Source organism: Comamonas sp. SY3 (assembly GCF_041730275.1).
Taxonomy (GTDB): Bacteria; Pseudomonadota; Gammaproteobacteria; order Burkholderiales; family Burkholderiaceae_C; genus Comamonas; species Comamonas sediminis.
The window spans coordinates 1-112,874 of sequence record NZ_JBGTYN010000012.1; the positions used below are offsets into that span (position 1 = coordinate 1).

The window sequence follows — 112,874 nt, forward strand, 5'->3', positions numbered from 1 at the left end:
GGCCTGATCCTTCGTTGCGCAGGCTTGCCGTACAGGCGTACTGTCTGCGCCTGCGCGCCTCGTCTCAGGACCTATCTCGGCGTTGGGGTGGTGGGGTTGGGCATTGCGCTTGCTTCTTGGGCCCGCTCCGGCAGACCGTTTGATCTCATGTGCTGGCGCTGTTTTGAGGTTTGGGCTGTTGGTCTTGCGGGGGCGCCGATATAGGGCCTGATCCTTCGTTGCGCAGGCTTGCCGTACAGGCGTACTGTCTGCGCCTGCGACGCCTCGTCTCAGGCCCTATCTCGGCGTTGGGGTTGTGGGGTGAGTATTGCGCTTGCTTCTTGGGCCCGCTCCGGCAGTCCGGGTGATTTCAGGGCTCGCCTTGGTTGATGGGACGGAGAGGAGTGGTTTCCGCTGCTTTCAATGCAAAAAGCGCCCGGGGTGTCCTCGGGCGCTTTGCTTGGGTTGCTGATTTCGCTTCTTATTTCTTTGCTTGGGCCAGCCACTTGGTGGCCAGTTGTACCCAGTACGTTGCGCCCAGGGGGATCAGGTCGTCGTTGAAGTCGTAGCTGGGGTTGTGCAAGGTGCAGGGGCCGCCGCCGTGGCCGATGGCGCGGTGGTCGCCTTCGCCGTTGGCGATGAAGCAGTAGGCGCCGGGCTTGGCTTCGAGCATGAAGGAGAAGTCTTCGGCGCCCATCGTGGGCTCTTGCGCCTTCACTTTATCGGCGCCCAGGATGTCGATCATCACCTGGCGGGCGAACTCGGCTTCGGGGACGCTGTTGACGGTGGCGGGGTAGTTGCGGTTGAAGTAGAACTCGCACTGCGCATTGTTCATCGCGCAGCAGCCTTCGGCCACCTGGCGCATGCGGGCTTCGATCAGGTCCAGCACTTCGGTGCGGAAGGTGCGCACCGTGCCTTGCAGCTCCACGCGGTCGGGGATCACGTTGTTGGCTTCGCCGCCGTGGATCATGGTCACGGAGATCACGCCGGTATCGAGCGGCTTCTTGTTGCGGGTGATGATGGTCTGGAAGGCCGTCACGATCTGGCAGGCGATGGGCACCGGATCATTGCCCATGTGCGGCATCGCGCCGTGGCCGCCCTTGCCGGTGATGGTGATCTTGAAGTCGTTGCTGGAGGCCATCACCGGGCCGGGGCTGACGGCCATGTTGCCGGCGGCCATGCCGGGCCAGTTGTGCATGCCGAAGACGGCCTGCATCGGGAATTTCTCGAACAGGCCGTCCTTGATCATCTCGCGCGCGCCGCCACCGCCTTCTTCGGCGGGTTGGAAGATCAGGTAGACGGTGCCGTCAAAATCGCGGAACTTGGAGAAGTGCTTGGCTGCGGCCAGCAGCATCGCGGTGTGGCCGTCATGGCCGCAGGCGTGCATCTTGCCAGCATGGCGGCTGGCGTGTTCAAAGGTGTTGGACTCCTGCATCGGCAGCGCATCGATATCGGCGCGCAGGCCCACGGCCTGGCCGCTGGCGCCGCCATCCTTGCCGTGCACGATGCCGACCACGCCGGTGGTGCCCAGGCCGCGGTGGATAGGAATGCCCCATTCCGTCAGCTTGGCTGCCACCAGATCGGCCGTGCGCACTTCCTCGAAGCACAGCTCCGGGTGGGCATGGATGTCCTTGCGGATCTGGGCAATGCTGGGCGCTTCGGCCACGATGGAATCAATCAGCTTCATGGGAAATCCTGTTGGCTACATGGGGATGTATCTGTCTGGCCGGTGCCGCTAGAGGCCAAGGCGTTGGCGCGCGGCGTGCCAAGCCCTCTATGGTGCAGCAAAGCAGGACACCCCTGCGCTGAAATGTCCTGGGAATAACCCTGGGCCTGGGCCCCGCTCGGCCACGTGCTGCAGGAGACCCCGGCCCCTGCCAACTGGCGCTACCATGTGCAGCACTCCATTCCCCCGACTCTGCGCCGGCCTCGGCGCCGCCCTTGCCATGACTACCACTGCTGCCGCCACCACCGTTCTGGGCGCCTGCCCCCATGACTGCCCCGATACCTGCTCACTGGTCACCACCGTGGTCGATGGCGTGGCGACCAAGGTCAGTGGCAATCCGCTGCATGCGCACACCGGCGGCGTGCTCTGCGCCAAGGTCAGCAAATACACCGAGCGCAGCTACCATGCGGACCGGGTGCTGCAGCCGATGAAGCGGGTCGGCCCCAAGGGCAGCGGCCAGTTCCAGCCGGTGAGCTGGGACGAGGCGCTAGCCGATATCAGCCAGCGGCTGCACCGCATTGCGCAGACCGATCCGCAGGCCATCCTGCCCTACAGCTATGCCGGCACGATGGGCCTGGTGCAGGGCGAGAGCATGGACCGGCGCTTTTTCCACCAGCTGGGCGCGTCGCTGCTGGACCGCACCATCTGCGCCAGCGCGGGCTCGGAAGCCTTGCTGCACACCTATGGCGGCAAGCTGGGCATGCGGGTGCAGTTTTTTGCCGAGAGCCAGCTGATCCTCATCTGGGGCAGCAACAGCATTGGCAGCAACCTGCATTTCTGGCGCTATGCGATGGAGGCCAAGCGCAACGGCGCCAAGCTGGTCTGCATCGATCCGCGCAAGAGCGAGACCGCCGACAAATGCCATGAACACCTGCAGCTGCTGCCCGGCACCGATGCGGCGCTGGCGCTGGCCTTGATGCATGAGCTGATCCGCAACGGCTGGCTCGACCACGACTACATTGCCCAGCACACCTTGGGCTGGGACGCGTTGAAGGCCCGCGCACTGCAGTGGACGCCCGAGCGCGCCGCCCAGGTCTGCGGGATCGATGCCGCGCAGATCCGTAGCCTGGCGCGCGATTACGGCACCACCGAGCGGGCGGCGATCCGCCTGAACTACGGCATGCAGCGTGTGCGCGGCGGCGGCAATGCCGTGCGCGCGGTCGCCTGCCTGCCCGCACTCACCGGCGCCTGGCGCCACCGCGCTGGCGGCCTGCTGCTGTCCAGTTCGTCATCGGCGCCGGCGCGCCGGGGGGCCCTGCAAATGCCGGCGCTGCTGGGCGCGCGCCAGCCCCGCACCGTCAACATGAGCACGATTGGCGATGCGCTGCTCCAGCCCGCCAGCGCCGGGTTCGGCCCGCAGATTGCTGCCCTGGTCTGCTACAACAGCAACCCGGTTGCGGTAGCCCCCGATTCAGCCAAGGTGGTCAAGGGCTTTGCCCGCGAGGACCTGTTCACCGTGGTGCTGGAGCACTTCATGACCGACACGGCCGACTATGCCGACTATGTGCTGCCCGCCACCAGCCAGCTGGAGCACTGGGACATCCACACCAGCTACGGCCACACCGATGTGCTGCTCAACCGCCCGGCCATTGCGCCGCTGGGCCAGGCGCGCAGCAATGCGCAGATCTTCCGCGACCTGGCCGCGCAGATGGCACGCTACGACAGCGCCTTTGCGGCGCCGCATTTTGCCGACAGCGACGAGGAGCTGTGCCGCCAGGCGGTGGACCCGACCCGCATCCCGTTCGAGCAGCTGCTGGCGCAGGGCTTTGTCGCGCAGAACCTGCCTGACGCCCCGTTTGCTAATGGCGGCTTTGCCACGCCCTCGGGCAAGTGCGAGTTCCACAGCGCGGCGCTGGAGGCCATGGGCATCAACCCCTTGCCCGACCACCTGCCCAACCATGAGCTGCCCACCGCCAGCCATCCGCTGGCGATGATCTCGCCACCGGCGCGCAACTTTCTCAACTCCACCTTTATCAATGTGCGCCAGCTGCGCAGTGCCGAAGAGCGCCCGATGCTGGAGATGCACCCCAGCGATGCGCAAAGCCGCCAGATTGAAGATGGCGATCTGGTGCGCGTCTTCAACGGCCGGGGCGAGCATGTCTGCCATGCCAGCATCAATGGCCGTGCCCGGCCCGGCGTCGTAGTGGGACTGGGGATCTGGTGGCGCAAGGATGGGCCCAATGGCACCAACGTCAACGAGCTGACCCACCAGCAGCTGACCGATATCGGACGTGCACCGTCCTTTTACGACTGTGCGGTGCAGGTCGAGCGCATGGCCACCGCCGGCATGGGCCACGGAGGTATCGCCGCATGAGCGCTGTAGAACAAGCCTTTTCGCGCAGCTATGCGCAAGCCCGCCAGCAGTTTCTGGAGTCCGCCGCCGCCGCTGGCCTGGCGCTGCAATCGCAGCCCCATCCGTTGACCGGGGTCGCAGGCGAAGCGCTGGCCATGGATGTGGCCCGGGATGGCGCGATGGATGCCGACCAGCTGCTGATCCTCAGCAGCGCCTGCCATGGCATCGAGGGCTACTGCGGCAGCGGCGTGCAGGTCTATGCGCTGCGCGATGCCGAGTGGCTGGACAAGGTGCGCAGCGCCGGTGTGGCCGTGCTCTATGTGCATGCGCTCAACCCCCATGGCTTTTCCTACGGCCGGCGCGTGACCCAGGAGAACGTGGACCTGAACCGCAACTTTGTCGATTTCTCCCAACCGCTGCCGGGCAACCCGGCCTACGACCAGTTGCACGAGGTGATTGTGCCGGCCCACTGGCCGCCGACGGCCGCGGTGCAGCAGGCGATGCAGGACTTCATCGATGCGCACGGCCTCAAGGCCTGGCAGGCGGCGGTGGCCCAGGGCCAGTACCGCCATCCGCAAGGGGTGTTCTTTGGCGGCCAGGCGCCGACCCGGAGCAACCAAACCCTGCGCCAGGTGCTGCGCCAGCACGGCCAGGCCGCGCGCCAGATCGCCTGGATCGATGTGCACACCGGGCTGGGCCCCAATGGCTATGGCGAGCGCATCTTCACGGGCCCGCCCGGTGATGGGGCCATGCTGGCGCGGGCGCGCCGCTGGTGGGATGGGGCAGGCGCGACGCCGGTCACGTCGCTGGACGATGGCAGCTCCTCATCGCCGCCTTTGACCGGCCTGCTCTGGAACAGCGTGGCGCAAGAATGCCCGCAGGCCACATTTACCGGCATGGCGTTGGAGTACGGCGTGCTGCCGGTGCACGCTACCTTGGATGCGCTGCGCGCCGACCACTGGCTGCACCAGCACCCCGAGGCACCGGCCGCCCAGCAGGCTGCCATCCACCAGCAGATGCGCGAAGCCTTCTATGACGAGAGCGTGGCCTGGAAAGCGCAGATCATCAGCCAGGCGCGCCAGGCGCTGTTCCAGACGGTGGATGGGCTCCGCAGCGAAGCGCGCTGACGTCTAAGCCCGCGCCCCCTGCAGCGCGACCTGCTGGCAGCCCCAGTGGTGCAGGCATTCGCGCAGCAGAATCAATAGCGCAGCCTGCGCCGGCGTCAGCTGCAGGCCGCTGTGGCTGCCGCCCATCATGTGGTGGGCATAGCGGTTAAAGAGCTGCTCGACGGCGTCGGTGGTCTGCAGCGGGGCTTGCGGATCCGGCAGCTGCGCGGCCAGGGCCGCCATGTCCGGCGCGCTGCACAGCAAAGCCAGCTGGGGGCCGGGCGCTGGCCAACTGCGGGTCAGCGGCATGATCTGGTCTTCCACCAACTCGATCACCTGTTCCACCTGGCCAGCGCCGGTGGACGCGCGGCTCAGGTACTGTGTTGCCAATTGGCCATAGCCCAACGGCAGATCGTGTCGGATAGGCGACGCCTGTTGCGCGGTCAAACGCCACACCTGGCAAGCACCGGGATCGGCCTGCAACACCACCCAGTCCTGGTTCGGGTAGCGGGCCTGCAAAGCAGGCAGATCCAGCAAGGCTGCGGGCTGCAAGCGATCGGAAGAGGGGACAGGCGGGGATGTGGGCATGGGCAGGGAGCAATGCTAGCGCGTCTGCTGCGCAGGTGCTGGCGGCATCCCTATAGATATGTTGTTAGTAGGTGTGTCAGACAACGGCTATTGACCTTGCGGACCGGCGCCACACAATAACCGCTATGAATATCCTGCATTCCAAGCTCGAAGAAAAGCTGGCGGGTTTGCCAGTGTCGGTTGCCATCTCCCTGCCGCAGGGCGGATGGATCGGTCCGCCGGACCAGGCGCAGGTACGCATTCGCTGCCACAACGCGGCGGCACTGGCCTCGCTGGCGGCTGGCGATGTCGGGGTGGTGGGCGCGGCCATCGTCGAGGGCCACGTGGATATCGAAGGCACGATGCGCGATGCGATGGCCGCTGCGGTGGCGCTGATGCCCTCGGACCCGGTGGCGGCGCGTTCCACCTGGTGGAGCCGGCTGTTGGCGCGCTCGCGTTCGGCGGCGCTCCATACCTTGACCAAGGATTCCGAGCAGATCCAGTTCCACTACGACGTCTCGGACGATTTCTACGGTCTGTGGCTGGATCCGCGCCGCGTCTACTCTTGTGCCTACTATGCCGAGCATGGCTACAGCCTGGCCCAGGCGCAGGAGGCCAAGCTGGACCTGATCTGCCGCAAGCTGCGGCTGCAGCCAGGCGAGCGCTTTCTGGATGTGGGAGCGGGCTGGGGCGGCCTGCTGCTGTGGGCTGCCGAGCACTATGGCATCGAGGGCACCGGCATCACCTTGTCCAAAAACCAGCATGCCTATGTCAACCAGTTGATCGAACAAAAAGGCCTGCAGGGCCGGGTCAAGATGCTGCTGACCGACTACCGCCAGCTGCGCGTGGACCAGCCTTTTGACAAGCTCGCCTCGGTGGGCATGTTCGAGCATGTGGGCCGCGCCCATATGCACGAGTACTTCACGGTGCTCAAGCGCCTGGTCAAACCCGGTGGCCTGCTGATGAACCACGGCATCACCGCTGGCGGCACCGACAACGAGCAGCTGGGCGCCGGCATGGGCGATTTCATCGAGAAATACATCTTCCCCGGCGGCGAGCTGATCCATGTCAGCGCCGTGCTCGAAGAGATGGCCCACGCGGGCTGGGAGATGGTGGACACCGACAACCTGCGCCCGCATTACGCCAAGACCTTGTGGGCCTGGTCCGATGCCCTGGAGGCGCAGCTGGACGAGGCGCTGGCGATCCTCGCGCAAAAGGGCGACCCCGCGCAGGCCGCCAAGACCCTGCGCGCCTACCGCCTCTACCTGGCCGGCTGCGCCACGGGGTTTGAGCATGGCTGGGTGGCGCTGCACCAGATGCTGGCTGTCATGCCCGATGGGTCGATGACGACAGGCACCATGCCTGGTGCACAATCACAATACCCGTTCACCCGGGACTATATGTATCGATAAGGAGAGCGCCGTGCTATTCAAATTCAAATCACAGGCCACTGCAGACATGATCATGCTGGAGCCTGATGCCCGCAAGGTGCTGCAGATCATCGGCAAGGACGCCTCGCCACGCGGCATCATCACCACGGACCAGATTCCCCAGGCGATTGCCGCATTGCAGGCCGCCGTGGCTGCCGAAGACGAACGCGCCCAGGCAGCCAAGACGCAGGACCTGGACCAGGACCCCGAAGACGCCGACGGCCAGGATGTGAAGGCCAGCGTCGGCCTCAAGCAGCGGGCGGTGCCCTTTATCGAGATGCTGCGCCGCAGTGCGGCCGAGCAGGCCGATGTGGTCTGGGGCGGCTGACCGCCCAGCAAGCGTCTGATCCAACGCAAAAAGACTGCCGAGGCAGTCTTTTTGCGTTGAACAGGTTCTGAGGTGTCGCGCGATCAGTCGGCGAAGGTGCCGGCCGCCTTGATGATCGGCGTCCACTTGGCGATCTCAGCCTGCACAAAGGCCTTGTGGCCTTCGGGCGTGATGCGCTGGTCGTTGGCCACGACGGCGCTCAGGTTCTCCGACTTCTTGATGAACTCGGGGTCCTTCAAGGCCACCTTCAGCGCGTCGTTGACCTTCTTCAGGATGTCGGGTGGCGTGCCCTTGGGGGCGTACAGGCCGTGCCAGATCGTCACTTCAAAGCCCTTGAGGCCTTCTTCCTGCAGGGTCGGCAGGTCCTTCAGCGATGGCGTGGTCAGGCGCTTGCTGGTGGTCACGGCATAGGCCTTGACCTTCTTGCCTTCGATCTGGCCGGTGGTGTTCGTGGTCTGGTCGCACAGCACATCGACCTGGTTGCCCATCAGGTCGGCAATCGCCGGTGCGGCGCCCTTGTACGGCACGGCGGTCAGAGGGATCTTCAGGGTGCTTTGCAGCAGCAGGCCGCACAGGTGCGAGGCGGAACCAATACCTGCATTGGCCAGGTTGACCTTGTCCTTTTCCTTGTTCAGGTAGGCAGCCAGTTCCTTGTAGTTGTTCGGTGCCAAGGTGGGCTTGCCGATCAGGGTCATCGGCACGTCGTTGATGATGCCCAGGTACTCGAAGTCCTTGGTCACATCGAAGGACAGCTTGCGGTACAGGATAGGGGCGGTGGCCACACCGATGTGGTTGAGCAGCAAGGTGTAGCCGTCGGGCTTGGCACGTGCGGCCTTGGCCATGCCGATGGTGCTGCCCGCGCCGTCGGCGTTGTCGATGACCACGGTCACGCCATTGAGAGGCTTGCGCAGTGCCTCGCCCAGATCGCGTGCGACGCGGTCGGTGGGGCCGCCTGCCGTGAAGGGCACGACGATGGTGATGGGCTTGTTGGGGTAGGAGGCGTCGGCATAGGCGCCGGTCGCGGTGGCGGCCGCCAGGGCCAGCGCAGTCCATTGCATCATCTTGTTCATAACGGCTTGTCTCTCTTGAAGGGAAAAAGAGTGCCATCCTACCGAGATCAGGCAGGGGTTTTTTCTAAGGTAAACCCTTGTTTTTCCTGAGTGTTTATCGTTTTTGGCCAGGCGCTTTTCCCGGAACTTAAAGCCAAATGGCCGCCGGGGTCAACGATGGTTTGCGATAGATGCTATCAATATTGATAGTTGAAATGTCGTTAGCCGTCGGCGAAATGTCGTGCAGCCAGAGGCAGTGATGGACATTTATTTGCGCTGGCGCAAGCGGCAGGCGCCTTTGGGCGCCACGCCAGACCGCTGCAATATCCGTAGCTTTTCTATGGCTTACACGAAGCTTACGCAGCCAGGGAGCCGCTGGCGATGGCCGCTGCCGCTGCCCGGGTCTCCACGCCCAGCTTCTCAAACACATGCTCCAGGTGCTTGTTCACCGTGCGCGGGCTCATGCCCAGGATCTGTGCAATGTCCCGGTTGGTCTTGCCCTTGGCCAGCCAGCCCAGCACCTCGGTCTCACGCGGAGTCAGCGACGCATCCTGCAGGCGCTGGGTGCTGGCACGCAGGTTGTCGGTGCCCACGCGCAGCACCAGCATGCGCTCGCCAATGCCCACCTCGCCCACCGGCTGGGCCAGCAGGCTGCTGCCGCCCAGCGGGTGCTGGGCCGTCGTATCCCAGGCCGATTGCAGCCAGGCCGTTGCCGCCGCTGTGCTGGCGCCAAAGGCCTGCTCCAGCCACAGTGCCGCCTGCGGCGAGCGCCAGGCGATGCGGCCCTGGCGGTCCAGCACCACCACCCCCATGCCCGCCACATCCACCGCCGCCTGGGCCATGCGGCCCACATGGGCGTTGTGCATATGGCGGGCCAGCCGCGCCAGCACCTCGGGCAGCTTCAGCGGTTTGACGACATAGTCCACGCCGCCGCAGGCAAAGCCTTCGACGATATGGTCGGTCTCGGACAGCCCGGTCATGAAGATCACCGGCACATGGGCCCAGGCCGGGTCGGCCTTGATCCTGCGGCACAGCGAGAAGCCGGTCTCGCCGGGCATCACGCAGTCCAGCAGCACCGCATCGGGCGTCGCGATCTCCAGGCGTTCCAGCGCCTCGGCCGCATTGCGGGCCACCAGCACCGTGTAGTCCTGCTGGCTCAGCGCTTCGCAGAGGAAGCCGAGGGTCTCGATGGCATCGTCGACCACCAGGACGACGCCGGCATGGGGTGTGTGATGAGGCATGGCTAGGTATCGGGCGAGGACGCCGCGAGGCTTTCCAGGATGAACGGGAAATCGAAACGCTGGGCAGCGGCATCGAGCGCCTGCAGCGCATCGCGGCAATCGGGATGGCTGGCCTGGGCCGCCGCCAGCAGCTTGCGCAGGCCGGCGCCATCGCCAAAGCGTGCCAGCCGCGTGATGTCCGATTGCAGCTCGGGCGGCAGCGGGCCAGGCTGCGGGGCGGAGGCCAGTGCCGCCGGGGGAGGGGATACGGCCTTGTCCTCCAGCCACTCCAGCTTCAGCAGCCAGGCCAGGCTGTCCATCAGCTCGGACTCCAGCACCGGCTTGCCGACAAAGGCCTGGCAGCCGGCACGCTCGAGCTGCTCGGGCTGGTTCTCGAACAGGTCGGCCGAGACGATGATGATCGGCAGATGGGCGGCGCTGTACTGCTGGCGCACCAGCGCAGCGGTCTGCCAGCCGCTCAGGTCATCCATGCTCAGGTCCAGCAGGATGGCATCGGGCGGCGCATCGCGGATGATCTCCAGACACTCGTGGCCGCTGGCCGCTTCGAGCACGGTAAAGCCCAGCGGAATCAGCACCCCGGCGATCAGTTGGCGGTGGATGGGCTGGTCATCGACGACCAGCAGCGTTCTGCGCGGGCCCTGGTAGCCGCCGATGAAGGGGCGGGCCTGGGGTTGGCCGGCCAGCGCGCGGGGTGGGGTGTGGACCTCGCTCAGGTACAAGCGCACCGAGAAGGTGCTGCCCTGGCCAGGCGTGCTCTGCAGGCTCAGCTCGCCGCCCATCAGCAAGGTCAGCATGCGGGTGATGGTCAGGCCCAGACCGGTGCCGGTGCTCGCGGCCCGGCGCCCGGCACTGCCCCGTTCAAACGGCATGAAGATGCGCTCATGGTCCTGCGGCGCAATGCCGATGCCGGTATCGCAAATATCAAAGCGCACCACATCGCTGTGGCAGTTGACCTGCAGGCGCACGCTGCCGCTGTCGGTAAAGCGGATCGCATTGCCCAGCAGGTTGATCAGAATCTGGCGCAGGCGCTTGGCATCGGCGCGCACACACGGTGGCATGCGGCCCTGCGTCTGCAGCGCAAACTGCAGGCCCTTGGCCTCGGCCTGGGGCCGCACCATGCGGTTGACCGCTTCAAGAAACTCGGGGAACTGCAGCGGCGCCGGGTCCAGCCGCAGGCGTCCAGCCTCGATGCGCGCCAGATCCAGCAGCTCGTCGATCAGCGAGTGCATGTGCTCGCCACTGTGCAGCATGGTGGTGATGCTTTCATGCGCGGGGCCGGGCAGGTCACTGCGGCGCAGCAGCAGCTGGGCATAGCCGAGGATGCTGGTCAGCGGCGTGCGCAGTTCATGGGCCATGCCGGCCACATAGCGCGATTTGGCCTGGTTGGCCGCCTCGGCATGCTCCTTGGCGGCCTGCAGCTGGGCATCGGTGCGCTGGTGGGCCTCGATCTCCTGCAGCAGCATCTGCGTCTGGCGGTCCGACTCCTCGCGCGCCATGCGCCGGCTGTCCTTGGCCAGCACCAGCCACCAGGCATAGAGCGCACACAGCAGCGCCAGCAGCGAGAACGCCCGCACAAAGGCCCAGCGCAAATCGGTCTGCCCCGGCGCCAGGCTTTGCTGCATGTAGACGATGAACAAGGCCAGCGCCATGGGGCTGGTCAGCAGCAGCACCGTGCCTGCATATGACGCCAGCCGAAAGTTGATGCTGCGCTGGATACGCTGGGGCAGCAGGCTTTCGTAGAGGCTGCGCCACTGCACCTGGGCCCGCGCGGTGCTGGGTTTGCAGCGGTCATGGCAGCGCGAATCGAGCGAGCAGCACAGCGAGCAGATGGGCGCGCCATAGGCAGGGCAGGCGGCCATGTCGGCGCGCTCGAACTGGTTCTGGCACACGGCGCATTGCAGCTCGGGCGCCTCGAACAGCGCGGGCGGGCGGGCGATATACCAGCGCCCGCGCGTGAACCAGGCCAGCAGCGGCGAGACCAGCAGCGCAATCACCAGCGCAATATAGGGCGCAAAGGCGCTGGCCAGCTCACCCAGCAGCCCGCTGTAGGCAATGCCGGCGGCCAGCGCGGCAATGCCCATCGCGCCCACCCCGACGGGGTTGAGGTCATGCAGGTAGGCGCGCCGGAACTCGGTGCCCGGCGGACTCAGCCCCAGCGGCTTGTTGATGACCAGATCGGCCACCAGCGCGCCGACCCAGGCGACGGCGATATTGCTGTAGATGCCCAGCACCTTCTCCAGCGCGCTGAACACGCCCAGGGTCATGATCAGCATCGCGATCATCACGTTGAACACCAGCCACACGACGCGGCCGGGGTGGCTGCGGGTGATGCGCGAGAACACATTGGACCAGGCCAGCGAGCCGGCATAGGCATTGGTCACATTGATCTTGATCTGCGCCATGATGACGAAGATGAGGGTGACCCAGAGGGCGATGCCCGGGTCCTGGACCATCTTGCCAAACGCGCTGAGGTAGAGGTGGGTGGGGTCCGAGGCCTCGGCCACCGTGGAGCCAAACTGCAGCGCCACATAGGCCAGGTAGGCGCCGCCCAGCATGCGCGCGGCACCCATCAGGATCCAGCCCGGCCCGCCCATCAGCACGCAAAACCACCAGCGGCCCCGGTTGGCGGCCGTCTTGCGCGGCATGAAGCGCAGGTAATCGACCTGCTCACCTACCTGCACGATCAGCGCGAAGATCACGGTGCTGGCCGAGCCGAAATACAGCCAGTTGAAATCGGCGCTGCCCGAGGTCAGGCCCGACAGGCCCGGCAGCTCATGCACCAGCTGCGGCTGGGTGAAGGCCAGCCACAGATAGGGCGTCAGCAGCATCAGCGCCCACAGCGGCTGGGTCCAGGCCTGCAGCTTGGAGATGAAGGTCACGCCATACAGCACCATCGGTATCACCACCAGCGCGCACAGCACATAGCAGACCACCAGCGGCCAGCCCAGCGCCATCTGCACGGCCAGCGCCATGATGGCCGCCTCCAGCGCAAAGAAGATGAACGTGAAGGTGGCATAGACCAGCGAGGTGATGGTCGAGCCCAGGTAGCCAAAGCCGGCGCCCCGGGTGAGCAGGTCCATGTCCAGCCCATAGCGCGCCGCGCAGACCGAGATGGGCCAGGCGGTCAGAAAGATCACGATGCCCATCACCGCAATGGCCCAGGCCGCGTTGCTGAAGCCATAGGCCAGGGTGATGGTCGCGCCGATGGCCTCCAGCGCCAGAAAGGACAGCCCGCCCATCGCCGTGTTCAGCAGCTGCCATTCGCTCCAGCGCCGCGCCTTCTGCGGTGTAAAACGCAGTGCGTAGTCCTCCATGGTCTCGTCGGCCACCCAGGCGTTGTATTCGCGGCGGATCGGGAAGATCTTTTGGGAGGGCTTGGTCATCACAGGCAGCGTGCAGGCACCAGGGGCAGGGGACCCCCAGACCAAGCAATATTCAGGCCACACGAAGGAGGGCGCGGCCGGCGAGGTGCGGCCGGCAAGGCGCGGCCGGCGAGGCGGCGCCTGCCGAATGCGGCACCCGCCCCCGGCGCGCAGCCGGGCACGGGGCGTCTACGCAGCGGCTACGTCAAATGACGTATGGGTGTTTCGGGGCCGCACTTTTAGAGTGATCAACAGGTTTCAACCCGTTACCGGTTCAACGCCTGAACCACTTGAGGAGAAAAGCATGTCTCAGGAATTCCAACAGTCGCTCCGCCGCCGCCGTCTCTTGCAAGGCCTGGGGGCCATCAGCATCGCGGGTCTGCCCATGCTGTCCCGCGCCCAAACGCCGCCTACTGCGCAGGTCAATACCAGCAAGCTCGCGGTGACCGACACCGAAGTGGTGGTGGGGCAGCTGCACTCGTCGACCGGCACGATGGCGATCTCCGAGACCGGCTCCATCCAGGCCGAGCAGCTGGCCATCGACCAGATCAACGCGATGGGCGGTGTGCTCGGCCGCAAGATCCGCGTGATCAAGGAGGACGGCGCCTCCGACTGGCCCACCTTTGCCGAAAAGGCCAAGAAGCTGCTCATCAGCGACCATGTGGCGACCGTGTTCGGCTGCTGGACCTCGGCCTCCCGCAAGGCCGTGCTGCCCGTCTTCGAAAAGGAAAACGGCCTGCTCTACTACCCCACCTTCTACGAAGGCCTGGAGCAGAGCAAGAACGTCATCTATACCGGCCAGGAAGCGACCCAGCAGATTCTGTACAGCCTCGACTGGGCCAAGAAGGAAAAGAACGCCTCCAAGGTGTTCCTGGTGGGCTCGGACTACATCTGGCCGCGCACCTCGATGAAGATTGCGCGCAAGCACATCGAGACCTTCCAGAAGGGCAAGGTCGTCGGCGAGGAGTACTACCCGCTGAGCAACACCAACTTCAACTCGCTGATCAACAAGATCAAGGTGGCCAAGCCCGATCTGATCTTTGCCGCCGTCGTGGGTGGCTCCAACGTGGCCTTCTACAAGCAGCTCAAGGCGGCGGGCATCACCGGTGACAAGCAGTTCCTGGTGACCCTGTCGGTGACCGAGGACGAAATGCTCGGCATTGGCGGCGAGAACTTTGCCGGCTTCTACTCGAGCATGAAGTACTTCCAGTCGCTGGACAACCCCAACAACAAGAAGTTTGTCGAGGCCTTCAAGGCCAAGTACGGCCCCAAGTCGGTCATCGGCGATGTGACCCAGGCCGGCTACCTGGGCCCCTGGCTGTGGAAGGCCGCTGTCGAGAAGGCCGGCAGCTTTGATGTGGACAAGGTCGTGGCCGCATCGCCGGGCATCGAGCTGAACACCGCCCCCGAAGGCTACGTGAAGATCGACGCCAACCACCACCTCTGGAGCAAGTCGCGCATCGCGCAGGGCCTGCCGGACGGGACTTTCAAGGTGGTGTCCGAGTCGCCCGAGCTAATCAAGCCTGATCCCTTCCCCAAGGGCTACCAATAAACGTGGCCAACACAGCCCTTGATACGTCGTTGCTCGGCCTTGTCGTACTTTTTGTACTGCCTGCGGCCTCGCGCCTCGTCTCAACCGCAAACCTTCGGTTTGCTGGGCTGTGTTTGCCACTTACAAGCAAGGAGCGGGCCCCGAGGCATTGCCCTTGAGGCCCGCGATGCCGCCGACCACCACCCGACAAGAGAGCGCCATGACTTTTTCTGAAATGATGAATATCGGGCTGATGCAGGGCTTCGCAGGCCTCAGCCTGTTTGCAGTATTGCTGCTGATGGGCCTGGGCCTGGCAATTATTTTTGGCCAGATGGGTGTCATCAACATGGCGCATGGCGAGTTCATGACCATCGGCGCCTACACCGTGTTCATGGCCTCCACCCTGGTGGAAGCCCATGCGCCGGCATGGATGCCGTACTACTTTCCGCTGTCGATCGTGGCGGCCTTTGTGTTCGCGTTTGTGCTGGGCTGGCTGGCCGAGTGGGCATTGATCCGCCACCTGTACAAGCGCCCGCTCGATACCTTGCTGGCCACCTGGGGCCTGAGTCTGGGACTGCAGCAGGTGTTCCGCTCGGTGATCGGCCCCAAAGAGGTGAGCCCTACCTTGCCCGACTGGCTGATGGGCTCCTGGTCGCCCAGCGAGGGGCTGGACATTCCGATCAATGGCCTGTTTGTGCTGGCGCTGGCGCTGCTGGTGACCGCCGGCGTGCTGATTGCGCTGTACCGCAGCCGTTGGGGCCTGCGGGTGCGGGCCACGGTCAGCAACCGGGTGATGGCCAACGCCATCGGCATCAACACCAAGAAGACCGACCGCCTGACCTTTGCGATTGGCTGCGGGGTGGCCGGCATTGCCGGCGCCGCCTTCACCACCATCGGCTCGACGGGGCCTACCTCCGGTTCGCTCTACATCGTGGATTCGTTCCTGGTCGTCACCTTTGGCGGTGCCGCCAGCCTGCTGGGCACCGTGGCATCGGCCTTTGGCATTGCCCAGGTGCAGTCCATCACGGAGTTCTTCCTCAGTGGCTCCATGGCCAAGGTGCTGACCTTGTCCTTCATCGTCGTGGTCTTGATGCTGCGGCCCCAAGGTTTGTTTGCCAGCAAGGTGCGCCGCTAAAGCGGGTGCAAAGGATGACAACCATGAAAGATATGCGTGTGTGGCTGGAGCGCACCGGCCTGGGACATGTGGCACTGCTGGCCGTGGTGCTGCTGGTGGTGTTCCCCTTGGCGCTCGATTCCTTCCGCCTGAACCTGGTGGGCAAGTACCTCTGCTACGGCTTTGTGGCCGTGGGCCTGGTCATGCTCTGGGGCTGGGGCGGCGTGTTGAGCCTGGGGCAGGGCGTGTTCTTTGGCCTGGGCGGTTATGCGATGGCGATGTTCCTCAAGCTGGAGGCCTCCGACAAGGCCAGCACCAGCATCCAGTCCACACCGGGCATCCCCGACTTCATGGACTGGAACCAGCTGACCGCACTGCCGCTGTGGTGGACGCCGTTCGAGCACCTGCCCTTTGCGCTGTTTGCCGTGGTGGCTGCGCCCGCGCTGCTGGCCTTCATCATCGGTTTTGCCATGTTCCGCCGCCGGGTGGGCGATGTCTACTTTGCCATCATTACCCAGGCCGTGGCGCTGATCCTCACCGTGCTGATCATCGGCCAGCAGGGCTACACCGGCGGCGTCAACGGCATGACCGACCTGCGCACCCTGCTGGGCTGGGACATCCGAACCGACAGCGCCAAGTACATCCTCTACTACGTCTGCTGCGGCCTGCTGCTGCTGTCGGTGGTGGCCTGTCTGTGGATCCAGAAAAGCAAGCTCGGCACCCTGCTGCTGGCGATGCGCGACAAGGAAGACCGCGTGCGCTTCTCCGGCTACGACGTGTCGATGTTCAAGGTCTTCGTGTTCTGCTTGGCCGCTGCAATCTCGGGCATTGGCGGCGCGATGTTTGCACTGCAGGTGGGCTTCATGTCCCCGTCCATCGTCGGCATTGTTCCGTCGATCGAGATGGTGATCTTTGCCGCCGTCGGTGGCCGCATGAGCCTGGTCGGTGCCGTCTACGGCGCGCTGCTGGTCAACTTTGGCAAGACCTATTTCTCCGAGACCTTCCCCGATCTGTGGATGTTCTGCATGGCCGGCCTCTTCATCGTGGTGACCATGTTCTTCCCCAACGGCCTGGCGGGCCTGTATGCGAGCAAGCTCAAGCCCATGCTGGCGCGGCGCGCTGCCAAGCCCGCCAGCCCGACCGGCCCGACCAGCCCAGTGGCCACCAGCACGGCCAACAAGCCCGTCACCACCACCGCCACCAGCAAGGCGCAGGAGCCGGTCAGCGGCAAGCCTGCGGCCGAAGGCGTCTGAACCAGGAGTGCGCAATGAGCAATACCGACTTTGCACTGGCGGTGGAGGGTTTGACAGTCTCCTTTGACGGCTTCAAGGCCATCGAGGACCTGACCCTCTATGTCGACAAGAACGAGCTGCGCGTGATCATCGGCCCCAACGGCGCCGGCAAGACCACCTTGCTGGACCTGATCTGCGGCAAGACCAAGGCCAGCAGCGGCAGCATCAAGTTCCAGAACCAGGAGCTGACGGGCATGGACGAGTACCTGCGCGTGCGCAAGGGCATCGGCCGCAAGTTCCAGACCCCGTCGATCTACGAGAACCTGTCGGTCTTCAAGAACCTCGAGGTCTCCTACCCCGAGGGGCGCTCGGTGTTTGGCGCGCTGCGCTTCAAGTGCACCGAGGCCGTGCAGCAGCGCGTGCAGGCGGTGGCGCAGGAGATCGGTCTGGACCATGTGCTGGAGATGGAATCGGGCCTGCTGTCGCACGGGCAAAAGCAGTGGCTGGAGATTGGCATGCTGCTGATGCAGGACCCGGAACTGCTGATGCTCGACGAGCCGATTGCCGGCATGAGCGCGCGCGAGCGCGAGCTGACGGCTGATCTGCTCAAGCGCATCTGCGTGGGCCGCTCGGTGATCGTGATCGAGCACGACATGGAGTTTGTGGCCCGCATTGCGCACAAGGTCACCGTCATGCACCAGGGCAAGATTCTGGCCGAGGGCTCGATGGAGGCCGTGCAGTCCGATCCCAAAGTCATCGATGTCTACCTGGGCCACTGAGGAGCCGCACATGCTGAAAGTCAACGATATCCACGTGGCCTACGGACAGAGCGAGGCGCTGCACGGCATCTCGTTCGAAGGCCGGCCCAATGAAACCCTGGCCATCATGGGCCGCAACGGCATGGGCAAGACCACGTTGTTCAAGGCGCTGATGGGCGTGCTGCCGCTCAAGAGCGGCGCGGTGCAGGTGGCCGGGCAGGATGTGTCGCGCGACGAGAGCTATCTGCGCGTGGCCAAGGGCATTGCCTATGTGCCCCAGGGCCGCATGATCTTCCCGACCCTGAGCGTCGAGGAGAACATCGAGACCGGTCTGGAGAACGCCCGCGACCGCAAGATTCCCGACGAGATCTATGCGCTGTTCCCGGTGCTCTGGGATATGCGCCGCCGCAAGGGCGGCAACCTCTCGGGCGGGCAGCAGCAGCAGCTGGCCATTGCCCGCGCGCTGGTCACCAACCCCAAGGTGCTGCTGCTCGATGAGCCCACCGAAGGCATCCAGCCGTCCATCATCAAGGACATCGCCAAGGCGCTCAACGAGATCCGCAAGATGCGCGAAATCACGATCGTGGTCTCCGAGCAGGTGCTGCATTTTGCGATGGATGTGGCCGACCGGCTCTTTGTCATCGAGGGCGGCCGCATCGTGCACGAGACCGACCGCGCCAACACCAACGAGGCCCACATCAAGTCCTATCTGTCGGTTTAGGTCCTTGCGCGCCGGGCGGCTTGCGCTGCCGGCCCGCATTTTTCTGTTTCATTGACTGCATCACAGGAGCTGCACATGCCCGAAACCCTGATCAAGGTTGATCTGTCCCAACCGGCCCCCTCCAACGAGAAGGTGCACAACCGCTGGCACCCCGATATTCCGATGGCCTGCTGGGTCAACCCCGGCGATGACTTTGTGCTGGAGACCTACGACTGGACGGGGGGCTTCATCCAGAACAACGACAGCGCCGACGATGTGCGCGATGTGGACCTGACCACGGTGCACTACCTGTCGGGCCCGGTCGGCGTCAAAGGCGCCGAGCCCGGTGACCTGCTGGTCGTGGACCTGCTTGACATCGGCGCCAAGGACGAGAGCCAGTGGGGCTTCAACGGCTTTTTCTCGCAGAAGAACGGCGGCGGGTTCCTGACCGACCACTTTCCGTCCGCGCAAAAATCGATCTGGGATTTCCAGGGCATGTTCACCACATCGCGCCACATCCCCGGCGTGCGCTATGCCGGCCTGATCCACCCGGGTCTGATCGGCACCTTGCCCGATCCCAAGATGCTCGAGACCTGGAATGCGCGCGAGCAGGCACTGATCGACACCAACCCCGACGGCAACCTGGCCAACCCGCCGTTCATGGCGACGGCGCACATGGGCCAGCTCAAGGGCGAGGCTCGCGACAAGGCCGCTGCCAGCGGCGCGCGCACCGTGCCTCCGCGTGAGCATGGCGGCAACTGCGACATCAAGGACCTCTCGCGCGGCTCCAAGATCTTCTTCCCGGTCTATGTCGATGGCGCCGGCCTGTCGGTGGGCGATCTGCACTTCAGCCAGGGCGATGGCGAAATCACCTTCTGCGGCGCGATCGAGATGGCCGGCTGGGTGCACATGAAGGTGTCCATCATCAAGGGCGGCATGGCCAAGTACGGCATCAAGAACCCCATCTTCAAGCCCAGCCCCATCGTGCCGACCTACAACGACTATGTGATCTTTGAAGGCATCAGCGTTGACGAATCGGGCAAGCAGTACTACCTGGATGTGAACGTGGCCTACAAGCAGGCCTGCCTCAACGCCATCGAGTACCTGAAGAAGTTCGGCTACTCCGGCGCCCAGGCCTATTCCATCCTCGGCACCGCCCCGGTGCAGGGCCATATCAGCGGCGTGGTGGACGTGCCCAACGCCTGCGCCACCCTGTGGCTGCCCACGCAGATCTTTGATTTCGACATCAACCCCAGCGCGGCAGGGCCGGTCAAGTACCTGGACGGCAGCATCGATATGCCGATCTCGTACGACAAGTAAGACGAGCAAGACGCGCGTATGCGGGCCGCTGTGCCGGCCCGCTTTTATTCTTTTGTGCAGGAGACTTTGATGCCCACCTACGACTACGCCTGCCAGCACTGCGGCGCGTTCGACGCGCTGCGCCGCCTGTCCGACCGCAACCTGGCCTGCGCCTGCCCCCGCTGCGGCGCGGCCTCTGAGCGCGTCATCACCCAGGCCCCGCGCCTGGCCTGCACCTCCCCCCAGCAGCGCCGCGCCGCCGAGGTCAACGAACGCGCCCGCCATGCGCCGCGCATGTCGCGGGATAACGACCCTGCGGCGGGCAGCTATGGGCGGCTGCGGCATCCCAGTGGCTGTGGGTGTTGCAGTGGGGGCGCCAAGACCAGTAGCGCTGCGGCTGCGGCGCAGCCGGCGCTGAAAAGCCAGGTGGGGAACCGGCCTTGGATGATTAGCCACTGAGATCGTCGACACGCGGTTTTTCGCAATATAAGCTTGGGCTACTGCTGCAGGTTTGTGAGGCTTGCGACTCGATGCCGTCAATGACTAACCCAAGCGTTCTGTACGTGGTACTCATAACGCCATCTGCTTGACCTAGTTGCTCTGGACGGCTGGCGTTATTGTCGGTTCACATGTTCATACGCATGGTCCCGCCGGATTTAAGTTGGGGTTAGGCAGGAGGGGCCGAACTGTAGAGATGAGTTGAGGAAAGCAGCCAGCCATTTTGGCGCCTTACGGCCAGGAGCCCGGAGTTCGCGCAACGGGTCAAGCGTTTTTCGATTCGCTCCAAAACGATCTGTCACGCGCAAGTGCTGCAAACAACCAAACAACACTCCCTGTGTCGGCGAAAAGAATCACCAAGCTGGCGACCGCTACCAATAGATTTCCCCAGCCGACTAAAACTGCAATTGCTGCAAGGATTGAACCAATCAGTGGAATCCCAGAAGCATGCTTGTAGCCTTCCATTGATTTGTTATGGAGCTTGGCGTATAGCGCAGGTCGTAAATACGAAAGGTGAAGATTGATTGTCATTGCCATCGATGCCAGGGCAATCAGCACCCAAGCTGTTGCAGGCTCTTTAGTGCCACTAGGAGCAATCAAAGCAGACCACCCCGACCCGATAGAAAGCGCCAAAGGCGATGCCATCAATGCAGCGAAGGCTAATTTTTTGACGACAAGCGTGACAAGCATAGAGATAGCTTTTCGACCAAGCACAGTTGATCGACCAATATAGTCTGTCCAATGAGCGGGCCGACAAGTGAAGGACTTGGCTCATCGACTGGCGGTTTTGCCGATGCTATGCAATGAACTGTACAGCCTCGGCTGCACCGGTTCGGAGTTTACGAGAGCTGCCGTTCAGGCTGTTTGGCGCAGTGCGATCTGTCTAGTTTCCGGTTTAAGGCGCATAGCGGACGTCTGACCTGGTAGCAGGTCAATGTCTGGAATTGGCGGTTGCTGCCGCCTAGGCGCCGGGCCATGAACGACCCAGATCAGCCTTAAGCAGTGGCCTGTGGGCGGCCTTTCAACGACTGCAACCGGCCACTACCTGCCACTCAATCTTTCTTACGGATGTCGGCTTCCGTAGCAACACCCGTCACGAACTGGTAGCCGACCGTATTGCGGAGACGTCATAGCTACCTCAACGGAGTGTTGTTTTAACTAAGACAACACTCCAGACACTACAAATTCAGCTCCTAACCCTTGTCACGACGCCAATCAACGAACTGTTCCCACGCAAACTGTTCTCTCTTGGCTCGCAGTTCTTCGCTGGCTTCCCTGAACGGAAGAAACTTCACCGTCATGTATTCCGGGCTTGGTTCCTCCACACCCTCCATTTTGTTCGCAAGGTTGACAAACGTCTCTGACCAGACGATTCCGATACTGTTTTCCATGTTTGGCGCATGAAGCGATAACAGTCCATGATGCTGTTCGCGACGCATCTCCAATACGGTGACTATATGCCTGCTCTTGTTGATCGAGACAAAGTAGTCGAATTGGGCATTATCCCAAGAGCTCTCCGCGTTGCTTGCTGCGATTTTCGCCCGCGCCCTCGCGTCAACGTCACTTTCTAGCGGACGTCGACTGGTTATGACTTTGGTCCCACTAATCTGATTATTCACAAGGCAAAGGGACTCCTCGCGAATCATCGTGGCACACATTAGGTCGTCGAAGCTTGGGGTCTCACCATGAATGACGTACAGGTGATCGCTTTGCCAGCGCACTCCATCTGGAATTACCCAAGCTGCAATGAACGCACCTCCTACGCCGTGTTGAGGCAAATAGTCATGCACACCGTAGCTCTGGAATGCAGAGACCAATTGAGAGAAGATTCGCTCTACATGCAACGGATGCGAGCCGAGTCGGTTCAGCACGTTTTGCAGGCTTGAGACGAGCCTGCGGGTCCATTCATGCTGCCCAGAGGGCAATGTGCTTCCAAGCTGAATTAACCCGCTCACCTCGTCAATCGTTGATGTAGCGACGTTAACATGCAGAAGGCAAGGTCTCTCGGACTCGTAGAAGGCGAAAAGCACATCTGCATCGTTCTCGCAAGGGGTGACGCTGATCAACGCCTCACTCACAGCTTTTCGTGCATCGAGCTTCAATGCACGAGCTTCTGCATACGCGTCTATTAGCGCACGCGCGGTACGGACATCGCCAGCGAAGCCCGTTAATGTATCGGCCCTGACAGCCAGCTTCATACCTTTTTCGAATACGAATCTCCAGGGCTTTTTCCCAACATCACCCTGCCGCTCCCCAAACACCGTTGTGGTTTCGCTGCCGGCAGAGTCGATTGACGGAGATGCATAGCTAAAACCGCTGTCCGCGGCGATAAAGACGCCCCGGTCCGTCCGTAGGCCTACACAGTATGTCACTCTCAGATTCCCGTAGAAAATTGTGAGGGCGGCGACATCTATCGCGCGCACTGTTCATCGCAATCGTACTTCGCGCCCGTACAGGTCGTGAACGACCGAAACTCGCTCCAACATAGACTCCGATGCAGTCAGGTCGATTGGCTCGAGTAGAGCAGCAACATTCATACGCAGCCAATTGGAGCTTCTAGTGCGATGCCTCAATTCGGCCATAAGCAGTCATTGGCGACTGTCAAATTCGCTCTCGTGTGATCAATTACAGCGGTGTTGGTAGACAATGGTGCCACTTAAACGTTGCATTCATCCCAAAAAAGATAGGGAGTTGATAGATGAATAGGAAAGTAGACGCCATAGATGTTTTCGCCACACCTTACGAGGCTTGGTCCACCCGGAAAACCAGTCAGGAAGAAGCACTGGATCTCATGAAAAACCAAGGCGTGCATCCGATCGCAGCTTTACAAGTCAAGGACAAGCTAATCGAAAGGGTATCGACACCCCTCGAAGCGGCAAGCAGAATGCTCCGTGAAAGAGTTGATCAAGCATTGGAGCGCCACATTGACGATGCACTCGAGGCAAGCGACGAATATAGTCATCTTCGGTCTTTGATGCCACAGGACGTACCTAAAGCTCTGAACTCATATCAAGGTGAATTCCCGCATTACGACTGCGCGGAAGTGGATAACGCGATCAACAGTCATGGTGTTGAAATTGCGGAGGGACAGTTCTTGTTCCATGGAGGTCTATGGTCCAGTAATACTCCGAACGTTACCACGTCTCGTCCATTCTCCACATCTTTCTGTCCCCAAGTAGCTCTGAGGAATGCCGAGTGGAGAGGAAAAGCCTATGACGCTGGCCGGCTGGACCTGATGGTAGTTCGTATTAAAGGTCCTAAGACCAAGGCTTATGTATACAGTCTAGAGGGCAATCATGGAAACGAGAAAGAGATAGTCTTCGCAAGCGGCGCTGAGTTAGCTCTTGTAAGTAAAACTCACATTGCGGATATCTCCGTCTCAAAAATGGATTCCAAGCTCCGACAGGAGAAGAAAGTTATTCCAGCTTACGTAGTTGAAATTGAGATCAGCTGATTTTTTCAGCTTTTGCGCTACCAATCGAGCAAGTTGTTTACGCAAATCTCCAAATGTCTGCAATGAGTCGACAGCACTCATTCGGGAGCCGAGATTGCGGACTTCCTGCATTCCAGGTGACTGCCTGTTAGCGAGGGGCTGCTGCGGACCTGAAAACAGTCATTGGGGAAATGACTGTTTTGGCGCTATGACTAGGTGAGCGGTAGTTCACCCAGCTGCAATCAGCGGCTGCAACCGCTACGCAGCGACATGAGCAGCAAAGGTTTGAACGACCGCAACGGGTCGATTTGCGACACAAAATCAAGATCGCTCGAAGCGCAAGGGTTCGGTCGCTTCGTGCGCCAATCGCACCAGCGCTAGAAAAAATCATGGCTCTAACCTCCAACCAGCCAATCCATGCAGTGTTTAAAAGCGCTATTCACCGCAAATCTTGCGGTGAATAAATCAGAAGCATCGAATGGGATAAGAGGCAGTCGCCTCCTATGGCCTCTGCTTCCCCGCCTATTGCCTGGCAGTTCACTCACTCGTAGTTCCGCGCATCCTCAATCACCTTGCCATCATTGGGCAGCTCGCCCGGGCGCAGCAGCGCGATATCGGCGCGCAGCTTGGTGATGTCGCGCACCGCGTCGGCGATCTGTTCGGCCAGGCCCGCGCCCAGCTCGGTGGTTTCCACCTGCAGGGTCATCTGGTCCTGGGCCATGGCGCCGCTGACGACCAGGCGCGCCTTTTGCACTTGGGGGAAGCGTTTGACGACCTCGGCAATCTGGCCGGGGTGCACAAACATGCCGCGCACCTTGGTGGTTTGGTCGGCGCGGCCCATCCAGCCCTTGATGCGGGTGTTGGTGCGGCCGCTGGGGCATTGGCCGGGGAGGACGGCCGACAGGTCGCCGGTGCCAAAGCGGATCAGCGGGTAGTCGGTGTTGAGGGTGGTGACGACCAGCTCGCCGACCTCGCCTTCGGCCACCGGGTCGCCGGTGCCGGGGCGCACGATCTCGACAATTACGTTCTCGTCCAGCACCAGGCCTTCGCGGGCCTCGGTCTCGTAGGCGATCAGGCCCAGGTCGGCGGTGGCATAGCACTGGTAGGCGGCGACACCCCGGGCGCTGAACCAGTCGCGCAGCGACGGCGGGCAGGCTTCGCCGGAGACGAGCGCCTTGGTCAGCGATGCAATGCGCTGGCCCTGGGCTTCGGCCTTCTCCAGGATGATTTTCAAAAAGCTGGGCGTGCCGATGTAGCCATGGGGGTGCAGGTCGGCCATGGCCTGCACCTGCTGCTCGGTCTGGCCGGTGCCAGCGGGGAACACGGTGGCTCCCAGCGCCTGGGCGCCCGATTCCATCATCGAGCCGGCGGGCACAAAGTGGTAGCTGAAGCTGTTGTGCACCAGCTCGCCGGCGCGAAAGCCCGCCGCATAGATGGCGCGGGCCATGCGCCAGTAGTCGGGGCGCTGGCCTTCGGGTTCATAGATGGGGCCGGGGCTGGCAAACATGCGCGGCATGGCACGGCCAAACGGCGCAGTGTTGAAGCCGCCAAAGATGGCGCGGCCCGGGTGCTGGGCGCGTTCGGCCTTCTGGCGCTCCAGCAGCTCATGCTTGCGGGTAACGGGCAACTGCGCCAGCGCGGCGCGGCTGGTGATGCGGGCGGCATCGACGCCTTGCAGGATGCTGGCAAAGGCGGGGGAGTGTTGCTGGGCGTGCCGAATCTGGGCGGGCAGGCGGGCCATCAGATCGGCTTCGCGGGCAGCTGGGGCGCGGGACTCCAGATCGTCGTAGTGCTGGCTCATGCGGTTTCTCCGGGACGTGTGATCGGTATTTTTGGGGGCGAATCTGCCGCAGACGCCGGCATCGGGGCATCAGCCGGCGCGGTAGTCGGATCGTTGAGGGGGCGGGGTTCAGGCCAGCCAGCGTTTTCTGCGCTTGTAGCTCTTGACGTCCTTGAAGCTCTTGCGCTCGCCGCCGCCCATGCCCAGGTAGAACTCCTTGACGTCCTCGTTGTTGGCGAGGTCCTTGGCGGCGCCGTCCATCATGATGCGGCCGCTCTCCATGATGTAGCCGTAGTCGGCGTACTTCAGCGCCATGTTGGTGTTCTGCTCGGCCAGCACGAAGGTGACCTTTTCCTTCTGGTTCAGGTCCTGCACGATGTTGAAGACTTCTTCGACGATCTGCGGAGCCAGGCCCATCGAGGGCTCATCGAGCAGCACCAGGCGCGGGTTGCTCATCAGCGCGCGGCCAATGGCGCACATCTGCTGCTCGCCGCCCGAGGTGTAGGCGGCCTGGCTGGTGCGGCGCGTCTTGAGGCGGGGGAAATAGTTGTAGACCTTGTCCAGGTTGGCGGCAATCTCGCCCTTGCTGGTGCGGGTGTAGCTGCCGGTCAGCAGGTTTTCTTCGATGGTCAGGTGGGCAAAGCAGTGCCGGCCTTCCATCACCTGCACGACGCCGCGCTTGACCAGGTCCGACGGGGTCAGCGCCTCGATGCGCTCGCCTTCGAGCTCGATGCTGCCCTTGGTGACTTCGCCGCGCTCGCCCTTGAGCAGGTTGGAGATGGCGCGCAAGGTGGTGGTCTTGCCAGCGCCATTGCCGCCCAGGATGGCGACGATCGATTCGCGCGGCACCGACAGCGAAACGCCTTTGAGCACCAGGATCACATGGTTGTAGATCACCTCGATGCCGTTGACGACCAGAAGCGGCGCTGCTGCGGATGGGGTGGAAGCTGTTTGCGGGGATTCGGTCATGCCGTCACCTGATCTCTCAACAAAATGGAGGGCGGGCGGCCCCGGGGAGCGGGCGCCTTCCGCAGGGGAAGGGCGCCAGGGGCCTGCCACGAGAGGCCCCGGGCCACCGGGCCCGGGGACCATGCAGCCTTAGCTGCAGGAACGTGGCGTCACGTTCTTTTCCTTGGCGTACTTGTCGGCGTACTCCTTGACCAGCGGGTCGATCAGGCTCTTGTCCGATTGGTACCAGTCCGAGGTGACGTTGAACTTGCTGCCGTCCCAGGTGGCGATGCGGGCCCAGTCGGCACCCAGGTGGTTGTCACAGCTGGTCTTGAAGGGGCGGATGATCTTGCCAAAGCCCAGCTCGTTGAGGCGCTCCTGGGTCATGTTCATGTTCTCCAGGCCCCAGCGCACTTGCTCGGAGGTCATGACCTTGCCCTTGCCGTACTTCTCTTGCGCGGTGCGGATGGCTTCGACCTGCAGCATCGCGATCACCATGCCGCGGGTGTGCGCCAGCTGGCCCAGTTCCTTGGGGTCGGACGCGGTGCCCTGGCCCTTGTCGTACAGCGAGGCCTTGACGTCGTCATGCACCTTGTCGCGCTCGGCGGTGTTGTGGATGGTGACCGTGTTGTAGCCCTTGGCGCCAGCGCCGATGTCCTTGACGTCATGGTCGGAGCCGCCCCACCAGATGGCGTACATCTTCTCGCGGGGGTAACCGGTGGCCTGGGCTTCGCGCACGGCGGTCGGGGTCATCACGCCGGCCGACCACAGCAGCACATAGTCAGGGCGGTTCTGGCGGATCTGCAGCCAGGTGGACTTCTGCTCCACGCCGGGGGCAGTCACCGGCAGCAGCATCAGGTCAAAGCCTTCCTTGGCAGCGCGCTTTTGCAGCAGCGGGATGGGCTCCTTGCCATAAGGCGAGTCGTGGTAGACCAGCGCGATCTTCTTGCCCTTGAGGTTGCCCTTTTCCTTCTTCAGGATGTCCTGCACGATGGAATCGGCTGCGGTCCAGTAGTTGCCCAGCAGCGGGAAGTTCCACTCGAAGACCTTGCCATCGGCCGATTGCGACAGGCCGTAGCCGGGGGTGATGACGGGCATCTTGTCGCCTGCGGCCTTGTCGGTCACCGCAAAGGTGATGCCGGTCGATTGCGTGTCAAAGCCGGCAGCGCCGCCGTCGCGGCCCTTGAGGCGCTCATAGCATTCCACGCCCTTGGCGGTGTCGTAGGCGGTCTCGCACTCTTCGAACTTGATCTTCACGCCGTTGATGCCGCCCTTGGCATTGACGAGCTTGAGGTAGTCCTGCTTGCCGTCACCCCATGGGATGCCCAGCGGCGCGAACTGGCCGGTGCGGTAGACCAGCAGCGGAACGAATTGCTCCTGGGCTTGTGCGGCTGGGGCAGCCATCATTGCGCCCAGACCCAGGGCTGCCGTAGCAGCGGCGATCACAGCTTTCTTGAAAGACATGGTTCTATCTCCTTAGGGTTGTTGGGGCTGGTGACCCCCACTTGCGAACACTCTGCGTTGCTCTCGGTAAAAAAACACTCAATGCGGGAACGGCCACAGACGCAGCTTCTGGCGGGCCGTGGCCCACAGCTTGGCCAATCCATGGGGCTCGACAATCAGGAAAAACACGATCAGCGCGCCAAACACCATGTGCTCCAGGTAGGTGGCGGTGGCGGTCGAGATCGGCAGGCCCAGCCAGTGCGGCACCTGCGTCAGGAAGATGGGCAGCAGCACAAAAAAGGCGGCGCCAAAGATGCTGCCAACGATGGAGCCCAGGCCACCGATGATGATCATGAACAGCAGCTGGAAGGAGCGGTCCAGGCTGAAGGCGGCGGGCTCCCAGGCACCCAGGTGGACGAAGCCCCAGAGCGCACCGGCAATGCCGACGATGAAGCTGCTGACCGCAAAGGCCGAGAGCTTGGCGTACATCGGGCGGATGCCGATCACGCTGGCGGCCACGTCCATGTCGCGCATGGCCATCCATTCGCGGCCCACGGCGCTGCGCACCAGGTTCTTGGCCATCAGGCCGAGCACGCAGAGAATCACCAGGCAGAACAGGTACTTTTGCACCGGTGTTTCGATCGCCATGCCGAACACCGAGAGCTTGCCAGCGCTGACCGAGCCGGACGAGGAGTAGTTCGTCACCCAGGCGGCACGGCTGGTGAGCCAGTCGACGAAGAACTGCGCTGCCAGCGTCGCGACGGCCAGGTACAGGCCGCGAATGCGCAGACTGGGCAGGCCGAACAGCACGCCGATCAGCATCGACACGAGGCCGCCACCGATCAGCGACAGGATCAGCGGCATGCCTTCAAAACGCACATGGAAGTTGTAGGCGGCATAGGCGCCTGCGGCCATGAAGGCGCCAGTGCCCAGCGAGATCTGGCCGCAGTAGCCCACCAGAATGTTGAGCCCGATGGCGCCCAGCGACATGATCAGGAACGGAATCAGCACCGCCTTGAAGGTGTAGTCGCTGAAACCGAAGGGCACCAGCACAAAGGCCACCAGCAGCAGGGCCAGCATGGCCCACTTGTCCTGCAGCACCGGGAAGATCTGCTGATCGGCCGCGTAGCTGGTCTTGAACTGGCCATTTTCACGATAAAACATAGGTCAGGTCTCCAGTTACACGCGGTCAATAATTTTGTCCCCGAAGAGACCTTGCGGACGGAACAGCAGGAAGCACAGCGCCAGGCCGTAGGCGAACCAGGTCTCGATACCGCCGCCCACCGTGGGGCCCAGGTAGACCTCGGAGAGCTTCTCGCCCACGCCGATGATCAGACCGCCGACGATGGCGCCGGGCACCGAGGTGAGGCCGCCCAGAATCACGACGGGCAAGGCCTTCAGCGCGACCAGCGACAGCGAGTACTGCACACCCAGCTTGGAGCCCCAGATGATGCCGACCACCAGCGCCACGCAGCCGGCCACCGACCAGACGATGACCCAGATGCGCGAGAGCGGAATGCCGATGGACTGGGCGGCCTGGTGGTCGTCCGCCACGGCGCGCAGCGCGCGGCCGGTCTTGGTCTTTTGGAAGAACACGCTCAGCACCAGCACCAGCACGGCGGCGATGCCGGCGGCATACAGGTCTTCCTGGCTGATCAGCACGCCGCCCTGGAACAGGCTTTCCATGACGAACATGGGGTCCTTGGGCATGCCCACATTGATGCTGTAGACCGCCGAGCCAAAGATCATCGGGCCCAGGCCATCGAGGAAGTAGGCGATACCCAGCGTGGCCATCAGCAGCGCGATCGGTTCCTGGTTGACGAGGTAGCGCAGCGCAAAGCGCTCGATCGCCCAGGCCACGCCGACCATGATGACCATCGCGACGGCGAGCGCCAGCGCAATGCTGAGCACGCCGGTCTCGATGCCCAGCCACTTCGGGATCCATTCCGAAAAGCGGGCCATCGCCAGTGCGGCAAACAGCACCATCGCGCCCATCGCGAAGTTGAAGACGCCCGAAGCCTTGAAGATCAGCACAAAGCCCAGCGCGATCAGCGCATAGAGCATGCCCACCATCAGGCCACCAAACAAAGTTTCAAGAAAAAATGCCATTGCGGTCCCCTGGGGTCTGTGCTCAGTGGCCCGCGCCCAGATAGGCGCGGATCACATCTTCGTTATTGCGGACTTCTTCGGGCGTGCCATCACCGATCTTCTTGCCGTAATCGAGCACCACCACGCGGTCGGAGATGTCCATCACCACGCCCATGTCGTGCTCGATCAGCACGATGGTGGTGCCGAACTCGTCGTTCACATCGAGGATGAAGCGGCACATGTCCTGCTTTTCCTCGACGTTCATGCCGGCCATCGGCTCATCAAGCAGCAGCACCTTGGGCTCCATCGCCAGCGCGCGGCCCAGGTCGACCCGCTTTTGCAGGCCGTAGGGCAGCTGGCCCACTGGCGTTTTGCGGTAGGCCTGGATCTCCAGAAAGTCGATGATGTGCTCGACAAACTCGCGCTGCTGGATCTCCTCGCGCTGGGCCGGGCCCAGGCGCAGCGCCTGCATCAGCAGGTTGCTTTTGATCTGCAGGTTGCGGCCGGTCATGATGTTGTCGATCACGCTCATGCCCTTGAACAGCGCCAGGTTCTGGAAGGTGCGGGCCACACCCATCTCCGCCACCTGACGGCTGTTCATGTGCGCAAAGGTCTGGCCGCGAAAGCTGATCGCGCCTTCGGAGGGCGTGTAGACGCCGTTGATGCAGTTGAGCATGGAGCTCTTGCCCGCGCCGTTGGGGCCGATGATGGAGCGGATCTCATGCTCCCTGACGTTGAAGGAGATATCCGTCAGCGCCTTGACGCCGCCAAAGCGCAGGCTGATGTTCTTGATGTCCAGAATGACGTCACCGATTTTTTTGCTCATGGGTGGCTTTCTCTTGGCTGGGCGCTCAGGCAACCGACTTCAGCGGTGCAAAGGTCTTGGCGTCGGCGATCTTCAAGGTGGCGCTGACGCTGCCGGTACGGCCGTCTTCGAACTTCACCTGGGTCTCGATGAACTGCTCGCTACGCCCGGCGTAGAGCGCATCCACCAGCACGCCGTACTTGTCGGCGATGAAGCCTCGGCGCACCTTGTTGGTCCGGGTCAGCTCGCCGTCATCGGCATCGAGCTCCTTGTGCAGGACCAGGAAGCGCGTCACCTGGCTGCCGGCCAGCATCGCATCGGTGGCCAGGTCAGCATTGACCTTCTCGACGCAGTTCTGGATCAGGGTGTAGACCTGCGGCTTTTGCGCCAGGTCGGTGTAGCCGGCGTAAGGCAGGTTCTGGCGCTCGGCCCAGTTGCCGACGGCCTCGAAGTCGATGTTGATCATCGCGCAGACCTTCTCGCGCCCATCACCCAGCGCCACGGCCTCCTTGATGAAGGGGAAGAACTTGAGCTTGTTCTCGACATACTTGGGCGCAAACATCGCGCCGTCGTTGCTGCCGCCCTTCAAGCGGCCCACGTCCTTGACGCGGTCGATGATCTTGAGCTGGCCGCTCTTGTCCATGAAGCCGGCATCGCTGGTGTGGTACCAGCCGTCCTCGCTCAGCACCTCGGCGGTCGCCTTGGGGTTTTTGTAGTACTCCTTCAGGAGGCCGGGCGATTTGACCAGGATCTCGCCGTTCTCGGCCATCTTGATCTCGACGCCGCGAATCGGATTGCCCACGGTATCGGCAAACACTTGGTTGTCGGGCTGGATGCAGACGAACACGGCGGTCTCGGTCGAGCCGTAGAGCTGCTTGAGGTTGATGCCGATGGAGCGGAAGAAGCTGAACAGATCGGGGCCGATTGCCTCACCGGCCGTATAGGCCACGCGCACGCGGCTGAAGCCCATGTTGTTGCGCAGCGGGCCAAACACCATCAGGTCGCCGAGCTTGTAGCTGATCTTGTCGAGCAGGCTCACCGGCTTGCCATCGCGCAGCGCCGGGCCCACGCGCTTGGCCACCGCCATGAAGTGGTGGAACATCTTGCGCTTGAGAAGGCCCGCGTCCTCCATGCGGATCATCACGCTGGTGAGGATGCCTTCAAACACGCGCGGTGGTGCAAAGTAGTAGGTGGGGCCCACTTCCTTGAGGTCGATCTGCACGGTGGCATTGGACTCGGGGCAGTTCACCACATAGCCGCAGGCCAGCCATTGCGAGTAGCTGAAGATGTTCTGCCCGATCCAGGCGGGGGGCAAGTAGGCCAGCACTTCCTCGCCATGGCCGAGCTTCTCAAACTCGGCGCCGGCCGAGGCGCTTTCCAGCAGCGAGCGGTGGGTATGCACCACGCCCTTGGGGTTGCCGGTGGTGCCGGAGGTGAAGAACATCGCCGCCACATCGCCGTTGTTCGTGGCCTCGACCTGTTGCTGGAACCAGCCGGGGTGGGCCGCCACAAAGCCCGCGCCGCTGGCGATCAGGCTGTCGAGCGAGGCCAGGCCGGGCTCTTCGTAGTTGCGCAGCCCCCGAGGGTCGTCGTAGTAGATGTGGCTGATCTGCGGGCAGTGCTCGCGCAGCTCCAGCAGCTTGTCGACCTGCTCCTGGTCTTCGACCAGGCAGAAGCGCACCTCGGCATTGTTCAGCGGGAAAACGCATTCGGCCGCCACCGCATCCTGGTAGAGCGGCACAGGGATGGCGCCTATCGACTGGGCGGCCAGCATGCTGGCGTAAAGCCGGGGGCGGTTGGCACCCATCAGCACCAGGTGCTCGCCGCGCGCCAGGCCCGCTTGCGACAGGCCTGCGGCGATCTTGGCGACCATCTCGGCCAACGCGGACCAGCTGTAGCTCTGCCAAATGCCGTATTCCTTTTCACGCAATGCTGCGGCCTGGGGCCGATGGGCAGCGTGCTGCAGCAATAGCTTGGGAAATGTCGTTGACATGGTTGTCTCCTATGCCGTTTTTTGTAGATCACAAGTGCCATGCCTTGCGTCCTGTTGAAACCGAATGTAGGTTCAGCTTTGACGTTGTTTTGTCTTTATGACGACAATCTTCGGGAAAACGCTGTAGGTACTTTCCTGCGGCCTGCCGATTTGCCGGCCGTATGCGCGTGGCGCAGCCTTGGCACTGCGCCAGGCAGTGGGGAGGCAGGGAGATGCACGGGTGCCGCGGTATCGGAGGACGGGGGCCCAAAGCCGAATGCGCCATGCCGAGAGGGGCAGGGATTCGGAGGGCGTGCCGCGCTGCTGCGGGTGCAGGGGCGGCAAGGCCATGCAGGGCTGGCGGGCGCGGGCCAGCCCCTGCAGGCGCGGAATGCTTAGAGCAGTTCCTGGATCATGTCGATGTATTGCTGCTTGGCATCGTCCTGCGCCATGCCTTTGCACTGGTTCCAGGCGTTCCATTTGGCCGAGGCGACAAAGTCGGTAAAGCCGGGCTTGGGCTCGTTGTTGTCGCCATGGGCGCCCTGCTTGTACAGACCATAGAGCTTCAGCAGGGTCTGGTTGTCGGGGCGCTCGCTCATGTTCAGAGCGGCTTCCTTGGCGGCTTCAAAGGCGGTGTTCAGATCGGACATGGGGACCTCTTGGTGTATGGTTGGGTGCGGAGTACAGGGCTGCCAGTTTAGCCTGCGATGGAGCGCTGCGGCGGGGCGTCGCAGCGCCTACTTGGGGCCCATGCCCGCGCTGGGCTGCACCTGGAAGGCGCCGGTATAGGGCGTGTGCACGACATGGATGGTGACCAAGGGCTGGCCCTCGCGCATGTCCTTGGGCACCTGGCGCGAGTAGGTGAATTCGGTGGGGTGGATCACCTCCATCTTGCGGCGCAGCTGCGTGCCGTTGTCCGACACCGTGTGCTGGTACTGGCGGTCGCCGGTAAAGAAGAACCAGCCGGCGCCGCCTTGCTGGCTGCGCGAGCGGCCGGTGGCAGGATCAAAGTACTCGTAGCGGTTGCTGCAGGCATCCCAGAGCGAAATGCCGACAACACCCGGGTAGCGTTCCACCAGGTTGCTGCTGCGGTCATCGCCTTCATAGACGGCGGTGGTGAGCCAGGTTTTAGTGGCCAGCACCTGGGCGTCAGGCGATGCAGCGGCGCAGGCCGGGGCGGCAATGGCATGGGCCGGGGCCAGCAGCGCGGCGGCCAGCGCCAGCGCAGCGGTGGGCAAGCAGATGGGGTTGTTCAGATCGGACATGGCAGTTTCGGTAGTCATTGAGCGATGAACGCCCCAGTTTAGCGGGGCAACTGTTGGGCCGGCGCGACTTGCTGCGCAGGTGACAAGTGCAGGGCCCACCCTGGTAGCGTCCCTCTTTGCAGCCCGTGCCGGCTCGGGCATTCTTGGCCGCCATGAGCCCGCATGCCTCTCTCTACCAACGCCGCCGTGCCCCGCATGCTGCGGAAGTGGCCGATATCCCGTGGATCCCTGTTCTGCAACCTGCCGAGCGCGACTATGCCGTGCGCCAGCTGATGGTGACTGAGGCCGAGCCGGGCGAGTATGTCTGCCGCGTCGGCAAGCCGGTAACGTACTGGTTTGGTGTCATCGAAGGCCTGCTCAAGATGAGTGCCGAAAACAGCGAGGGCCGCACGATGACCTTTGCAGGCCTGCCACGCACCGGCTGGTTTGGAGAGGGCACCGCGCTCAAGCGCGAGATCTACCGCTATGACATCCAGGCGCTGCGCAAAAGCTCCGTCTGCGGCATTCCGGTCGATGCCTTCCACTGGCTGCTCGACCATTCGCTGGGATTCAACCGCTTTGTGATGCACCAGCTCAACGAGCGGCTGGCGCAGTTCATCAGCGCCCGTGAGATAGACCGCTTGAACCGCCCCGAAGAACGGGTGGCCCGCACCTTGGCCGCGCTGTTCAACCCGGTGCTCTGTCCCGGTGTCAGCGATGTGCTGCGCATCACGCAGCAGGAGTTGGCCTACCTGGTCGGCCTGTCACGCCAGCGGGTGAACGAAGCCCTGGCCGCGTTGCAGCACCAGGGCTTTATCCGTATTGAATACGGTGGCCTGCGCGTGCTCGATCTGCAAGCGCTGCGCGGGCAGGGCTGGCTGGTCAAGCCACAGCGGGCGGATTTCGATCTGTAGCCTTTAGAACCTGTTTAAAGTCTCCTCGCGCCGCGACAGTGTCTTTGCGGGATGGGATGCTAGGCGCAGTGCGCAGCCAATAGCCAGCTATTGGCAAGCGCTGCAACGCCGCAGACCGCCCCTGCCCGGGCGGCCCTAGTCGGGCACCCCTGGCCGGGCGCCCCTAGCCGGGCGCCCGCAAAGCCACTGTCCCTACTGGTTGGAGTGAAATCGGGCGATTTCTGCGCGCTGGCCCTTGCTTGCACCCCGGTGCAAGCTGCGGACCAGCCCTTCGAACTCATCCCGATTGCAATCCAACGCGGCTGCGTAGAGACTTTGAACAGGTTCTTAGGGCTTGGTGGCCGGTGCGGCTGGCGCGTCGGGCGTTGCCCCTGCTGGTGGCGGTGCGGGCATCGAGCCACCAGGCGTGGTGTTGTCCGGCGTGGCGCGTGGCATCGGCGCGTTGGAGGCACCCTTGTCGCAACCGCTCAAGGCTGCAGCGCCGAGAACCAGGGCAGCAGCGGGCAGCCAGTAGAGTGCAGTGCGAGGTGAGTTGGGGGTGGTCGTGGACTTCATAGGTATCTCCTAAAAATGAATAAGTCCATGCTACGCCTCAATAATTGCTGTTATGGCGCGTGCTTGCACTGCTCACATCTATACGCATTCCGATGCATATCGCGCCAGGCCGCATGGGCAGAGGCTTGGCGGGCTTTGGGGGCGAGCGGTCACATGGACAAGAGGCGGCGCATGGCCAGCGGGCAGGCATTGACGTAAGGAAGGGATCAAGTTGTAAGCGCTGCTGAAAAAATCAGCAGCGTGCGTTGCCTCTCTTTGTGCACAGACTTATCCACAGCCGCCATAGCCGTGCGCCTCGCTTGGAATGGCTAGACACGCGACAATAGCGGGCTATGTCAAATCCCCGCCCTCCAGCTGATTCTCCTGCCGCCGACAATGGCGAAGGCCGCAAAAAACTCACCCTGACCCGCAAACCCGCGCCCGCTCCCGTCGCGCGTGGCCGTGACGGAGGGCCGGGTGCGGACCGTCCGCGTTCCGCTGGCGGCCCACGCCCTACAGGCCCTCGTTCTGGCGGCGACAGCCGATTCAGCGACCGAGGAGGCCGGGACGGGCGTGATGGCCGCGATGGTCGTGACGCACGCGACAGCCGGGGTGAGCGTGGCAGCCGGGATAGCTGGCCGGGCCGCGATAGCCGCGATGGCGGTTTTGGCCGTGGTGAGGCACGCGGCGGTGGCTTTGGCCAGGAACGCCGTTTTGGCGACCGCCCCGAAGGTGGCCGCCGTGACGATGCGCGCCCTTATGAAGGTCGCCCGGATGCTCGCCGCCCCTATGCTGGGCGCGGTGACTTTGTCTCGGTAGGTGCCGGATCGCGCGACCCGCGCCAGGATGGCCGCAGCCCCGCAGGCCCACGCCAGGATGACCGTCGCAATGACGGCCCACGTAGCTTTGCCCCGCGCCAGGATGACCGCCGCAACGAAGGCCCCCGTGGCTTTGGCCCCCGCTCGGAAGGCCCCCGCGAGGGCGGACCCCGTTCCTTTGGCGCCGGCCCGCGCCAGGATGGCTTCCGCTCCGAGCGTCCCCGCGACGAAGCCCCGCGCCGGGATGCCCCGCGCCGCGAGATGCCATCCAACGTATGGCGCGCCGATGGGCCCCAGCGCACGATGCAGACCGCCAAGGCCCAGGCCCAGAATGAGCAGCTGAAGGCCGAAGGCCAGGTGCGCGTGAACAAGCGCATGTCTGATCTGGGTCTGTGCTCGCGCCGCGAGGGCGATGCCTGGATCGAGAACGGCTGGGTGCTCGTCAACGGCGAAGTCGCGACGATGGGCCAGCTGGTGGAGCTGACCGACAAGATCGAGATCCGGCGCGAGGCGCAGGATTTGCAGGCCCAGCAGGTGACGATCCTGATCAACAAGCCGATGGGCTATGTCAGCGGCCAGGCCGAAGACGGCCATGAGCCGGCGGTGGTGCTGGTCAACCCGCCCAACCACTGGCGCGAGGACCACAGCAAGACGCGCTTCAACTTCAGCCAGCTCAAGGGCCTGGCCCCTTGCGGCCGTCTGGACATCGACTCGGTCGGCCTCCTGGTGATGACCCAGGACGGACGCATTGCCAAGCACATCATTGGTGAGGATTCCGACGTCGAGAAGGAATACCTGGTGCGCGTGACCTATGGCGCTGTCGAGCAGGATGTGCAGCAGCACTTCCCTGAAGACAAGCTGGCGCTGCTGCGCCACGGCCTGTCCCTGGATGGCGAAGCCCTGCTGCCCGCTGGTGTGGAATGGCAAAACCCCGAGCAGCTGCGCTTTGTGCTGCGCGAAGGCAAGAAGCGCCAGATCCGCCGCATGTGCGAGGCCGTCGGCCTGTTTGTGGTGGGCTTGAAGCGCATCCGCATCGGCAACGTGGTGCTGGGCAATCTGCCGGTGGGGCAGTGGCGCTATCTGGGCGAGAACGAGCAGTTCTAAGCCCATTGTCAGCCGCTCTCGTGACGAGGGCGCTGGCTTGGAAAAGCCCTCTCTGGCCCGACGGGTCCGGGAGGGCTTAGTTTTTGGCGATTGGCGGTTTGTGCGGGCGGGCCGGGGCAATGCCCCGGGCCATGCGTGCATTGCGCACCGCTGCCAGGCTCAGGCCCAGCTGCGCGGCCACATCGGCATCCGATGCGGTGCCCAGCAGCATCACCTCGTTAGGTTGCCAGCTGTGCTGGCTTTGCTTGCCCCGGCTGCTGTCCTGTGGTGCTATGCCCAGCGCCCCACGCTTGGCCACCACGCTGGCCTTGCTGATGCCCCACTGGGCGGCCAGGCTGGCATCGCTGTGCTGGCCCAGTGCGGCCAGCATCTCCGCTGTCCATTCGACATGGCCAAAGGCGGCAATCCCCAGGCTGTTGCGCTTGAGGTTCACCGTCTTGGCGCTGGTGCCCCAGCGCTCGGCCAGCAGCGCATCCTTGTCTGTGCCCAAGGCGGCCAGCATCTCGTCGGTCCATTGCAGGCTTGCGCGTCCCATAGCGCGTCCTTAGCGCTGCGCCAGCGCCTGCTCGGCGGCGGCGGCCAGGGCCAGCAGGTTCGCATCCTGCATGCGCGCGCCCACCAGCATCAGCCCCACCGGCAGGCTGCCGGCCACACGCGGCAGCGGCAGCGAGATGGCGGGCAGGTCGTAGAAGTTGAAGATCGAGGTGTTGCGCAGAATCAGCGCATTGGCGGCGAAGAAGGCGCTGTCGTCTTCCAGCAGTGGCGCAATGCGCGGCGCGGTGATGGCGACGGTGGGCAGCAGCAGCAGGTCGACCTCCTGCATGGCGGCGTCCATCCTGGCGGTCCATTGCTGGCGCTGTTGCAGCAGCTGGATGTAGTAGGGCGCCGTCAGCGCGCGGCCCCTGTCCATGCGCGAGAGCACGCGCGGGTCAAAAGCGTCGCGCGAATCCACCAGCGCCTGCTGGTGGATCGCGGCGGCCTCGGCCGCAATCAAGGTGCCCTCGCTTTGCAGCTGTGCGGGGGCGGCCATCAACGCTTGCCAGGGCAGCTTGCGGATGCTGGCGCCGTGGGCCTGCAAGCTGGCGATGGCCTGCTCGGTCTGGGCCAGCACCTCGGCGCTGCAATCGGTCCAGGGCAGGCCCTGGGGCAGGCCGATGCGCAGGCCCTGCAGGCTGCGCGGGGGCAGGGCTTGGGGGATGGCACCGGCCATGATGGCATCGGCGGCCGCGCAATCGGCCACCGTCCGGGCCAAGGGGCCCAGCGCATCGAGGGTGTAGGACAGCGGAAAAGCCCCGTCGCGCGTGACCCGCGCCTGCGTGGGCTTGAAGCCGGTGACGCCATTGAAGGCGGCGGGGATGCGCACCGAGCCGCCGGTGTCCGAGCCAATGGCGATGTCGACCAGGCCCCGGCCGACGCTGACCCCGGCGCCCGACGAAGAACCGCCGGGGATGTGCAGCATATCGGCGGCATTGCCCGGTGTGCCGAAGTGGGGGTTGATGCCCACGCCCGAGAAGGCGAACTCCGTCATGTTCGTCTTGCCGACGATCACCGCACCGGCAGCGCGCAGGCGCTGCACCACCGGCGCGTCTTGTGCGGCCGGAGCGCTGTCGCGGCGCATTTTCGCGCCAGCGGTCGTGACCTGGCCGGCCACATCCAGCAGGTCCTTGATGGAGACGAGCTTGCCGTCCAGCGGGCCCAACGACAGGCCGCGCGCTGCGCGCTGGTCTGCGGCCTGCGCCGCTTCCTGTGCGGCGTCGGGGTAGAGCTGGGTGAAGATGCGCTGCGCTTCGTCACCCAGCGAGGTCAGGGTCTGCAGGCTGTGGGCAAGGCGTTCGGCGCTGGTGGGCATGGCGGAATCATTCAAAAATCAGATGGGATTGCCATCGTAACCAATAACCAGGCGCTGGTCCGCCTGGCGCAGCAGGGATGCCTGCCGCCCGCCTGTCCGGACCTCACGGCACGGCGGCGGTAAAGCTCAGCTGCCCGCTGTAGTTGCCGGCCGTGCGGCTGACGGCGCTGTTGTAGGCAAAGGTCCAGTTGGCCGTGCGGATGGTCACCAGGCTGTTGACCGTACCGGTGCCGCCGCCGGTCACATTGACGCTGGTGCCGGTGCCGCTGGCTGGAATGGTGGGGGCCGGCAGCGCCGAATCGCTGCTGGTGACGCTGACCACATTCATCGGAATCGTGTTGGCGCCGCTGGTCAGTGCCGTGGTCACGGTCGCGAACACGCTGACCTGGCCGCCATTGCTGCGCACCTCGACCGGCAGCACATTGCCGCTGGCGGCGACTGCAAACGTCGGGGCGGTACCGTTCCAATTGACCGGTGTGTTGTTGCCATTGGCAGGCGTGGTGGGCACCGCCGGGATGCTGGGGCTCAAGCTGAAGCCGACCTGCGATGTGGTGCCGCCCGGTGTGGGCCAGGCACCGTCACCGACGCGGAAAAACAGGTACTTGTCGATCTGGATGGAAAAGTTCAGCGCGACCGCTGGCGTGGTGCGCGGCAGGTTGCCGGTACCCGATGTGGCACTGCCCGCCTGCGCAGCCGCAGACACAGCCGCGAGCGCCAGCGCCAGCAGCGGGCGCATCCGTGTCCGTGGGCCGCGCAGTGGGTTCATGGGAACTCCGCATTCAGCTTGAAGCTGCCCTTGTCCCAGTCCAGCATCCCGCTCGCCTTGATCGGGTAACGGGGCTGAATGGCAGGCTGGCCATCTTCTCCCTTGGGGACCAGCGCCAGGTGCCGGGTCTGGCCGGGCATGATCGGCGTGCCTTCAACGGCCAGCATGAAGTCGCGGCCTTGCGCATCCTTGGCGTCCACCGTGCCTTCGAGCCGGCCATGGGCATCGCCGGTGTTGCGCACGGTCAGCGCAGGGCTGCGCTTGCCGGCGATCTCGCGCATGCCGATCTGCTGCACTTCGAGCTTGGGCTCGGCGCCGCCGAGCATCACATAGACGGCCACGGCGATGCGGCCGGTGACCGGCAGGCTCAGGTGGGCGCCCCCGCTCTGGATGATGGTCTGCTGGGCCGGCTCCACCCCTTCGACGGCGATCATGAAGCGGCATTCGCCGCGCGGCGCATCGGCCGGTGGCGTGACTTGGAAGCGAAAGGCCTGTTTGGTCTGCGCCGGTACTTTGACGGTGCGGCGCTCCAGCGCCACCCAGGGGCGACAGCTGCCGGGCAGCAGCTCGTCGTGGTAGCTGATCTGGCCCTCGGCCGAGTAGCTCCAGTCCAGGGTGCGCACCGACAACGCAGTAGCGGCTGCGCCCAGGTTGTGCAGATCGATGGACTGGCCCAGGCGCTCGCCGCTCTTGGCCGTGAGCTCAAAGCGCGAGGGGGAGACCGCCATCTCGAACGGGGCCGCCTGGGCCAGGCAGGTGGCCAGGGGCAAGGCCAGCGACAGGGAACGTTGGAAGAAGCGGATCAGGGTCATGGCTGGGTCTCTATCTCAAAGTAGGATTCAAAGCGCAGGCTGCCACCCCGGCCCATCTGCAACTGGCGCTGGTCCAGGCGCAGCTGCAAATCAAAGCTTTCGGTGATCCAGGGCGCACGCACGGTGCCGGTCCAGACCAGCACCCGGTCACCGGGGCGGCCCATGCCGCCTTGGAACAGCCCGCTGCTGCGCCACTGCACCTGCATGCCCATCGGTGAGCGCAGGCCGGCCACCGCCAAGGGGATGACGTAGTAGATGCGTGCCTGCCTGCCCATATACGCGGCGGTGGCCAGCCGGTATTCCACGCGTCCGAAAGGCAGGCTGATGGTGTGGGGGTCGAGCATCTGCGCGTTGCGGAAATCTGCATGGATTTGCGCACGCGGGGAGCTGGAGTCGTCCAGCCGGGTAGGCTGGGCGTGCGCACTCTGGCCCCAGACGCCGGCCATGGCCAACAGCGCAGCACAACAGCGAAGGCGAAAGCTGGGCATGGACCTGTTTCCTTATTCCATCGACGCGGTGAAATACACCGTGCCCAGGTAGGTGCCTGCCGGGTAGAAGGTGTCATTGGCATAGCGGAAGGTCAAGCGCGTGGCACTCAGGTTCCGGGACTGGTAGGTCCAGGTGCCCAGGCAAAGAACGATAATCGGGATCGAGCAGACGTTGGCATTGGCATTGAAGTTGGCCAGCTGCTGGTTGTTGGCACCGCTGAACTGGCCGTTCTGGATATCCCCAGCGGCCGAGCCACTGCTGTTGCTGACGGTCCAGCTGATCTTGCTGAACGGGATGATGGTGCTGCCGCAGGAGCTGCTCTGGCAAATCAGCCCGGTGCCGGAATCCACCCGCAATGTGACGGGCCGGGCCACTTCCGAAGAGACGATCGGGCGCACCGGTGTGACCGAGATATCGATCGCGGGTGATCCGCTCACGGCCGTGGGCGTGAGGCCGGCATTGCTGCCCGTGACATTGAACTGCACCGTGTCGGTCCCTGCCGCGGACCCCACCTGCAGCGACAGCGCGTAGTTGCTGGTGCTTGCGTTGTCGCTGACCGTGATGATGACGGCGTTGGCGGGCCCGATGATGCCGCAGGCGAGCAGCACCAGCCCCGCGCCGCGCGGTGCGCATGCGGTCCGCAGGGCAGCATGCGCGGTGGTGGTTGCATCGCGCTGGGGCATCAGACGCCTGTGGCCGTGTAGGTGACCGAGCCGGTGTAGGTGCCGGCGCTCCAGGCGGTGGCCGTGCCGGTCAGTGCATAGGTCCAAGTGCCGCTCAACAGGGTGTTGGGCGTGAGCGTGGTGGATGCGCACGCGCCCAGGTTGGCGCCCGGATGGGGCACCGGCGTGGCGCCTGCGGCCACCACGGTGAAGTTGGCGTTGGGCGGGCCGCCGGCAGCGGGGCTCCAGGCTCCCACGGCGCAATTGATGTTGGCCGTGCCGGCATTGGTCCAGGCAGACACCGCCAGCACATTGCCCGTGGGGGTGACCGCCACGGTCGGGACGGTGCCATCCCAGGGAACCTGCACGTTGTTGGCGGTGGCCGTGGGCGTGGTGCCGGGCGTGGGCGGGATGGTCAGCGCCGCATTCCAGCTGACGGTGTCCTGCAGGGCATTGCTGGATCCGACCTTGAGCAGGATCAGCTTGGGGATGACCACGCTCAGGTTGACCTTGGCGGTGGCCGTCACGGTGCCGGTGCCGGCCGAGGAAAAGCCATATTGGCTCTCCGCCAGTGCATGGCCGGTGCAGGCCAGGGCGAGGGCAGTGCCCAGCGCGAGTGCATTCAGTTTTGGGTGTTTCATGGTTGTCGTCTTTCAAGGAGCAAGCGCCGCAGCGCCGGGAGTCGGCCGCCACGATGCACGGCGTGCAAGCGGAGGCCCGGGTTCTGCTGCATGGCTAGTCCTCCACCTTGGTGATGGGGATCTCGGCGTTGGCTTCGCCACGCAGCGGAACATCGACACTCAGTACCGCTCCATCGGCAGCACCCCAGGGCAGGGGCACGCTGTCGAGCGTGATGCTGAGTTGATGGCGGCCTATGCCGACCATCGGGAACAGGAAACGGCCTTGCGCATCGGTGGTGGTGCGGTAGCGCCCATCGAGCACCACCTCGATGCCCTGCGCGCCCGACTCGTCCGGCTGGATGCGTCCATCCTTGTTGGCGTCATAGAAGACCCGGCCGCCGACGCTGCCGCTGCCATTGCCGGGCGTGCCTGCGGCCACCGGAAAGGGCCGGCCGGTGCCCCCTTCCCAGCGCAGATAGACATACGCGGTCTTGTCGTTGCTGCGGTAGATTTGCGGGCTGGTCCAGTCCAGCACCTGCGTGGTGACCAGGCGCGCCTGGTTCAGCAGCACGCCCATGCCCATGCTCCAGCCATGGCCCCATTGCTTTTCCGCCAGCAGGTTGCCCGACAGGCCCCGGCTGGTGAAGAGGCCGCCGCTTTGCGAGGTGTAGCGCAGGTTGCCGGAAAAGCTCAGGCTGTTGCTGGCCCAGTAACGGCCTTGCAGGCCGGCCGTCGGGTAGTGCTGGACGCGGCCGTTGCTGCGGTCATCGGCCCAGCCGAGGGTGGTGACCAGCTCGGGGCGCATGGTCTCGCGCTGGGCGCGGATCCAGTCCTGCTCCCACTGCAGCTCGCGCCCGGTGGCGGTGCCATCGCCCAGCACGATCTGCTCATTGCTGCGCAGGCTCAGGCTCAGGCGCGAGCGCGGCAGATCGCCAAAGCGGGTCTGGTAGTAGCCATAGGCGTAGACGCTGCGCATCTTGCCATGCAGGCCACCGCCCTGGCCGTCTCCCGCATAGCGGGTCTGGTACAGGTTGAGGTTGCCGCCCAGCGCGGTTCTGCGGTCCATCTGGTAGTGCAGGTTGCCGCTCAGCCCCAAGCGGGTCTGACCCTGCTGGGCCGGCCAGTTGCTGGCGCGCATGCGTTCGGCATCGAGCCCGGCCCCCCAGCTCAGGCGGCTGGTGTTGTGGTCCAGGCGCCAGTAAGCGCCCTGGGTGCCGGAGGGCAGCAGGTAGTCGCCGAAATGCAGGTTGGGCCGGGTCACATAGGCGCCCCAGGTATGGCGGTAGCGGCCCAGCTTGGTGTCTGCCTCCAGGTACAGGCCTTGCGCGCTGCCGGAAGGCGCTTGTGCCGAATCGCTGCGGGTGGTGCTGCCTAGCGCGGTGAGCCGGCCGCGCAGCGCGCCATCCTGCTGCGTGGGCGAGCCATAACCGAGCGCGGCGGCCCAGCTGCTTACCCTTTTGCTGCCGCTGCCCGGCTCGTTCCACAGGCCATAGTCCACGGCGGCCACGTTGTGCGCCTGGTTCAGCTGCGCGGCGGCATACCAGGCCCCGCCCAGGCGCTGGGTGGCACCCACCCACGCCACGCTGCCCCGGCTTTTCTCGAAACCGGGGTAGGGCCCTCCCAGCAGGTCGCCGCGCTGGCCCATGCCGGCGCTGATGTCGAAATCTGCACCACCGATGCGGGTGGACAGGCCGCGCAAGGTGCTGGTGCCCAGCATCAGGCGGTAGTTCTGGCCCAGTCCTCGGGTGAGCTCGCTGTAGCTGTCGCCGATCGTTGTGTCCATGCGGATGCCGGGTGTCACCGGCATATCCAGGTTCTGGACCGTGATGCGCTGGCTGCTGGACCTGCGGGCATAACCGAGCGCGCCAATGCCGTTCCAGGCATCCTGGCCGCCATGCATGCTGCGCACATCGGCCTGCAGCATCCATTCGCCGTGGTTGAGGGTCTGCTGGCGGTACAGGATGCGCTGTCCCAGCTCGGTGCCACGCTGCTGGCCCTGGCTGCCGTGGTCGGACTGGCCCAGCCCCAGGCGGCTCTCCAGCGCCCAGCTGCGCAGGCCCAGCGGCAGGGTGCTGGGGTCCACGTCTGGGGCTTCTCCCGCCCGCAGGGCTGTCAGTTCATCGGCGCTCATGAAGTGGTCCTCGTAAGCGGCCGGTGCGGCCTCGATGACGGCCCGCAGCCGTGCCTGCTCTGCCTGTGCGGGGCTCAGTGACTCCACCCGGCTGCTGGCGCCTGCCTGGTCCTGCGCCAGTGCTGCGGCCGCTTGCAGACCGATTCCCAGCACCCATGCCCCCTGAGCCGCCCACCCTGCCAGCGCCTGGTGGAAACCAGTACTGCTGAAGAAGGGAGACCGCTCAATCACATTCATTTGTAATTAGGAGTTAACTACCGTTGCATTGATTTTGCGTGGCTGCTACCAATCAATTGTCAAAATTTGATACATAACGTTAAGTGTGTCAGAGGAGATCACAAAGTTGAAGGGCGCTCTTTGTAAAGATAATTGAAGCTGGACTCTGCTGTTCATCATCATCATTTATGAGCGGTTCATGTCATAAATCTATCGTTGATATTGATCAACTGGATAAGCAATTCCAAAAACACCGCCCGACCTTGAAGCGGCGCGGCCTGCACCCATATAGGCCCTTGTTCTGTGTTGATGAAGATTGACCTCCCATGACCAAAAAAACCCATTCCTTTCAGGCCGAAGTGGCCCAACTGCTCCACCTGGTGACGCATTCGCTGTATTCGAACCAGGAGATTTTTTTGCGCGAGCTGATCTCCAACGCGTCGGATGCATGCGACAAGCTGCGTTTTGAAGCGCTCAATGACAGCGGTCTGTACGGTGACCAGCCGGATCTGGAAGTGCGCGTGTCCTATGACACCAAGGCCAAGACCTTGACCATCACCGACACCGGTATTGGCATGACGACGCAGGAGGCCATCGACAACCTGGGCACGATCGCCAAGAGCGGCACCAAGGCCTTCATGGACAAGCTCAGCGGGGACCAGAAGGCCGATTCGCAGCTGATCGGGCAGTTCGGCGTGGGCTTCTACTCCGGCTTCATCGTCGCCGACAAGATCACCGTGGAGTCGCGCCGCGCAGGCGCCCAGGCGACGGAAGGCGTGCGCTGGACCAGCGGCGGCATGGGCGACTTCGAGGTCGAGCAGATCGAGCGTGCCCAGCGCGGCACCAGCATCATCTTGCACCTGCGCGAAGATGCCCAGGACTTCCTCAACGGCTACAAGCTCAAGGAAGTGATCGCCAAGTATTCCGACCACATCAGCCTGCCCATCCTGATGGAGAAGGAAGAGTGGAAAGAGGGCGAGAACGGCCAACCCGGCGAGATGGTCAAGACGGGCGAGTGGGAAACCGTCAACAAGGCCAGTGCGCTGTGGACCCGCGCCAAGAAGGACATCACGCCCGAGCAGTACCAGGATTTCTACAAGGCCATCAGCCATGACTATGAAGACCCGCTGACCTGGAGCCACAACCGCGTCGAAGGCAATACCGAGTACACGCAGCTGCTCTACATCCCCGCCAAGGCGCCGTTCGATCTGTACCAGCAAGGCAAGCATGCGGGCATCAAGCTGTACGTCAAGCGCGTGTTCATCATGGACGATGCCCAGGCGCTGATGCCCCAGTACCTGCGCTTTGTCAAAGGCGTGATCGACTCGGCGGACCTGCCGCTGAATGTGAGCCGTGAGCTGCTGCAGGAAAGCCGCGATGTGCGCCTGATCCGTGATGGCTCGGTCAAGCGGGTGCTGTCGATGCTCGAAGACCTGGCCCGCCATGACAAGCCCCAGGCGGCTGCCGAAGGCAGTGACGGCGTGGTGGACGTGGTCAGCGAAGACGACAAGGCCAAGGAAGGCAAGTACAGCCGCTTCTACAGCGAGTTTGGCGCCGTGCTCAAGGAAGGTCTGGGTGAGGACTTTGGCAACAAGGACCGCATCGCCAAGCTGCTGCGCTTTGCATCGACCACGCACGAAGGCCTGAACACCTCGTTTGCCGACTACAAGGCGCGCATGAAGGAGGGCCAGGAGGCCATCTACTACATCACCGCCGATACGCTGGCCGCTGCCAAGAGCAGCCCGCAGCTGGAAGTCTTCAAGAAAAAGGGCATCGAGGTGCTGCTGATGACCGACCGGGTCGACGAGTGGGCGCTGAACTTCCTGCAGGACTTTGACGGCACGCCGCTGCAATCGGTGGCCAAGGGCGCCGTCGATCTGGGCAAGCTGCAGAACGAGGAAGAGAAAAAGGCTGCCGAGGAAGCGGCCGAAGCTTTCAAGCCCGTGCTGGCCAAGCTCAAGGATGCGCTCAAGGACCGTGCCGAGGATGTGCGTGCAACCAGCCGTCTGGTGGATTCGCCCGCCTGCCTGGTGGTCTCGGACAGCGGCATGAGCCTGCAGCTGGCCCGCTTGCTCAAGCAGGCTGGCCAGGCCGCCCCCGAGAGCAAGCCGGTGCTCGAGGTCAATCCAGAGCACCCGCTGGTCCGGAAGCTCGATGGCTCGGTGCATTTCCATGATCTGGCCCAGATCCTGTTTGACCAGGCCGTACTGGCCGAGGGCGGCCTGCCGGACGACCCGGCCGCTTATGTCAAACGGGTGAACGCACTGCTGGCATAACGCAGCGGCCCTCCCAGAAAATCCCTGCCGGGTAAAAAACCCGGCGGGGATTTTTGTTTTTCTGCCGCTTGAACGCCGGGAAAATCCTTGCGCCGGGAAGAGGGTTATCGCAAGGCACAGCGGCAATAACAAGGCCGGTCCATGCCGGGGTACCGGTATTTATGACAAAAGGGAAGTGCTTACTTTCGACGGCGGATTATCCCGCTATACCCTGATAAATCACAGTTTAGAATTGTTAACATATCGAAACACCATTATTTCGGTGGTGGGCCGAGGCCGCGCCGGCTGCACCGATTATGTGTCCAATTGTTTCAATACGCCGGTGCAGCCGGCCCCTGCGGTGGAAAAAGCGGCTGCAGCAAGAAGACCTCTGAAGCCCTCTCGCTGACAGAGGGAGGAGGGGGACAGCCCGGCGCTGCGTAGCTTTCCTTCGCTGTGCAGACTCCTGAAATTGGTTATTTATCAAATAAATCAGTCCATTGGATGTATGCCATTGCGGGTGGGCGCAGCCGCTGCGGAGCAGCGCGGGGCGCTGCCCGCCTCTGCGGTGCTGTTGTATCCCGATGCTGGCTGGGGGCGGCAGGCTTCCCGCGTGGCGAGGCCGGTTCGTAAATGCTATGGGCAGCTCTGCATTGTTTTGCTGCATCATTTTTATATAGCTAATAAATTTATTGAAAGTTTATTGGGTATATACGCCGGATGCCGGTGCTACATTCGCAGCCCTTGTTGTCAGGTACAGCAGGTTATTAAGGTTCCGTTACTACCACTGGTCGTTATCTTGGCGGTCGCTGAGAAAATCTTTGGTATGTAGCAAAAATCTTTTATTTCACTGAACACGCAAGCCGTTATCTCTGTTTTTTGAGGAGAGGGCGGAGCTTTGCCTTTTTTAAGCAGGACGTTGAAAGTGTTACTCCCGTATCGATCACCGCCGCTACGCACCACGGTGCGTTGCAGCGTTGCCCTGGCCTTGTTGTCGGGTCTGATGCCGGCCGTGGTGGCCGCCCAGTCGACCCAGTACGACATCTTTGTGAACCACGACGCCTTTGTTGCGCAGACCGGCACCGTTGCCGAGAGCGGATCGGTCGATGGGCCGGTGGGCGCGGACTTTGTCTACCGCGCCAAGGTCAAGCTCAATGGCGGCACCGGCGAGGTATCCAACGTCCTGTTGCTGCAGCAACTGCCAGCGGGTGCCATTTTTCAGGGCATCGTCGCGCCTGCCGGCGTGCAGTGTGACGAGCCCCTGCCCAAGGCGGGCGACACCATCCAGGCCGGCGCTGCACTGCGCTGCCATCTTCCGCTGGTGACGGCGGCCGATTTCGTCGCGGTGGACTTCCGCGTCAAGCTGCCCACCGCTGGCACCGACTGGACGGCGCAGGCCTCTGCCTCCAGTCCCAACAACGTGGATCCGGATGCGGGTGAACTGGCCCCGAACCACAGCCGCATCGAACGCACGATCACCACCTATGAGCGTGCTGATCTGGCCGTACAGATCCTGGCGCCTGTGAATGGCGCCACGCATACGCAGGGCGACAAGGTCGACTACCAGCTCCAGGTGCGCAACGCGGACTCGCCCTATGCCTTTGCACTCAAGGCGGGCGAAAAGGCGACCGTGCGTTTTCCACAGCCCGAGGGAACCGAGTTCCAGGGCAGCCCTGGCGGCAATGGCTGGGCCTGCCAGCTGGTGGACGACACCAGCGCCAACCAGCCCGTGCCGGTATGGAGCTGCAGCTACACCGTGCCCGCCGGCCAGTCCGTCGGCCGTGGCCAGGATTTGCCGCTGCTGAGCGTGCCTGTGCTGGTCAAGGCCAGCGGCGGCCAGGTGGCCAGTGCGGTGTCGGTGGCGGGTGAAACCGCCACGGGCCAGCTGTTTCTGGATGCCGACCCTGACAACAACACCGATGATGTGCAGATCCAGGTGCAGCCCAATGTGAACCTGGACATGGCCCTGACCAAGGTCGTGAATCCGAAGGTGGTGGACAAGAAGGCCGCCGCACCTGTGCCGGTGGTCTACACGCTCAGCGCCAAGCGGGTCGCTGGCGAGCTGGTGCCGCAGGACATCGAGGTGACGGACACGCTGCCCGCCGGTGTCAGCTTCGTCTCTGCCAGCGGTACCGGATGGGACTGCAGCAACAATGCGCAGGTCGTTCGCTGCCGCTACAGCGGTGCATTTACAGCGACCCTGCCCCAGATCACGGTCCATGCCACCGTCGATACGGCTTCCGTGGCAGCCGAAAGTGTGGTCAACAACGCCGCCCAGGTCTCGGCCAGCAATGAATCGCCTGCCAATGTAGGCGACAACAACAAGGCGCAGGCCAGCGTGCTGGTCAGCAACCAGGTGGACCTGGCCGTGAGCAAAAGCACCACGGCGTCGGTGATTGCCTCCGGCCAGCCGTACCAGTACGCGGTCAAGATCAAGAACAATGGCCCGCTGGATGTGCTGGAGGGACAGACGATCACGGTGACGGACCAATTGGATGGGCAGTTGCAGTTCACCGGGGTGCCCGCAGGCTCTCCGTGGACGTGCAGCCCCGAAAGCACGACGGCTACTGAACTGGGCCGGCTGCTGACCTGCACCTTCACGGGAGGCATCGCCGCGGGCAAGACCTCGGAGTTGCTGCTCAATGTGGTCGCGCACATCGATCCGGGCCAGGGCAAGTTTGCCACCATCAAAAATGGCGCCCAGGTGACCGGCGTGGACGGGCGGGGCAGCGCCGCCATCGGCCATATTGCCGACAGCAACAGCGTGAACCTGTCGGAGGCCAAGGCCGATCTGTCGATCAGCAAGTCGGCTGCGGTCACCGGCGCATCGGCGGCGTCCGGTGCCGAGGTCGTCTACCGCTTGCGCGTCAAGAACGACGTGCCCGCTGACGCCGGCAATGTGGACCTGCAGATGGCCAGGACCGTCAAGGTCACGGACACCGTGGGCAACCTGCTGACCTCCTACAGCGCAGGCGTGCTGGGGGTACAACCCTATGCCAACGGACGCTATCTGACGGCCGAAGTCACCATGCCCGGCGGCAATGGCGCGGAGTCGGATGCCTGTTCGATCTCGGGCGACAACAACCAGAAGTCCGCCACCGTGACCTGCAACTTCCGCAACCTGCCCGCCGATCCGGCAGCGGAATACCTGGTCGTCATCAAGGCGCGCCAGTATGTGGACCCCAAGGACGATGCCACGCAGACCAACACCATCGTCAATGTGGCGGATGTGAGCTCGCCCGATACGGCAGAGTTCAACACCGGCAACAACCGCTCCCAGGCCTCGGTGGAGCTGGAAGCCCTGACCGATCTGACCGTAACCAAGCAGGCTGCGCCCGAGAGCGCTGCCGCCGGCCAGGCGATCACCTACACCTTGACCGCCAAGAACAGCGGCCCCTCGCAGGCGCGCAAGGTCAGCGTGACCGATCAGTTGCCGCTGAACACGATCTGGGTGGGCGCTGCGCCCAGTATTGCCGGGGGCAGCTGCAGCTTGAGCGGCGGCGCCACGTTTGCAGCAGGCTTGGAGATCATCGAAGCCAACCGCACGCTGACCTGTACCTGGACTGACACCGTGGCCGAGAAGGCGCAAAAGACCGTGACCTACCAGCTGCGCTCGCGTGCCAAGGACTACCCGGCTCAGCTGGACAACCGCGTGGTGGTGGCGTCGGTCACGCCGGAGACGGATCTGAGCAACAACAGCGCCCACGAAACGGTGCCGCTGAACACGCCCCAGGTCGATGTGCTGGTGAACATGCGCCACACCAATGACGGCATTCCGCTGGACACCGGCAAGACCCAGTACACGATCACGGTCACCAACAGTGGTGCCTCGCAGTCGTACGCAACCGGCGTGCAGATGGTGGACCAGTTCCCGGCAGCCGGATCGACGGCCGACTTCCGCTTTGTCTCGCTCGACAGCGTGCAGCTGGCCAATGGCGATGCCCGCTTCAGTACCGACAGCTGTACCGTGCCGGCATCCGGCGCGCTGGCGGGCAGCCTGGTCTGTGATTTCCCCTGGCTGGCGCCTGGCGAATCCGTGGCGATCAAGTTCACGATGGAGCCAGCCTCGCTGCTCGATGGCCGCGCCGTCGGTACCATCAACCACCGCGCCAGCGTGAAGGCCGATGTGGAAGTGCTGGAGGGCGTGGATGTCAGCAAGAACAACCAGACCACGGACCGCACGTCGACCTATGACCCGGCACAGGTCTCGCCCGGGGACCTGGACAAGCTGCGCTATGTGGACCTGTCGCTGACCAAGACCGCGTCGGCGGGCGATGCGGTGGATGTGGGCGATCTGATTGCCTACACCTTGACGGTGAAGAACGAGGAAGACCCGGCCGCCAACCCGCGCAATGACCTGGTGGATGGCCATGCCGTCGTCAGCGATGTGCTGCCCGACGGCCTGGCGCTGGAAGGAGCAGCGCCTGATGGCTGCAGCTATACCGAGGCGACGCGCAGCCTGCGCTGCGAGATCACATCGCTCAATGCCGGGCAGACGCGGGACTTCCGCTTCACGGCCAAGCTGCTGTCGCGCCCGCAGGCGCAGACCAGCGTGGTCAACAGCGCCAGCCTCTCCAGCCCCGGTGATACGGATGAGTCCAACAACGACAGCCGCACCGAGACGCCACTGGCGCTGGTGGATCTGGCCCTGCGCAAGACGGTCGACAAGGCCCAGGCCGCTGCAGGCGATGCGTTGACTTACACCTTGACGGTTGTCAACAACGGCCCGGCAGCAAGCCGTGAAGCCAGCGTGACCGATGTCTTGCCCCAAGGCCTGGTCTTTGTTCAGGCGTCGCCCGCCTGCCGCTTCGACGCCGATAGCCGCACACTCCGTTGTGCGCTGGAGCCGCTGGCCGCCGGTGCGTCCTTGGCATTGACGGTCGAGACCACCGTGGATGCGGCGCTGCAAGGCCCGGCCAGCCTGGTCAACACGGCTGCCGTGGACCTGGCCGGTGATTCCGATCCAAGCAACAACGAAAGCACTGCGGCAACGACCATCCCTGGCAAAGACAGCGGGGGCAATGAAGGCAAGCCCGATGGCAAGCCCGCCGTGCCGGTGCCTGTGCCCACCCTGGCACCGGCTGGCCTGCTGCTGATGGCGTTGGCGATGGCTGCGCTGGCAGCGCTGCGACTGGGACGCCGCAGCCGTTAAGCGCGCATCCCGGATGCACCTCCGCCCCCAAGCCGCGCATCGCCATGCGCGGCTTTTTTACGTGGGGGATTTGCCGCATGAACACCAGTTGTTGACAGAGGCATTTCCCCCGCTCAGAACTTTAACGGCTATATTTGCTCCTACGTCCACTTCGACGACAGCAGGCACTCACCATGGTTCGCTTCTTTTTTGTATTTCTGGGGCTGCAGCTCTCCTTGTTCGGTCTCAACATGCTGAGCTGGGTGCAAAAGCACCTGGTCGAGCCGTGGACAGCCATGCTGGCGCAGATCTGCGCTTTTTTGGTGACCTGGTTTGACAAATCGGCAGTGGCAGAAGGCAAGGTGCTGTGGAACCATGCCACCAACTTTGGCGTGTCCATCGAGGCCGGCTGCAACGGCATCGAGGCCTGCATTGTGTTGTTTGCCGCCATCATGGCCTTTCCATCCAGCTGGCGCCACAAGCTCATCGGCCTGGTGCTGGGTTTCATCGCGGTCCAGGCCGTCAATATCGTGCGCGTGATCAGCCTGTTCTACCTCGGCCAGTGGAACATGTCGGCTTTCAACTTCGCCCATGAGTACCTGTGGCAGGCGCTGATCATGCTGGACGTGCTGGTGGTCTGGCTGGTCTGGGTGCGTGCAGGCCAGCGCGCCAAGCGGGCCGAGGATGGCTCGGACGCGCCACCCCCCTCGGGCTCGGGGGCGGGTCCGGCGCTGGCCGCGGCCTGACCTGCACCGGCCAGCAGTGTGCGCACTGCTGGCTTTTTTCCATTCACCGCACTAGAAATACATGGCCCCCAGGGCCGAGACCGAGGAAGAGGGATGAAGCGCTTGAACCCGATACAGCGATTTGCGCTGCTGGCCTTCGCCGGCATCATCGTGCTGACCACGTTGTGGGTGCAACTGTCTCCCTGGATGGGCTACCCGGTGGCGGTGATCTCCAAGGAAGGCATGCAGGACCTGGCATCGGGCTGGGTCAAGCAGGTGCACATCGCGCCGGGCAAGATCGAGGTCGACACCTCGGTCGGCGTTGCCAATGCCAACACCGGTGGCCGCTGGGCCGAGATCTCGGTCGATGGCGACCCGGGCCGCTATGCCTACGGATTTCCGATCTTCTTGGCGCTGTTGCTGGCCGCCTGGCGCAAGGGGCGTGTCTGGCGTGCGGTTCTCGGTTATGTGATCTTGCTGCCGTTCCAGGCCTTCAGCATCTCCACCAGCCTGCTGATGCAGGTGGTGCTGGCCACCAACCTGGACCTGCGCCTGCTGAAAATTTCGCAGACCCAGCTGGATCTGCTGGCCTATGGCTACCAGCTGGGCAGCCTGGTGCTGCCGACCCTGGTGCCGTTTTTGCTGTGGCTGTGGCTGGACCGCCAGTTTGTCAACGAAGTGCTGGTCGAGGCCTGGAAGAAGAACATCCAGCCCAAGCTGGTGCCGCGCCCCACCGTGGTGCGCCCACCGCCACCACCGCCGCCAGAGCAGGTGATCCGCCCGGCAGAGAGCGGGCCCGAGATCTCGCACGAGATCAGCATCACCTTGCCACCGCGCAAATAAGCGAGCTCCTATTGCCGGGGGGCTGGCACTTGCGTGCGCCAGGTGGCTAGCGCCAGCGCCGTGGCCAGCAGCGCAAACACCGCGCAGAATGCCAGCAGCGCGCGTGACAAACCCACCTGGTCGGACAGCCAGCCAATCCCCAGAATGGGCAAGATTGTGCCCACATAGCCGGTGACCAGGTAGGTGGCCAGCAGGCCGGCCCGGTTGTCGGCCCGTGCCACCTTGTTGACCACCGAGATGCCGCCCAGGTTGCACAGGCCATGGCCGAGTGCGGCAGTCAGCACGCAGAGCAGAAACACGCCGGCCGAGCTGGCAAACACGTTGACGATCAGCAGCAGGTTGCACAGCGCCAGCGATGCGTAGCCGGTGATCAGCACCTTGCGGGTGACAAAGCCCTTGGCGGCATACTGCGTAGCGGCCGACAGCAGCAGGATCAGGCCGATCGATGGCCCGCTGATCGCCGGCCCATGCAAGGGCAGCATGCTTTGCATGAAGCTGGGGGCGAGCGATGCGAACAGACTGAACATGCCAAAGGCGCAGAACGCCCCCATTGAGGCCAAGCCATAGCGGCGCAGCGCAGCGCGCTCCGGGAAGGTCAGGCGCGGCATCAGCTGACGCAGGCCAAAACGGGTGCTGGCAGGCGCGGGCTGCAAGTGGGCCGGCAGCTGCACCTGGAACAGCGAATAAATCGCCAACGCACTCAGCAGCAGCGATGGCAGATAGGCGCTGCGCAGCGGAAAGGGCGCCCATTGCGCCACCAGGCCACCGACGATGGGCCCCAAGCCAAAACCAAAGGCAATCGTCAGACTGGTGGTGGCAGCGGCGCGCTGCGTGTCACCGCTGGTATTGAGCTGGGTCAGGCCCAGCGAGGCCGAGGTCGTGATCATGCCCGAGGCCAGGCCAATGATGATGCGGCTCAGGCCAAACACCTGCATGTTCCAGGCCAGTGCCGACAGCAGCACGCCGCTGCTCATCAGCATCAATCCCGCCCGCAGCACCTTGAAAAAGCCATAGCGCGTCGTGATCGCGCCCAGCAGCATCAGGCTGGTGAGCGCTGCGGCCATGTACAGCACAAACACCTGGGTGATGGCGCTGGGCGGCAGCTGCCACTGCGCCTGGTACAGCGGGTAGAGCGGGCTGGCCAGCGCCGTGCCCATGACGCCGACGCACATCGAGAAGCACACCCAGAAATAGGGCGGCCAGGGGTATTTCATTGCAGGACTTGGATCTGGGCTGCGGTGGCTGCAGCAGGCCAGCGGCGGGTAGCGGCTGGCCGGCAAGGACGGTGGGCTGGATTGTAGGCAGCGGGGCCGCGCATGTCGCTAGGCGGCGCAGGTGCCCATGGCCTGGCGTAGGACATAGGCAGACAAAGTCCATGGCAATGCCCTTGTAGCGCGGGACCGTGGGGCAAAGGCTGGTAAAAATAGCCATGATCCGAATGTCCACGCTGTCCTTTTCGCCTCCCCGCCACTGCCGCGCTGCGGCTGCCGCTGCCATCGCGGTGGCCTGCGTGGCTGCGCTGTCCGCCTGCTCACCGTATATAGGTGTGGGCGTGCCGGTGGGGCCGTTTTCGGTCGGCGTCGGTGTGGGCAGTGGCGGTGTCAGCGCCGGGGTGGGCACGGGCGTGGGCCCCGTCGGTGTGGGTGTGGGGGTCAACCAGCGCGGCCAGGTGACCGGCAATGCGGGTGTCGGCGTGGGCACCTCCGTCGGTGGTGCGAATGTGGGCGTGGGGGTGGGCACCGGCACGGTGCTGTATGACCCCGCTGCGCCCGTGGCGCCTGCATCGGCCCCCGCAACGGCACCGGACTATGCCCGGTCCGCACAGCCCGGCGTGGTCGTACCAGGGGTGGTCAACCCACCCACGGGTGAGCACGATGCCAACCTGCAGTGGCGCGGCGCTGACGGCCAACTGCTGCCCGACTGCCGGCTGAACAACCGCTGTTAACCGGTTCTACACATACAGCGGCGGCTCGTCCATCGCGATGAGCTGGGCCTGCAGCAGCTGCGTCTGCTCCTGCCAGTAGGCCTCGCTGCCAAACCAGGGGAAATGGATCGGGAAGATCGGGTCGTCAAAACGCCGGGCCAGCCAGGCGCTGTAGTGGATCAGGCGCAGGGTGCGCAGCGGCTCGATCAGTACCAGCTCGCGCCGGTCAAACGGGCGGAACTGCTCATAGCCTTCCACGAGGGTCGACAGCTGCGCGCTTTGCTGACGGCGGTCGCCTGACAGCAGCATCCACAGGTCCTGCACAGCGGGGCCGCTGCGTGTGTCATCCAGATCGACAAAATGCGGGCCGCCGCCCTGGTTCTCAGGCGGCACCCACAGCACATTGCCCGGGTGGCAGTCGCCATGCAGGCGCAGGCTGCGAAAGCTGCCTGCGGCAAAGTGGCCGGTCGCGCTGCCCGGGTCGATGATCTCGCAGATCTTGTCGGTGGCTCGGCGGCAGGCATCGCTCCAGGCGCTGCGCTGGCCGGGCGGGATGGCGCCGTGCGCCATCAGCCAGTCATGGGGTTCGCGGGCAAAGTCCTGGGCGTTGATGCTGGGGCGGTGCGCAAAGGGCTGGGCTTCGCCCACGGTGTGGATGCGGGCCAGAAAGCGGCCGACCCATTCGAGCACTTCCCAATCGTCCAGATCGGGCTGGCGCCCGCCCCGCCACGGCGAGACCGAGAAACGAAAACCGCCATGCTGCAGTAGGCTGTGGCCGCCCAGTTGCAGCGGTGCCACTACCGGCACTTCGGCATCGGCCAGCTGCTGGGAGAAATGGTGTTCCTCGGCAATGGCCGCATCGCTCCAGCGGCCGGGGCGGTAGAACTTGCAGACCACCTTGCTGCCGTCTTCCAGCCAGACCTGGTAGACCCGGTTCTCATACGAGGACAGCGGATTGAGGCGGCCATCACCCCACAGGCCGACCGATGCCAGCGCATCGAGCACCAGATCGGGGGTCAGTGCGGCATAGGCATGTTCCTGTTGCGGGCTGCTGGGCGGGTAGTCATCGTTGTCGTGCATCCTGCCATTGTGCGCCCATCTTGTGACGGCCATGGAGAGGACAGGGACGCAAAAAAAGCCGGGCATGCAAGGCATGCACCGGCTGTACTGGAGAGGGTCAATCGTTCAGCAGTGAGGCTTAGAACGTCTTTACGATCTCTATACGAGGAGATCGTAAACACGTTCTTACACCACCACGGTCAGGGTCTTGTCGATATTGCCGCGGGTGGCGTTGGAGTAAGGGCAGACCAGGTCGGCGTCATGCACCAGCTTTTCAGCGGCGGCCTTGTCCATGCCGGGCAGGTTGACCGTCAGGCGGGCTGCAATGCCGTAGGCGTTGGGAATGGGGCCCAGGTCCACTTCGGCGTCGATCGACAGGCCATCGGGCAGCGCAAGCTTTTGCTTGCCGGCAACCGCCTTGATCGCGCCGATGAAGCAGGCAGAGTAGCCTGCGGCAAACAGCTGCTCGGGGTTGGTGCCCTGGCCGCTGGTACCGGGCGAGGACAGTTGCACGTCCAGGCGGCCATCATTGGTGCGCGATGCGCCGTCGCGGCCGCCGGTGGTGTGTGCGTGGGCGGTGTACAGAACTTTTTCGAGAGTAGCCATGGTGAACTCCTGGTCAACGGTGGGACAAAAAAACTGCTTCTTCAAGAAGCGGCGGGCAGCGGCGCGGCCAATCGGCTGCGCAGCTGTTGGATCTGTTGGGTCAAGGCCTGCAACTCCTGCAAGCTGCATTGGCTGCGCTCCAGCACACAGGCGGGAACGGCGGCTGCTTGCTCGCGCAGTTGCCGGCCGGCATCGGTCAGGTGCACGCGCACGCGGCGCTCATCGTCGCTGTCGCGCTGGCGCTGCAGCCAACCGGCAGTCTGCATGCGCTTGAGCAGCGGCGTCAACGTACCCGAATCCAGGTACAGGCGCTCGCCCAGCTCGGAGACCATGCAGCCATCGCCTTCCCACAGTACCAAGAGCACCAGGTACTGCGGGTAGGTCAAACCCAATGGTTCGAGCAGGGGCTTGTACAGCTTGGTCATTGCCAGTGAGCTGGAGTACAGCGCAAAACACAGCTGCTGGTCGAGCAGCAGCGCGTTGTGGGCAGTGGCAGGGTTGGCGTTAGGCATGGGTTGAATTATAGTGCCCAATTAAATTGTGCACAACTTAATTGGGGAAACACCTGCAGCCAACAGGGTGTTTGCCCAGGGCCGGTGCATGGCCCTGGCTTCGTCTGAAAGGCAGGCAACCCGCGCCGCAGATCGCGGCTGGGTTGCGCCCCGTCCATTCAATATGCGGTCTGCACCACCTGGCCGCTGCTGTCCTTGAATTTGACAGCCACCGCATCGGCAGCGGTGCGCAGCAGGATCAGGTCCATCGAGACGGCGACAAACTGTGCGCCCAGTGCCAGGCATTCGCGGGCGCGGGCTTCGTCCACCATCAGGATGCCGGGGGCCTTGCCGGCAGCGCGGATGCGGGTGATGGCGTCATTGATCGCGGCATTGACCACCGGGTGGCGCGGCTGGCCGGGGTAGCCCATGCTGGCCGACAGGTCGGCAGGACCGATGAAGATGCCGTCCACCCCATCGACGGCGGCGATGGCCTCGATCTGGTCCAGCGCCTGCGCGGTTTCCACCTGCACCAACAGGCACAGCTCCTTGTCGGCATCGTCCACATACTGCATGTCGCGGCCAAAGTTGCTGGCGCGCATCGAGCCGCCCATGCCGCGAATGCCCTTGGGCGCATAGCGCATGGCCTGCACGGCGGCGCGGGCTTCGTCGGCGTTCTGCACAAAGGGGATCAGCAGCGTTTGGGCGCCAATGTCCAGGTAACGCTTGATGAGGACCGGGTCATTCCAGGCCGGGCGCACCACGGCGCTGGTGGGACGGGGCTGCAGCGCAGCTTCTACCGCCTGCAGCTGCTGCAGCACCTGGGGCACATCGTTGGGCGAATGCTCGGTGTCGAGCATGATCCAGTCATAGCCGCTGCCGGCCAGCAGCTCGGTGATATAGGGCGAAGGAAAGGCCGACCACAGGCCGATCTGTGCCTGGCCGGCGGCCATGGCTTTTTTGAAGAGGTTCGGAGTGGGCATGCTTGTCTCGGTGGTGGGGTGTTGTTTGTGTGGTGGGGTCAGGGCAGGAGGTGGATCTCGTCGTTGCTCAGCGGCCAGCGGCAGCTGCCTGCCAGGGTGTGCCATTCGCTGGCGCCCAGGTCCAGCGCCTGCTGGTCCGCCATGGCCGTCACGCTGCGGCAGATGGGCTTGAAATGCCTGGCGGCCACCGTGTCGCGCCCGTAGCGCTGGTAGTAGCGCTTCAAGTGCAGATCGGCAGCCGGCACCCGGGCGGCGACATAGGCCAGGTAGTCGCGGTAGAGCGCATCGACCGGCGCATCTTCGAGCTGCTGCTTCCAGATGCGAAAGCCGGCCAGGCAGGCCACCAGGGCCAGCACCAGCGCGGCCACAGGCAGGGCCTTTTTCCAGATCGGGGTGCTGCGTGGCGCGGGCATGGGGCAGGGGTCGCTGGGCAGCGCAGGCGCCCGCGCTCAGGCGTAGCTGTAGACGCCCTTGCCGGTCTTGCGGCCCAGCTGGCCGGCGGCGACCATTTCCTTGAGCAGCGGGCAGGGGCGGTATTTGCTGTCGCCAAAGTCTTTCAGGTAGACCTCCATCACGGCCAGGCAGACATCCAGACCAATCATGTCGGCCAGCGCCAGCGGGCCAATCGGGTGGCTGCAGCCCAGCTTCATGCCGTCATCGATATCCTGGGCAGAGGCAATGCCTTCGGCCAGCACATAGAAGGCCTCGTTGATCATCGGCACCAGAATGCGGTTGACGACAAAGCCGGGCGAGTTCTTCACGCTGATCGGTGACTTGCCCAGGCTCTCGGCCAGTGCCTTGACGGCGTCATGCGTGGCGTCGCTGGTCTGCAGGCCACGGATCACTTCGACCAGCGCCATCATCGGCACCGGGTTGAAGAAGTGCATGCCGATGAACTTGTCAGCGCGCTTGGTGGCAGCAGCCAGTTGGGTGATCGAGATCGACGAGGTGTTCGATGCCAGCAGTACGGACGGGTCGAGCAGCGCATCGACCTGCTGCAGGATCTTGAGCTTGAGCTCGTAGTTCTCGGTGGCCGCCTCGATCACCAGTTGGGCCTTCTGCAGGTCTTCATAGCGGGTGCTGCCCTGGATGCGGCCCAGTGCGGCGGCCTTGTCGGCTTCGCTGATCTTTTCCTTCTTGATCAGGCGGTCCAGGCTGCTGCCCACCGTCGCCAAGCCCTTTTGCACGGCGGCGTCCGAAATGTCCACCATCACCACATTCAGCCCGGCCACTGCGCAGGTCTGCGCAATGCCGTTGCCCATGGTGCCTGCACCAATTACGCCTACGGTCTGGATCGTCATCTGTCTTCCTTGGGTCCTGTTGCTGGGAGAGGGGCTGGCCTGCATCCGCCCTGCAGTGCCTATCGGCAAGCCCGGTGGCAAGATCATAGCGGCAGGTGTTGCACTGCGGCACAAACTGGGCGACAGAGCGCGGGGATAGGCGAGGGTTCTAAAATGCCCCCCATCGCTGCGCCGCAGCCCCTTAGTAGACACGACCTGATATGACCACCTTCGGCACCCCGCTCACCAAGAACGCAACCAAAGTCATGCTGCTGGGCAGCGGCGAGCTGGGCAAGGAAGTGCTGATTGCCTTGCAGCGCCTGGGCGTGGAGACGGTGGCAGTGGACCGCTATGACCATGCGCCCGGCCAGCAGGTGGCGCACCATGCCCGCACCATCACGATGAGCGACCCGGCCCAGCTGACGGCGCTGATCGAGGCAGAAAAGCCCGACATGGTGGTGCCCGAGATCGAAGCCATTGCGACGCCCGCGCTGCAGGCGCTGGAGGCCGCAGGCACCGTGCGCGTGGTGCCCACCGCCCGCGCCACCCGTTTGACGATGGACCGCGAAGGCATCCGCCGCCTGGCGGCCGAGACCCTGGGCCTGCCTACCAGCCCCTACCAGTTCTGCGACAGCCTGGCAGAGCTGCAGGCGGCCATCGATGGCGGCATTGGCTACCCCTGCGTGGTCAAGCCGGTGATGAGCAGCTCGGGCAAGGGCCAAAGCAAGATCGACAGCCCGGCTGATGTGGAAAAGGCCTGGAACTATGCGATGGAAGGCGGCCGGGTGCAGGGCGGCCGCATCATCGTCGAAGGCTTTATCGACTTTGACTACGAAATCACCTTGCTGACCGTGCGCGCCAAGAATGCCGCCGGCCAGATCGAAACCCATTTCTGCGAGCCCATCGGCCATGTGCAGGTGCAGGGCGACTATGTGGAGAGCTGGCAGCCGGCCCGCATGGCGCCCGGCGCGCTGACCCTGGCGCAGGACATTGCCCGCGCCATCACCAGCGACCTGGGCACCGGCCTGAACGGCGAGCCCGCCGGCCTGGGCCTGTTTGGCGTGGAGCTGTTCGTCAAGGGCGACCAGGTCTGGTTCAGCGAAGTGAGCCCCCGCCCGCATGACACCGGCATGGTGACCATGATCACCCAGTGGCAAAACGAGTTCGAGCTGCATGCCCGCGCCATTCTGGGCCTGCCGGTGGACACCAGCCTCAAGACCGCCGGCGCCAGCGCAGTGATCTACGGTGGTGTCGATGCCCAGGGCATTGTGTTTGATGGTGTCGATGCCGCTCTGCAGATCCCCGGCACCGAGGTGCGCCTGTTTGGCAAGCCCGAGAGCTTTAGCCGCCGCCGCATGGGCGTGGCACTGGCCCGCGCGGCCGATACCGATGCCGCGCGCGACAACGCCAAAAAGGCGGCGGCGCTGGTCAAGCCCCGCGTGGCGGCGTAAGCGGCCGGGGCGCAGCGCTCCCTGGGCTGCGCCATTGAAAAAAGCTGCTGGCTGCCCTTGCGGGGCGTCCAGCAGCTTTTGTTTGGGGTGTGCTTGGTGCGGTGGTTTTTAGTTGGACTGGCAGCTGTAGCTGTCAGCCACGTTCACATCCCCACTGCCCTTGTAGCGCGGCCAGGTCGGGTACTCGCACAGCGGCCGGGTGCGGCCAGGCACACCCGCGGTGTCGCTGACCACCTGGGCACCAGGCGCGGTGCCAGCGGTCACCCATTGGTCCAGCGCCTTGAGCGAATCCCAGTTGGCATTGAAGGCGGTGCTGGCCGCATGGCCGTAACCGGGTACCTCGTAGTAACGGGCAAAGCTCTTGACGGCGCTGGCGCCCATGGTCTGCTCCAGGCGCTGCCAGTACTGCGCGGTGGCGCGGGTGCTGACGAGCACATCGGCGGTGCCATGGGCCATCAGCAGCTTGCCGCCGCGCTTGTTGAAGGCCGACAGGTCGGTGCTGTTGATGTCCTGCAGCTTGGTGAGCTGGTGGATGCGGTCGGTCCAGGCGCCGGGGTTTTGCGGATCGAGCGACAGCGCATCAAAGTTGGCATCGCGGGTCACAAAGTAGCGCACCCACTGGTCCCAGAACACTGCCCAGTACGGAGCGGTGAGCGGCGCAGGGCTGGCCGGGGCGGTGGTGTTCATCGCCAGCAGGTTGACCGTGGGCTGCAGCGGGCTGCTGCCTTCCTCACCCAGTTCCGAGCCCCAGACGTTGAAGCCGGGGTACTGCGTCTCGCCACTGCCCAGCGGGGCGCTGAAGCGGATTTCGCTGTTGTAGGTCTTGAGCGCGCTGATCATCGCATCGGACAGGCAGCCTTCCTGGCTGGCGCCACCGGCGCAGCGCAGCGGCTGGCCGCCCACGGTGGCGGTGGCCGGGTCGAACTGGCTGTTGCAGGCGGCCACATTGCTGACCACGCCGTCCTGCACGCCGTCGAGCGCATCGCACTTCTCCAGCGCCGCCTGGCGCAGCAACTTGCGCTGGCCCAGGCTGGGGTAGGCGCCCGGCAGGGCAAAGGCGCGGCTGATGCGGCCAAACTGCAGATCCAGGCTGGCCGCGTTCCAGGCGGGGTACCAGGCGACGACGCCATCCCAGTCGGACGGCCATTTCTGGGCCACGGCCAGTGCTTCGCGCCCGCCGGTGGAGCCGCCGATGAAGTAACGCTTGTCCGGCTTTCTGCCGTAAAAGCGCGTCACCAGCACCTCGGCCACGTCGCTGACTTTCTTCAGCGCAGCGCCGGAGAAGTTGGCGACCGCTTCGTCATTCGTGCCAAAGCTGCCATCGCGGCTGCCGGCTGCCCCGGCCTGGTGGCCGGAGTCGCTGCCAAACACCGCATAGCCCTGGTTGAGCAGCGGGTAGGCACCCTGGCTGGCGGGGGCGGCCGGGTAGGTGTAGAGGCTGGGCATCACGCCGTTGTAGCCGCCGCCGCCCACCATCACCACCTTACCATTCCACTCCTTGGGCAACAGGAGGCCCATCTTGATGGCCGGGGCGCCAGGGTCGACCGGGGCGATCGAGATGGTGGCACGGACCGAGGCCGGCGGCTGCGCGCCGGTGGCGGCGCTGGGCGTTTCGGTCGCGGTCACCGTGGCGCCGCTGGTGGGCAGGCCAATCTGGCTGGCCGCCACCTGCTGCTTGGCCAGCGCCAGGCTGGCCTCGTCAAAATTGAAGCTGTGCGAACCGCCGCTGCCGCAGGCGGACAGCGCAAGGACCGCGCTGGCGACGGCCGTCAGAGGGATGAGGCGCTGAAGGGGTGGGAGGATGGTTATGGTCACTGTGTCTCCTGGTTGTTATGGTGCGGGCGCAAAGGCTTCTTCACGGCCCGCCGACCATTGTGGAAGTGAGGCGCACAGTTATCCACAGGGTTTGCAGTTAGGTAGTTCCCCATAAGTAAAAAAGCCAGCACGCTGGTGCTGGCATTGGAGTAAGGGAGCGGTGCAAAGCGCCGCTGGGGAGCGCAACTTATTGGAAGGCCACCTCGGCAAAGCTGCGCAGCTTGCGGCTGTGTAGCCGGTCCACACCGCCTTCGCGCAGGATGTTGACCGCCCGCATGCCGATGCGCAGATGCTGGTCCACCCGCTCGCGGTAGAAGTGGTTGGCCATGCCCGGCAGCTTGATCTCGCCGTGCAGCGGCTTGTCGCTGACGCACAGCAAGGTGCCGTAGGGCACGCGGAAGCGGAAGCCATTGGCGGCAATGGTGGCGCTCTCCATGTCCAGCGCCACGGCCCGGCTCTGGCTGAAGCGGCGCTGGGGCGTGTTGTCGGGCAGCAGCTCCCAGTTGCGGTTGTCGGTGCTGGCCACGGTGCCTGTGCGCATGAAGCGCTTGAGGTCGTCCTCGGGCACCTGGGTCACATCGGCCACCGCCTGCTGCAGCGCGACCTGGATCTCGGCCAGCGCAGGGATGGGCACCCACAGCGGCAGCTCTTCGTCCAGCACATGGTCCTCGCGCACGTAGGCATGGGCCAGCACATAGTCGCCCAGCTGCTGGCTGTTGCGCAGGCCGGCGCAGTGGCCCAGCATCATCCAGGCGTGGGGGCGCAGCACGGCGATGTGGTCGGTGATGGTCTTGGCATTGGCCGGGCCCACACCGATGTTGACCATCGTGGTGCCCGACTGGTCGGCGCGCACCAGGTGGTAGGCGGGCATCTGCGGCAGGCGCGGAGGCGGGCTGCCCAGCGCGTCCACGGCCTCGGGCGCCAGGCCCTGGCGGCGGGTGACAACATTGCCCGGCTCGATAAAGGCGATGTATTCGCTGTCGGGGTTGGCCATTTCGGCGCGGCCCAGGCGGATGAACTCGTCGATATAGAACTGGTAGTTGGTGAACAGCACAAAGTTCTGGAACCACTCGGGCAGGGTGCCGGTGTAGTGGCGCAGGCGCTGGAGCGAGTAATCCATGCGCGGCGCGGTGAACAGCGACAGCGGCTGCGGCTCACCCGGCTTGGGCTCCCAGGTGCCGTTGGCGATGCCGTCGTCCATCGCATGCAGGTCGGGCAGGTCGAAGACGTCGCGCATCAGCATGCGGCGCTCGGCGCTCAGCTGGCCTTCGATGTGGTCGTTGTCGGCAAACGAGAAATGGATCGGAATCGGCTGGCTGCTGGTGCCCACCTCCAGCTCCACATTGTGGTTCTCGATCAGCAGCCGGAACTGCTCGGCATAGTAGTTGGCAAACAGGTCGGGGCGGGTCAGCGTGGTTTCGTAGTGGCCGGGGCCCTCGACAAAGCCATAAGCGAGCTTGCTGTCGGCCCGCGCCACGGTGCGCGTGTGCAGGCGTACAAAGGGGTAGCAGGCACGGTACGGGGCCGCCGGGGTCTCGCCCGCCACAAAGCGTTGCATGGCCTGGCGCAGGAATCCGATCTGTTCGGCATAGATGGCCTGCACCTGCGCCAGCGCGGATTGAGCCGTGCGGTGGCTGGTCGGTGCGGTAAAGGCAGGTTTGGTATAGGTCATGCACCATTGTGCCTCTGCTTTGGGGCGGCGGCATGACAAATCGCCTGCCTGCAGCGCTGTGGACGAGGGCGGATTTCAGGGCTTCCCGCCGGGTGGTTGGCGGCCGCTGGCCCGGGCGCGGGATAATCGCGGCATGAACGCAACAAACACCCCCGCCAACGCAGCGGACGCCGCCTCCTTTAGCCAACTGCCGCTGGGCCAGACCATGCAGGCCAATCTGCAGCAGCTGGGCTATACGCAGATGACGGCAATCCAGGCGGCCAGCCTGCCCTTTGCGCTGCAAGGCAAGGATGTCATCGCCCAGGCCAGCACCGGCAGCGGCAAGACGGCCGCCTTTGGCCTGGCCCTGCTCGCCCGCCTGAACCCGCGCTGGTTTGCGGTGCAATCGCTGGTGCTCTGCCCCACCCGTGAGCTGGCCGACCAAGTCGCCACCGAAATCCGCCGCCTGGCGCGCGCCGAAGAGAACATCAAGGTCGTCACCGTCTACGGCGGTGTGCCTTCGCGCAACCAGATTGCCAGCCTGGAGAACGGCGCTCACATCATCGTCGGCACCCCGGGCCGGGTGATGGATCTGATGGAGCGCAACGTGATCGACCTGGCCGCCCTCAACACGCTGGTGCTCGACGAGGCCGATCGCATGCTCGACATGGGCTTTTATGGCGATATCGTCACCGTTGCCAGCCAGTGCCCGGCCGAGCGCCAGACCCTGCTGTTCTCGGCCACCTACCCCGAGGGCATTGCCCAGCTGGCCGAGCGTTTCATGCGCGATCCGCAGACCGTCAAGGTCGCCTCGCAGCACAGCGCACACAAGATCGAGCAGCGCTGGTACGAGGTCAAGGAATCCGAGCGCCTGCATGCCGTATCGCAGCTGCTGGCGCATTTCCGGCCCGAGTCGTCCATCGCCTTTTGCAACACCAAGCAGCAGTGCCGTGACCTGGTCGAGGTGCTGCAGGCCCAGGGCGTGAGCGCATTGGCGTTGTTTGGCGAGCTGGAGCAGCGCGAGCGTGACGAAGTGCTGGTGCAGTTTGCCAACCGCAGCTGCAGCGTGCTGGTGGCCACCGATGTGGCCGCGCGCGGGCTGGACATTGCCAACCTGGCTGCCGTCATCAATGTGGACACCACGCCCGATCCGGAAGTCCATATCCACCGCATTGGCCGCACCGGCCGGGGCGATGCCGAAGGTCTGGCGCTGAGCCTGGCCAGCATGGACGAGATGGGCTCGGTCGGCAAGATCGAAGTGCTGCAGGGGCGCGAGTCGCAATGGCATCCACTGAGCGAGCTGACCCCCGCCTCCAGCCAGCCCATGGTCCCGGCGATGCGCACGATCCAGATCATTGGCGGGCGCAAGGAAAAGATCCGTGCCGGTGACGTGCTGGGCGCCATGACACGCGACTTTGGCTATGCCAAGGAGCAGATTGGCAAGATCAATGTGAACGACTTCTCGACCTATGTGGCCGTCAGCCGCGACATCGCCCACAAGGCGGTGGACCGCCTCAACAGCGGCCGGGTCAAGGGCAAGTCCGTCAAGGCCCGCCTGCTGTAAACCAGGCCACACCCCGCCGCCATGAAACCTGCCTTATCCGCCGCAGCCCATAGCCGCTGGACCACGCCCGAGAACCTGCTGCGCATCTCGGTGGTGGTGGCCATTGCCACGATTGCCCTCAAGACCAGTGCCTGGGCCGTCAGCGGCTCGGTGGGCTTGTTGTCCGATGCGCTGGAATCGCTGGTCAACCTGGTGGGCGCCCTGTTTGCGCTGGGCATGGTGACCATCGCCAAGCGCCCGGCTGACGAGGGCCACCCCTATGGCCACACCAAGGCGGAGTACTTCTCGGCCGGCTTTGAGGGCCTGCTGATCTTTGGCGCGGCGATGGCCATCGTCTGGGCCTCGGTGGACCGCCTGCTCCACCCCCAGCCGCTGGAGCAGCTTGGCTGGGGCATTGCGCTGTCGATGCTCAGCACGGCGCTCAATGGTGGGCTGGCCTGGGTCATGCTGCGCGCAGCGCGCGAGCACCAGTCCATGGCGCTGGAAGGCGATGGCCGCCACCTGATGACCGATGTCTGGACCTCGGCCGGTGTGGTCGGCGGCTTGCTGCTGGCGATGCTGACCGGCTGGCATTGGCTGGATGCGGTGCTGGGCATTGCGGTGGCCTTGCATATCTTCAAAGAGGGCGGTCAGCTGGTCTGGCGCTCGTCGCAGGGTTTGATGGACGAATCCATCGACGCCGAGACCCTTGCCAAGATCGAGCGCTGCGTGCGCGCCTTCGAGGCGCAAACCGGCGGCGCCGTGCACTGCGACAAGCTCAGCACCCGCCGCGCCGGCGCGCTGCACTTTATCGACATGCACCTGCACATGCCCGGCGACTGGAGCCTGGCCCACGCCACCCAGCTGCGCATGCAGCTTGAAGCCGCGCTGCTGCAGGAGCTGCCGCAGGCACGCATCAGCATGGAAGTGCTGCCGCTGGGCGTGCAAACCCAGACCGAGGCTGTGCAGCGCCATGGCGATGCGCCCAGCCCCTGAACCCTGAACCCCGGCTGCAGCGTTTGCGCCTGCCGCCTTTCCGGAAGCAAGAATCTCCCATGATCAGCGTATTGCAACGGGTGCGCGAAGCGCGTGTCGAAGTGGATGGCCAGGTGATCGGCCAGATCGGCCATGGCCTGCTGGCCCTGGTCTGTGCCGAGCGCGGCGACAGCCAGGCAGACGCCGACAAGTGGTTGGCCAAGATGCTCAAGCTGCGCATCTTCCAGGACGAGGCCGGCAAGATGAACAAGAGCGTCGTCGATGTGGCCGGTGGCCTGCTGATCGTGAGCCAGTTCACGTTGGCGGCAGACACCAGGGGCGGCAACCGCCCCAGCTTTACCCAGGCCGCGCCCCCGGCCGATGGCGAGCGCCTGTACGACTATGTGGTGGCGCAGGCCCGTACGCTGCACCCCGAGGTGGCGACCGGCCGTTTTGGCGCGGACATGAAGGTCTACTTGATGAACGACGGCCCGGTGACGATCCCGCTGCGCATCACGCCGGCCGCTGTGGCGGCGGGCGGTTGAAGCCCATCCTCAGCCAGGTCATCTGGCGCCAGCCAAGAGGCAGCTAGACTCAGTCCCTTTGCCACCAAGAGGACGAAAGACACGATGACCGAGATGGAAAAAGCCGCTGCCGGCCTGCTGTACGACGCCAACTATGACCCCAGCGTGCTGCAGCTGCGCGATGCAGCCAAGGAAAAGCTGTTTGCCTTCCAGCAGATTGGCGCCCACCGGCGTGCCGAGCGCGAAGCGGTCTTGCGCGGCCTGCTGGGCAAGCTGGGCCGCAACCCCGTGTTCGATGGCCCGTTTCTCTGTGACTACGGCTTCAACATCGAGATCGGCGACCACTTCTACACCAATGTGAACCTGGTCATCCTCGATGCCGCCAAGGTCCGCATCGGCAACAACGTCTTCATCGCGCCCAATGTCGGGCTCTACACCTCCGGCCACCCGCTCGATGCCGGACGGCGCAACCAGGGCCTGGAGTTTGCCCTGCCCATCACCATCGGCGACAACGTCTGGATTGGCGCCGGCGTGCAGGTGCTGCCCGGCGTCAGCATCGGTGCGGGCAGCGTGATTGCGGCCGGCGCCATTGTCACCAAGGATGTGCCCGAAGGGGTGGTCAGCGCGGGCAATCCGGCGCGGGTGCTGCGTGCGATTACGGACAAGGACAGCCAAGCTTACAGCTGAGGTTTTGCCGTGGCTTGATGCCTGCTGCAGGGCTGCTTTTCTGAAAGGGGAGCAGCCTTTTTGTTGGGCGCTGGCTGTGTCAGCAATAACTGAATGGGCGGCAGCCTGAGCGCCGCAGTGGGCGCCAAAGCTGCCAGCAACAGCGGCTTCACGATTATCTGTGGTGGTTGCACGGGGGCTTGGTCCCGATGCAGGCTGCCAAGTATGCCGCAGACCTTGTCAGTCACCAACGCCGTCTATAAGAGGTTCTTCGGTCACGTCAGCGTTTGGGGGCGGTTGTTGGTTTTTACATTTTTCGTAATTTTTAAAAGGCGGTAGTTGCTGCATGGTTGCTGTCATTTTGTAAGGTGATGACTAAAGCGAGCTTTGTAAAACACGGGGTGCTGTGTTTTTGAAGTGGGTAATGACTCAGCTGGCTTTTATTTATTCAATCGTTTAATGATCTAAGCTGTTTGGAGTATTTTTCATTTGAAATGAATGTCTGCATAGTAGTTGGCAGCCTTGGGAAATGCTGGTGATGGAAATGGAAAGGGTAATCGCATATCGGCAATCCGGTCTTTTGACTTCGGCCCCAGGTATTTGCCAGGTCTGCATACGGGCTACCGTGCAAGGTAGTAAATTCATTTTCAAAGGAGTTATCGATGAAAAGTGGCATATTTCTAAGCAGGCTGCTGTTGTCTGCCTTCTTGCTCGGTGGTTCTGTATCACAGGCGGTGGCGCAAAAGATTCTGTTGCTTACCACCAATGCGGCCAGTACATCCGACGAGTTAGCAGAGGTGGACGCTGCTTATGACAACCTGCAAAACGAGTTTGCATCGGTACTGGCGAATCCCGAAGAAATCACGAGGCTGTCAGTGCTAGGCCATCCCGACGCTATTTCAGCGGAGACCTTCAACACGCCAACGGGCCCCTACGATATGGTGATTGTTGCAAACGCCAATAGAATCATCGATCCATCCAACTGGCAGGTGCTGGAGCAAGCCTTGGCCAATCGTTGGGCGGAAGCCATGGTTTTCTTTGTCGATGGATGTTGTGATGAAGCCAGCCTCGAAGGCAATATAGATGTAATGATAGGCGCCTTGAATACCGGAACAATGTCGGAATTTTCGAGAGGAATCTCCGAAGTTGGAAGTGAGATTTCCTTAAATCCTGACTCGCCCTATGCCCTTGCGTTTGAGAGCGTAGGGATTCAGCAAGGTGGCCGCTTTACCTTAATCGACTCGGTTCCTCAGCTAAATGTACTGTACAGCGGCACAATGAGTATCCCTCAAGTCGCTCAATTAGGGTCGAGCAACATGGTCTATGGCCTCACGATTCCTAAAGCGCAGTCCAATGGTGGCCTAGGTGCCTGTGTGTTTGTGATGATGGATACCTTCTTCTTTTTCGAGAATGTTTGGGCTCAATACCAAGGCAAGATCGCCCCCGCATTCCTCGACGCAGCCACTTCGGCAACCGGTGCTTGCGGTGTGCCCGAAGTCAGCGCCAGTTTTGACAAGTCTGACCTCCACTTGGGGACGGGCGACAACGGCGCGACCTTGACCATCAGCTTGCTCAACGTCACACCCCATGACTTCAACAACCTGACCCTGGCCAACAATCTGCCTACACCATCGCTGGGGGCGCCATCAGCAACACCTGTATAAAAGGCAGCCTTGGCGCTGGCGAGGGTGGCAACGTCATCGATTACACCGGCTTTACCGTGCCTCCCGGTGGCTGCGCTATCACCGTACCAGTAACCTGGCCCAATACTGATGCGGGTGTTCAGGCATGCCGCAGCAGCCCTTCGGTCACCAACACCATCACACCAGGCAGCGATTTTCTCTCGCCGACCGGACAGACCAATACGCCCGCTACCGCATCGCTGGTCTGCCACGCTCCGGATGAGCTCATCGTCAAGCAGCCAGAGCGAGTACCTGCGCTGGACAGCAGCAAGCTGGCGTTGATGGGGGCGGCATTGACGCTGCTGGGGATGTGGGCACTGCGCCGCAGGCAGCGCAGTTGATGGGGCTGGGGTTGGTCTTCCTTCAGGCCAAGCTGCGCAGCGCGCGTTGGCAGATGCGTTCGGTGCTGGGCAATGGCGCATCGCCCAGCCACTGGTTGCAGAGCCGGCGCACCCAGTCGGGCTGGTCCTTGGCCGCATCGTTGAGCCAGTTGGCGACGGAATCCTGCACATAGACAGAGGGGTCGGCACGCAGCGCCTGCAGCAGTGGCAGGGCCTGCGCAGGTGCTTTTTTGAGCGCGCTGATGTGCGCGCACCAGACGCCGCGTGGGCGCAGCGCCTCGCAGGCAAAGCGGCGCAGTTTGTCGGACGGCAATGCCGTCCACGGCATCAGCTGCGCGATGGCTTGGTCCAGATCGCTGGCCAGATGCGGGCGCAAGGCCATCCAGGCCCATTCGCGCACGCCAAAATGCCCGTCGTCCGCCAGGCTTTGGATGGCAGCCAGGCGTGCCGGCAGGGCCAGTCCCGCTTGGGCACCGACCATAAAGCAGGCCCAGCCGCGCACGGTGTCTGCCGGGTGCACGCGGCAATGCGCGATGCCCTCGGGGCCCAGCGCATCCAGCAGCAGCTCGCCCATGCGGCCCATGCGCTTGAGAATGCCCAGCGCACAAGCGGTATCCGCCTGCTGCAAGGTCTGGGCAGAGAGATCTGGAAAGACTGTGCGCAGCAGCTGCGCCTGGTTGAGCGCCGTGCATTCAGCCAGGGTGGCCGTGGCGATCTCGCCGTTGGACAGCGCTTGCAGCACATCGGAGGGGATATCAGCGGCGCGGCTGGCGCCTTTGCGTGGGCTGCTCATGGCGCTGGCGGGCCCAGGTTGCGGGCCACCTTGTCCAGCAGCTGGGCCAGCTGCTGGCGCTCGCTGGCCGACAGACCAGCGTACAACCCTGCGATCCAGCGGCTGTGCTGCGCAAACACCTGTTGCGCCACCTGCTGGCCTTTGCCGGTAAGCCGTATGCGCAGCGCGCGGCGGTCGCCGGCCTCGGCATGGCGGGCCGCCAGGCCTTCGCGCTCCAGGCCATCGAGCAGGCCGGTGACGGTGGCCCGGGTTACGCCCGCACGCTCGGCCAGGGTGTTGGGGGCCAGTCCATCGGGCGCTGCGTCGAGCAGGAACAGCAGCACAAAGCGCCCTTCCGACAAGCCGTGGGGCGCCAGCAGGCGGGCGCAGTCGCGGTCAATGTCTGCTGCCAGCGTGAGCGTCTGGAAGCAGAGGCGGATCCCTGCCACATCGGGCATGCCGCGCCGCTGGGCTTCGTCCAGCAGGGCGTTGTACTTTTGGGCGAGTTGCATGGTGGTGGCTAATAGTAAGGTGGCTAATTATATGCGCAAGTCTGGATCGTCCATCCGCTGCGCGTGCCTGTACGGGCATGTCTGCCGCCGTCTGCACGCGGCATTGCTGCGGCTGCGCGGATGCCGATGCCAGGCCCGTCCACGATAAAGAAATTTTCGATTGTGGGATTTTGCTATTTCTGTTTCTTTGTCACCGGAATGGGCTATGGCGCTGACAGGCCCGGTGAGAAAGTTTGCAGAAACAGGGGGCGAAAATAATGGGATCCCTGGGGATTATTTTGCCCGGCGGGATTTAGCGTGGCGTTGGTTGCTGCTTATTTATTGGTGTGGTTAATAATAAAATTTGGATTAAATATTTTTCTTTGCGGCTTGGCAGGCGCATAGTGGGCTCTCGCAAGCAAAGCCGAAAATTATCGGCGATTTGGTACCGAGGCAGACGTGTCGGTCCGCGCATAGTGACAAATTTGTCCTTGTTTTTCTGTCTCGAAACATATACCGGCCATGCGCATGCCGGTGAATGGTTCCAAACGCGGTTATCCAATATCTGTCCCGAAAGTCCTGAGCTGGCATGCGCACGTCAGCATAAGGTCAGGGAATAGGCAGACCTTCTCAAGGAGAAAGCCATGAAAAGCCCACTGTTTTTTGCCAAACTGCCGGCCGCGGCCATTTTTCTGTTCACAGGCATGCAGCCGGCAGCTGCGCAGCGGGTGCCGGATGGGTCCGCAGCGCATTCTTTGCCCTGTGCACTGCGGTGTTTGGAGCAAGGGCGCGGGAGATCAGCAGTTTCATCCTCTGTGGTGTTGGCCGTGGTTGATTGCAAAATACGCCCGGCGCTGCGTTTAAGCAGGTCTCCCATCCCTTCTGGTATGCGCTGGATGCAGGGGCGCGTTGCATATGGACCTGTATCCGGGCTCCCGGATGTGGTGGTGCTTCCCACCGGCCTCGTTTCATCCACCTCGTGGAGCCACCGCGCCACCGGTTTTACAGGTACCAGCGACCAGGGCTTGCGTGGCGTATTGCCCGGCTCAAGTGCTAGAGCGGCGCCAGCTGACGGGGACCCGCCCAGCAGGCGGCCACCCTACACCGTCAAACTGGTGCTGATGGGCGCAGCGCTTGCCTTGCTGGTTTTGGGGGTGGGACATACAACAGCGCGGCGCTGGTAGCGCCCGCCGCCGTCAATGCAGCGCTGCCACCGGCAGGATCAGCCCAAATGTCGTTTCCCCGCCCTGCGACTGCGCAAAGACCGAGCCGCCATGCATCGTCGCGATGGCTTTGACAATGGCCAGGCCCAGGCCGTGGTTGCGCTCCGGGTTGTGGCGCGAGGCATCGGCGCGGTAGAAGCGATCGAACAGGTGGCGCAGATGTTCGGGTGCGATGTCGGGCCCGGTGTTGGAGACGGTGATGACCGCATGGGCATGCTCATGCTGCCAGCGCGTGCGTATGTCGATGCGGATGGCCGAGCCCGCCAGCGCATAGCGGGTGGCATTGCTCAGCAGGTTGGACAGCGCGCGGCGCACCAGCGGCGCATCGACCTGGGCCTGGGCATCGCCGCTCACCGCCAGCTGCAGGTCGGCATCCAGCGCAACCGCCTCGTAGAACTCGACCACATCCTGGGCCACGGCGGCCAGGCTGACAACACCGGTCTCGCGCGCGCCCACGCCCTGGTCGGCGCGCGACAGAAACAGCATGTCGCCCACCATCGCGGCCATGCGGCCCAGGTCCTCCAGGTGCGATGCCAGGACCTCCCGCAACTCCTCGACCGAGCGCGGTTTGCGCAAGACCACCTCGGTGCTGGAGATCAATGTGGCCAGCGGGGTGTTGAGCTCATGGGCCACATCGGCGTTGAAGGCTTCGAGCTGGCGGTAGGCGTCGGCCAGGCGGTCCAGCAAGGCATTGAACTGCGTGACGATGGGCTGCAACTCCTGGGGCAGACCGCTGCCGTCCAGTCGGCGCTCGAAATCGCGCGCCGACAGCAGGCTGATCTGCGAGACCAGCGACTCGATGGGCTGCAAGCTGCGCTGCACCAGCAGGCCGCCAAACAGCGCCAGCAGCAAGGAGCCCGCGACCATCGCGGCAAACAAGGTCCCGCCCAGGCCATGCAGCAAGGCTTGGTCAGGGCGCAGGTCCATCACCAAGGTGGCGGTGGCCGCGCGCGCCGGGTGGTACTGGGGTGCGGTGATGGTGACCGCAAAATTGCGGCGCAGCGTGTGGTGGCTGCTCCAGTCCGCCGGGATGCTGTCAAACAGCACATGGCCTTGGTTGTCCACGACGCGTATCGCGTAGTCGCCGTGACCGGCGAGAAAATCGGTGAGCAGGTGGTCTAACGCCTTGTCACGGTGGGCCGTGCTGTCATCGCGCAGCACATGCATCAGCGATTGCTGTTTTTGGTCGAGCATCTCCTTTTGGCGGGCCGTCAACGTGTTGTCGAACACCAGAAACACGACCAGGCTGACGGCGCCCAGGCCCAGCATGGACAGCAAGGCCATCCAGCGCGAGAGCCGGCGCCCCAGGTGCGGTATGGCGGGCGCTGGGCTCATGGCGGAGCCCGGCTCTCCAGCACATAGCCCATGCCGCGCACCGTGTGGATCAGCGGCGAGGCAAACGGCTGGTCGACCTTCATGCGCAGGCGTCGCACCGCGACTTCGACCACATTGGTCTCGCTGTCAAAGTTCATGTCCCAGACCTGCGAGGCCAGCTCGGTGCGCGAGAGCACCTCGCCCTGGCGGCGCAGCAGCATGGCCAGCAGGTTGAATTCCTTGGCCGTCAGATCGAGCCGCACGCCGGCGCGCACGGCCTTGCGGCGGATCAGGTCCAGCTCCAGATCGGCCTGGCGCAGCACGGTGGGCTCAGGCGACGCGGGGTGGGCCTGCGCGCGGCGCAGCAGCACCTGGATGCGGGCCACCAGCTCGGAAAACGCGAAGGGCTTGATCAGGTAGTCATCGGCCCCGCTTTGCAAGCCGCGTACCCGGTCCTGCACATCGCTGCGGGCCGTCAGCATCAGCACCGGGGTGGATTTGGACTGGCGCAGCGCTGCCAGCACCGCAAAGCCATCGATGCCGGGGAGCATGCCATCGAGCACGATCAGGTCGTAGTTCAGCTCCATCGCCAGATGCAGGCCATCGATGCCGTTGGTGGCGACATCGACGGTGTAGCTCTCCTCGGCCAGACCTTTGCGAAGGTACTCGCCGAGCTTGGCTTCGTCTTCAATCAGCAGCAGTCTCATGGCTGCCATTGTCCCTGATGGCGCACGCGGGCGCGGATTACAAATTTGTCATCTTCCTGTCTGCCTGGTGTTCGTCGCCGCTTTCTACAGTCGCTGGCATCGCATACGGATACCGCCTGCACCGGGGGCCTGCGGTGTCTGCCGCTCCCTTGCGCCGGGCGCCGCCAACGCCTGGCTGTGCGCGGCCCGCAACCATAGGAGAAGCCGCTATGACCACCCCGCAGCCAGCCCCCACCCGGGCCGGCACCCGTCCCCCACGCCCGGCATGGCCCGCCTGGTTGCTGAGCGCAGCGCTGGCCAGCAGCTGGCTGCCGCCCGCTCATGCCCAGGCCGATGCACAAAGCCAGGCAGGCGTGGCGGCGCAGACCACCCCAGCGATCACGCTGGCTGCCGCCTGGGACAAGGCGCTGGCCGCCAACCCGGGCTTGCAGGCGGCCCGCCATGGCGCCGCGGCCGCCGACGGTCTGGTGATGCAAAGCCAGGCGCGACCCAACCCGGAGCTGGCGGTCAACATCGAAGACACCCGGCCCGAGACCCGAACCAATACCGTGCAGATCAACCAGCGGATCGAGCTGGGTGGCAAGCGCGAGGCACGCATGCAGCTGGCAGACAGCGAGAAGGCGGCGGCAGAGGCGGGTGTAACGGCCGCACTGGCGGCCTTGCGCTACCAGCTGCTCATCAACTTCAACGAGCTGCTGCTGGCCCAGCAGCGGGTGGATTTTGCGAGCCAGACCCATGCGCTGGCAACGCAGGCGCTGGACGCCGCCAACAAACGGGTGCAGGCGGGCAAGGTGCCACCGCTGGAAGCCAGCCGTGCCCAGGTGGCGCAGGCCAATGCCGCAATGGAGCTGGAGCAGGCCCGCGCCTTGACGCGCGTGGCGCAGCACAACCTGGCCGCGCTCTGGGGCGGGCGCGGCGCCGAGCTGGGCCTGGCCAGCGGCGATTTTTTGACCACCACGGCGGCGCCGACCGCCGAGCAGCTGGACCAACGGCTGGACGAGGCACCCGCGATGGTGCTGGCCCAGCGCGCGCTGGCGCAAAGCCAGGCCGCATCGGCGGTGGAGCGCAGCAAGCGCGTGCAGGACCCGACGGTGAGCCTGGGCGTCAAGCGCGCCCGCGATGTCGGGCGCAACCAGGTGTTTGTCGGCGTCAGCATCCCGTTGCCACTGTTTGACCGCAATGCCGGCAACCAGCTGCAGGCCCTGCGCAAGGTGGACCAGGCCGAGCAGCAGCTGCAGGACCAGCGCCTGCAACTGCAGGCCCAGGTGTTTGCCGCCCGCCAGCAGTGGATCAGCAGCAACCAGCAGGTGGCGCTGCTGCAAAGCCAGGTGATTCCCACCGCGCAGTCGGCCTATGAGCTGGCCGTGCGCGGTTTTTCGCTGGGCAAGTTCAGCTTTCTGGACGTGCTGGACGCCCAGCGCAGCCTGTTTGACAGCCGGCGCCAGCTGCTGGACCAGCTGATGGCATCGCACCGCGCCCGTGCGGAGATTGAACGCATCTTTGGCACGCCAGCGCTGGCGGCCGCTCCAGGAGTCTGAACCCATGTCCGAGAAAACCAGATTCGATAGCTCGCTGACCTCGTCCAAACAGTGGATTGCAGCGGCGCTGATTGCGGCCGTTGGTGTGGCCGGTGGCGCCTATTTGTTGCGGGGCTCCGGCAGCGCAGCCGCTGCACCGGCATCAGGCCATGCCGATGCGCCATCCCACCAGGATGGCGAGCACCATGGTGAAGCAGCTGCCAAAACCGGTGCAAAAGCCGGCGGGCAAGCCGATGCGCACCAGGAGGCAGGCCAGCATGGCGATGGTGAACACCATGACGACAAGGCCGAGGCTGGCCGCAAGCATGCGCATGGCGCTGCGGAAGGCGGCCATGCAGAAGGCGAGGAAGCGGGCGAGGGCCTGGTCAAGCTGAGTGCCACGCAGGCCAAGGCGGCCGGTGTGGTGGTGGACCAGGCAGGGCCGGCGTCAATCAGGAAGCAGGTGCTGCTGCCCGGTGAGATCCGCTTTGACGAAGACCGCACGGCCCATGTGGTGCCCAGGGTGGCGGGGGTGGTGGCCTCGGTCCATGCCCAGCTGGGCGAGCAGGTGGCCAAGGGGCAGCTGCTGGCGGTGATCCAGAGCCCGGCGGTGTCTGACCAGCGCAGCGAGCTGCAAACGGCGCAGCGGCGGCTGGCCTTTGCCAAGCGCAACCACGAGCGCGAAAAGCAGCTGTGGCAGGAGCGCATCTCTGCCGAGCAGGATTACCAGGCGGCCCAGCAAGCGCTGCAGGAGGCCGAGATTGCGGTGGCCAATGCCGCGCAAAAGCTGTCCGCGATTGGCGCGGGCACGGGCGGATCGAGCCGCTATGAGCTGCGCGCGCCGCTGGCCGGCATGGTCGTCGAGAAGCACCTGACCGTGGGCGAATCGGTGACCGACAGCACAGCCTCTTTCACCGTCTCGGACCTGCGCTCGGTCTGGGCAGAGATCAGCGTGGCCGCGCCGCAGCTGCCCGATGTGCGCATGGGCGCGCCGGTGGTCGTGCGTGCCACGGCCTTTGACTCCCAGGCCGAAGGCCGGATTGCCTATGTGGGTGCGTTGATTGGCGCGCAAACCCGCACGGCGCCGGCGCGCGTGGCGCTGGCCAACCCGCAGGGGGTGTGGCGGCCGGGCCTGTTTGTTGATGTGCAGGTGCTGGCGGGCGAGTCGCCGGTCGCCGTGGCGGTGGACGCCAAGGCCATCCAGCGGCCGGACGGCAAGGAAAGCGTGGTGTTTGTGCCGGCCGAGGGCGGCTACCAGGCCCAGGTGGTGCAGCTGGGCGCGACGGACGTCAAGACCACCGAGGTGACATCGGGCCTGAAGGCGGGGCAGCGCTATGTCAAGGAGGGCTCCTTCCTGCTGCGGGCCGAGCTGGGCAAGGCATCCGCCGAGCACGCGCATTGATCGGGAGTCCGCATGTTTGAGCGCATCATCCGTTTTTCCATCGAGCAGCGCTGGCTGGTCATCCTGGCGGTTTTCGCCATGGCTGCACTGGGCGTTTTCAGCTACCAGCGCCTGTCCATCGATGCGGTGCCTGACATCACCAATGTGCAGGTACAGATCAACACCCAGGCGCCGGGCTATTCGCCGCTGGAGACCGAGCAACGCATCACCTACCCCATCGAGACCGTGATGGCCGGCCTGCCGCACCTGGAGCAGACGCGTTCGCTGTCGCGCTATGGGCTATCGCAGGTCACGGTGATCTTCAAGGATGGCACCGACATCTACTTTGCGCGCCAGCTGGTCAATGAGCGCATTCAGGAGGCGCGTGAGAAATTGCCGCCCGGGATTGCACCGAGCATCGGCCCCATCTCCACCGGCCTGGGCGAAATCTACCTGTGGACGGTGGAGGCCGAGGAGGGCGCCAGGAAGGCCGATGGCAGCCTCTACACGCCGATGGACCTGCGCGAGATCCAGGACTGGGTCATCAAGCCCCAGCTGCGCAATGTGCCCGGTGTGACCGAGATCAACTCCATCGGCGGCTTTGCCAAGGAGTACCTGGTGGCACCCCGGCCGGACAAGCTCGCGTCCTATGGCATCTCGATGGACAAGCTGGTGGCGGCGCTGCAGAGCAACAACACCAATGTAGGCGCCGGCTATATCGAGCGCGAAGGCGAGCAGTACCTGATCCGCGCGCCCGGTCAGGTCCAGGGCATTGCCGATATCCAGGAGGTGATCGTGGGCAGTACCCAGGGCCAGCCGGTGCGCGTGCGCGATCTGGCCGAGGTAAGCCTGGGCCGCGAGCTGCGCACGGGCGCGGCCACCGACAACGGCCGCGAGGTGGTGCTGGGCACCGTGTTCATGCTGATCGGGGAGAACAGCCGCGTGGTCTCCAAGGCGGTGGATGCGCGCATGGAGTCGATCCGCAAGACCCTGCCCGAGGGGGTGAAGATCGTGACCGTCTACGACCGCACCACCTTGGTGGAAAAAGCCATTGCCACGGTGAAGAAAAACCTGGTCGAAGGCGCGGCGCTGGTGGTGGTGGTGCTGTTTCTGTTCCTGGGCAATATCCGCGCTGCGCTGATCACGGCGCTCATCATTCCGCTGTCGATGCTGTTCACCTTCACCGGCATGGTGAAGTTCGGCATCAGCGCCAACCTGATGAGCCTGGGCGCGCTGGACTTCGGCATCATCATCGACGGGGCGGTGGTGATTGTGGAGAACTGCGTGCGGCGCCTGGCGCATGCGCAGGAGCGCAAGGGCAGCCCGCTGTCGCGCAGCGAGCGCTTCCATGAGGTGTTTGCGGCCGCCAAGGAAGCGCGCCGGCCGCTGCTGTTCGGGCAGCTGATCATCATGGTGGTCTACCTGCCGATCTTTGCGCTGACGGGGGTGGAGGGCAAGATGTTCCACCCGATGGCGCTGACCGTGGTGCTGGCGCTGGCGGGCGCGATGCTGCTGTCCATCACCTTCATCCCGGCAGCGATTGCGCTGTTCATCGGGGCGAAGGTAGGCGAGAAGGAAAACCGCCTGATGACCTGGGCGCGCAAGGCCTACCAGCCCTTGCTGGCGCGGGTGATGCGCATGCCGGTGGTGGTGCTGACGGCAGCCGTCGTCTCGGTGGCCCTGAGCCTGCTGCTGGCATCGCGCCTGGGCAGCGAGTTTGCACCGAATCTGAACGAGGGCGACTTTGCGATCCAGGCGCTGCGGGTGCCGGGCACGAGCCTGACGCAATCGCTGGAGATGCAGATGCAGATCGAGCGCGCGCTCAAGGACCAGGTGCCCGAGATCGAGCGTGTGTTTGCCCGCACCGGCACGGCCGAGATCGCCTCGGACCCGATGCCGCCCAATATCTCGGATGGCTACATCATGCTCAAGCCGCGTGCGCAGTGGCCTGACCCGCAGCGCAGCCGCGAGGACCTGCTCGCCCAGGTGCAGGAGGTGGTCGAGGCGATACCGGGCAGCAACTACGAGTTCTCTCAACCAATTCAGCTGCGCTTCAACGAGCTGATATCGGGCGTGCGCAGCGATGTGGCAGTGAAGGTGTTTGGCGATGACATGCAGGTGCTGGAGCGTACTGCCCAATCGATTGCCGCGATGCTGCAGAAGGTGCCCGGCGCCTCCGAGGTGAAGGTGGAGCAGACCACGGGCCTGCCAATGCTGACGGTGCAGGTGGACCGCGAGAAGGCATCGCGCTATGGCCTGAACATGGGCGATGTGCAGCAGACCATTGCCACGGCGGTGGGCGGCCAGGAGGCCGGCACGGTGTTTGAAGGTGACCGGCGCTTTGACATACAGGTGCGCCTGCCCGAAGCGCTGCGCAGCGACCTGGCCGCACTGGAGCGCCTGCCCATTGCGCTGCCGCAGCAGGAGGGCAGCCGTCTGGGCTTTGTGCCCTTGTCGGCGGTGGCCAGCTTTGCGCTGTCGCCCGGTCCCAACCAGGTCAGCCGGGAGGATGGCAAGCGCCGCATTGTCGTGAGCGCCAATGTGCGCGGCCGCGATATCGGTTCCTTCGTCGAGCAGGCGCAGCAGGACCTGGGTGCGATGGCCTTGCCCAGTGGCTACTGGACGCGCTGGGGCGGCACCTTCGAGAACCTGCAGTCCGCCCAGCAGCGGCTGCAGATTGTCGTGCCCGTCGCGCTGCTGCTGGTGTTCACGTTGCTGTTTGCGATGTTCAACAACGTGCGCGATGGCCTGATCGTCTTTACCGGCATTCCGTTTGCGCTGACCGGCGGCATTCTGGCGCTGTGGCTGCGCGGTATTCCGCTGTCGATCTCGGCAGCGATCGGCTTTATTGCGTTGTCCGGCGTGGCCGTGTTGAACGGCCTGGTGATGATCTCGTCGATCCGCGCGCTGCGCGAGGGTGGGCTGGCCGTTCCCGATGCCGTGCACACCGGGGCGCTGTCGCGCCTGCGGCCGGTGCTGATGACGGCCCTGGTCGCGTCACTGGGCTTTGTGCCGATGGCCATTGCAACCGGCACGGGTGCCGAGGTGCAGCGGCCGCTGGCCACTGTAGTGATTGGCGGCATTTTGTCATCCACGGTGTTGACCTTGCTGGTGCTGCCGCTGCTGTACCGCCTGGTACATCGGCGCGATCCGTCGGAGGACGAATTGGATAGCAAAGAGGGCGCTGACAGGCCCGCTGCGGCCTGAGCCACTTCATCTCACTGACAACCAAGCCATGGCCTAGCCACCAGCCATGGCTTTGTTTTATCTGCGGTTGGTGCAGCCCGCGCATTGCAGCAATGTCATCTTGCTGTGGGGCTTTGGTCAGCGTGTTTTTTCAACAATGGAGCCATCTCGCATGCAGCCGCAGCGAGCGTATTCCCACCCTCATGAAAGGCAATGCAACCATGCAAAAAGCACCTACCTCCACCCTGTTGTCCCTGGCTTTCGCAGCCCTGTCGCTGGGCATGCTGAACAGCGCATCGGCCAGCGCGACCTTGCACTCGGCACCCACGGAAAAGGGCTACGAGCTCTACCCCGAGCATGCCCAGCCGGGCAAGAGCCGCGCGCAGGTGCAGGCGGAGACGGTAGAGGCGCTGCAAAAGCGCGGACCCAACGCCTTGCGCAGCAGCAACTACCCGCCTGCACCTGCTGCTTCCGGTCCCGGCAAGACGCGCCAGCAGGTGATGGACGAGTACAGCAGCGAGACGCCGGCCGAGAGAAAGGCCCGCCTGCAAATGTTCCGTGGCTGAACACCGCGTGGCTCTGGAAGGTGGCGCAGTGCGCCACCTTTTTTTGCGCCCAAGGGCCTAAACAGCGAACCCGTGCCTAGCGCACATGCAGATGCTGTTTGACCGCCGGCGCCGCTGGCGTCTCGGCCAGGCCGGCGAGGATGCCGCAGTGCTCCACGTCCTGGGTGCCCCGGCAGCGGTCACGCAGGGCGATCAGCTGCGCCTCCAGCCCGCGCAGCTCCTGGATGCGCAGCGCGACATGGCCGATATGCGCTTCGATCAGCTTGTCGACGGTTTCGGCGCAGTCCTGGGCGGGTTCATCTTTGTAGCGCAGCAGCTCGCGCACTTCGTCCAGCGACATCTGCAGCCCCCGGCAATTGCGGATGAACTGCAGGCGCTCCAGGTGTTGCGCCTCATAGACGCGGTAGTTGCTGGCGGTGCGCGTGGGCTGCGGCAGCAGGCCTTCGCGCTCGTAGTAGCGGATGGTTTCCACGGGTGTTGCAGAGGCCGTGGCCAGTTCACCGATTTTCATGTCATTGCCCTCATGTCCATACGGAGTCTAGCGATTTAGGCTTGACATTGTAGTTACTACAGGGTTTTTAATCGAAGCAACAGGGAGCACGCTCTATGACCCCAACGAATTCCAAGCCCATGACTGCCCATTCCGACACCGCGCAACGCCATTCCGATGGCCATGCTGCAGCATCCTGCTGCGCTGGCAAAGACCACCAGGCCGCCGCAGTGGCCGCCAACGGGCATGGCCACAGCCATGACGAAGACAACGATCACGATCACAGCCATGGTCACGACCATGCGCATTCGCATTCCCCTGCAGCAACGGCTGCGGCGCATGCACATACCGATTGCTGCACCCCCGATCTGGGCCCTGCCGCCCAGGCCAGCTCGGCCTTGAAGGCCGATGACGGTGCCTTGCTGCTGCGCATTCCCGCGATGGACTGCCCCGTGGAAGAGGGGCAGATCCGCCAGATTCTGGAAGGCGCGGCGGGCGTCAAGCTGCTGCAGTTTGACCTGCCTGCCCGCACCTTGCGGGTGGAGGCCGACCCGCAGCAATGGGCCGCAGTGACGGAGAAGATCCAGTCCGCAGGCTTTGCCACCGAGACGCTGTCGGCGCCCCCCGCCGCTGCCGATGTGCAGAAGGCGCAGCGTGTGGAGCTCTACCGCCTGATTGCGGCCTTGGTGGTGGCAGCCACCGCAGAGCTGCTGCACCTGCTGACCCCCGAAACCTCGGTCTGGCGCATGGTCGGCATGGCCGTCGCCGCGCTGGCGATTGCGCTGTCGGGCCTGGGCGTGTTCAAGAAAGGCCTGTCGGCGTTGCTGCGCGGCCAGCTGGGCATCAATGCACTGATGAGCGTGGCGGTGATCGGCGCCTTTGCGATCGGCCAGTGGCCCGAGGCGGCCATGGTGATGGCGCTGTACTCGCTGGCCGAGTTGATCGAGGCGCGCTCGGTGGACCGCGCGCGCAATGCGATTGCCCAGCTGCTGGCGCTGTCGCCGCCGCAGATCGAGGCCCGGCAGGCCGACGGCAGCTGGCAGGTCCAGGACGCCAAGACAGTGGCGGTCGGCACCCTGGCGCGGGTCAAGCCCGGTGAGCGCTTTGCGCTGGATGGCGTGGTGACCAGCGGCCAAAGCGCGGTGGACCAGTCCTCCGTCACCGGCGAGAGCATTCCGGTGGACAAGGCGCCGGGCGACCCGGTGTTTGCCGGCACTATCAACCAAAGCGGCTCGCTGGAGTTCGAGGTCAGCAAACGCTCGACCGACACGGTGCTGGCCCGCATCATCCATGCGGTGGAGCAGGCCCAGGGCCAGCGTGCGCCCACCCAGCGTTTTGTGGACAGCTTTGCCCGCATCTACACCCCCGCCGTCTTTGTGCTGGCGGTCGCAGTCGCGGTGCTGCCCCCGCTGATGCTGGGCTGGCCCTGGCTGACGGCGATCTACAAGGCGCTGGTGCTGCTGGTCATCGCCTGCCCTTGCGCGCTGGTGATCTCCACGCCGGTGACCGTTGTCAGCGGCCTGTCGGCAGCGGCCCGCCGAGGCATTCTGGTCAAGGGCGGCGCCTATCTGGAAGAGGCGCGCAAGCTGCGCGTCGTGGCGCTGGACAAGACCGGCACCATCACCGCCGGCACCCCTCGGCTGGTGCAGACCCGCATGCTGTCGACCAGCACCGATGCCCGGCAGATAGAGCGCATTGCCAAGAGCCTGGCCGCGCGCTCGGACCATCCCGTCTCCAAGGCAGTCGCCGCCGGTATCGATGGCGAGGCGCTGGAGGTAGATAACTTTGCCGCCGAGCTGGGCCGGGGCGTCAAGGGCGATATCGCCGGGCAGAGCTATGTGCTGGGCAACCACCGCTGGATCCACGAGCGCGGCCAGTGCTCTGCCGAGGTGGAGGCGCTGATGCTGGCGATGGAAGAGCAGGGGCAGACCGTCTCGGTGCTGGCCAGCGCGCAAGGCGTGCTGGGGCTGTTCGCGGTGGCCGACACCACCAAGGAATCGAGCAAGCAGGCGATTGCCGAGCTGAAGGCCCTGGGCATCCGCACGGTGATGCTGACCGGCGACAACGAAGCCACCGCCCGCGCCATTGCCGCGCAGGTGGGCATCGACGAGGTCAAGGCCAATCTGCTGCCCGAGGACAAGCTCCAGGTCATCAACGGCCTGGTGGCCCAGCAGCCGGCCGGCATGGTGGGCGATGGCGTCAACGATTCCCCCAGCCTGGCCGCCGCGTCGATCGGCTTCTCGATGGGTGGCGCCGGCACCGACATCGCCAAGGAGGCCGCCGACATCCTCATCATGAACGACGACCTGCGCAGCGTGCCGGAAACCGTGCAACTGTCCCAACGCACCTACGCCATCCTGTGGCAGAACATCATCTTCGCGCTGGGCATCAAAGTGGTGTTCTTCGCGCTGGCGGTGTTTGGCAATGCCTCGATGTGGATGGCGGTGTTTGCCGATATGGGGGCGAGCTTGCTGGTGGTGTTCAATGGGCTGCGGTTGCTGCGCGTGTCCACCAAATAGCCCCTCTCCGGGGACGCCTGGCACCGGCTTGACCCAGGGCCCCTCCATGGCATCGATCGCCGCGACGGGGCTGACAGGGCAGCGCAGCCTGACCGGCGCTGATGCGGTCCATCGTGGTCATCGCAAATGTCTGTCGGCCCAGGTCATCATCCTGGCGATCGCCACAGCGGGCACAACGATGAACGCATAGGCGGCCGACCGTGCCCAGCGAGAGCCTTCGATGTGTTGCGCGATCCTGGGGCCATGGCGGTAATACCACCGAATGAACGCCTTGCCCAGCACCGTGCGGACCAGCATCTTGTCCCGGAAGGCGCGCAGGAAAATGACATTCGGGTGTTGCACGCTCCCCATCGTGGCGGTGATCACGAAGCAATGCAGCGATTTTCTTCTCGGGTACGGGAGCTGATAGCCTGGCTCCAGTGCCACGAGTTTTGCGGCATACAGATCAAAGATGGACCGGAGTTCTTTCTCGTATTGGTCATCGAGGTGTTTGACGGTTACGGCGTTGTCATTGGCGGGGTCTTTGAATTTGATGCCGGTAATATTGTCATTGCATATCTGGACAATATTTTTCAGGATCTGGCTGTCCTGGGGCTTGTACGTGTGTGCGGTCTCAAGGAGTGAAATGATCTCCCGGCACAGCACCAAATGGCTGGCCCATGCACCAGGGGCAGCGGCAAGCTTTGTGATGATGGAATATGCCATCTGGTAATTCGTGGCACCAATGCTTGCCATATCCTGTGCGGCGGCCAGTTTCATGTCTTCCCGCTTGTCGGCGGGGGATAACTTGATGGCCTGCGCAAAGGCGACCTGCATTTCTTTCAGGTGTTGAAAGTTTCTATTGCCCAGCGCGCCCGCTGCCTTCCCCTTGCCATACCAGGCCGCCGCATTGCGTGGCTCGATCTCCAGCACCTTGGTGTAATAGCCATAGGCTTCTGAAAAATTTCCTGCCGTCAAAGCGACATCTGCGAGCTCCATGAAAGTGGACGCACTGCCAGAGATCAATCGGATCGCTTGCCTCACCACCACATCGACGCCGCAGTACATGCATTTGACGACGTCGTGATCGTCGGGTACTTGGAGTGTCCCCGAGCAGGAGGGGCATAAGGCGGGCACAAATGGCATAAACGCTTTCGCTATCTTGAATTCTCTGGAACCTCAGAGCCAGTTGGGCAAAGGATACCTCCAGGGGGTGGACCATTTCCAGGCAAATGGTGGGTGGGGCGCCCATCCCGGTGGGTTGCATCGGGATGCGGCGCATCCGCGCATGGGCCCTGGCCCCTGGAGAGTCTACCTCTGGCCGAACGGGCGAATGGCAGCCCACTGCCCAGTGTCTGGACAAGGCATTGTGCAGGCCCCGGCAAGTATCCGTGGCTTTGAAGCCTGGTGCTCAGAAAGTGGACCAGAGTGACCAGGTGCCATAGGCATGGAGCAGACCGATCAAGCCGCAAAGGCCGGACGAGACTATCCAAAACGCGGTTGAGTTCTCTGGAAACTTCGCCTTGAGAAGGGGAGATGCGACAGATCGGGCCATGAATACAATGCTCACAGCAACCAACACCCATTGGGTGAGCGGAAGCCGTTGCCGGAGAACACCTGCGCCAGAAAGCGCAAAGACGGCCCAGATCAAAAGCACGCCCGCTATGGAAAGCGTCACCAGGGTAGGCCGGAGTTGCCGGGCTTCAGCCGCTCGGGCCATGCGCTCCCCTGCGCCCATGAACCGATAGGCTTTCGGGCCGATGACGATACAGGCCATATGGGCCACGGCGGCGGCAGCGCTGAACGCTGCCCCGATGAGCAGCGCAGAAGCGCCCGTGCTGAGTGTGTACATGGTGATCTTTATGCGGGCACAGGGTGCAGACAAAGCCGGTATTTACCTGAAAGCGGTGCTGGAGCAGGGAACGGCTGCCATGTGGCACAGCCCTGAGGGTCCACCGGACGTCAATACGCACCCATATAGTCGCGCTTGCCAATCTCCACGCCGTTGTGGCGCAGGATCGCATAGGCAGTGGTCACATGGAAGAAGAACTGTGGCAGCCCATAGTGCAGGAGATAGGCAGTGGCGGTCAGCTTCTTTTCCTTGGGCGTGCCGGGGCGCAATACGATGTCGCGGCTTTCGCTGTGGTCGAATTGCGCGGCTGGGAAGGATTCGAGATGGGCCAGCGCCTTGGCGATCAGGGCTTGCAGGTCGGCGAAGCTGGTCTCCGTGTCGGGCCAGGATGGCACTTCGGCACCTGCGAGGCGGGAGGCAATGCCCTTGGAGAAGTCCGAGGCGATCTGCACCTGGCGGACGAGCGGAAACATGTCGGGAAACAGCCGTGCCTGCAGCAGCGCGTTGGGATCGATGTTGCGTTGCGCCGCATGGTCTTCGGCCTTCTTGAGCACCTCTGACAGGGCACGCAACATCTGCTGCATGACGGGAATGGAGGCGGTGTACAGCGGGCTGGTCATAGAGAGATCACTTTTTAGAAATGGCACGATGGCCGAGGTGGGGCTGGCAGAGATTCTGCCTGCCCTCGCAGGCTACCAGCAAACGGATATAACAGCGCGCATGGTGCCGTTGCCGGCTTGCTGGTCGCCAGTTGCATCCATGAATATAGGCCGACGACAATCTATGACCAGGTGGAGGGCACCGCGATGAACCAGGCCCAGATGGACCTATCGATGCCGCCGATCTGATGCAGCCCATGCTGCGCAACCCCTGTCCTGCTCCTGAAGGAGAACCGATGAAAAAATGCTTGCTGCTCTGCGCCCTGGTGTTGCCATTCGCACTCACCGGCCAGGCCATCGCCGGTGCCAATACCGCACAACTGAACTGCAGCGGCAGCCATGCCGGGCAGGTGATAAGCCTGGTGGGCGCTATTCCAGCCTCCATCGTGGATGTCGATCTCCAACTCTATTACGGTGCGCAAAACTTGGGCTTGGCGTCGCCGCAGGCGGAGGCCACTGAGCGCACGGATTTTCGCCGTGGCATCTTCAAGTTGGATGTGGCCCTAGCTGGTGCCAACAGGCTGCAGCTCCAGGCCCAGCCCAAGAGCATCAAGTACAAGGGCAGCATGGGCGGCGGCAAGCTCAACGCCAGCTTTGTGGCCACAATCCAAGAGGCTCCGGAGCCTTTTAAAGCCGTGCTGAAAGGGGCTGAGTTGCGGTGCAGCTATGCCTATGACATTTGAGCGAGAGACCCGGTTGACGGCTGCTTGAAATGGCGGGGGCGCCGATCAACTCCAAACCGCATCAACACCAACTGCCCGTATACCCGGACCGGTTACGGAAGCCGGGCACCACAAGGACTCCATGACAGATCCCATCGATCTACTCACCCATAACCAAGCCGCCTGGAACCGCCAAGCCGCGCAAGGCTGCGCCTGGTCGGCCCCGGTCAGCGCTGAAGAGATTGCAAACGCCCGTGCGGGCAACTGGAGCGCGGCCCGCCTCACGCCCGGGCCCTTGCCCGCAGGGTGGTTGGAGCAGGTGCGCGGTCGGCGCATTCTGTGTCTGGCAGCCGGAGGCGGGCAGCAAGCCCCCATCCTGGCGGCAGCGGGCGCGGATGTGACGGTGTTCGATTTCTCCGAAGGGCAGCTGGACCAGGACCGCAAGGTCGCCGCCAGAGAGGGCCTGGACCTGCGCTGTGTGCAGGGCGATATGCGTGATCTCTCCGTCTTTGCCGATGCCAGCTTTGACGTCATCTTCCACCCCATCTCCAACCTCTATATCCCCGACGTGCGCCCGGTCTGGCGCGAATGCGCGCGCGTGCTGGCGCCGCAAGGCGAGCTGCTATCGAGCTTTTGGAACCCGGTGGTCTTTGTGGCCGACCGCGACCCGGCCTTGACGGCTCAGGGGCTCGTGCGCCCCAACCGCCGTCTGCCTTATTCCGATCTCGCGCACTTGTCTGCAGATGAGCTGGCCGCCAAACGCGAACGCGGTGAAGCCCTGGTGTTTGGCCATACGCTAGCAGACCAGATTGGCGGCCAGCTGGATGCGGGCTTGGTGCTCACCGGCTTCCATGAGGACTGGCAGCCCCATCCGCGCTTTGTGGTGGAGAATGTGATGCCGACGTTTATGGCTACAAAGGCGATGAAGCCCAGCTGATCAAGCTGAGACATCCGCCAGCCATAGAGGACCAGGGGCCTAAGCTGAAAACCGCTTCAACACCAACGAAGCATTCACCCCCCCAAACCCAAACCCATTGAGCATCGCATGCTCGATCGCATGCGCCCGCGCACTGCCGCGAATCAGATCCAGACCGTCGGCCAAGGGGTCAGGGTTGTCCAGATTGAGCACAGGCGGTGCCATCTGGTCGCGCAAGGCCAGGACGGTAAAGATGGCAGCCGCCCCGCCGGCGGCGCCCAGCATATGCCCCAGGGCTGACTTGGTGGCGGTGATGGAGGGGCCCGTGCCGGCACCAAACACCTGGCGGATGGCGGCGAGCTCGCCCCGATCACCGACCGGGGTGGAGGTGGCATGCGCATTGAGGTGCTGGATATCTCCTGGTTGGAGTTGCGCCTGGCGCAAGGCGGCGCGCATGGAGCGGGCGGCACCGGATCCGTCCTCGGGGCCGGAGGTGACATGGTAGGCATCGGCCGAGGTGCCATAGCCGACGACTTCGGCCAGCGGTGTGGCGCCGCGCGCCAGCGCATGGTCCAAGGCCTCCAGCACCAGAAGGCCTGCGCCTTCGGCCATCACAAAACCTTCGCGCGCCATGTCAAAAGGCCGGGACACCTGGCCGGGATGGTCCTCGCCACCGGTAGCGACGGCCTTGGCGGCGGCAAAGCTGCCCAGCGCCACACGGTCAATCGTGGCTTCGCTGCCGCCGCACAGTGCCATGTCGGCCTCGTTGTTGCGGATCAAGCGTGCGGCATCGCCAATCGCCTGGATGCTGGCGGCACAGGCGGTGACCGGCGCGCCCAGCGGGCCTTTGAGCTGGTGGCGGATGGAGACCTGCCCGGCAGCCAGGTTGGCCAGAAAGGCCGGCACGGTGAAGGGCGAGAGGCGCTGCGGACCTTTGCCATCGGTGGTGCGTACCGCGTCGGTGATGGTGCTGAAGCCGCCCACGCCGGAGCCGATGACGGTGGCGGCGCGCTCCAACTGCTCGGCACTGGCTTGGCCCCACTGCGCATGCGCCAGCGCCTGGTCTGCGGCGCCCAGCGCAAAGGCGATAAAGCGGTCCATGCGGCGCAGCTCTTTGGCGGCGATGATGGCCTCGGCGCTCCAGCCGGCCTGCGGATCTTCTTGCAAGCTGGGTACGCGGCCAGCGACGGTGACGCCAGTGCCTTCACCGACCTCGGCAGCCAGCGCACGCACGCCCGACTGGCCCGCCAGCAAGCGCTGCCAGGCCAGCTCTACATGGCAACCCAGCGGTGACACCAGGCCCAGCCCGGTGATGACGACACGACGATCCATATGGCAGCTTTCGCGGATGGGCGCCATCGTGCTAAAACGGGTGCCCAGCCTTATTGATGATGGTCGTCATCATAAATGAGTTTTGATGATGGGTATCATCTAACGCATGAAAGTCAGCAAAGCACAAGCCGCCGAAAACCGCGAAGGCATCGTGGATGCCGCTGCGCGGCTCTACCGGGAAAAAGGCCTGGAGGGCGTGGGTGTGGCCGAGATCACGCGCGATGCGGGCCTGACGCACGGCGGGCTCTACCGCCACTTTGCGTCCAAGGATGCCCTCGCCAGAGAGGCCTGCCTGCGCGCCTTTGACTGGACCATCACGCCGCTCGAAGGGCTGGATACCGCTGCTGCCGATGATGCGCCCGCCGCCCGGCTGCGCGCCTTGGTGCATGGCTACCTGTCGGCCAACCACCGCGACCATCCCGGCGAAGGCTGCCCCGCCGCCGCCTTGGCCACCGATGCGGCCCGCGCGGGGCCGGAGATGTCCGAAGCATTTGCGCAAGGGGTAGAGCGCAATATCCAGCGCTTTATGGAAGTCGTGCCGGGCGATGGGCCTGCCAAGCGTGCCCAGACCATCGTGACGCTCAGCAGCATGGTGGGTGCCCTGGTGCTGGCCCGCGCTACGGCGGCGGGCAACCCGGCGTTGTCTGAGGAGATCTTGGCTACTTTGCGGGAGCAGTTGGCGCCGCCTGCGGAGTGAGCGGCACCCGATGTGAGGACGGTTAGCGCTTCTTCGGGGTCTTCTTGACCATGCCCTGCCAAGCCAGTGCCACGAGAACCAGGCTGATACTGGGATCGAGAAGCAGGGGAGCCCACGCGTAAGCTTTCAGGGATCCTCCTGGATAGAAATACATCGCGATGCTGGCGGACAGTCCGCATATCCACGGAGGCGCGAAGCTGAATCCTTTCTTACTGATCTGGGCCTCGATGAGAGATGCCCAATTTAGCAGCAGGACCAAGGTGCAAGCGGCAATGATTGCAAGCGTTCCAATTTGGATGATCGTCATTGAATGCTGTATTTAAAAACGTGGGCGTTTGACCCGGATTGGAAACGCAGGCTAGATGCTAATGGCTACCGACTCTTTTCCCGCTTCAAATACCGCCCCAGCCATTCCACAAATCCCTTGGCACACGCCACTTGGCGGAAGGGGACATCAGCGATAGGGGCAAGGTATGGCCGTTCCAATCAGGTAGCACCTCGACCAAGGTGCTTGACTGCATCATCGATTCGGCCAGCAGCCGGTGGATCTGACCAATGCCCGAGCCCGCAGCCAGGATGGCGATCTGACCTTGGCTGCGGCGGCAGGCAACCTGTAGCTGTCTGAGGAGATCTTGGCTACTTTGCGGGAGCAGTTGGCGCCTCCGGTTGTTGAAGGATAGCGGCGAGGCTATGGTGGATACAGTCGGCCAATCGCGATCAATGGTTGAATTCTCAGCGGCTCCACATTTGACACCATTTGTATATAAATCTACAATTTAAGTATTTAAGTCTGGATTTTTAACTTAAGTAGCAGAATTGTGGAATTAAATTTCTCTACTCCTGAGGAAATTGTTCAACGCATTTGCGACCGCCTGCGCGTGGAGCGCGTGGCTCAGGCGATGACCCAAGGCGAGTTGGCAGCGCGAGCGGGAGTGAGTAAATCGACGATCTCGAACGTGGAGTCAGGTCACTCTGTGAAGCTGGAATACATTGTGCGAGTGGCGATGGCCTTGGGGCGCAGCAGCGAGCTTGAAAACCTTTTTCTTCCCTCCCTCGATAGCATTGACGATGTAAATCGTTATGAGGCCACTGCGAATCGGCAGCGCGTCAGAAACAAGGGCTCCCGTGCTTGATACCGTCAACATCTACTACGAAGGCTGGGGCGAAAGATGGCTCTGGGGCACCTTGGTGCGCACCCGGCGCGTCACCTCTCGGCCCGTGACCGTCTTTGAATACAGCAGCGAAGCGCTGAGCCGCAATATCGAGCTGTCGTCCCATCGGCTGCCTCTCAAGCAAAAGACCACCAAAGGCTTTCCTATCCACCAGCTGGAGCTGCCAGGCCCTGCCTATGATGCTTTGCCCGACGGCTGGGGCATGCTCTTGATGGAGCGGCTATTTCGCAAACGGCAGCTTTCGCCTGCCAGCATCGGTCCGCTGGAGCGCTTGGCCTACGTGGGCAACAACGCGCTGGGTGCCATGACCTTCGAGCCTGTGGCTCCAGAAGGCATGGAGTCGGATCAGCACGTCTCGCTGGAAAGCCTGGCTTCGGGCGTTCAGGAGGTTATGCGCGGTGAGGGCGGCGAATACCTGGAGATGCTGATGCAAGTGGGTGGATCGCCCCAAGGTGCACGGCCCAAGGCGCTGGTGTACCGAGACCCGCTGACCTTGGAATTCACGACCGCCCATATCCCAGGTTATGAGCCTTGGCTGGTGAAGTTTCCGGCCAAGTCCGAACACCCGGAAGTCTGCGCCATCGAATCGGTGTACGCCCATTGCCTTCGGCTGTGCGATGTGCAAACGCCCGATAGCCTGCATTTCCATCTGCCGGGCGGCCATGCAGCGTTTGCCAGCAAGCGGTTCGATCGTCTCCATGACATGCGTATACCTGTCCAGAGCCTGGCATCGTTTACCGGGGCGGACTACCAGGTGCCTGGCTCTCTCAACTACCAGAACTTTTTGCGTGCCACCCACCTGTGCACCCGAGATATCCGCCAGAAGGCCGTGGCATTTGAGCGTGCGCTGTTCAATGTGGTGTTCAACAACCGTGATGACCACACCAAGAATTTCTCCTACCGCATGGACCAGGCGGGGAACTGGCAGTTATCGCCAGCGTATGACGTGACGTATTGCACAGGTCCGGGAGGCTGGCACCAGATGGACGTCTGCGGCGAAGCCTTGAACATCGGCCGGGAGCAGATGATGCAACTGGCCGCCGAAGCGGATTTGACAACGCAAGCGGCAAGCGAGTTGATCGAAAAGATGGGAGCGGTGGCAAGCCGGTTCACATCCATCGCAGCAGAACTGCACAAGGGTGCGATTCAGAAAGAGACATTGCAGGAAATTCAACGCCAGATTGATGCCAACTTGGCCCGTCTTCGTTAGCGCAAGCGGATTGGTAAAGCTGTGAAACGAAGAGGGTTGCACTCATCATTGATGACAATCGGCTATAGCGGTAGCTGCCATGCAGATGAAGAAATTGCTGATCTTTGATTTGGACGAGACCCTGGTGCATGCTGTGGCCGAACCGTTTGCGCATCCCGCTGATTTTGCGTGGCAGGAACACCATGTGTATGTGCGTCCACATCTACAGGCGCTCCTGCAGGAAACCAGTGCGTGCTACGAATTTGCCGTATGGTCCTCTGCGTTACGCGCCTATGTGGACGCCGTGATCGCGCATTTATTCCGCCCTCCATTTGACCTGCGATTTGCCTGGTCGGTTGAGCGCTGTGTTCAGCGCATCCATCCGCAGACCAATGGCTATGTGTACATCAAGGATCTCCGAAAGGTGCAGAGCCAGGGCTATGCGTTGGAGCAGATTCTGATCGTCGATGACTCACCAGAGAAAGTGATGCGGCAGCCAAAGAACCTGGTCGCTATTCAAGCATTTCAGGGCCAGCAAGATGACAAGGCGTTGCTCCAGCTTGCCGACGATTTGCTGGCGCGTGCGTGCTGACGCCGTGAACCCTGTGCCAAAACCACTCACTCCGGCGCCCCAAAGGCCCCTTCGCGCGACAGCCCATAGCCGGCAATGAAGAACTCGTAGCGCAGCCCCGTAGCCACATCCGTCGCAGTCTCGATGCCAATCGTCTCCAGTGCGCCCTCCAGGATCTGCGCCTGTTTCAAGGGCTTGGCATCGATCTGCTGGGCGACGATATAGCTCCCATCCGCTGCCCGAAAAACCACATCGCCCTTGGGCGTCACTGCCTCAATCACATTCTGCATAGCTGGCTCCAAATCCATCGTGGCCGGGCCCCATGGCCCGCTGCCTGATTGGTCACTGTACGCATGCGGCAGACGATGCGGTAGAGGGCGCCCGCTTGCAGAAATCGTAAGCAGTATTTACGAATCGGTTTGGCGATACATTCACATTCATGACGAATCTGCGCGCTATCGACATCTTTGTCAAAGCCCTGGAAGGGGGCTCCATCGCCTCGGCTGCACGCCAGCTGGGTATCTCTCCGGCGGCGGCCAGCCAGAACATTGCGCGGCTGGAACGCGAGCTGGGCACGCGGCTGATCACGCGCACCACCCGCTCGATGGCGCTGACCGAAGCGGGCGAGCGCTACCTGGCCCGGGTGGCGCCGGTGCTGGATGAGCTGGCGCGCGCGCAGGCCGATGTGTCGCTGGTGCATGGGGCCGTGCAAGGGCGGCTGCGGGTGGCCTGCATGGCCGCCTTTGGCCGCCATGTGCTGGCGCCGTTGCTGCCGGCCTTCCAGGCGCGCCATCCGCAGCTGGAGCTGGAATTGCTGGTGACCGACCGCGATGTCGATGTGCTCAAGGAGGATGTGGACGTCAGCATCCGCTACCGCGATGTGCTGGAGCCCGGCATGTCGGTGCGGCCGCTCGCCGCCATGCCGCGCTTTTTGTACGCCTCGCCCGCGTATCTGGAAAAGCATGGCCGCCCGCAGGTGGCCGAGGATCTGCTGCAGCATGCCTGTTTGCTGTACCGCCGCGAGCGGGACGGGCGCTTTATGCGCTGGCCCTTTGTGCGCGATGGCCGCCGGGTCGACCCTGGCCTGCGTGTTGCCGCCATTGGCACCGATATCGATGCGCTGGTGGAGCTGGCGGTTGCCGGTGGCGGCATTGTCTGGGCTGGCAGCTTTATCACCCAGCGCCATGTGCAGGAGGGGCGGCTGGTGCCCTTGGTGCTGCAGCCCGCGCGCAAAGGCCGCAAAGCAGTACCGGGCCCGCTGCTGCTGGAGGAGGTGACCTTGGACTTTTTTGCCTGTTTCCGCGACCGGCAGTATGTGCCAGCCAAGGTGCGCAGCTTTGTGGACTATTTGCTGGAGGTGCTGCCGGGGCATCCGGCGTTGGCACAGGCGGCAGTCAGCGAAGCGGGGCGGTAACGATGCGCGCTGGGCTGGGGCTTGCCTGCGTTATCAAGCACCGCCGTACTTCAAATGGATCAACGGATAAGGCCGCCCCTGCCCATCGACCGCCGAACGCCCGGTGCGCCGAAAGCCCATCTTTTCGTAAAAGCCCACCGCCTGGTCGTTCTGCTCGTTGACATCGGTGCTCATCTGCGCATGCAGTGACAGCCCATGGCGCACCAGCGCGGCGCCCAGGCCTTGGCCCCGGGCGGCGGGGTCCACAAACAGGGCTTCCATGTGTCCGTTGTCGATGAGCATGAAGGCGAGCGGCTGGTCCTGCGCATCAACGGCCAGCCAGAGCGGCGCCTGGGGCAGGAAGCTGCTGACCAGTGCATCGAGGGCCGCGCGGTCCGCTGGTTGCAGAAAGTGGTGGGTGGCGTCGACGGCCTGGCGCCAGATCTCGACGGCGCGAGGGCCATCTTCGGGGCGGGAGGGGCGGATGGTGATCATTGTGGAATTATGCACAGGCCTGCTGTGCTGGGGCCCTGAGGCGTGCACGGCGCAGCTGCGCATGGGCACTGCACCGCCCATGGCTGGCATCCGCATCCAATAACAATTAAGCTCCACCGTTATGGACTTTTTGGCAGAACAGTGGAGCTGACGATGGCGCGCAACGGAACCCTTATCCAGCAGGTGATGGCGCATGTGCGAGCCGGTATGGCCTCGCGCAGCTACTTGCCGGGAACACGGCTGCCATCGGTGCGGCAGCAGGCGGGGCTGCTGGGTATGTCGGTGTCGACGGTGGTGGAGGCCTATGAGCGGCTGGCGGCTGAGGGCCTGGTCGTGGCGCGGCCAGGGGCCGGTTTTTATGTCAACGGGCCGGTGGCGCCGCTGGCGCTGCTGGAGCTGGGGCTCAAGCTGGACCGGGTCGTCGATCCGCTGTGGGTGTCGCGCCAATCGCTGGAGAGCGCGCAAACGACCTTGCGCCCGGGCTGTGGCTGGCTGCCGCCCGACTGGATGTTTGAAGAGGGCATCCGGCGGGCGTTGCGCGCGCAGGCGCGGGGGCCGCTGGCCGAGCTGACCGAATATGCCACGCCGCTGGGCAGCCCGGGCCTGCGCCAGTTGCTGGCCAGGCGCATGGCGGCCACCGGCATCGAGGTGTCGCCCGAGCAGCTGATGCTGACGGAGTCAGGCACGCAGGCCATCGACCTGGTGTGCCGCTTCCTGCTCAAGCCTGGTGACACGGTACTGGTCGATGACCCCTGCTATTTCAACTTCCATGCGCTGCTCAAGGCGCACCAGGTGAAGGCAGTGGGCGTGCCCTACACGCCGCAGGGCCCCGATGTGCAGCTGTTCGACAAGGCCCTGCAGGAGCACCAGCCCCGGCTCTACATCACCAATGCCGGCATTCACAACCCCACGGGTGCCGCGCTGTCGCCGCTGGTGGCGCACCGGCTGCTCAAGCTGGTGGAAAGCTCGGACCTGGTGATTGTGGAAGACGATATTTTTGCCGACTTCGAGAACCAGCATGCGCCCCGGCTGGCCGCGTTTGACGGGCTGGCCCGGGTGATCCAGATCGGCAGCTTCTCCAAGACCATTTCGGCCTCAGTGCGCTGTGGCTACCTGGCGGCGCGGCCCGAATGGATCGAGGGCCTGGTCGATCTGAAGCTGGCCACCACCTTTGGCGCCGGGCGGCTGGCGCAGGACATCATCCTGAAGACCCTGACCGACAGCGGCTACCGCAAGCACATGGACCTGGTGCGCCAGCGCCTGGCCGAGAACATGGAGAAGGTGGCCCAGCGGCTGCGCAAGCTGCGCGTGGAGCCGGCCTTGGTGCCGCAGGCCGGCATGTTTCTGTGGTGCCGGCTGCCGCAAGGCGCCGATGCGGCGGCGGTGGCGCGCGCTTGCCTGCAGGAAGGGGTGGTGCTGGCCCCTGGCAACTCGTTCAGCCAGTCGCAGTCGGCGGGGGATTATCTGCGCTTCAACGTATCGCAGTGCGCAGATGAGCGGGTGTTTGCGGTGCTGGCCCGGGCCTTGAGCCAGGCCACGGCGGGCCGCTGACGGTCGGATTTTGGGTCATCCACCCAAAACTGTATTGCTTTTTACCGATAACAGTTTCTTTAAACTGTACTGCACTGTGTCTGGTGTGCAGTGCTGGCCCCATGGTGTACTGCTGGCTCGATCAAGGAGTCTTGCATGGAGAAAAGTACGGCCGGCTGGGTCAATGGCCTGGTGGGGGTGGCGATTTTTGCCGGTTCGCTGCCGGCCACGCGGGTGGCGGTGGCGGATTTGAACCCCAGTTTTTTGACCTGTGCCCGCGCCGTGGTGGCGGCGCTGCTGGGTGGTGGGTTTTTGCTGGCCCAGCGTGCGCGCCGGCCTGCGGCAGCCGATGTGCCGTCGCTCGCGATTGCGGCCTTGGGCGTGGTGGTGGGATTTCCGCTGCTGACGGCCTTGGCACTGCAGCACATGACCTCTGCCCATTCGATCGTCTTTGTCGGCTTGCTGCCGCTGTCCACCGCGATTTTTGCGGTACTGCGCGGGGGGGAGCGGCCCAGGGGCCTGTTCTGGGTGTTCTCGCTCGCGGGGGCGGCGGTGGTGGCGGGCTATGCAGCCCTGGGCGGCGGGCAGGGCTCGCTCATCGGCGATCTGCTGATGCTGGGCGCCGTGCTGGTCTGCGGCATGGGCTATGCCGAGGGCGCGCGCCTTTCGCGCAAGCTGGGCGGCTGGCAGGTCATCAGCTGGGCGCTGATGCTGTCGCTGCCGCTGATGCTGCCGTTGGCGCTGTGGCTGGCCCCTGCCAGCCTGGCGCATGTGCGCAGCGCCACCTGGCTCAGCTTTGTCTATGTGGCCGTGTTCAGCCAGCTGATCGGCTTTGTGTTCTGGTACCGGGGGCTGGCACAAGGGGGCATTGCGGCAGTCGGCCAGCTGCAGCTGCTGCAGCCCTTTATGGGTCTGGCGCTGGCCGCCGTGCTGCTGCAGGAGCAGGTCAGCGGGTCCATGCTGGTCGTGACCCTGGTGGCCGTGGTCTGCGTGGCGGGGGCCAAGAAATACGCCTGATCCAGCCGCCGCACAGCGTTTGAGGACTGCTGGGGCAACACGCTGTCTGCATCCGATACCCAGCGGGCATGTTCGGCATGTTCTGCGTGGCGCTGGCGGCGTTTTCCGGCGTGGGGCGGGGCGGAAAACGGCTATTCTTTCGGTTTTCGATAATAAGAGACGAGGTTCTATATGAAGACCGTATTCCGCCACACCGCCATCGCCTTGGGCATTGCCTTGGCAGCCGCCGGCGCCCAGGCCCAGCTGCTGCAAAAACCGGCGCTCGATGCGATTGCCGCCGAAGCGGTGAAGACGCCGGCGACCTTTGCACAGTTTCTGCAGAATGCTGCCAAGCAGGACACGCGCCTGGCGCCAGCGGTGCAGCGTTACACGCAAGGCGAGCAGCTGCAAGGCGATGACCTGGCCAATGTGGCCCGGCTGCTGGGCCTCTACACCCGCCTGACGCAAGAGCACCAGGTGCTCAGCAGCATCACCCAGATGGTGGCGCTGCCAACGGTGCGCGACCCCAAGGTGCCGCCGCACGAGAGCCCGGCCATCATCGACTTTGGCCGCATGGTGGAAAAGATGGCCCAGGACTTTGGCCTGCAGTACCGCAATGTGGACAACCGCATTTTTGAAGTGACCCTGCCGGGCAAGGGCACCGAAGAGTTCGGCATCCTGACCCATGCCGATGTGGTGCCGGTGGTGCCGGCCGAATGGGTGGTGGATGGCCAGCAGCTCGACCCCTTCAAGGTCACCCGCGTGGGCGACAAGCTCTACGGGCGCGGCACCATCGACGACAAGGGCTCGATCGCCACGGTGCTGTACGCGATGAAGGCCGTCAAGCAGTCGCAGCTGCCTTTGCAGCGCAGCATCCGCCTGATGATCGAAACCACCGAAGAGACCGGTGGTGATGCGATGAAGTACTACCGCGACAAGAGCAAGCTGCCCGACTACAACATCGTGCTCGACAGCAAGTACCCGGCCGTGGTGGCTGAAAAAGGCACGGGCGCCATCAAGGCCAGCTTTGCCGATGTGAAGACCGACCCGCAGCAACCCGCCATCACCGCGATGGCGGGCGCGGCATCGGCCAATGCGATTGCCCAGACCGCCACGGCAACGATCGAGGCGGGCAATGCCGCTGCGCTGGCCGCCGTGGCCCAGAAGCTGCAGGCTGCCAAGGATGGCTTTGTGGCCAGCAACCAGCAGTTTGGCAAGTTCAGCGTGGACCTGGTGAGCAGCGCCAACAAGATCGATATCAAGGTGACCGGCAGCTCCGCCCACGGCTCGCGCCCCGAAGAAGGCGTGAATCCCGTGCCGCGCCTGGCCTTGCTGCTGCAATCGGCGCTGATGCCCGCCCAGGGCCAGCCTCTGGTTCAGCAGAACCAGTACAGCGAAGCGGTGCGCTACATCAATGGCGTGTTTGGCATGGACTACTTTGGCAAGGGCCTGAATGTCGCCTACGCCGACGACTTCATGGGCCCGCTGACCATCTCGCCCAACCTGATCAAGCCCGGCAATGGCCAGCTGGAAGTGACCGCCAATGCCCGCATGCCGCGCGGCAAATCGCCGGAGCAGCTGAAGGCCGAAGTGGAAAAGGGCATTGCCAACTGGAGCGCTGCCACCCAGGTGCCCGTCAAGATCGACTACAGCCAAGGCAACTGGATGGCCCGCGACCCCAAGGGTGCCTGGCTCTCGACCCTGCTGAACATCTTTGGCGACACCACCGGCCTGGATGCCAAGCCCGTGCCCACCGCCGGCAGCACCACCGCCAAGCTGATGCCCAATGCCATCAACTTTGGCCCTGCGATGCCCGGCAAGAAGTACACCGCGCACAACGCGCTGGAGTACAAGGAAGTGCCGGATCTGCAGGCCGATATGCAGATGTTTACCGAGATGCTGGTGCGCATCGGCAACCTGCAGCAGATGCAATAAGCACGAGGCTGTGGCCCAAGCAAAAGGCCTGCATCCCAGACGGGGTGCAGGCCTTTTTTACGGGCTAGACATCAGCGGATCAGCCGGCCTTTGAAGCGCGAAAGTTTTCTGCAAACGCCAGCGCATCCACACGCACCTGCGCGGCTGTTTTGCCGGGCTTGAACAGTGCCGAGCCAATGCCAAAGCCTGCTGCGCCCGCTTGCAGCCAGGGGGCCATGTTGTCTGGCGCAATGCCGCCGACGGGGTAGATATTGCTGCCCTTGGGCAGCACGGCCAGCAGCGCCTTGACGACGGCGGGCGATGCCAGCTCGGCCGGGAAGATCTTGAGGCCATGCGCGCCATGCTCCAGCGCCATGAAGGCCTCGGTCGGGGTGAAGACGCCCGGCAGGCTGATGAGGCCCAGCTTGACGGCCTCGTCGATCACGGCCGGGTTGCAATTGGGCGAAATGATGAGCTGGCCGCCAGCGGCATGCACATCGCGCACCTGCTGGGGCGTCAGCACCGTGCCAGCGCCCACCAGCACATGGGGGTAGGCCTCGCGCATCGCGGCAATGCTCTCGAGCGGCTCGGGGGAGTTCAGCGGCACTTCCCACAGGCCAAAACCGGCCGATTGCAAGGCGGCACCCACGGGCACAGCCTCGCCGGGGGTGAGGCCGCGCAGGATGGCGATCAGCGGCAGCTTGGCCTGCAGGGCCTGGAATGTTTGAATCAGGTTCATGGCTGGGGTGGCAGTGACTGCGGCGTGGAGAGGGTCGTCTGGGTCAGGTGGTCGTAAATCGCTTGGTGGCCGGCCCAGGTGGCCTCATCACCAAAAGCGACCGCTTCGCAGCCCACATGGCGCAGTGCCAGGCTGTAGCGCTGCACCAGGGTGCTGGAGCCGATGACGGCGACGCGGCTGCCAGCAGCCGTCGGCATGGTGCGCAGCTCCTGGCCAATCAGCAGGCCCGAGAGGTAGCTGGCCGACTGGGCCGGATCGAGCGCGCCAAACAGTGACAGCGCGCGCGTGCCAAACAGCAGGTGGCTCAGGGTATCGGGGCTCTGTGCCCGCTCCAGCCCCTGGATGAAGGCGGTCTCGTCCAGCGCAGCGCTGCTGTCCAGGGTCTTGCCCAGGATGGAGTGCTGGGCCAGCAGCGCAAACAGCTCGCCGGTCATGAAGGTCTTGAAGCCGGTGATCGTGCTGTTCTGCGCCTGCACCCATTTGCTGTGCGTGCCTGGCAGCAGCAGCAGGCCGTCGCGGCTGCCCATCAACGCCAGCGCGCCGATAACCTGGATTTCCTCACCACGCATCACATCGGGCACGCCATGCACGGGATCGACCTGGCTCTGCGCCAGGCTGCTCATGCCCGGCACGATGGCCGTCGGCACGCGCTGGGGAACATCGAGCCAGAGCAGCTGCTGGCACAGCGCGGAAAAATCGGCCGGGCAGGGGCAGTAAGGCGCCTCCTGCCAGCCCTGGCGGCTGCCCACCATGCCCGACAGCAGGCACAGCTGCGGGTCCTCGGCCAGCCAGTCGCCAAAGTGCTGTGCAAACGCATCGGCAAAGCCGCCAGGCGCCACTTGCAGAATGCCTTGGGGCAGCGCGCGCCGCTCGCTGATCTGGCCCTGCGCATCGATGCGCGCGCCCCGCAGCGAGGTGGTGCCCCAGTCGATGGCAATCATGCGGGGGCGCGGGTCGCCCGGCGCGCGGGCAGTAAAGGATGGGGGCTTGGGCATGGGCGGTGAAAAGGGGCCAAAAAAAGCGCAGACGTGGTCTGCGTGGGCCATTGTAGAAGCGCCTGCAGCGGGACGCTGTCGCGCCTGCTGCGCACGCTCATTCCGCCTTAGCGCCTATGTTTTACAGCGGCTTGTAGGCCGTCACGTCGATCTCGACCTTCGCATCGATCATCAAGCGCGATTCCACGGTCGAGCGTGCCGGGCGGTGGTCGCCAAAGCACTCCATGTAGACGCGGTTGAAGCTGCCGAAATCACGCGGATCGTCGAGCCAGACGTTGACCTTGGCGACATCGGCCAGGGTGCAGCCGCCCAGCGCCAAGGCCTCTTCCAGGCGCTTGAACACGGCGCGGGTCTGCGCCTCGATACCGCCGGGCACGACCTGGCCCTGGTCATCGGTGGGCACGGTGCCCGAGACAAAAACAAAGTCGCCAGCGCGCACGGCGGGCGAGAGCGGACGGGCCAGACGGTCCGATGCGAGAGGGGCTTGGCCTAGGGTAATTACTGTCATGGGGTGGGTCTCCTGTATGTAAAGATATTACATCAACAACCGATAAACCTTTCAATAAATCGATCTGAAGGCGGTTTTTAGCGGTTGTGGTGTAAAAAAATTTCTTCACCCCCTTCGATGAAAGCCTGCCCCATGAACGCCCTTGCCTTGCGTGTCCGCACGTCCCGTCGCCAACTGCTTGCCGCAGCCCTGTTGGCTGCCGGCTGCGCAGGCCTGCCAGCGGGCAGCGCCTGGGCCCAGGCAGCCCACAAGGGTGGTGCCGCCAATCTGGCGATGATTGGCGAGCCCCAGAGTCTGGATCCGATGGTCAGCTCCACCGACCTGGTGGGCACCATCATGCAGCATGTCTACGAGCCGCTCTTCACCTTTGATGCGCAGTGGAACCTCCAGCCCATGCTGGCCCAGGCCATGCCCGTGATCTCTGCCGATGGCCTGACCTACACCATCACGTTGCGCAAGGGCGTCAAGTTCCACAACGGCAAGGAGATGGTGGCCGATGACGTGGTCGCCTCGCTGCAGCGCTGGATGGACGTGTCGGCACGCGGCAAGGCCGTGGGCCAGGAGATTGCCAGCATGACCGCCAAGAACCCGCAGACGGTGGAGATCAAGCTCAAGGCGGTGTATGCACCGCTGCTGGCCCACCTGGCGATGCCCAGCGGCATGGCCGGCATCATGCCCAAGGAAGCGGTGGCACCGGTGCTCAAGGATTTCATCGGCACGGGCCCCTACCAACTCAAGGAACGCAAGCCCGACCAGTTCACCGTGCTGGCACGTTTTGACCAGTACGCCGCACGCAGCGAGCCCGCCAGTGGCTACGCCGGCAAGCGCGAGGCCCAGCTCGATGAGCTGCGCTTTGTGCCGGTGCCCAATGCGACGACGCGGGTCGAGGGTGTGCTCTCGGGCCAGTTCCAGTACGCCGATCTGCTGCAGGTCGAATCGGTAGGCCGCCTGGAAAAGGCTGCGCCCAACGTGGTGCCGATCGTCACGCAGAACTTTGGCTTCCCCTATATCGTCTTCAACACCAAGGAAGGTGTGCTGGCCAAGAAGGAGCTGCGCCAGGCGGTGCAGACCGCAATGGGCCCGGCCGAGATGCTGCAGGCCGGTTTTGGCGACAAGCGCTTCTTCGCCGCCGAGCCCAACTTCTTTGCCAAGGGCACGCCGTACTACTCGGATGCCGGTGCCAAGCAGTACAACCAGAAGAACCCGCAGCTGGCCAAGGACCAGGCCGCCAAGGCCGGCTACAAGTCCGAGCCGATCCGCATCATGGCCAGCCGCCAGTATGAGTTCCACTACAACATGGCGCTGGTGATGGCCGAGCACTTGAAGCGCGCCGGCTTCAAGACCGAGCTGCAGGTGGTGGACTGGGCCACCCTGGTGCAGCGCCGCAACGATGCCAAGCTCTGGGATGTCTACATGACCCACTCGGGCCTGTTCCCTGAGCCGATGCTGTCGCCCCCCCAGATGGGCAGCGGCGCGCCGGGCTGGTGGGAGACGGAGACCAAGAAGGCCGCGCTTGCCGCTTTCAATGGCGAGCCCGATGTGGCCAAGCGCGGCCCGCTATGGGGCAAGGTGCAGGCGCTGGTCTATGACGAGGTGCCCTTTGTCGAAGTGGGCAAGTTCAACGCGCTGTCGGCACGTTCATCCAAGCTGCAGGGCTACCAGCCCATGCCCTGGCCTTTCTTCTGGAACACCTCGCTGAGCCAGTAAGCCCCAGCGACTCTCGAGTTCAGCCATGCTGCATTTTTTAGTCAAGCGCCTGGGCGGCGCTGTGGTGGTGCTCGCCCTGGTGGCCGTGCTGGTGTTCCTGCTCACGCGTCTGGCGTCGGGCGATCCGGTCGCGCTGCTGCTGGGTGACCAGGCCACCGCCGCCGATATTGCTGCCGCGCGCGTGCAGTACGGGCTGGACAAGCCCCTCACCACCCAGTTTGTGCTCTGGATTGGCCAGGTGCTGCAAGGCAACCTGGGCCAGTCGTTGTTCCTGCAGATGCCGGTCACGCAGGCACTGCTCGAGCGCGCCGAGCCCACGATGTTTCTGGCGCTGTTCGCCGTGTCGATTGCCGCGTTGATCGGTGTGCCCTGTGGTATGGCCGCAGCCGTGTGGCGTGGCAGCTGGATCGACCAGGTGCTCAGCAGCATTGCGATGCTGGGCGCGAGCATTCCCAGCTTCTGGTTCGGCCTGATCCTGATCCAGGTGTTTGCCGTGCACCTGGGCTGGTTCCCTGCCTCGGGCTATGGCGATCCCGACGCCAGCTTTGGCGACCGCCTGCAGCATCTGCTGCTGCCCGCGCTGGTGCTGGGCGTGCTCAACTCGGCGCTGATCATCCGCTTCACCCGCGCCTCGGTGCTCGACATTCTGGGCGAGGACTATGTGCGCACCGCGCGGGCCAAGGGCCTGGGCGAGTCGGTGGTGCTGGTCAAGCATGTGCAGCGCAATGCGCTGGTGCCGGTCGTGACCGTGCTGGGCCTGACCCTGGCCTTGATGATTGGCGGCACGGTGGTGACCGAGACCGTGTTCAACCTGCCCGGCGTGGGCAACCTGGTGGTGCGGGCCGTGCTGCGGCGCGACTATCCGGTCATCCAGGGCACCTTGCTCGTCATTGCCGCCATCTACGTTTTCATCAACCTCGCGATCGACCTGCTCTACACGGTGGTGGATCCCCGCATTCGTCTGGAGGGCCAATGATGAACGCCTCCCCAACGGCATTGCCGCTGCCCGCGCGCGGCGGCTGGGCCCAGTCCCCCTGGTTCAAGACCTTGCGCCGGCTGTTTGCGCGCAAGGTGGTGCTGGCGAGTGCCTTGGTGCTGCTGCTGATTGCCGCCACCGCGTTGCTCTACCCGCTGCTGACCGACTCCGACCCCAATGACATGAACATCAGCATGCGCCTGCATGCGCCTTCGTGGGCGCACTGGGCCGGCAACGATGAGCTGGGCCGCGATGTGATGGCGCGCATCATCTACGGCGCGCGCTACTCGCTGATGATTGGCCTGTTCACCGCGCTGGGCGCCGTGGTGCTGGGCACCTTGCTGGGCATGCTGGCCGGCTACTTCCGCCGCCTCGATGCACCGCTGATGCGCCTGGTCGACGCGATGATGGCCTTCCCCGACATCCTGCTGGGCATTGCGCTGGTGTCGATCCTGGGTGCCTCGCTGTGGAATGTGATTCTGGCGCTGACCATTGTCTACACGCCGCGCGTGGCCCGCGTGGTGCGCGCCTCCACGCTGGTGCTGCGCGAGCTGCTGTTTGTCGATGCCGCCAAGGCGCTGGGCGTGCGCACGCCGCTGATTCTGTGGCGCCACATCCTCCCCAACCTGCTGTCGCCGGTGCTGGTGCAGGTCACCTTCATCTTTGCCTATGCCATCCTGGCTGAGGCGGGCCTGTCCTTTCTGGGCGTGGGCGTGCCGCCTGACATCCCCACCTGGGGCACGATGATTGCCGGCAGCCTGGAGTATGCCGACAAGGCGTTCTGGACCATTCTGACCCCGGGCGTGGCCATTGTGCTGACGGCGCTGTCGCTGCAGCTGCTGGGCGACGGTGTGCGCGATCTGCTCGACCCCAAGCTGAAGAACAAATCATGATGAACACCGCCACCTCTGCAGCGGCCGCCAGCCTGGCCGCGCCCCGCCTGGATGTGCGCTCGCTGTCGACCTCGTTCGCCACCGAAGGCGGGCGTATCCAGAGCGTCTCCGATGTGAGCTTTCAGATTCTGCCGGGCCAGACCCTGGCCCTAGTGGGCGAGTCGGGTTCGGGCAAGTCGGTCACCAGCCTGTCGCTGATGGGCCTGCATGCCAAGACTTCGCAAGCCCAGGTGCAAGGCCAGGCCCGGTTTGTGCAGCGCGATGGCCGCACGGTGGATCTGCTGTCGCTCGATGCCAAGTCCCTGCGTGCGCTGCGCGGCAATGAGCTGGCCATGGTGTTCCAGGAGCCCATGACCAGCCTGAACCCGGTGCTGACCGTGGGCGAGCAGATTGCCGAATCGGTGCGCCTGCACAAGGGCCTGGGCAAGGCGGCGGCCTTGGCCCATGCCCAGCGCATGCTGGAGCTGGTGGAAATACCGGCTGCCGCCCAGCGCGTGCATGAGTACCCGCACCAGCTGTCTGGCGGCATGCGCCAGCGGGTAATGATTGCGCTGGCCATGGCCTGCGACCCGAGCCTGTTGATTGCCGACGAGCCCACCACCGCGCTGGATGTGACCATTCAGGCGCAGATCCTGGCCCTGATGGGCCGGCTGCAAAAAGAGACGGGCATGAGCATTCTGTTTGTGACCCATAACCTGGGCGTGGTGGCGCAGTACGCCGATGCGATTGCGGTGATGTATGCCGGCCGCATTGTCGAGACGGCCAGCGTGCATGCGCTGTTTGCCGCGCCCCAGCACCCCTATACCCAGGGCCTGCTGGGCTGCCTGCCCGGCATGGCGCGCCAGCGCGAGCTGGCCGAGGCCGCCGCGCTGCGCGCCGGTGGCAAGCCGGCCTTTGTGGGGCGGCGCCGCCTGGATGCCATCCCCGGCCAGGTCTCCAGCCCCTTGAGCCCGCCGCCCGGTTGCGCCTTTGCGCCGCGCTGCAGCAAGCGCCTGAACGCCTGCGAGCAGGCCATGCCTGGCCTGGAGACATGGCGCACCGGCAACGACGCCCAGCCCGGCGAGCGCCAGGTGCGCTGCATTCGCGCAGGAGAAGCCGCATGAGCACGACCGACACCCTGGACCGCCCGGCCGCGCTGGCCACCGCAGCGGCCGAGCCGCTGGTGCGCATCCAGCATTTGAGCAAGCAGTTTGGCAGCGGCGCCCACCCGGTGCGCGCGGTGCAGGATGTTTCCTTTGACATCTACCCCGGCGAGACCCTGGGCCTGGTCGGCGAGTCCGGCTCCGGCAAAAGCACCATCGGCCGGCTGCTGACGCGCTTGATTGAGCCAACCGACGGCCAGCTGCATTTTCGCAAGCAGGGCGGCGAGACCGTGGACCTGGCGCACCTGGGCCCCAGCGCGATGCGGCCACTGCGTTCCGATATCCAGATCATCTTCCAGGACCCCTATGCCAGCCTGAACCCGCGCATGCGCATCCGCGATGTGCTGGGCGAGGCACTGTCCACCCACGGGCTGGCGCCCGGTGCGGAGCGCCAGCAGCGCATTGCCGAGCTGCTGGACCAGGTGGGCTTGCGGCCCGAGCACGCCGAGCGCTTTCCGCATGAGTTCTCCGGCGGCCAGCGCCAGCGCATTGGCATTGCCCGGGCGCTGGCAGTGCAGCCGCGCTTTATCGTGGCCGATGAGCCGCTGTCCGCGCTGGATGTGTCTATCCAGGCGCAGGTGGTCAATTTGCTGGGCGACCTCAAAGATCGCCTTGGATTGACGCTGCTCTTCATCTCGCACGATTTGGATGTGGTGGAATACCTCTGCGATCGCGTGGTGGTCCTGTATCTGGGCCGTGTGGTGGAGGTGGCACCGACCGAGGCCTTGTATGCCCGGCCGCGCCACCCCTATACCCAGGCCTTGCTGGCAGCCGCGCCGATTCCGGACCCGGCCCAGCGGCGCAGCATCCCGCTGCTGTCGGGTGACCTGCCCAGCCCCAAGAACCCACCGAGTGGTTGCGTCTTTCGTACCCGTTGCCCACAGGCCGAGGCGCGCTGCGCCCAGGCTGACATGCAGCTGCGCGCCGTGGCCGATGGCCATCTGCAGGCCTGCTGGAAAGTCCAAGATTGAGAGAGTGAACCATGCAACCCGATTTTTTGATTGACGCGCGCAGCAAGAGCTACCCGCTGGCTGCTGCCCCCACCCAGGCCTCTGCACTGGCCGCACGCGGCTGGAATGTGCTGCGCGATGACCTGCCGTACCCATTGGCCGTCATCCGCCAGTCGGCCCTGGCCCACAACGCCCGCTGGATGCAGGATTACGCGGCGCGCCGCCAGATCCAGTTTGCGCCGCATGGCAAAACCACCATGTCGCCCCAGCTGTTTGATCTGCAGCTCCAAGGCGGCGCCTGGGGGCTGACCTTTGCGACCATCTTCCAGCTGGCCGTGGGGGTGGAGGCCGGTGCGCGCCGCGCCATCATTGCCAACCAGGTGGTGGCGCCTGCCGATCTGGATGGGCTGGACGCGTTGCTGAGCCAGCACGCGGATCTGCGCGTCTGGTTCCTGGTCGATTCGATCAGCCAGCTGCGCTGCATCGAGGACTGGAGCCGCGCGCGCAACAGCGCACGCCGCTTTGATGTGCTGATCGAGGTGGGCATTCCCGGCCAGCGCACCGGTGTGCGCAGCCAGGAAGACGCACTGGCGCTGGCCCAGGCCATCCATGCCAGCAGCAGTGCCCAGCTGGGCGGCATCGAATGCTATGAAGGGGGCCTGACCCAGTGTGACAGCGCCCATGACATTCCCGCCGTCGCCGAGCTGGTGCGCCGCGTGGTCGACATTGCCAAGGCCTGCGATGCGCAGGGTCTGCTGCCTGAGGAGGCACCGATCCTGAGCGCCGGCGGATCGGCCATTTTTGATCTGGTGGTGCCGTTGCTGCAGGGCGCGGGCCTGTCGCGTGCCTTTACCGGCGTGCTGCGCTCGGGCTGCTACATCACCCATGACCATGGCAACTACCGCCGCCTGCTCAAGCTGGTCGAGCAGCGCGAAGGCGTGGCCGACTCGCTGCAGGCCGCGCTGGAGGTCTGGGCCATGGTGCAGTCTGTCCCTGAGCCCGGTCTGGCCTTGCTGACCTGCGGCCGCCGCGATATCTCCTACGACCTGGAAATGCCATCGGTGCAGCGCCATGCGCCGCGCGGCAGCCAAGCGGCCCAGCCCGCGCCTGCCGGCTGGACCATCTCGGCCCTGAACGACCAGCATGCCTACCTGCGCTTTGACCCGGCGCAGGGCGCACCGGCCGTGGGCGACCGCATTGCGCTGGGCATCTCCCACCCTTGCACCACGTTTGACAAGTGGCGCTGGATTCCGGTGGTGGACGATGCCTGGAACCTGGTCGATGCGATCGAGACAAGGTTCTGAATGCTTAGAGCACAACCCCCTGAGGCGCTTTGCGCCTTCCCCCTTCTCTCATGCTACGCATGGGAAGAGGGACGCAGCCCTCGCTGCGGGGCGGCGCGGCCGGCTGCGGCCCTTGCTCGGCTGCCCGCGCATCGTCTCTGCTCCAACCAGTGGCTAGGCTATCAATGGGGAGCATGGTGATGAATCGCTCGGTTTTGAGCCTGCAGTTGCTGCAACAGCAGCAGGCCGCGCTGCCCCTGGCCCAGCGCCAGGTCATCGATGTGATCCTGCGCGACCCGGGCGCCGCCGTGCTGGCCACCGTCGAGCAGCTGGCGCTGCAGGCGAATGTGTCCATGCCGACGATCGTGCGCATGTGCCGCCGCTTTGGCTATGCATCGGTGCGTGAGTTCATGGTGGCGCTGGCGCAGACCTTGGCGGTGTCGGGCTCGCACCTGCACCGCAGCGTGCAGCAGGACGACTCCACCGCCGAGGTGGTCAGCAAGATCGTGCATGCCGCTGCCGGTGCGATTGCCAACCTGGGCCAACGCCTGGATGCGGCGCTGATCGATGAGGTGGCTGGCAAGATGGCCAAGGCCTCGCGCATCGATTGCTACTCGGTCGGGGCGGCCTCGTCCTTCATGGCGCAGGAGCTGCAAAGCCGCTTGTTCCGCCTGGGCCTCACGTCCAACGCCATCTTCGATGCGCACCAGCAGCTGGTGTCGGCGTCGACCCTGGGCAAGAACGGCGTGGCCTTTGTGATCTCGCATGTGGGGCGCATGCCCTACACCCTGGAGGCGGCGCAGTTTGCCAAGCAGCAGGGCGCCACCGTGGTGGCCCTGACCCAGCCGGACACGCCGCTGGCCGAGATGGCCGACCACGTACTGGCGGTGAACGTGCCCCAGGACGCGGTGATGCGTGTGGGCACCGAGGCCTACCTGGCCCACCTGGTGGTGATCGAAATCATGATGGTGCGCCTGGCGCAGATTCTGGGGCCGCGTGTGGTCACGGGCATGCAGCAGTACAAGCGGCTGCTGGAGACCCATGGCTTTGACAGCTATGAATACATGGGCTTTCAGCAGCCCGCGCAGCAGCGCAAAGGGGATACACCCGCCCCCACCAAACAACAAGGCCCCACCGCTGGCTGATGGCAGCCGGCAGCAGTGCCTGGAGATACAACAATGGAACGCAGAGTGTGGTTGAGCAATGGCACGGTGGTGGATGGCACCGGCCTGTCGGAGTTTGTGGGTGATGTCTGGCTGCAGGGTGGGCGCATCATTGGCGTGTTTGCCCGCGATGGTGTGGCCGGCGCCGCACAGCAGGCAGCGCTGGCCGGCTGGAAGGCGCAGGACCCGCTGCAGATCGACTGCACCGCCAAGGTGATCGCACCGGGCTTTATCGATGTACACACCCATGACGATGCGGCGGCGCTGAACAGCCCGGCCATGCTGCCCAAGCTCTCGCAAGGGGTGACCACGGTGATCGCCGGCAACTGCGGCATCTCGCTGGCACCGGTGGTGACGGCGCACCCGCCCGCACCGCTGTCACTGCTGGGCGACCAGCAGTTCCGCTTTGGCAGCATGCAGGATTACGCAGCGGCCGTGGATGCGGCGCAACCCTCCATCAATATCGCGGCGTTGCTGGGCCACACCTCGCTGCGCATCAAGCACATGGCCGATCTGAGCCGCCCGGCCAATGCCGCCGAGCGCGAGGCCATGGCGCAGGACATGCATGAGGCCATGCAGGCTGGCGCGCTGGGCCTGTCCAGCGGCATCTTCTACCGCGAGGCCTATGCGGCGGACATGCAGGAGCTGGTAGCGGTAGCCACTGTGGCGGCCCGGCATGGCGGCGTCTATGCCACCCATATCCGCGACGAGCTCGAAGGCATTCTGGAGGCCATGCTGGAGGCCGCTGGCACGGCCCGGCAATCGGGCCTGCCACTGGTGCTGTCGCACCACAAATGCGCGGGCTCGGCCAACTGGGGCCGCACCCTGCAGACCTTGCCGCTGGCCGACAAACTGGCGCAGCAGCAAGAGCTGTCGATGGACGTCTATCCCTACACCGCCGGCTCCACCGTGCTGCGCGAGGACCTGGTCGATGGCGTGATCGATATCCTGATCACCCGCAGCGAACCCCACCCCGAGGTGGGCGGCCGCTACCTGCGCGATATTGCGGCTGACTGGGGCATCAGCGAGTACGACGCCTGCGTGCGCCTCAAGCCTGGCAATGCCTGCTACTTCCAGATGCGCGAGGACGATGTGGAACGCGTCATCCGTCATCCGCTGGCCATGATCGGCTCGGACGGCCTGCCCAACGACGAGCGCCCCCACCCTCGGCTCTGGGGCGCCTTCCCCCGCGTGCTGGCCATGTACTGGCGCGACAAGGGCGTGCTGAGCCTCGCCCAGGCGGTGCACAAGATGACAGGCATGTCGGCCCAGCGCTTTCGTATGGCCGACCGGGGCCTGCTGGCCGCCGGCAAGGCCGCCGATGTGGTCGTGTTCGACCCCGCCCGCATCCAGGACCAGGCCACCTTTGAAAACCCCAAGCAGCGCAGCGTGGGCGTGGAAGCCGTCTGGGTCAATGGCGTGCTCAGCTACACCGAAGAGGCGGGCGCCTTGCCGGCGCGTGCTGGGCGGTTTGTGCGGCGGGCGGTGGCGGCTTAGGCGCCAGCCTGGGTCTCGTCCTGTGGCTGCCCAGCTGCCGCATAGTGCAGCCGGTAGTCACTCTGCACAAAGCCAAAGTCATAGCTGCGCGTCTGCAGATGCTGGGCTGTCACCGTGCTGCAGCCATCCGCCAAGGGCCCGAACAGCGGCAGGCCGCTGCCCAGCAGCACGGGGATGCGGGTGATGGTGATTTCGTCGAGCAGCTGCGCGTTGATAAAGGACTGGATCAGCTGCCCACCATCCACATAGGCCGCGCGCACGCCGCTGGCGGCCAGATGGGTGCGGAGTGCCGGCAGACTGCCCTTCCACAGCTGTGCAGTAGCAGGCGCGCCAGCGGGCAGGGCGCTCCACTGGCGGGACACCACATAGACCGGCTTGTCATACGGCCAGGCGCTAAAGCCCAGCACCGTCTCAAAGGTCTTGCGCCCCATCAGGATCACATCGACCCCGGCCATGTACTGCGCATAACCGCAGTCTTCCCCCTCCGGCACAGTGGCATTGGCGGCATTGAGCCAGTCCAGGCTGCCATCGGTTTTGGCGATAAAACCGTCGAGGCTGGTGGCGATAAAGCTACTGCATTGCATGGGTTTGTCCTGGTGAAATTCATGGGCTAAGCCTCGAATTCTAAGCAGCGGGTAGAGGTCTGGAGGGTCAAATACCTGTTTTTTTCACAGTGTTCATTCGCTGCGTTTAAGAATTCGATTTGAATATC

At 64.2% G+C, this 112,874-nt stretch carries 99 protein-coding genes; 48 read left to right on the forward strand and 51 right to left on the reverse strand.

Annotation, left to right across the window (positions count from 1 at the left end; translation table 11 throughout):
- Positions 1-460 precede the first annotated feature (460 nt).
- Positions 461-1,666 (reverse strand): M20 aminoacylase family protein, encoded by a 1,206-nt coding sequence (locus ACCQ08_RS15630; protein ID WP_373450314.1) that lies wholly within the window; start codon positions 1,664-1,666, stop codon positions 461-463.
- Positions 1,667-1,925: 259 nt separating this feature from the next.
- Here ACCQ08_RS15630 and ACCQ08_RS15635 point away from each other — a divergent pair, with 259 nt between their 5' ends.
- Complete coding sequence (locus ACCQ08_RS15635; protein ID WP_373450315.1) at positions 1,926-4,019, forward strand: molybdopterin-dependent oxidoreductase; 2,094 nt, start codon at positions 1,926-1,928, stop codon at positions 4,017-4,019.
- Positions 4,016-5,125: a M14 family metallopeptidase gene (locus ACCQ08_RS15640; protein WP_373450316.1), complete on the forward strand. Its 1,110-nt coding sequence runs from the start codon at positions 4,016-4,018 to the stop codon at positions 5,123-5,125. The genes ACCQ08_RS15635 and ACCQ08_RS15640 overlap by 4 nt, the downstream gene beginning before the upstream one ends.
- 3 nt (positions 5,126-5,128) lie before the next feature.
- Here ACCQ08_RS15640 and ACCQ08_RS15645 read toward each other — a convergent pair whose 3' ends face one another.
- Positions 5,129-5,692, reverse strand: a complete 564-nt coding sequence (locus ACCQ08_RS15645; protein WP_373450317.1) for a hypothetical protein — start codon at positions 5,690-5,692, stop codon at positions 5,129-5,131.
- A 125-nt stretch (positions 5,693-5,817) separates the two neighbouring features.
- Here ACCQ08_RS15645 and ACCQ08_RS15650 point away from each other — a divergent pair, with 125 nt between their 5' ends.
- Entirely contained in the window at positions 5,818-7,083 is a 1,266-nt protein-coding gene (locus tag ACCQ08_RS15650; protein WP_373450318.1) for a class I SAM-dependent methyltransferase, read from the forward strand.
- A 10-nt stretch (positions 7,084-7,093) separates the two neighbouring features.
- Positions 7,094-7,429 carry a DUF1840 domain-containing protein gene (locus ACCQ08_RS15655; protein ID WP_116926167.1) on the forward strand — a complete coding sequence of 112 codons (336 nt, stop codon included), beginning with the start codon at positions 7,094-7,096 and terminating at the stop codon, positions 7,427-7,429.
- A gap of 83 nt (positions 7,430-7,512) precedes the next feature.
- Here ACCQ08_RS15655 and ACCQ08_RS15660 read toward each other — a convergent pair whose 3' ends face one another.
- From ACCQ08_RS15660 to ACCQ08_RS15670, 3 genes are all read right to left on the reverse strand, one after another.
- Positions 7,513-8,499, reverse strand: a complete 987-nt coding sequence (locus ACCQ08_RS15660) for a tripartite tricarboxylate transporter substrate-binding protein (protein ID WP_239809713.1) — start codon at positions 8,497-8,499, stop codon at positions 7,513-7,515.
- Positions 8,500-8,834: 335 nt separating this feature from the next.
- The gene (locus ACCQ08_RS15665; protein ID WP_312450683.1) at positions 8,835-9,719 is read right to left on the reverse strand and encodes a response regulator; all 885 of its coding nucleotides are present in this window, start codon (positions 9,717-9,719) and stop codon (positions 8,835-8,837) included.
- Positions 9,720-9,721: 2 nt separating this feature from the next.
- Positions 9,722-13,102, reverse strand: coding sequence for an ATP-binding protein (locus ACCQ08_RS15670; protein WP_373450319.1), 3,381 nt, complete (start codon positions 13,100-13,102; stop codon positions 9,722-9,724).
- Between the two features lie 283 nt (positions 13,103-13,385).
- Between ACCQ08_RS15670 and urtA the strand changes: the two genes are divergently transcribed.
- The 7 genes from urtA (at position 13,386) to ACCQ08_RS15705 (ending at position 20,174) form a co-directional block, all read left to right on the forward strand.
- Positions 13,386-14,633: an urea ABC transporter substrate-binding protein gene (gene urtA, locus ACCQ08_RS15675; protein WP_373450320.1), complete on the forward strand. Its 1,248-nt coding sequence runs from the start codon at positions 13,386-13,388 to the stop codon at positions 14,631-14,633.
- 199 nt (positions 14,634-14,832) lie between these two features.
- A complete protein-coding gene (gene urtB, locus ACCQ08_RS15680) occupies positions 14,833-15,747 on the forward strand; it encodes an urea ABC transporter permease subunit UrtB (RefSeq protein WP_239809709.1) in 915 nt (304 codons plus the stop codon).
- A gap of 23 nt (positions 15,748-15,770) precedes the next feature.
- On the forward strand, positions 15,771-16,979 hold the full coding sequence (gene urtC, locus ACCQ08_RS15685) for an urea ABC transporter permease subunit UrtC (protein WP_373450321.1): 1,209 nt from the start codon (positions 15,771-15,773) through the stop codon (positions 16,977-16,979).
- A gap of 14 nt (positions 16,980-16,993) precedes the next feature.
- Positions 16,994-17,737 carry an urea ABC transporter ATP-binding protein UrtD gene (gene urtD / locus ACCQ08_RS15690; RefSeq protein ID WP_239809707.1) on the forward strand — a complete coding sequence of 248 codons (744 nt, stop codon included), beginning with the start codon at positions 16,994-16,996 and terminating at the stop codon, positions 17,735-17,737.
- Between the two features lie 10 nt (positions 17,738-17,747).
- The gene (gene urtE / locus ACCQ08_RS15695) at positions 17,748-18,437 is read left to right on the forward strand and encodes an urea ABC transporter ATP-binding subunit UrtE (protein WP_133855172.1); all 690 of its coding nucleotides are present in this window, start codon (positions 17,748-17,750) and stop codon (positions 18,435-18,437) included.
- 75 nt (positions 18,438-18,512) lie between these two features.
- On the forward strand, positions 18,513-19,736 hold the full coding sequence (fmdA, locus tag ACCQ08_RS15700; protein ID WP_133855171.1) for a formamidase: 1,224 nt from the start codon (positions 18,513-18,515) through the stop codon (positions 19,734-19,736).
- Positions 19,737-19,805: 69 nt separating this feature from the next.
- Entirely contained in the window at positions 19,806-20,174 is a 369-nt protein-coding gene (locus ACCQ08_RS15705) for a zinc ribbon domain-containing protein (protein ID WP_239809706.1), read from the forward strand.
- Between the two features lie 303 nt (positions 20,175-20,477).
- Here ACCQ08_RS15705 and ACCQ08_RS15710 read toward each other — a convergent pair whose 3' ends face one another.
- Positions 20,478-20,903, reverse strand: coding sequence for a hypothetical protein (locus ACCQ08_RS15710; protein ID WP_312450673.1), 426 nt, complete (start codon positions 20,901-20,903; stop codon positions 20,478-20,480).
- 503 nt (positions 20,904-21,406) lie between these two features.
- Positions 21,407-22,411 carry a hypothetical protein gene (locus ACCQ08_RS15715; RefSeq protein WP_373450322.1) on the reverse strand — a complete coding sequence of 335 codons (1,005 nt, stop codon included), beginning with the start codon at positions 22,409-22,411 and terminating at the stop codon, positions 21,407-21,409.
- 500 nt (positions 22,412-22,911) lie between these two features.
- Here ACCQ08_RS15715 and ACCQ08_RS15720 point away from each other — a divergent pair, with 500 nt between their 5' ends.
- On the forward strand, positions 22,912-23,667 hold the full coding sequence (locus tag ACCQ08_RS15720; RefSeq protein ID WP_373450323.1) for a hypothetical protein: 756 nt from the start codon (positions 22,912-22,914) through the stop codon (positions 23,665-23,667).
- A 520-nt stretch (positions 23,668-24,187) separates the two neighbouring features.
- On the opposite strand, the gene ACCQ08_RS15725 is transcribed toward ACCQ08_RS15720, so the two are convergent.
- From ACCQ08_RS15725 to ACCQ08_RS15765, 9 genes are all read right to left on the reverse strand, one after another.
- Positions 24,188-25,447 carry a phenylacetate--CoA ligase family protein gene (locus tag ACCQ08_RS15725; protein ID WP_373450324.1) on the reverse strand — a complete coding sequence of 420 codons (1,260 nt, stop codon included), beginning with the start codon at positions 25,445-25,447 and terminating at the stop codon, positions 24,188-24,190.
- A 108-nt stretch (positions 25,448-25,555) separates the two neighbouring features.
- Positions 25,556-26,395: an ABC transporter ATP-binding protein gene (locus ACCQ08_RS15730; RefSeq protein WP_239809697.1), complete on the reverse strand. Its 840-nt coding sequence runs from the start codon at positions 26,393-26,395 to the stop codon at positions 25,556-25,558.
- Positions 26,396-26,524: 129 nt separating this feature from the next.
- Positions 26,525-27,838, reverse strand: a complete 1,314-nt coding sequence (locus ACCQ08_RS15735; protein WP_239809696.1) for an ABC transporter substrate-binding protein — start codon at positions 27,836-27,838, stop codon at positions 26,525-26,527.
- Positions 27,839-27,916: 78 nt separating this feature from the next.
- Positions 27,917-28,981: a branched-chain amino acid ABC transporter permease gene (locus ACCQ08_RS15740; protein ID WP_239809695.1), complete on the reverse strand. Its 1,065-nt coding sequence runs from the start codon at positions 28,979-28,981 to the stop codon at positions 27,917-27,919.
- Between the two features lie 15 nt (positions 28,982-28,996).
- Entirely contained in the window at positions 28,997-29,926 is a 930-nt protein-coding gene (locus tag ACCQ08_RS15745; RefSeq protein ID WP_373450325.1) for a branched-chain amino acid ABC transporter permease, read from the reverse strand.
- Positions 29,927-29,948: 22 nt separating this feature from the next.
- Positions 29,949-30,731, reverse strand: coding sequence for an ABC transporter ATP-binding protein (locus ACCQ08_RS15750; protein ID WP_239809693.1), 783 nt, complete (start codon positions 30,729-30,731; stop codon positions 29,949-29,951).
- 25 nt (positions 30,732-30,756) lie between these two features.
- Positions 30,757-32,703 (reverse strand): long-chain fatty acid--CoA ligase, encoded by a 1,947-nt coding sequence (locus ACCQ08_RS15755; RefSeq protein ID WP_373450326.1) that lies wholly within the window; start codon positions 32,701-32,703, stop codon positions 30,757-30,759.
- A 374-nt stretch (positions 32,704-33,077) separates the two neighbouring features.
- On the reverse strand, positions 33,078-33,332 hold the full coding sequence (locus ACCQ08_RS15760; RefSeq protein ID WP_021028674.1) for an acyl-CoA-binding protein: 255 nt from the start codon (positions 33,330-33,332) through the stop codon (positions 33,078-33,080).
- Between the two features lie 87 nt (positions 33,333-33,419).
- Complete coding sequence (locus ACCQ08_RS15765; RefSeq protein WP_373450327.1) at positions 33,420-33,947, reverse strand: DUF4822 domain-containing protein; 528 nt, start codon at positions 33,945-33,947, stop codon at positions 33,420-33,422.
- A 152-nt stretch (positions 33,948-34,099) separates the two neighbouring features.
- Here ACCQ08_RS15765 and ACCQ08_RS15770 point away from each other — a divergent pair, with 152 nt between their 5' ends.
- On the forward strand, positions 34,100-34,840 hold the full coding sequence (locus ACCQ08_RS15770) for a Crp/Fnr family transcriptional regulator (protein ID WP_373450328.1): 741 nt from the start codon (positions 34,100-34,102) through the stop codon (positions 34,838-34,840).
- A gap of 327 nt (positions 34,841-35,167) precedes the next feature.
- Here the strand turns inward: ACCQ08_RS15770 and ACCQ08_RS15775 are convergent, their stop codons facing one another.
- Entirely contained in the window at positions 35,168-35,395 is a 228-nt protein-coding gene (locus ACCQ08_RS15775; protein ID WP_373450329.1) for a hypothetical protein, read from the reverse strand.
- A 332-nt stretch (positions 35,396-35,727) separates the two neighbouring features.
- Between ACCQ08_RS15775 and ACCQ08_RS15780 the strand changes: the two genes are divergently transcribed.
- Complete coding sequence (locus tag ACCQ08_RS15780; RefSeq protein ID WP_373450330.1) at positions 35,728-37,296, forward strand: pseudouridine synthase; 1,569 nt, start codon at positions 35,728-35,730, stop codon at positions 37,294-37,296.
- 76 nt (positions 37,297-37,372) lie between these two features.
- Here ACCQ08_RS15780 and ACCQ08_RS15785 read toward each other — a convergent pair whose 3' ends face one another.
- From ACCQ08_RS15785 to ACCQ08_RS15820, 8 genes are all read right to left on the reverse strand, one after another.
- Positions 37,373-37,831: a hypothetical protein gene (locus ACCQ08_RS15785; RefSeq protein ID WP_373450331.1), complete on the reverse strand. Its 459-nt coding sequence runs from the start codon at positions 37,829-37,831 to the stop codon at positions 37,373-37,375.
- Positions 37,832-37,840: 9 nt separating this feature from the next.
- Positions 37,841-39,145 carry an amidase gene (locus tag ACCQ08_RS15790; RefSeq protein WP_373450332.1) on the reverse strand — a complete coding sequence of 435 codons (1,305 nt, stop codon included), beginning with the start codon at positions 39,143-39,145 and terminating at the stop codon, positions 37,841-37,843.
- Positions 39,146-39,248: 103 nt separating this feature from the next.
- Positions 39,249-39,911 carry a hypothetical protein gene (locus tag ACCQ08_RS15795; RefSeq protein WP_312450649.1) on the reverse strand — a complete coding sequence of 221 codons (663 nt, stop codon included), beginning with the start codon at positions 39,909-39,911 and terminating at the stop codon, positions 39,249-39,251.
- Positions 39,908-40,723 (reverse strand): hypothetical protein, encoded by an 816-nt coding sequence (locus ACCQ08_RS15800; protein ID WP_313332763.1) that lies wholly within the window; start codon positions 40,721-40,723, stop codon positions 39,908-39,910. The genes ACCQ08_RS15795 and ACCQ08_RS15800 overlap by 4 nt, the downstream gene beginning before the upstream one ends.
- Entirely contained in the window at positions 40,720-41,211 is a 492-nt protein-coding gene (locus ACCQ08_RS15805) for a hypothetical protein (RefSeq protein WP_373450333.1), read from the reverse strand. Before ACCQ08_RS15805 ends, ACCQ08_RS15800 begins: the two co-directional genes overlap by 4 nt.
- Positions 41,212-41,223: 12 nt before the next feature.
- A complete protein-coding gene (locus tag ACCQ08_RS15810) occupies positions 41,224-41,895 on the reverse strand; it encodes a hypothetical protein (RefSeq protein ID WP_373450334.1) in 672 nt (223 codons plus the stop codon).
- Complete coding sequence (locus tag ACCQ08_RS15815; RefSeq protein ID WP_373450335.1) at positions 41,895-42,515, reverse strand: hypothetical protein; 621 nt, start codon at positions 42,513-42,515, stop codon at positions 41,895-41,897. The genes ACCQ08_RS15810 and ACCQ08_RS15815 overlap by 1 nt, the downstream gene beginning before the upstream one ends.
- A gap of 94 nt (positions 42,516-42,609) precedes the next feature.
- The gene (locus ACCQ08_RS15820; protein ID WP_373450336.1) at positions 42,610-44,862 is read right to left on the reverse strand and encodes a hypothetical protein; all 2,253 of its coding nucleotides are present in this window, start codon (positions 44,860-44,862) and stop codon (positions 42,610-42,612) included.
- A 305-nt stretch (positions 44,863-45,167) separates the two neighbouring features.
- Here ACCQ08_RS15820 and htpG point away from each other — a divergent pair, with 305 nt between their 5' ends.
- The 4 genes from htpG to ACCQ08_RS15840 all read left to right on the forward strand — a co-directional run bounded on the left by htpG (position 45,168) and on the right by ACCQ08_RS15840 (position 53,795).
- Complete coding sequence (gene htpG, locus ACCQ08_RS15825) at positions 45,168-47,117, forward strand: molecular chaperone HtpG (RefSeq protein WP_312411498.1); 1,950 nt, start codon at positions 45,168-45,170, stop codon at positions 47,115-47,117.
- A gap of 904 nt (positions 47,118-48,021) precedes the next feature.
- Entirely contained in the window at positions 48,022-52,248 is a 4,227-nt protein-coding gene (locus ACCQ08_RS15830) for a hypothetical protein (RefSeq protein WP_373450375.1), read from the forward strand.
- A 173-nt stretch (positions 52,249-52,421) separates the two neighbouring features.
- Entirely contained in the window at positions 52,422-52,973 is a 552-nt protein-coding gene (gene xrtH / locus ACCQ08_RS15835) for an exosortase H (RefSeq protein ID WP_239809679.1), read from the forward strand.
- A gap of 93 nt (positions 52,974-53,066) precedes the next feature.
- On the forward strand, positions 53,067-53,795 hold the full coding sequence (locus ACCQ08_RS15840; RefSeq protein ID WP_239809678.1) for an exosortase H-associated membrane protein: 729 nt from the start codon (positions 53,067-53,069) through the stop codon (positions 53,793-53,795).
- Positions 53,796-53,803: 8 nt separating this feature from the next.
- Here the strand turns inward: ACCQ08_RS15840 and ACCQ08_RS15845 are convergent, their stop codons facing one another.
- Complete coding sequence (locus ACCQ08_RS15845; protein WP_373450376.1) at positions 53,804-54,967, reverse strand: MFS transporter; 1,164 nt, start codon at positions 54,965-54,967, stop codon at positions 53,804-53,806.
- Between the two features lie 266 nt (positions 54,968-55,233).
- On the opposite strand from ACCQ08_RS15845, the gene ACCQ08_RS15850 reads away from it, so the two are divergent.
- The gene (locus ACCQ08_RS15850; protein WP_373450337.1) at positions 55,234-55,740 is read left to right on the forward strand and encodes a hypothetical protein; all 507 of its coding nucleotides are present in this window, start codon (positions 55,234-55,236) and stop codon (positions 55,738-55,740) included.
- 6 nt (positions 55,741-55,746) lie between these two features.
- On the opposite strand, the gene ACCQ08_RS15855 is transcribed toward ACCQ08_RS15850, so the two are convergent.
- The 6 genes from ACCQ08_RS15855 to ACCQ08_RS15880 all read right to left on the reverse strand — a co-directional run bounded on the left by ACCQ08_RS15855 (position 55,747) and on the right by ACCQ08_RS15880 (position 60,204).
- The gene (locus ACCQ08_RS15855) at positions 55,747-56,799 is read right to left on the reverse strand and encodes a serine/threonine protein kinase (protein WP_373450338.1); all 1,053 of its coding nucleotides are present in this window, start codon (positions 56,797-56,799) and stop codon (positions 55,747-55,749) included.
- 165 nt (positions 56,800-56,964) lie between these two features.
- The gene (locus tag ACCQ08_RS15860) at positions 56,965-57,384 is read right to left on the reverse strand and encodes an organic hydroperoxide resistance protein (RefSeq protein ID WP_239809676.1); all 420 of its coding nucleotides are present in this window, start codon (positions 57,382-57,384) and stop codon (positions 56,965-56,967) included.
- 41 nt (positions 57,385-57,425) lie between these two features.
- Positions 57,426-57,896 carry a MarR family winged helix-turn-helix transcriptional regulator gene (locus ACCQ08_RS15865; protein ID WP_239809675.1) on the reverse strand — a complete coding sequence of 157 codons (471 nt, stop codon included), beginning with the start codon at positions 57,894-57,896 and terminating at the stop codon, positions 57,426-57,428.
- Between the two features lie 158 nt (positions 57,897-58,054).
- A complete protein-coding gene (locus tag ACCQ08_RS15870) occupies positions 58,055-58,858 on the reverse strand; it encodes an HpcH/HpaI aldolase/citrate lyase family protein (protein ID WP_373450339.1) in 804 nt (267 codons plus the stop codon).
- A gap of 38 nt (positions 58,859-58,896) precedes the next feature.
- A complete protein-coding gene (locus ACCQ08_RS15875) occupies positions 58,897-59,271 on the reverse strand; it encodes a hypothetical protein (protein WP_239809674.1) in 375 nt (124 codons plus the stop codon).
- 36 nt (positions 59,272-59,307) lie between these two features.
- Complete coding sequence (locus tag ACCQ08_RS15880; RefSeq protein WP_342395185.1) at positions 59,308-60,204, reverse strand: 3-hydroxybutyryl-CoA dehydrogenase; 897 nt, start codon at positions 60,202-60,204, stop codon at positions 59,308-59,310.
- A 155-nt stretch (positions 60,205-60,359) separates the two neighbouring features.
- Here ACCQ08_RS15880 and purT point away from each other — a divergent pair, with 155 nt between their 5' ends.
- Positions 60,360-61,589 (forward strand): formate-dependent phosphoribosylglycinamide formyltransferase, encoded by a 1,230-nt coding sequence (gene purT, locus ACCQ08_RS15885; protein WP_312450618.1) that lies wholly within the window; start codon positions 60,360-60,362, stop codon positions 61,587-61,589.
- A 108-nt stretch (positions 61,590-61,697) separates the two neighbouring features.
- On the opposite strand, the gene ACCQ08_RS15890 is transcribed toward purT, so the two are convergent.
- On the reverse strand, positions 61,698-63,404 hold the full coding sequence (locus ACCQ08_RS15890; protein WP_373450340.1) for a tannase/feruloyl esterase family alpha/beta hydrolase: 1,707 nt from the start codon (positions 63,402-63,404) through the stop codon (positions 61,698-61,700).
- A gap of 187 nt (positions 63,405-63,591) precedes the next feature.
- Positions 63,592-65,076, reverse strand: a complete 1,485-nt coding sequence (locus ACCQ08_RS15895; protein ID WP_239809670.1) for an AMP nucleosidase — start codon at positions 65,074-65,076, stop codon at positions 63,592-63,594.
- A 133-nt stretch (positions 65,077-65,209) separates the two neighbouring features.
- Between ACCQ08_RS15895 and dbpA the strand changes: the two genes are divergently transcribed.
- The 5 genes from dbpA to ACCQ08_RS15920 all read left to right on the forward strand — a co-directional run bounded on the left by dbpA (position 65,210) and on the right by ACCQ08_RS15920 (position 70,427).
- Positions 65,210-66,619 (forward strand): ATP-dependent RNA helicase DbpA, encoded by a 1,410-nt coding sequence (gene dbpA / locus ACCQ08_RS15900; RefSeq protein WP_313335488.1) that lies wholly within the window; start codon positions 65,210-65,212, stop codon positions 66,617-66,619.
- 21 nt (positions 66,620-66,640) lie between these two features.
- Positions 66,641-67,594: a cation diffusion facilitator family transporter gene (locus ACCQ08_RS15905; RefSeq protein WP_373450341.1), complete on the forward strand. Its 954-nt coding sequence runs from the start codon at positions 66,641-66,643 to the stop codon at positions 67,592-67,594.
- A 59-nt stretch (positions 67,595-67,653) separates the two neighbouring features.
- Positions 67,654-68,118: a D-aminoacyl-tRNA deacylase gene (gene dtd / locus ACCQ08_RS15910; protein ID WP_373450342.1), complete on the forward strand. Its 465-nt coding sequence runs from the start codon at positions 67,654-67,656 to the stop codon at positions 68,116-68,118.
- An 84-nt stretch (positions 68,119-68,202) separates the two neighbouring features.
- Positions 68,203-68,784 carry a sugar O-acetyltransferase gene (locus ACCQ08_RS15915; protein WP_369459590.1) on the forward strand — a complete coding sequence of 194 codons (582 nt, stop codon included), beginning with the start codon at positions 68,203-68,205 and terminating at the stop codon, positions 68,782-68,784.
- Between the two features lie 641 nt (positions 68,785-69,425).
- Complete coding sequence (locus ACCQ08_RS15920) at positions 69,426-70,427, forward strand: hypothetical protein (protein WP_373450343.1); 1,002 nt, start codon at positions 69,426-69,428, stop codon at positions 70,425-70,427.
- 118 nt (positions 70,428-70,545) lie between these two features.
- Here the strand turns inward: ACCQ08_RS15920 and ACCQ08_RS15925 are convergent, their stop codons facing one another.
- The 5 genes from ACCQ08_RS15925 to ACCQ08_RS15945 form a co-directional block, all read right to left on the reverse strand.
- Positions 70,546-70,674, reverse strand: coding sequence for a hypothetical protein (locus ACCQ08_RS15925; protein WP_373450344.1), 129 nt, complete (start codon positions 70,672-70,674; stop codon positions 70,546-70,548).
- 134 nt (positions 70,675-70,808) lie between these two features.
- Positions 70,809-71,579 (reverse strand): DNA alkylation repair protein, encoded by a 771-nt coding sequence (locus ACCQ08_RS15930; protein WP_373450345.1) that lies wholly within the window; start codon positions 71,577-71,579, stop codon positions 70,809-70,811.
- Positions 71,576-72,070 (reverse strand): MarR family winged helix-turn-helix transcriptional regulator, encoded by a 495-nt coding sequence (locus tag ACCQ08_RS15935; protein WP_373450346.1) that lies wholly within the window; start codon positions 72,068-72,070, stop codon positions 71,576-71,578. The genes ACCQ08_RS15930 and ACCQ08_RS15935 overlap by 4 nt, the downstream gene beginning before the upstream one ends.
- A 1,175-nt stretch (positions 72,071-73,245) precedes the next feature.
- On the reverse strand, positions 73,246-74,607 hold the full coding sequence (locus ACCQ08_RS15940) for a heavy metal sensor histidine kinase (protein WP_312450592.1): 1,362 nt from the start codon (positions 74,605-74,607) through the stop codon (positions 73,246-73,248).
- Positions 74,604-75,293, reverse strand: a complete 690-nt coding sequence (locus ACCQ08_RS15945; protein ID WP_239809659.1) for a heavy metal response regulator transcription factor — start codon at positions 75,291-75,293, stop codon at positions 74,604-74,606. The genes ACCQ08_RS15940 and ACCQ08_RS15945 overlap by 4 nt, the downstream gene beginning before the upstream one ends.
- Before the next feature lie 209 nt (positions 75,294-75,502).
- On the opposite strand from ACCQ08_RS15945, the gene ACCQ08_RS15950 reads away from it, so the two are divergent.
- From ACCQ08_RS15950 to ACCQ08_RS15965, 4 genes are all read left to right on the forward strand, one after another.
- Positions 75,503-76,831 carry a TolC family protein gene (locus ACCQ08_RS15950; protein WP_373450347.1) on the forward strand — a complete coding sequence of 443 codons (1,329 nt, stop codon included), beginning with the start codon at positions 75,503-75,505 and terminating at the stop codon, positions 76,829-76,831.
- Between the two features lie 4 nt (positions 76,832-76,835).
- Positions 76,836-78,212 carry an efflux RND transporter periplasmic adaptor subunit gene (locus ACCQ08_RS15955; RefSeq protein ID WP_373450348.1) on the forward strand — a complete coding sequence of 459 codons (1,377 nt, stop codon included), beginning with the start codon at positions 76,836-76,838 and terminating at the stop codon, positions 78,210-78,212.
- Between the two features lie 12 nt (positions 78,213-78,224).
- Positions 78,225-81,398 (forward strand): CusA/CzcA family heavy metal efflux RND transporter, encoded by a 3,174-nt coding sequence (locus tag ACCQ08_RS15960; RefSeq protein ID WP_373450349.1) that lies wholly within the window; start codon positions 78,225-78,227, stop codon positions 81,396-81,398.
- A 200-nt stretch (positions 81,399-81,598) separates the two neighbouring features.
- Complete coding sequence (locus ACCQ08_RS15965) at positions 81,599-81,943, forward strand: DUF4148 domain-containing protein (RefSeq protein ID WP_369459600.1); 345 nt, start codon at positions 81,599-81,601, stop codon at positions 81,941-81,943.
- A gap of 76 nt (positions 81,944-82,019) precedes the next feature.
- On the opposite strand, the gene cadR is transcribed toward ACCQ08_RS15965, so the two are convergent.
- Positions 82,020-82,454 carry a Cd(II)/Pb(II)-responsive transcriptional regulator gene (gene cadR / locus ACCQ08_RS15970; protein ID WP_312411437.1) on the reverse strand — a complete coding sequence of 145 codons (435 nt, stop codon included), beginning with the start codon at positions 82,452-82,454 and terminating at the stop codon, positions 82,020-82,022.
- A gap of 119 nt (positions 82,455-82,573) precedes the next feature.
- Here cadR and ACCQ08_RS15975 point away from each other — a divergent pair, with 119 nt between their 5' ends.
- Positions 82,574-84,952 (forward strand): heavy metal translocating P-type ATPase, encoded by a 2,379-nt coding sequence (locus ACCQ08_RS15975; RefSeq protein WP_373450350.1) that lies wholly within the window; start codon positions 82,574-82,576, stop codon positions 84,950-84,952.
- A gap of 117 nt (positions 84,953-85,069) precedes the next feature.
- Here ACCQ08_RS15975 and ACCQ08_RS15980 read toward each other — a convergent pair whose 3' ends face one another.
- The 3 genes from ACCQ08_RS15980 to ACCQ08_RS15990 all read right to left on the reverse strand — a co-directional run bounded on the left by ACCQ08_RS15980 (position 85,070) and on the right by ACCQ08_RS15990 (position 87,403).
- On the reverse strand, positions 85,070-85,930 hold the full coding sequence (locus tag ACCQ08_RS15980; protein WP_373450351.1) for a tetratricopeptide repeat protein: 861 nt from the start codon (positions 85,928-85,930) through the stop codon (positions 85,070-85,072).
- Between the two features lie 412 nt (positions 85,931-86,342).
- Entirely contained in the window at positions 86,343-86,783 is a 441-nt protein-coding gene (locus tag ACCQ08_RS15985) for a hypothetical protein (RefSeq protein WP_373450352.1), read from the reverse strand.
- Between the two features lie 110 nt (positions 86,784-86,893).
- On the reverse strand, positions 86,894-87,403 hold the full coding sequence (locus tag ACCQ08_RS15990; RefSeq protein ID WP_312411433.1) for a DUF1993 domain-containing protein: 510 nt from the start codon (positions 87,401-87,403) through the stop codon (positions 86,894-86,896).
- 236 nt (positions 87,404-87,639) lie between these two features.
- Between ACCQ08_RS15990 and ACCQ08_RS15995 the strand changes: the two genes are divergently transcribed.
- The gene (locus ACCQ08_RS15995; protein ID WP_373450353.1) at positions 87,640-88,125 is read left to right on the forward strand and encodes a hypothetical protein; all 486 of its coding nucleotides are present in this window, start codon (positions 87,640-87,642) and stop codon (positions 88,123-88,125) included.
- Between the two features lie 121 nt (positions 88,126-88,246).
- A complete protein-coding gene (locus tag ACCQ08_RS16000; RefSeq protein WP_373450354.1) occupies positions 88,247-89,041 on the forward strand; it encodes a class I SAM-dependent methyltransferase in 795 nt (264 codons plus the stop codon).
- 39 nt (positions 89,042-89,080) lie between these two features.
- On the opposite strand, the gene ACCQ08_RS16005 is transcribed toward ACCQ08_RS16000, so the two are convergent.
- Positions 89,081-90,352, reverse strand: coding sequence for a beta-ketoacyl-[acyl-carrier-protein] synthase II (locus ACCQ08_RS16005; protein ID WP_373450355.1), 1,272 nt, complete (start codon positions 90,350-90,352; stop codon positions 89,081-89,083).
- Between the two features lie 106 nt (positions 90,353-90,458).
- Between ACCQ08_RS16005 and ACCQ08_RS16010 the strand changes: the two genes are divergently transcribed.
- Positions 90,459-91,049, forward strand: a complete 591-nt coding sequence (locus tag ACCQ08_RS16010; protein ID WP_373450356.1) for a TetR/AcrR family transcriptional regulator — start codon at positions 90,459-90,461, stop codon at positions 91,047-91,049.
- Between the two features lie 22 nt (positions 91,050-91,071).
- Here the strand turns inward: ACCQ08_RS16010 and ACCQ08_RS16015 are convergent, their stop codons facing one another.
- A complete protein-coding gene (locus tag ACCQ08_RS16015; RefSeq protein ID WP_312450560.1) occupies positions 91,072-91,356 on the reverse strand; it encodes a hypothetical protein in 285 nt (94 codons plus the stop codon).
- A 511-nt stretch (positions 91,357-91,867) separates the two neighbouring features.
- Between ACCQ08_RS16015 and ACCQ08_RS16020 the strand changes: the two genes are divergently transcribed.
- From ACCQ08_RS16020 to ACCQ08_RS16030, 3 genes are all read left to right on the forward strand, one after another.
- Positions 91,868-92,182 (forward strand): helix-turn-helix transcriptional regulator, encoded by a 315-nt coding sequence (locus ACCQ08_RS16020; protein ID WP_312450557.1) that lies wholly within the window; start codon positions 91,868-91,870, stop codon positions 92,180-92,182.
- A 55-nt stretch (positions 92,183-92,237) separates the two neighbouring features.
- On the forward strand, positions 92,238-93,431 hold the full coding sequence (locus ACCQ08_RS16025) for a type II toxin-antitoxin system HipA family toxin (RefSeq protein ID WP_373450377.1): 1,194 nt from the start codon (positions 92,238-92,240) through the stop codon (positions 93,429-93,431).
- 79 nt (positions 93,432-93,510) lie between these two features.
- Positions 93,511-94,002 (forward strand): NIF family HAD-type phosphatase, encoded by a 492-nt coding sequence (locus ACCQ08_RS16030; protein ID WP_373450357.1) that lies wholly within the window; start codon positions 93,511-93,513, stop codon positions 94,000-94,002.
- Positions 94,003-94,028: 26 nt separating this feature from the next.
- On the opposite strand, the gene ACCQ08_RS16035 is transcribed toward ACCQ08_RS16030, so the two are convergent.
- Positions 94,029-94,271, reverse strand: a complete 243-nt coding sequence (locus ACCQ08_RS16035; RefSeq protein WP_133855114.1) for a hypothetical protein — start codon at positions 94,269-94,271, stop codon at positions 94,029-94,031.
- A 149-nt stretch (positions 94,272-94,420) separates the two neighbouring features.
- Between ACCQ08_RS16035 and ACCQ08_RS16040 the strand changes: the two genes are divergently transcribed.
- On the forward strand, positions 94,421-95,395 hold the full coding sequence (locus tag ACCQ08_RS16040; protein ID WP_313334705.1) for a LysR family transcriptional regulator: 975 nt from the start codon (positions 94,421-94,423) through the stop codon (positions 95,393-95,395).
- 33 nt (positions 95,396-95,428) lie between these two features.
- Here the strand turns inward: ACCQ08_RS16040 and ACCQ08_RS16045 are convergent, their stop codons facing one another.
- A complete protein-coding gene (locus tag ACCQ08_RS16045) occupies positions 95,429-95,869 on the reverse strand; it encodes an acetyltransferase (RefSeq protein ID WP_373450378.1) in 441 nt (146 codons plus the stop codon).
- 153 nt (positions 95,870-96,022) lie between these two features.
- Between ACCQ08_RS16045 and ACCQ08_RS16050 the strand changes: the two genes are divergently transcribed.
- The 3 genes from ACCQ08_RS16050 (at position 96,023) to ACCQ08_RS16060 (ending at position 100,330) form a co-directional block, all read left to right on the forward strand.
- Positions 96,023-97,420: a PLP-dependent aminotransferase family protein gene (locus tag ACCQ08_RS16050; protein ID WP_373450358.1), complete on the forward strand. Its 1,398-nt coding sequence runs from the start codon at positions 96,023-96,025 to the stop codon at positions 97,418-97,420.
- 135 nt (positions 97,421-97,555) lie between these two features.
- A complete protein-coding gene (locus ACCQ08_RS16055; RefSeq protein WP_312411416.1) occupies positions 97,556-98,416 on the forward strand; it encodes a DMT family transporter in 861 nt (286 codons plus the stop codon).
- 171 nt (positions 98,417-98,587) lie between these two features.
- Positions 98,588-100,330: a dipeptidase gene (locus ACCQ08_RS16060; RefSeq protein ID WP_373450359.1), complete on the forward strand. Its 1,743-nt coding sequence runs from the start codon at positions 98,588-98,590 to the stop codon at positions 100,328-100,330.
- Between the two features lie 79 nt (positions 100,331-100,409).
- Here ACCQ08_RS16060 and ACCQ08_RS16065 read toward each other — a convergent pair whose 3' ends face one another.
- The 3 genes from ACCQ08_RS16065 to ACCQ08_RS16075 form a co-directional block, all read right to left on the reverse strand.
- Positions 100,410-101,048: a 2-dehydro-3-deoxy-6-phosphogalactonate aldolase gene (locus tag ACCQ08_RS16065; RefSeq protein ID WP_239809637.1), complete on the reverse strand. Its 639-nt coding sequence runs from the start codon at positions 101,046-101,048 to the stop codon at positions 100,410-100,412.
- Positions 101,045-102,043, reverse strand: a complete 999-nt coding sequence (locus tag ACCQ08_RS16070) for a 2-dehydro-3-deoxygalactonokinase (RefSeq protein WP_369459619.1) — start codon at positions 102,041-102,043, stop codon at positions 101,045-101,047. The genes ACCQ08_RS16065 and ACCQ08_RS16070 overlap by 4 nt, the downstream gene beginning before the upstream one ends.
- Positions 102,044-102,164: 121 nt before the next feature.
- Positions 102,165-102,551: a RidA family protein gene (locus ACCQ08_RS16075; protein WP_133855106.1), complete on the reverse strand. Its 387-nt coding sequence runs from the start codon at positions 102,549-102,551 to the stop codon at positions 102,165-102,167.
- 132 nt (positions 102,552-102,683) lie between these two features.
- Between ACCQ08_RS16075 and ACCQ08_RS16080 the strand changes: the two genes are divergently transcribed.
- The 8 genes from ACCQ08_RS16080 to ACCQ08_RS16115 all read left to right on the forward strand — a co-directional run bounded on the left by ACCQ08_RS16080 (position 102,684) and on the right by ACCQ08_RS16115 (position 112,162).
- Positions 102,684-104,258, forward strand: a complete 1,575-nt coding sequence (locus tag ACCQ08_RS16080) for an ABC transporter substrate-binding protein (RefSeq protein WP_312411406.1) — start codon at positions 102,684-102,686, stop codon at positions 104,256-104,258.
- Between the two features lie 25 nt (positions 104,259-104,283).
- A complete protein-coding gene (locus ACCQ08_RS16085; RefSeq protein ID WP_373450360.1) occupies positions 104,284-105,234 on the forward strand; it encodes an ABC transporter permease in 951 nt (316 codons plus the stop codon).
- On the forward strand, positions 105,234-106,127 hold the full coding sequence (locus ACCQ08_RS16090) for an ABC transporter permease (RefSeq protein WP_373450361.1): 894 nt from the start codon (positions 105,234-105,236) through the stop codon (positions 106,125-106,127). Before ACCQ08_RS16085 ends, ACCQ08_RS16090 begins: the two co-directional genes overlap by 1 nt.
- Entirely contained in the window at positions 106,127-107,230 is a 1,104-nt protein-coding gene (locus ACCQ08_RS16095; RefSeq protein ID WP_373450379.1) for an ABC transporter ATP-binding protein, read from the forward strand. The genes ACCQ08_RS16090 and ACCQ08_RS16095 overlap by 1 nt, the downstream gene beginning before the upstream one ends.
- Positions 107,227-108,240, forward strand: a complete 1,014-nt coding sequence (locus ACCQ08_RS16100; RefSeq protein WP_373450362.1) for an ABC transporter ATP-binding protein — start codon at positions 107,227-107,229, stop codon at positions 108,238-108,240. Before ACCQ08_RS16095 ends, ACCQ08_RS16100 begins: the two co-directional genes overlap by 4 nt.
- 11 nt (positions 108,241-108,251) lie before the next feature.
- A complete protein-coding gene (locus ACCQ08_RS16105) occupies positions 108,252-109,523 on the forward strand; it encodes an amino acid deaminase (protein ID WP_373450363.1) in 1,272 nt (423 codons plus the stop codon).
- A 179-nt stretch (positions 109,524-109,702) separates the two neighbouring features.
- Entirely contained in the window at positions 109,703-110,647 is a 945-nt protein-coding gene (locus tag ACCQ08_RS16110) for a MurR/RpiR family transcriptional regulator (protein WP_312450537.1), read from the forward strand.
- A 33-nt stretch (positions 110,648-110,680) separates the two neighbouring features.
- A complete protein-coding gene (locus ACCQ08_RS16115; RefSeq protein ID WP_373450364.1) occupies positions 110,681-112,162 on the forward strand; it encodes an amidohydrolase family protein in 1,482 nt (493 codons plus the stop codon).
- On the opposite strand, the gene ACCQ08_RS16120 is transcribed toward ACCQ08_RS16115, so the two are convergent.
- Complete coding sequence (locus tag ACCQ08_RS16120; RefSeq protein ID WP_373450365.1) at positions 112,159-112,746, reverse strand: dihydrofolate reductase family protein; 588 nt, start codon at positions 112,744-112,746, stop codon at positions 112,159-112,161. The two genes, ACCQ08_RS16115 and ACCQ08_RS16120, sit on opposite strands and share 4 nt — an antisense overlap.
- Positions 112,747-112,874: the final 128 nt, after the last annotated feature.

Coding starts and splice junctions, on each gene's coding strand:
- ACCQ08_RS15630 (WP_373450314.1), bottom strand. CDS start 1,666: ATGAAGCTGATTGATTCCATCGTGGCCGAAGCGCCCAGCATTGCCCAG.
- ACCQ08_RS15635 (WP_373450315.1), top strand. CDS start 1,926: ATGACTACCACTGCTGCCGCCACCACCGTTCTGGGCGCCTGCCCCCAT.
- ACCQ08_RS15640 (WP_373450316.1), top strand. CDS start 4,016: ATGAGCGCTGTAGAACAAGCCTTTTCGCGCAGCTATGCGCAAGCCCGC.
- ACCQ08_RS15645 (WP_373450317.1), bottom strand. CDS start 5,692: ATGCCCACATCCCCGCCTGTCCCCTCTTCCGATCGCTTGCAGCCCGCA.
- ACCQ08_RS15650 (WP_373450318.1), top strand. CDS start 5,818: ATGAATATCCTGCATTCCAAGCTCGAAGAAAAGCTGGCGGGTTTGCCA.
- ACCQ08_RS15660 (WP_239809713.1), bottom strand. CDS start 8,499: ATGAACAAGATGATGCAATGGACTGCGCTGGCCCTGGCGGCCGCCACC.
- ACCQ08_RS15665 (WP_312450683.1), bottom strand. CDS start 9,719: ATGCCTCATCACACACCCCATGCCGGCGTCGTCCTGGTGGTCGACGAT.
- ACCQ08_RS15670 (WP_373450319.1), bottom strand. CDS start 13,102: ATGACCAAGCCCTCCCAAAAGATCTTCCCGATCCGCCGCGAATACAAC.
- urtA (WP_373450320.1), top strand. CDS start 13,386: ATGTCTCAGGAATTCCAACAGTCGCTCCGCCGCCGCCGTCTCTTGCAA.
- urtB (WP_239809709.1), top strand. CDS start 14,833: ATGACTTTTTCTGAAATGATGAATATCGGGCTGATGCAGGGCTTCGCA.
- urtC (WP_373450321.1), top strand. CDS start 15,771: ATGAAAGATATGCGTGTGTGGCTGGAGCGCACCGGCCTGGGACATGTG.
- urtD (WP_239809707.1), top strand. CDS start 16,994: ATGAGCAATACCGACTTTGCACTGGCGGTGGAGGGTTTGACAGTCTCC.
- urtE (WP_133855172.1), top strand. CDS start 17,748: ATGCTGAAAGTCAACGATATCCACGTGGCCTACGGACAGAGCGAGGCG.
- fmdA (WP_133855171.1), top strand. CDS start 18,513: ATGCCCGAAACCCTGATCAAGGTTGATCTGTCCCAACCGGCCCCCTCC.
- ACCQ08_RS15705 (WP_239809706.1), top strand. CDS start 19,806: ATGCCCACCTACGACTACGCCTGCCAGCACTGCGGCGCGTTCGACGCG.
- ACCQ08_RS15710 (WP_312450673.1), bottom strand. CDS start 20,903: ATGCTTGTCACGCTTGTCGTCAAAAAATTAGCCTTCGCTGCATTGATG.
- ACCQ08_RS15715 (WP_373450322.1), bottom strand. CDS start 22,411: ATGAAGCTGGCTGTCAGGGCCGATACATTAACGGGCTTCGCTGGCGAT.
- ACCQ08_RS15720 (WP_373450323.1), top strand. CDS start 22,912: ATGAATAGGAAAGTAGACGCCATAGATGTTTTCGCCACACCTTACGAG.
- ACCQ08_RS15725 (WP_373450324.1), bottom strand. CDS start 25,447: ATGAGCCAGCACTACGACGATCTGGAGTCCCGCGCCCCAGCTGCCCGC.
- ACCQ08_RS15730 (WP_239809697.1), bottom strand. CDS start 26,395: ATGACCGAATCCCCGCAAACAGCTTCCACCCCATCCGCAGCAGCGCCG.
- ACCQ08_RS15735 (WP_239809696.1), bottom strand. CDS start 27,838: ATGTCTTTCAAGAAAGCTGTGATCGCCGCTGCTACGGCAGCCCTGGGT.
- ACCQ08_RS15740 (WP_239809695.1), bottom strand. CDS start 28,981: ATGTTTTATCGTGAAAATGGCCAGTTCAAGACCAGCTACGCGGCCGAT.
- ACCQ08_RS15745 (WP_373450325.1), bottom strand. CDS start 29,926: ATGGCATTTTTTCTTGAAACTTTGTTTGGTGGCCTGATGGTGGGCATG.
- ACCQ08_RS15750 (WP_239809693.1), bottom strand. CDS start 30,731: ATGAGCAAAAAAATCGGTGACGTCATTCTGGACATCAAGAACATCAGC.
- ACCQ08_RS15755 (WP_373450326.1), bottom strand. CDS start 32,703: ATGTCAACGACATTTCCCAAGCTATTGCTGCAGCACGCTGCCCATCGG.
- ACCQ08_RS15760 (WP_021028674.1), bottom strand. CDS start 33,332: ATGTCCGATCTGAACACCGCCTTTGAAGCCGCCAAGGAAGCCGCTCTG.
- ACCQ08_RS15765 (WP_373450327.1), bottom strand. CDS start 33,947: ATGTCCGATCTGAACAACCCCATCTGCTTGCCCACCGCTGCGCTGGCG.
- ACCQ08_RS15770 (WP_373450328.1), top strand. CDS start 34,100: ATGAGCCCGCATGCCTCTCTCTACCAACGCCGCCGTGCCCCGCATGCT.
- ACCQ08_RS15775 (WP_373450329.1), bottom strand. CDS start 35,395: ATGAAGTCCACGACCACCCCCAACTCACCTCGCACTGCACTCTACTGG.
- ACCQ08_RS15780 (WP_373450330.1), top strand. CDS start 35,728: ATGTCAAATCCCCGCCCTCCAGCTGATTCTCCTGCCGCCGACAATGGC.
- ACCQ08_RS15785 (WP_373450331.1), bottom strand. CDS start 37,831: ATGGGACGCGCAAGCCTGCAATGGACCGACGAGATGCTGGCCGCCTTG.
- ACCQ08_RS15790 (WP_373450332.1), bottom strand. CDS start 39,145: ATGCCCACCAGCGCCGAACGCCTTGCCCACAGCCTGCAGACCCTGACC.
- ACCQ08_RS15795 (WP_312450649.1), bottom strand. CDS start 39,911: ATGAACCCACTGCGCGGCCCACGGACACGGATGCGCCCGCTGCTGGCG.
- ACCQ08_RS15800 (WP_313332763.1), bottom strand. CDS start 40,723: ATGACCCTGATCCGCTTCTTCCAACGTTCCCTGTCGCTGGCCTTGCCC.
- ACCQ08_RS15805 (WP_373450333.1), bottom strand. CDS start 41,211: ATGCCCAGCTTTCGCCTTCGCTGTTGTGCTGCGCTGTTGGCCATGGCC.
- ACCQ08_RS15810 (WP_373450334.1), bottom strand. CDS start 41,895: ATGCCCCAGCGCGATGCAACCACCACCGCGCATGCTGCCCTGCGGACC.
- ACCQ08_RS15815 (WP_373450335.1), bottom strand. CDS start 42,515: ATGAAACACCCAAAACTGAATGCACTCGCGCTGGGCACTGCCCTCGCC.
- ACCQ08_RS15820 (WP_373450336.1), bottom strand. CDS start 44,862: ATGAATGTGATTGAGCGGTCTCCCTTCTTCAGCAGTACTGGTTTCCAC.
- htpG (WP_312411498.1), top strand. CDS start 45,168: ATGACCAAAAAAACCCATTCCTTTCAGGCCGAAGTGGCCCAACTGCTC.
- xrtH (WP_239809679.1), top strand. CDS start 52,422: ATGGTTCGCTTCTTTTTTGTATTTCTGGGGCTGCAGCTCTCCTTGTTC.
- ACCQ08_RS15840 (WP_239809678.1), top strand. CDS start 53,067: ATGAAGCGCTTGAACCCGATACAGCGATTTGCGCTGCTGGCCTTCGCC.
- ACCQ08_RS15845 (WP_373450376.1), bottom strand. CDS start 54,967: ATGTGCGTCGGCGTCATGGGCACGGCGCTGGCCAGCCCGCTCTACCCG.
- ACCQ08_RS15850 (WP_373450337.1), top strand. CDS start 55,234: ATGTCCACGCTGTCCTTTTCGCCTCCCCGCCACTGCCGCGCTGCGGCT.
- ACCQ08_RS15855 (WP_373450338.1), bottom strand. CDS start 56,799: ATGCACGACAACGATGACTACCCGCCCAGCAGCCCGCAACAGGAACAT.
- ACCQ08_RS15860 (WP_239809676.1), bottom strand. CDS start 57,384: ATGGCTACTCTCGAAAAAGTTCTGTACACCGCCCACGCACACACCACC.
- ACCQ08_RS15865 (WP_239809675.1), bottom strand. CDS start 57,896: ATGCCTAACGCCAACCCTGCCACTGCCCACAACGCGCTGCTGCTCGAC.
- ACCQ08_RS15870 (WP_373450339.1), bottom strand. CDS start 58,858: ATGCCCACTCCGAACCTCTTCAAAAAAGCCATGGCCGCCGGCCAGGCA.
- ACCQ08_RS15875 (WP_239809674.1), bottom strand. CDS start 59,271: ATGCCCGCGCCACGCAGCACCCCGATCTGGAAAAAGGCCCTGCCTGTG.
- ACCQ08_RS15880 (WP_342395185.1), bottom strand. CDS start 60,204: ATGCAGGCCAGCCCCTCTCCCAGCAACAGGACCCAAGGAAGACAGATG.
- purT (WP_312450618.1), top strand. CDS start 60,360: ATGACCACCTTCGGCACCCCGCTCACCAAGAACGCAACCAAAGTCATG.
- ACCQ08_RS15895 (WP_239809670.1), bottom strand. CDS start 65,076: ATGACCTATACCAAACCTGCCTTTACCGCACCGACCAGCCACCGCACG.
- dbpA (WP_313335488.1), top strand. CDS start 65,210: ATGAACGCAACAAACACCCCCGCCAACGCAGCGGACGCCGCCTCCTTT.
- ACCQ08_RS15905 (WP_373450341.1), top strand. CDS start 66,641: ATGAAACCTGCCTTATCCGCCGCAGCCCATAGCCGCTGGACCACGCCC.
- dtd (WP_373450342.1), top strand. CDS start 67,654: ATGATCAGCGTATTGCAACGGGTGCGCGAAGCGCGTGTCGAAGTGGAT.
- ACCQ08_RS15915 (WP_369459590.1), top strand. CDS start 68,203: ATGACCGAGATGGAAAAAGCCGCTGCCGGCCTGCTGTACGACGCCAAC.
- ACCQ08_RS15920 (WP_373450343.1), top strand. CDS start 69,426: ATGAAAAGTGGCATATTTCTAAGCAGGCTGCTGTTGTCTGCCTTCTTG.
- ACCQ08_RS15925 (WP_373450344.1), bottom strand. CDS start 70,674: ATGAGCTCATCCGGAGCGTGGCAGACCAGCGATGCGGTAGCGGGCGTA.
- ACCQ08_RS15930 (WP_373450345.1), bottom strand. CDS start 71,579: ATGAGCAGCCCACGCAAAGGCGCCAGCCGCGCCGCTGATATCCCCTCC.
- ACCQ08_RS15935 (WP_373450346.1), bottom strand. CDS start 72,070: ATGCAACTCGCCCAAAAGTACAACGCCCTGCTGGACGAAGCCCAGCGG.
- ACCQ08_RS15940 (WP_312450592.1), bottom strand. CDS start 74,607: ATGAGCCCAGCGCCCGCCATACCGCACCTGGGGCGCCGGCTCTCGCGC.
- ACCQ08_RS15945 (WP_239809659.1), bottom strand. CDS start 75,293: ATGAGACTGCTGCTGATTGAAGACGAAGCCAAGCTCGGCGAGTACCTT.
- ACCQ08_RS15950 (WP_373450347.1), top strand. CDS start 75,503: ATGACCACCCCGCAGCCAGCCCCCACCCGGGCCGGCACCCGTCCCCCA.
- ACCQ08_RS15955 (WP_373450348.1), top strand. CDS start 76,836: ATGTCCGAGAAAACCAGATTCGATAGCTCGCTGACCTCGTCCAAACAG.
- ACCQ08_RS15960 (WP_373450349.1), top strand. CDS start 78,225: ATGTTTGAGCGCATCATCCGTTTTTCCATCGAGCAGCGCTGGCTGGTC.
- ACCQ08_RS15965 (WP_369459600.1), top strand. CDS start 81,599: ATGCAAAAAGCACCTACCTCCACCCTGTTGTCCCTGGCTTTCGCAGCC.
- cadR (WP_312411437.1), bottom strand. CDS start 82,454: ATGAAAATCGGTGAACTGGCCACGGCCTCTGCAACACCCGTGGAAACC.
- ACCQ08_RS15975 (WP_373450350.1), top strand. CDS start 82,574: ATGACTGCCCATTCCGACACCGCGCAACGCCATTCCGATGGCCATGCT.
- ACCQ08_RS15980 (WP_373450351.1), bottom strand. CDS start 85,930: ATGGAGCTCGCAGATGTCGCTTTGACGGCAGGAAATTTTTCAGAAGCC.
- ACCQ08_RS15985 (WP_373450352.1), bottom strand. CDS start 86,783: ATGTACACACTCAGCACGGGCGCTTCTGCGCTGCTCATCGGGGCAGCG.
- ACCQ08_RS15990 (WP_312411433.1), bottom strand. CDS start 87,403: ATGACCAGCCCGCTGTACACCGCCTCCATTCCCGTCATGCAGCAGATG.
- ACCQ08_RS15995 (WP_373450353.1), top strand. CDS start 87,640: ATGCTGCGCAACCCCTGTCCTGCTCCTGAAGGAGAACCGATGAAAAAA.
- ACCQ08_RS16000 (WP_373450354.1), top strand. CDS start 88,247: ATGACAGATCCCATCGATCTACTCACCCATAACCAAGCCGCCTGGAAC.
- ACCQ08_RS16005 (WP_373450355.1), bottom strand. CDS start 90,352: ATGGATCGTCGTGTCGTCATCACCGGGCTGGGCCTGGTGTCACCGCTG.
- ACCQ08_RS16010 (WP_373450356.1), top strand. CDS start 90,459: ATGAAAGTCAGCAAAGCACAAGCCGCCGAAAACCGCGAAGGCATCGTG.
- ACCQ08_RS16015 (WP_312450560.1), bottom strand. CDS start 91,356: ATGACGATCATCCAAATTGGAACGCTTGCAATCATTGCCGCTTGCACC.
- ACCQ08_RS16030 (WP_373450357.1), top strand. CDS start 93,511: ATGCAGATGAAGAAATTGCTGATCTTTGATTTGGACGAGACCCTGGTG.
- ACCQ08_RS16035 (WP_133855114.1), bottom strand. CDS start 94,271: ATGCAGAATGTGATTGAGGCAGTGACGCCCAAGGGCGATGTGGTTTTT.
- ACCQ08_RS16040 (WP_313334705.1), top strand. CDS start 94,421: ATGACGAATCTGCGCGCTATCGACATCTTTGTCAAAGCCCTGGAAGGG.
- ACCQ08_RS16045 (WP_373450378.1), bottom strand. CDS start 95,869: ATGATCACCATCCGCCCCTCCCGCCCCGAAGATGGCCCTCGCGCCGTC.
- ACCQ08_RS16050 (WP_373450358.1), top strand. CDS start 96,023: ATGGCGCGCAACGGAACCCTTATCCAGCAGGTGATGGCGCATGTGCGA.
- ACCQ08_RS16055 (WP_312411416.1), top strand. CDS start 97,556: ATGGAGAAAAGTACGGCCGGCTGGGTCAATGGCCTGGTGGGGGTGGCG.
- ACCQ08_RS16060 (WP_373450359.1), top strand. CDS start 98,588: ATGAAGACCGTATTCCGCCACACCGCCATCGCCTTGGGCATTGCCTTG.
- ACCQ08_RS16065 (WP_239809637.1), bottom strand. CDS start 101,048: ATGAACCTGATTCAAACATTCCAGGCCCTGCAGGCCAAGCTGCCGCTG.
- ACCQ08_RS16070 (WP_369459619.1), bottom strand. CDS start 102,043: ATGCCCAAGCCCCCATCCTTTACTGCCCGCGCGCCGGGCGACCCGCGC.
- ACCQ08_RS16075 (WP_133855106.1), bottom strand. CDS start 102,551: ATGACAGTAATTACCCTAGGCCAAGCCCCTCTCGCATCGGACCGTCTG.
- ACCQ08_RS16080 (WP_312411406.1), top strand. CDS start 102,684: ATGAACGCCCTTGCCTTGCGTGTCCGCACGTCCCGTCGCCAACTGCTT.
- ACCQ08_RS16085 (WP_373450360.1), top strand. CDS start 104,284: ATGCTGCATTTTTTAGTCAAGCGCCTGGGCGGCGCTGTGGTGGTGCTC.
- ACCQ08_RS16090 (WP_373450361.1), top strand. CDS start 105,234: ATGAACGCCTCCCCAACGGCATTGCCGCTGCCCGCGCGCGGCGGCTGG.
- ACCQ08_RS16095 (WP_373450379.1), top strand. CDS start 106,127: ATGAACACCGCCACCTCTGCAGCGGCCGCCAGCCTGGCCGCGCCCCGC.
- ACCQ08_RS16100 (WP_373450362.1), top strand. CDS start 107,227: ATGAGCACGACCGACACCCTGGACCGCCCGGCCGCGCTGGCCACCGCA.
- ACCQ08_RS16105 (WP_373450363.1), top strand. CDS start 108,252: ATGCAACCCGATTTTTTGATTGACGCGCGCAGCAAGAGCTACCCGCTG.
- ACCQ08_RS16110 (WP_312450537.1), top strand. CDS start 109,703: ATGAATCGCTCGGTTTTGAGCCTGCAGTTGCTGCAACAGCAGCAGGCC.
- ACCQ08_RS16115 (WP_373450364.1), top strand. CDS start 110,681: ATGGAACGCAGAGTGTGGTTGAGCAATGGCACGGTGGTGGATGGCACC.
- ACCQ08_RS16120 (WP_373450365.1), bottom strand. CDS start 112,746: ATGCAATGCAGTAGCTTTATCGCCACCAGCCTCGACGGTTTTATCGCC.